This window comes from Achromobacter sp. MYb9 (assembly GCF_002975275.1).
GTDB lineage: Bacteria > Pseudomonadota > Gammaproteobacteria > Burkholderiales > Burkholderiaceae_B > Achromobacter.
In genome coordinates, this window is sequence record NZ_PCOQ01000008.1 from 164,694 (window position 1) to 254,059 (window position 89,366).

The 89,366-nt window shown below is 64.7% G+C and carries 83 protein-coding genes and 3 tRNA genes; 27 read left to right on the forward strand and 59 right to left on the reverse strand.

Annotated features, from left to right (window positions below; all coding sequences use genetic code 11):
• Window positions 1–14: 14 nt before the first annotated feature.
• The 18 genes from CQ050_RS14420 to CQ050_RS14505 form a co-directional block, all read right to left on the reverse strand.
• Window positions 15–1,193: a phage tail sheath protein gene (locus CQ050_RS14420; protein WP_105557513.1), complete on the reverse strand. Its 1,179-nt coding sequence runs from the start codon at window positions 1,191–1,193 to the stop codon at window positions 15–17.
• A gap of 162 nt (window positions 1,194–1,355) precedes the next feature.
• On the reverse strand, window positions 1,356–2,018 hold the full coding sequence (locus tag CQ050_RS14425; protein ID WP_105557514.1) for a tail fiber assembly protein: 663 nt from the start codon (window positions 2,016–2,018) through the stop codon (window positions 1,356–1,358).
• Entirely contained in the window at window positions 2,003–4,921 is a 2,919-nt protein-coding gene (locus tag CQ050_RS31100) for a phage tail protein (protein ID WP_105557515.1), read from the reverse strand. The genes CQ050_RS14425 and CQ050_RS31100 overlap by 16 nt, the downstream gene beginning before the upstream one ends.
• Complete coding sequence (locus CQ050_RS14435; RefSeq protein ID WP_105557516.1) at window positions 4,918–5,538, reverse strand: phage tail protein I; 621 nt, start codon at window positions 5,536–5,538, stop codon at window positions 4,918–4,920. The genes CQ050_RS31100 and CQ050_RS14435 overlap by 4 nt, the downstream gene beginning before the upstream one ends.
• Window positions 5,531–6,457: a baseplate J/gp47 family protein gene (locus CQ050_RS14440; protein WP_105557517.1), complete on the reverse strand. Its 927-nt coding sequence runs from the start codon at window positions 6,455–6,457 to the stop codon at window positions 5,531–5,533. Before CQ050_RS14440 ends, CQ050_RS14435 begins: the two co-directional genes overlap by 8 nt.
• A gap of 1 nt (window position 6,458) precedes the next feature.
• Entirely contained in the window at window positions 6,459–6,815 is a 357-nt protein-coding gene (locus CQ050_RS14445) for a GPW/gp25 family protein (protein ID WP_369868317.1), read from the reverse strand.
• The gene (locus CQ050_RS14450; RefSeq protein ID WP_105557518.1) at window positions 6,812–7,438 is read right to left on the reverse strand and encodes a phage baseplate assembly protein V; all 627 of its coding nucleotides are present in this window, start codon (window positions 7,436–7,438) and stop codon (window positions 6,812–6,814) included. The genes CQ050_RS14445 and CQ050_RS14450 overlap by 4 nt, the downstream gene beginning before the upstream one ends.
• A gap of 60 nt (window positions 7,439–7,498) precedes the next feature.
• Entirely contained in the window at window positions 7,499–7,963 is a 465-nt protein-coding gene (locus tag CQ050_RS14455; RefSeq protein WP_105557519.1) for a phage virion morphogenesis protein, read from the reverse strand.
• Complete coding sequence (locus CQ050_RS14460; protein WP_105557520.1) at window positions 7,960–8,466, reverse strand: phage tail protein; 507 nt, start codon at window positions 8,464–8,466, stop codon at window positions 7,960–7,962. The genes CQ050_RS14455 and CQ050_RS14460 overlap by 4 nt, the downstream gene beginning before the upstream one ends.
• Complete coding sequence (lysC, locus tag CQ050_RS31105) at window positions 8,450–8,692, reverse strand: Rz1-like lysis system protein LysC (RefSeq protein WP_105557600.1); 243 nt, start codon at window positions 8,690–8,692, stop codon at window positions 8,450–8,452. The genes CQ050_RS14460 and lysC overlap by 17 nt, the downstream gene beginning before the upstream one ends.
• Before the next feature lie 291 nt (window positions 8,693–8,983).
• A complete protein-coding gene (locus CQ050_RS14470; RefSeq protein WP_105557521.1) occupies window positions 8,984–9,793 on the reverse strand; it encodes an N-acetylmuramidase family protein in 810 nt (269 codons plus the stop codon).
• Window positions 9,786–10,082: a phage holin family protein gene (locus tag CQ050_RS14475; protein ID WP_105557522.1), complete on the reverse strand. Its 297-nt coding sequence runs from the start codon at window positions 10,080–10,082 to the stop codon at window positions 9,786–9,788. Before CQ050_RS14475 ends, CQ050_RS14470 begins: the two co-directional genes overlap by 8 nt.
• Window positions 10,079–10,453 carry a putative holin gene (locus CQ050_RS14480; protein ID WP_105557523.1) on the reverse strand — a complete coding sequence of 125 codons (375 nt, stop codon included), beginning with the start codon at window positions 10,451–10,453 and terminating at the stop codon, window positions 10,079–10,081. The genes CQ050_RS14475 and CQ050_RS14480 overlap by 4 nt, the downstream gene beginning before the upstream one ends.
• Window positions 10,454–10,458: 5 nt before the next feature.
• A complete protein-coding gene (locus CQ050_RS14485) occupies window positions 10,459–10,665 on the reverse strand; it encodes a tail protein X (protein ID WP_105557524.1) in 207 nt (68 codons plus the stop codon).
• The gene (locus CQ050_RS14490; protein WP_105557525.1) at window positions 10,665–11,138 is read right to left on the reverse strand and encodes a head completion/stabilization protein; all 474 of its coding nucleotides are present in this window, start codon (window positions 11,136–11,138) and stop codon (window positions 10,665–10,667) included. Before CQ050_RS14490 ends, CQ050_RS14485 begins: the two co-directional genes overlap by 1 nt.
• 92 nt (window positions 11,139–11,230) lie before the next feature.
• Window positions 11,231–11,926 (reverse strand): phage terminase small subunit, encoded by a 696-nt coding sequence (gene gpM, locus CQ050_RS14495; protein WP_105557526.1) that lies wholly within the window; start codon window positions 11,924–11,926, stop codon window positions 11,231–11,233.
• Window positions 11,927–11,928: 2 nt separating this feature from the next.
• On the reverse strand, window positions 11,929–12,939 hold the full coding sequence (locus tag CQ050_RS14500) for a phage major capsid protein, P2 family (protein ID WP_105557527.1): 1,011 nt from the start codon (window positions 12,937–12,939) through the stop codon (window positions 11,929–11,931).
• A 43-nt stretch (window positions 12,940–12,982) separates the two neighbouring features.
• The gene (locus CQ050_RS14505; protein WP_105557528.1) at window positions 12,983–13,834 is read right to left on the reverse strand and encodes a GPO family capsid scaffolding protein; all 852 of its coding nucleotides are present in this window, start codon (window positions 13,832–13,834) and stop codon (window positions 12,983–12,985) included.
• 144 nt (window positions 13,835–13,978) lie between these two features.
• On the opposite strand from CQ050_RS14505, the gene CQ050_RS14510 reads away from it, so the two are divergent.
• The 3 genes from CQ050_RS14510 to CQ050_RS14520 are packed head-to-tail and all read left to right on the forward strand — an operon-like array spanning window position 13,979 to window position 17,019.
• Window positions 13,979–15,733: a terminase large subunit domain-containing protein gene (locus CQ050_RS14510; protein WP_105557529.1), complete on the forward strand. Its 1,755-nt coding sequence runs from the start codon at window positions 13,979–13,981 to the stop codon at window positions 15,731–15,733.
• Complete coding sequence (locus CQ050_RS14515) at window positions 15,730–16,779, forward strand: phage portal protein (protein WP_105557530.1); 1,050 nt, start codon at window positions 15,730–15,732, stop codon at window positions 16,777–16,779. The genes CQ050_RS14510 and CQ050_RS14515 overlap by 4 nt, the downstream gene beginning before the upstream one ends.
• 18 nt (window positions 16,780–16,797) lie before the next feature.
• The gene (locus tag CQ050_RS14520; protein ID WP_105557531.1) at window positions 16,798–17,019 is read left to right on the forward strand and encodes a hypothetical protein; all 222 of its coding nucleotides are present in this window, start codon (window positions 16,798–16,800) and stop codon (window positions 17,017–17,019) included.
• Window positions 17,020–17,446: 427 nt separating this feature from the next.
• Here the strand turns inward: CQ050_RS14520 and CQ050_RS14525 are convergent, their stop codons facing one another.
• The 4 genes from CQ050_RS14525 to mnmH all read right to left on the reverse strand — a co-directional run bounded on the left by CQ050_RS14525 (window position 17,447) and on the right by mnmH (window position 20,645).
• Window positions 17,447–18,115: a DUF4326 domain-containing protein gene (locus CQ050_RS14525; RefSeq protein WP_105557532.1), complete on the reverse strand. Its 669-nt coding sequence runs from the start codon at window positions 18,113–18,115 to the stop codon at window positions 17,447–17,449.
• Between the two features lie 2 nt (window positions 18,116–18,117).
• A complete protein-coding gene (locus CQ050_RS14530; protein WP_105557533.1) occupies window positions 18,118–18,558 on the reverse strand; it encodes a DUF488 family protein in 441 nt (146 codons plus the stop codon).
• Between the two features lie 2 nt (window positions 18,559–18,560).
• Window positions 18,561–19,280, reverse strand: a complete 720-nt coding sequence (locus tag CQ050_RS30715; RefSeq protein WP_146121033.1) for a hypothetical protein — start codon at window positions 19,278–19,280, stop codon at window positions 18,561–18,563.
• A gap of 318 nt (window positions 19,281–19,598) precedes the next feature.
• Window positions 19,599–20,645, reverse strand: a complete 1,047-nt coding sequence (gene mnmH, locus CQ050_RS14535; RefSeq protein ID WP_105557534.1) for a tRNA 2-selenouridine(34) synthase MnmH — start codon at window positions 20,643–20,645, stop codon at window positions 19,599–19,601.
• Window positions 20,646–20,884: 239 nt separating this feature from the next.
• Here mnmH and CQ050_RS14545 point away from each other — a divergent pair, with 239 nt between their 5' ends.
• The 3 genes from CQ050_RS14545 (at window position 20,885) to CQ050_RS14555 (ending at window position 22,105) form a co-directional block, all read left to right on the forward strand.
• Window positions 20,885–21,694 (forward strand): ankyrin repeat domain-containing protein, encoded by an 810-nt coding sequence (locus tag CQ050_RS14545; RefSeq protein ID WP_105557535.1) that lies wholly within the window; start codon window positions 20,885–20,887, stop codon window positions 21,692–21,694.
• A 102-nt stretch (window positions 21,695–21,796) separates the two neighbouring features.
• A tRNA-Arg gene (locus tag CQ050_RS14550) sits at window positions 21,797–21,873 on the forward strand.
• Window positions 21,874–22,028: 155 nt separating this feature from the next.
• Window positions 22,029–22,105, forward strand: a tRNA-Arg gene (locus tag CQ050_RS14555).
• 168 nt (window positions 22,106–22,273) lie between these two features.
• Here the strand turns inward: CQ050_RS14555 and CQ050_RS14560 are convergent.
• Window positions 22,274–22,501 (reverse strand): DUF3079 domain-containing protein, encoded by a 228-nt coding sequence (locus CQ050_RS14560; protein ID WP_105557536.1) that lies wholly within the window; start codon window positions 22,499–22,501, stop codon window positions 22,274–22,276.
• 190 nt (window positions 22,502–22,691) lie between these two features.
• On the opposite strand from CQ050_RS14560, the gene CQ050_RS14565 reads away from it, so the two are divergent.
• Window positions 22,692–22,768 (forward strand) — tRNA-Arg (locus CQ050_RS14565).
• A 145-nt stretch (window positions 22,769–22,913) separates the two neighbouring features.
• On the opposite strand, the gene CQ050_RS14570 is transcribed toward CQ050_RS14565, so the two are convergent.
• Window positions 22,914–23,510, reverse strand: a complete 597-nt coding sequence (locus CQ050_RS14570) for a short chain dehydrogenase (RefSeq protein WP_105557537.1) — start codon at window positions 23,508–23,510, stop codon at window positions 22,914–22,916.
• Between the two features lie 145 nt (window positions 23,511–23,655).
• Here CQ050_RS14570 and CQ050_RS14575 point away from each other — a divergent pair, with 145 nt between their 5' ends.
• Window positions 23,656–24,540 carry a LysR family transcriptional regulator gene (locus CQ050_RS14575; protein WP_105557538.1) on the forward strand — a complete coding sequence of 295 codons (885 nt, stop codon included), beginning with the start codon at window positions 23,656–23,658 and terminating at the stop codon, window positions 24,538–24,540.
• A 10-nt stretch (window positions 24,541–24,550) separates the two neighbouring features.
• On the opposite strand, the gene CQ050_RS14580 is transcribed toward CQ050_RS14575, so the two are convergent.
• From CQ050_RS14580 to CQ050_RS14590, 3 genes are all read right to left on the reverse strand, one after another.
• Window positions 24,551–24,799 carry a hypothetical protein gene (locus tag CQ050_RS14580; protein ID WP_199196815.1) on the reverse strand — a complete coding sequence of 83 codons (249 nt, stop codon included), beginning with the start codon at window positions 24,797–24,799 and terminating at the stop codon, window positions 24,551–24,553.
• A 93-nt stretch (window positions 24,800–24,892) separates the two neighbouring features.
• Window positions 24,893–25,492, reverse strand: a complete 600-nt coding sequence (locus tag CQ050_RS14585; protein ID WP_105557601.1) for a helix-turn-helix domain-containing protein — start codon at window positions 25,490–25,492, stop codon at window positions 24,893–24,895.
• Window positions 25,493–25,685: 193 nt separating this feature from the next.
• The gene (locus tag CQ050_RS14590) at window positions 25,686–26,471 is read right to left on the reverse strand and encodes an NAD-dependent deacylase (RefSeq protein WP_105557540.1); all 786 of its coding nucleotides are present in this window, start codon (window positions 26,469–26,471) and stop codon (window positions 25,686–25,688) included.
• 168 nt (window positions 26,472–26,639) lie between these two features.
• On the opposite strand from CQ050_RS14590, the gene CQ050_RS14595 reads away from it, so the two are divergent.
• Both CQ050_RS14595 and CQ050_RS14600 read left to right on the forward strand, forming a co-directional pair.
• On the forward strand, window positions 26,640–27,266 hold the full coding sequence (locus CQ050_RS14595) for a cysteine dioxygenase (protein ID WP_105557541.1): 627 nt from the start codon (window positions 26,640–26,642) through the stop codon (window positions 27,264–27,266).
• 72 nt (window positions 27,267–27,338) lie between these two features.
• The gene (locus CQ050_RS14600) at window positions 27,339–28,103 is read left to right on the forward strand and encodes an IclR family transcriptional regulator (RefSeq protein WP_105557542.1); all 765 of its coding nucleotides are present in this window, start codon (window positions 27,339–27,341) and stop codon (window positions 28,101–28,103) included.
• On the opposite strand, the gene CQ050_RS14605 is transcribed toward CQ050_RS14600, so the two are convergent.
• Together CQ050_RS14605 and CQ050_RS14610 are read right to left on the reverse strand one after the other, a co-directional pair.
• Window positions 28,012–29,718, reverse strand: coding sequence for an FAD/NAD(P)-binding protein (locus CQ050_RS14605; RefSeq protein ID WP_105557543.1), 1,707 nt, complete (start codon window positions 29,716–29,718; stop codon window positions 28,012–28,014). The two genes, CQ050_RS14600 and CQ050_RS14605, sit on opposite strands and share 92 nt — an antisense overlap.
• Complete coding sequence (locus CQ050_RS14610) at window positions 29,715–30,680, reverse strand: tripartite tricarboxylate transporter substrate binding protein (RefSeq protein WP_105557544.1); 966 nt, start codon at window positions 30,678–30,680, stop codon at window positions 29,715–29,717. Before CQ050_RS14610 ends, CQ050_RS14605 begins: the two co-directional genes overlap by 4 nt.
• 297 nt (window positions 30,681–30,977) lie before the next feature.
• Between CQ050_RS14610 and CQ050_RS14615 the strand changes: the two genes are divergently transcribed.
• Genes CQ050_RS14615 through CQ050_RS14635 form a run of 5 tightly spaced genes read left to right on the forward strand, consistent with a single transcriptional unit; the run spans window position 30,978 to window position 35,966 of the window.
• Entirely contained in the window at window positions 30,978–32,147 is a 1,170-nt protein-coding gene (locus CQ050_RS14615) for a CaiB/BaiF CoA-transferase family protein (protein ID WP_105557545.1), read from the forward strand.
• Entirely contained in the window at window positions 32,144–32,866 is a 723-nt protein-coding gene (locus CQ050_RS14620; protein WP_105557546.1) for an enoyl-CoA hydratase/isomerase family protein, read from the forward strand. The genes CQ050_RS14615 and CQ050_RS14620 overlap by 4 nt, the downstream gene beginning before the upstream one ends.
• Before the next feature lie 30 nt (window positions 32,867–32,896).
• Window positions 32,897–33,730, forward strand: coding sequence for a CoA transferase subunit A (locus CQ050_RS14625; protein WP_105557547.1), 834 nt, complete (start codon window positions 32,897–32,899; stop codon window positions 33,728–33,730).
• Window positions 33,723–34,457 carry a CoA-transferase subunit beta gene (locus CQ050_RS14630; protein ID WP_105557548.1) on the forward strand — a complete coding sequence of 245 codons (735 nt, stop codon included), beginning with the start codon at window positions 33,723–33,725 and terminating at the stop codon, window positions 34,455–34,457. The genes CQ050_RS14625 and CQ050_RS14630 overlap by 8 nt, the downstream gene beginning before the upstream one ends.
• A 9-nt stretch (window positions 34,458–34,466) precedes the next feature.
• The gene (locus CQ050_RS14635; protein WP_105557549.1) at window positions 34,467–35,966 is read left to right on the forward strand and encodes a class I adenylate-forming enzyme family protein; all 1,500 of its coding nucleotides are present in this window, start codon (window positions 34,467–34,469) and stop codon (window positions 35,964–35,966) included.
• A 3-nt stretch (window positions 35,967–35,969) separates the two neighbouring features.
• Here the strand turns inward: CQ050_RS14635 and CQ050_RS14640 are convergent, their stop codons facing one another.
• From CQ050_RS14640 to CQ050_RS14665, 6 genes are all read right to left on the reverse strand, one after another.
• Window positions 35,970–36,878, reverse strand: a complete 909-nt coding sequence (locus CQ050_RS14640) for a GntR family transcriptional regulator (RefSeq protein ID WP_105557550.1) — start codon at window positions 36,876–36,878, stop codon at window positions 35,970–35,972.
• 5 nt (window positions 36,879–36,883) lie between these two features.
• Complete coding sequence (gene pdxA, locus CQ050_RS14645; protein WP_105557551.1) at window positions 36,884–37,936, reverse strand: 4-hydroxythreonine-4-phosphate dehydrogenase PdxA; 1,053 nt, start codon at window positions 37,934–37,936, stop codon at window positions 36,884–36,886.
• Window positions 37,933–39,150, reverse strand: coding sequence for a D-threonate kinase (gene dtnK / locus CQ050_RS14650; protein ID WP_105557552.1), 1,218 nt, complete (start codon window positions 39,148–39,150; stop codon window positions 37,933–37,935). The genes pdxA and dtnK overlap by 4 nt, the downstream gene beginning before the upstream one ends.
• Window positions 39,147–40,175 carry a 2-keto-3-deoxygluconate permease gene (locus CQ050_RS14655; RefSeq protein ID WP_105557553.1) on the reverse strand — a complete coding sequence of 343 codons (1,029 nt, stop codon included), beginning with the start codon at window positions 40,173–40,175 and terminating at the stop codon, window positions 39,147–39,149. The genes dtnK and CQ050_RS14655 overlap by 4 nt, the downstream gene beginning before the upstream one ends.
• A 139-nt stretch (window positions 40,176–40,314) precedes the next feature.
• On the reverse strand, window positions 40,315–42,450 hold the full coding sequence (locus tag CQ050_RS14660) for a TonB-dependent siderophore receptor (RefSeq protein ID WP_369868322.1): 2,136 nt from the start codon (window positions 42,448–42,450) through the stop codon (window positions 40,315–40,317).
• 242 nt (window positions 42,451–42,692) lie between these two features.
• Complete coding sequence (locus CQ050_RS14665) at window positions 42,693–43,241, reverse strand: MarR family winged helix-turn-helix transcriptional regulator (RefSeq protein WP_369868324.1); 549 nt, start codon at window positions 43,239–43,241, stop codon at window positions 42,693–42,695.
• Window positions 43,242–43,369: 128 nt separating this feature from the next.
• On the opposite strand from CQ050_RS14665, the gene CQ050_RS14670 reads away from it, so the two are divergent.
• Together CQ050_RS14670 and CQ050_RS14675 are read left to right on the forward strand one after the other, a co-directional pair.
• On the forward strand, window positions 43,370–44,350 hold the full coding sequence (locus CQ050_RS14670; RefSeq protein ID WP_199196816.1) for a Bug family tripartite tricarboxylate transporter substrate binding protein: 981 nt from the start codon (window positions 43,370–43,372) through the stop codon (window positions 44,348–44,350).
• A gap of 11 nt (window positions 44,351–44,361) precedes the next feature.
• A complete protein-coding gene (locus tag CQ050_RS14675) occupies window positions 44,362–45,930 on the forward strand; it encodes a sulfatase-like hydrolase/transferase (RefSeq protein WP_105557554.1) in 1,569 nt (522 codons plus the stop codon).
• A gap of 31 nt (window positions 45,931–45,961) precedes the next feature.
• On the opposite strand, the gene CQ050_RS14680 is transcribed toward CQ050_RS14675, so the two are convergent.
• The 10 genes from CQ050_RS14680 to CQ050_RS14725 form a co-directional block, all read right to left on the reverse strand.
• On the reverse strand, window positions 45,962–47,662 hold the full coding sequence (locus CQ050_RS14680; protein ID WP_105557555.1) for an AMP-binding protein: 1,701 nt from the start codon (window positions 47,660–47,662) through the stop codon (window positions 45,962–45,964).
• Between the two features lie 52 nt (window positions 47,663–47,714).
• Window positions 47,715–48,305 (reverse strand): chalcone isomerase family protein, encoded by a 591-nt coding sequence (locus tag CQ050_RS14685; protein ID WP_105557556.1) that lies wholly within the window; start codon window positions 48,303–48,305, stop codon window positions 47,715–47,717.
• Complete coding sequence (locus tag CQ050_RS14690) at window positions 48,269–48,814, reverse strand: DUF4442 domain-containing protein (RefSeq protein ID WP_105557557.1); 546 nt, start codon at window positions 48,812–48,814, stop codon at window positions 48,269–48,271. The genes CQ050_RS14685 and CQ050_RS14690 overlap by 37 nt, the downstream gene beginning before the upstream one ends.
• Window positions 48,815–48,860: 46 nt before the next feature.
• On the reverse strand, window positions 48,861–50,060 hold the full coding sequence (locus tag CQ050_RS14695) for an acetyl-CoA C-acyltransferase (RefSeq protein WP_105557558.1): 1,200 nt from the start codon (window positions 50,058–50,060) through the stop codon (window positions 48,861–48,863).
• Window positions 50,061–50,222: 162 nt separating this feature from the next.
• Entirely contained in the window at window positions 50,223–52,613 is a 2,391-nt protein-coding gene (locus tag CQ050_RS14700) for a 3-hydroxyacyl-CoA dehydrogenase/enoyl-CoA hydratase family protein (protein WP_105557559.1), read from the reverse strand.
• A 55-nt stretch (window positions 52,614–52,668) separates the two neighbouring features.
• Entirely contained in the window at window positions 52,669–53,991 is a 1,323-nt protein-coding gene (locus tag CQ050_RS14705; protein WP_199196817.1) for an OmpP1/FadL family transporter, read from the reverse strand.
• Window positions 53,992–54,086: 95 nt separating this feature from the next.
• Window positions 54,087–56,009 carry a 3-hydroxyacyl-CoA dehydrogenase NAD-binding domain-containing protein gene (locus CQ050_RS14710; RefSeq protein WP_105557561.1) on the reverse strand — a complete coding sequence of 641 codons (1,923 nt, stop codon included), beginning with the start codon at window positions 56,007–56,009 and terminating at the stop codon, window positions 54,087–54,089.
• Window positions 56,006–57,301: an acetyl-CoA C-acetyltransferase gene (locus CQ050_RS14715; protein WP_105557562.1), complete on the reverse strand. Its 1,296-nt coding sequence runs from the start codon at window positions 57,299–57,301 to the stop codon at window positions 56,006–56,008. The genes CQ050_RS14710 and CQ050_RS14715 overlap by 4 nt, the downstream gene beginning before the upstream one ends.
• A gap of 13 nt (window positions 57,302–57,314) precedes the next feature.
• Complete coding sequence (locus CQ050_RS14720; RefSeq protein ID WP_105557563.1) at window positions 57,315–59,663, reverse strand: acyl-CoA dehydrogenase; 2,349 nt, start codon at window positions 59,661–59,663, stop codon at window positions 57,315–57,317.
• 59 nt (window positions 59,664–59,722) lie between these two features.
• Window positions 59,723–60,394: a TetR/AcrR family transcriptional regulator gene (locus tag CQ050_RS14725; RefSeq protein ID WP_105557564.1), complete on the reverse strand. Its 672-nt coding sequence runs from the start codon at window positions 60,392–60,394 to the stop codon at window positions 59,723–59,725.
• Window positions 60,395–60,781: 387 nt separating this feature from the next.
• On the opposite strand from CQ050_RS14725, the gene CQ050_RS14730 reads away from it, so the two are divergent.
• The 3 genes from CQ050_RS14730 to CQ050_RS14740 all read left to right on the forward strand — a co-directional run bounded on the left by CQ050_RS14730 (window position 60,782) and on the right by CQ050_RS14740 (window position 64,719).
• Window positions 60,782–62,383: a hypothetical protein gene (locus tag CQ050_RS14730; RefSeq protein WP_105557565.1), complete on the forward strand. Its 1,602-nt coding sequence runs from the start codon at window positions 60,782–60,784 to the stop codon at window positions 62,381–62,383.
• A gap of 563 nt (window positions 62,384–62,946) precedes the next feature.
• Window positions 62,947–63,699, forward strand: a complete 753-nt coding sequence (locus CQ050_RS14735; RefSeq protein ID WP_105557566.1) for a response regulator transcription factor — start codon at window positions 62,947–62,949, stop codon at window positions 63,697–63,699.
• A gap of 357 nt (window positions 63,700–64,056) precedes the next feature.
• A complete protein-coding gene (locus CQ050_RS14740) occupies window positions 64,057–64,719 on the forward strand; it encodes a response regulator transcription factor (protein ID WP_105557567.1) in 663 nt (220 codons plus the stop codon).
• Window positions 64,720–64,750: 31 nt separating this feature from the next.
• On the opposite strand, the gene CQ050_RS14745 is transcribed toward CQ050_RS14740, so the two are convergent.
• From CQ050_RS14745 to CQ050_RS14805, 13 genes are read right to left on the reverse strand one after another with little or no spacing between them, the layout of a single operon-like run.
• The gene (locus tag CQ050_RS14745; RefSeq protein WP_105557605.1) at window positions 64,751–66,025 is read right to left on the reverse strand and encodes a glycosyltransferase WbuB; all 1,275 of its coding nucleotides are present in this window, start codon (window positions 66,023–66,025) and stop codon (window positions 64,751–64,753) included.
• On the reverse strand, window positions 66,022–66,582 hold the full coding sequence (locus CQ050_RS14750; RefSeq protein WP_105557568.1) for a putative colanic acid biosynthesis acetyltransferase: 561 nt from the start codon (window positions 66,580–66,582) through the stop codon (window positions 66,022–66,024). Before CQ050_RS14750 ends, CQ050_RS14745 begins: the two co-directional genes overlap by 4 nt.
• On the reverse strand, window positions 66,579–67,436 hold the full coding sequence (locus CQ050_RS14755; protein ID WP_233214049.1) for a glycosyltransferase family 2 protein: 858 nt from the start codon (window positions 67,434–67,436) through the stop codon (window positions 66,579–66,581). The genes CQ050_RS14750 and CQ050_RS14755 overlap by 4 nt, the downstream gene beginning before the upstream one ends.
• Window positions 67,437–67,479: 43 nt before the next feature.
• Window positions 67,480–68,607, reverse strand: coding sequence for a glycosyltransferase (locus CQ050_RS14760; RefSeq protein WP_105557570.1), 1,128 nt, complete (start codon window positions 68,605–68,607; stop codon window positions 67,480–67,482).
• Window positions 68,600–69,904, reverse strand: coding sequence for an O-antigen ligase family protein (locus CQ050_RS14765; RefSeq protein ID WP_105557571.1), 1,305 nt, complete (start codon window positions 69,902–69,904; stop codon window positions 68,600–68,602). The genes CQ050_RS14760 and CQ050_RS14765 overlap by 8 nt, the downstream gene beginning before the upstream one ends.
• A 9-nt stretch (window positions 69,905–69,913) precedes the next feature.
• On the reverse strand, window positions 69,914–70,816 hold the full coding sequence (locus CQ050_RS14770; RefSeq protein ID WP_105557572.1) for a glycosyltransferase family 2 protein: 903 nt from the start codon (window positions 70,814–70,816) through the stop codon (window positions 69,914–69,916).
• A 22-nt stretch (window positions 70,817–70,838) separates the two neighbouring features.
• Window positions 70,839–72,155, reverse strand: a complete 1,317-nt coding sequence (locus CQ050_RS14775) for a lipopolysaccharide biosynthesis protein (protein WP_105557573.1) — start codon at window positions 72,153–72,155, stop codon at window positions 70,839–70,841.
• 32 nt (window positions 72,156–72,187) lie between these two features.
• Window positions 72,188–73,150, reverse strand: coding sequence for a GDP-L-fucose synthase (locus CQ050_RS14780; RefSeq protein WP_105557574.1), 963 nt, complete (start codon window positions 73,148–73,150; stop codon window positions 72,188–72,190).
• Between the two features lie 6 nt (window positions 73,151–73,156).
• Window positions 73,157–74,266, reverse strand: a complete 1,110-nt coding sequence (gene gmd / locus CQ050_RS14785) for a GDP-mannose 4,6-dehydratase (protein WP_105557575.1) — start codon at window positions 74,264–74,266, stop codon at window positions 73,157–73,159.
• A 10-nt stretch (window positions 74,267–74,276) separates the two neighbouring features.
• Window positions 74,277–74,837, reverse strand: coding sequence for a VanZ family protein (locus CQ050_RS31110; RefSeq protein WP_233214051.1), 561 nt, complete (start codon window positions 74,835–74,837; stop codon window positions 74,277–74,279).
• Window positions 74,824–76,254 carry a mannose-1-phosphate guanylyltransferase/mannose-6-phosphate isomerase gene (locus tag CQ050_RS14795; RefSeq protein ID WP_105557576.1) on the reverse strand — a complete coding sequence of 477 codons (1,431 nt, stop codon included), beginning with the start codon at window positions 76,252–76,254 and terminating at the stop codon, window positions 74,824–74,826. Before CQ050_RS14795 ends, CQ050_RS31110 begins: the two co-directional genes overlap by 14 nt.
• 5 nt (window positions 76,255–76,259) lie before the next feature.
• Complete coding sequence (locus CQ050_RS14800; protein WP_105557577.1) at window positions 76,260–76,712, reverse strand: GDP-mannose mannosyl hydrolase; 453 nt, start codon at window positions 76,710–76,712, stop codon at window positions 76,260–76,262.
• Window positions 76,713–76,764: 52 nt separating this feature from the next.
• A complete protein-coding gene (locus tag CQ050_RS14805; protein ID WP_105557578.1) occupies window positions 76,765–78,174 on the reverse strand; it encodes an undecaprenyl-phosphate glucose phosphotransferase in 1,410 nt (469 codons plus the stop codon).
• Between the two features lie 246 nt (window positions 78,175–78,420).
• Here CQ050_RS14805 and CQ050_RS14810 point away from each other — a divergent pair, with 246 nt between their 5' ends.
• From CQ050_RS14810 to CQ050_RS14840, 7 genes are all read left to right on the forward strand, one after another.
• Window positions 78,421–79,557: a polysaccharide biosynthesis/export family protein gene (locus CQ050_RS14810; RefSeq protein ID WP_105557579.1), complete on the forward strand. Its 1,137-nt coding sequence runs from the start codon at window positions 78,421–78,423 to the stop codon at window positions 79,555–79,557.
• Between the two features lie 83 nt (window positions 79,558–79,640).
• Window positions 79,641–81,902, forward strand: coding sequence for a GNVR domain-containing protein (locus CQ050_RS14815; RefSeq protein WP_105557580.1), 2,262 nt, complete (start codon window positions 79,641–79,643; stop codon window positions 81,900–81,902).
• Between the two features lie 20 nt (window positions 81,903–81,922).
• A complete protein-coding gene (locus tag CQ050_RS14820; RefSeq protein ID WP_105557581.1) occupies window positions 81,923–83,326 on the forward strand; it encodes a phosphomannomutase/phosphoglucomutase in 1,404 nt (467 codons plus the stop codon).
• Between the two features lie 13 nt (window positions 83,327–83,339).
• Window positions 83,340–85,007 (forward strand): glucose-6-phosphate isomerase, encoded by a 1,668-nt coding sequence (gene pgi, locus CQ050_RS14825; RefSeq protein WP_105557582.1) that lies wholly within the window; start codon window positions 83,340–83,342, stop codon window positions 85,005–85,007.
• Between the two features lie 11 nt (window positions 85,008–85,018).
• On the forward strand, window positions 85,019–86,140 hold the full coding sequence (gene galE, locus CQ050_RS14830) for a UDP-glucose 4-epimerase GalE (RefSeq protein ID WP_233214053.1): 1,122 nt from the start codon (window positions 85,019–85,021) through the stop codon (window positions 86,138–86,140).
• 183 nt (window positions 86,141–86,323) lie between these two features.
• Window positions 86,324–87,271 (forward strand): serine O-acetyltransferase EpsC, encoded by a 948-nt coding sequence (epsC, locus tag CQ050_RS14835; protein ID WP_105557583.1) that lies wholly within the window; start codon window positions 86,324–86,326, stop codon window positions 87,269–87,271.
• Between the two features lie 58 nt (window positions 87,272–87,329).
• Window positions 87,330–88,148: an NAD-dependent protein deacetylase gene (locus CQ050_RS14840; protein WP_105557584.1), complete on the forward strand. Its 819-nt coding sequence runs from the start codon at window positions 87,330–87,332 to the stop codon at window positions 88,146–88,148.
• Window positions 88,149–88,285: 137 nt separating this feature from the next.
• Here the strand turns inward: CQ050_RS14840 and CQ050_RS14845 are convergent, their stop codons facing one another.
• The gene (locus CQ050_RS14845) at window positions 88,286–89,140 is read right to left on the reverse strand and encodes an inositol monophosphatase family protein (RefSeq protein ID WP_105557585.1); all 855 of its coding nucleotides are present in this window, start codon (window positions 89,138–89,140) and stop codon (window positions 88,286–88,288) included.
• Window positions 89,141–89,366: the final 226 nt, after the last annotated feature.

The following is an 89,366-nucleotide window of genomic DNA, read 5'->3' on the forward strand; positions in this document are numbered from 1 at the left end:
GCGGCCGCGATGCGTTAGGCCGCGATGCGCTTGGCGAAGTCCACCAGATAGCGGTCGGTAATGCGCTGGCGGAAAATGATGTTCTCGGCGGGCGGAACGGGCGTGTAGTCGTAGTCGATCCAGAACTGCCCGGACTTGAGCGTTTCCTTGGTGTTGGGTTCGCTGTCCCACCACGCGCTGCCGTCGATGATGTAGCCCAGGTTCTTGAGCGTGCGGAATTTGCTGTTGATGCCTTCGATGATGTCGCGAATCAGCGAGGGATGCAGCGGCTGATCGACGGCCCACATATGGCCCTCTGCCACCGTGTCTGCCACCACTTGGGCGGTGCGCGTGTAGTTCTCGAACTGGTACAGGCTTTGCGGTCCCGCGCAGGTGCGGCTTCCCCAGAAGCGGAAACCCGTCTTGTTGATCAGCGTGGTGATGTCCTTGCTGTTCAGGTAGCCCGCATCGGTCGCCGGGTCTTGCAAGTCCCAGAAAACATCCTTGCTGATACCCGTCACGCCGTTGACGGGGATGTTGGACAGCGTCTTGTGCCAACCGATATCCGTGTCGATCTTGGCGCGCAGACCCAGCGCAGCAGCCGAAGCCACAATGCGCGCTTCGCTGTTCGTGCGCGTATCCCAGCCTACGAAGTCCGGCCAGATCAGCATCAGTTCCCGCTGACCGAACGTTTCACGGAAGGCAGCCACTTCTTCCATGGTGGCCATGTCGGGAACGCTGCCGTACGCGAAGCCGCGCAGCTTTTGCGCGGTGCTGGCCAGCTCGGCCAGGACGCCGGCGGACTCCAGGCCCGGGGCGCCCAAGATTCGCGGCTTGATCAGCGGGCCTTTGCTTTGCGCCGCCAGCAGCGCCCGGATGCCGGTATAGCGGCCGTTCGTATCGGTGCCGCCGATCACGTTGGATTGCGTTTCGGCCGGCGTCGCGCCTTCGGCAACGCGGACAATGACCGTAGCCGGGTTGATTTGGGCGCCGATGGCTTCCAGCGTACGCGCAAGCGTGCCTTTGGTGCCGGCCTTGCCGGCGGCCGCGCTGATGTTGGTCGCCAGCACGGGCGTGTTGAGCGGAAACGTTTTCGGGTCGGCGTCTTCGGCCGTGGCCACAAAGCCCACGGTAGCCGTGGACGGGGTGCGAAGCGGGCGCGTGCCGTCGTCTACTTCAATGACGCGTACGCCGTGGTGATAGTCCTCAGCCATTGAGATTTTCTCCGATAGATGCGCCAGGGCGGCGCTGGACCTTGTTGAATACAGCGGCCAGTTTGCGGGCTGATGCTCGCGCGCGCACGGAGGGCTTGTTGTCGGAGGCCGGCAAACAAAAAGCCCCGCAATGCGGGGCATGGGTGGAAGGACTACGCGGCGTCACGCCGGGGTATCTGGCCAAGGCATTTCATGATCGGCCGGGTTTACTCTGGTCAGCTCGATGCGGTAGAGCTTCCAACGCTGCAAACGCGCCCGTTCATCTTCGGTGGCAATGCCCAAGTCTTCAGCATCCTGCAACGGTGTGATCACCTCGCCTGCGGCAATCAATAAACTGGTCTTTGTCTCTGCACGCTGGCGCTTCGTTGCGGCGGCGAACAGTTGCGCGTCTTCTTCCCAGGCCGTGCCGGTCCAGATGCTCCATTCGTTCGGGCGCGGGGAGAGTGTCAGCCATTCCGGGTAAGGTCCGATACCGTCATATTCCTGGCCGTCGTGAACTGCTCCGAGCTGGTAGGGCTGACCATCTCGTGTCCTGTAGAGCGCCACTGCACGCAGATCCTCAACGCTGTCCCAGCCGCCGCTCTCGGCGGGCATGTACAGACGCCCCGGTTGTACCGGGGAGGGCGGAGCGATCTCTACGGCGTTGCCGGGTATCAGGTATACCCCGGGCTCCAGCGGAGAGGCATCGGCCATGACGGGGCCGACGAAGAACCCCCTATGGTCCAGTTGAGATACAAGCCTCTGCGCCGGGAAAGTCCCGGCTTCTTCGCCAATGGTGATGTTGTCATTCTGCATTCTTTTGGCTCCGTTCAGAATTTGATACATGCCAGCAGTGCGACGTTTCGCGGCCGGGCTTCGGTGCCACCGTCGGACTGAATAGTGATGCCGGTTTTGCTGCTGACAGTAACGGGGGTATGGGGATCGTCTACCGAAAAGTGGCTTTCGTTGCCTGTGCCGCGGTCCTCGTCAAAGATATTGCGCGGCACCTGATAATTGAGTTGATGGGTGTGTCCCGGATCGGTAACGCCGTGAACGTGCGCGAGGTTTTGGCTTGCCTGCCAGGAACCAAGAGTTCGGCCGGTATCTGCATCACGCCCATCAGCAAGCCCGCGTACAAACTCGCCCCGCAGGTCAGGCAAGTTAAACGTGGTGCTGCCATTGCCCGCGCCATAGATTGTCCCAATCGCGCTGAAAAGGTCGGCGTAGGCCGCGCGTGAGACGGCTGCGCCATTGGCCTTCACCCATCCCGGCGGCGCGGTTGGGGATGCAAAAAAGCTGACTGAGCCAGTGAGCGCATCGGAGGTCAGAACCTCTCTCCACTTTGACCAGATGTCGCGGTAGCAGGCGCGTGTAAATAATGCAGCCGTGTTGTACGTGGTGTAGAGCTGGGAGGTGATGTCGTTTCCGCCCGAGATCACAAGCAGCGTACCGGCAACCCCAACGGGATAGTTCCTGTCTACCGTTGCATTTGCGCTGAGTGGCTGCCCATGCAGGCCTGGAACCTTCACAGTATCGAGGTTGGCTGTGCCAAGCGCGTTCAATGCGCCCAGCCCGAACGCGCTTCCCACCGTCAGAATTCGACCCGTCGTCGTGTCGTTAGCCCCGGTCTGCACATTCAGATTTTGCTCAGTCAGCTGCTTTTGCCATTTCGCCCAAACTGTGCTGCCCGCATCGCCACCGCCGAACCGGATCCACGAAGTGTCAGATACGAATAGCTCTTGCACGACACTTACCCCGCCGGGCAAGCTGCGGCGGGACACCCGCAATTGCCCGACGTAGGCGATTGCGGCAGCGCCAAGTGGGCCGTTAGCCATCGCCTTATCAATGGTGACAAGAACGTTGGCGCCATCGATAGCATTGAAGTCTGAAGCGAAACCGTAGGCGGTCATGCCCGGAGCCACTCCGCCCAGGCCAAAGGCTCCAGCCAGGAGGATGCGGCCGGCGGTCGCATCCGTCGCGCTGGTCTGCGTGTCAAGCGCGTGCGAATGGCTTGTGCTCTGGACCGCGTTGGAAGTCGTGGCCGTCAGGGTGGCGGGAGTGCCGAGCGTGAGTGTGCGATTCGTGGCGAGCGTTCCGCCACCCGTCAGACCGTTTCCGGCGGTCAAGATCAACCCTGCATTGGCCTTTTGAACAAGTGCGTCTTGCAGACCGGCCACATTGACGACATCGCTTCGGGCAAAAGCCAGATTGCCGCTGGACAGCGTCACTGACACCGTATCGAACGTGGTCACCGGTTCCACTTTCCAGCCGGTACCCCAGGCGTCCACCGTGGCGCCCGGGGTGTTGTACTTCGCCATGATTTCAGCGACGGTGAGCGTTAGATAGGCCCACGTTTTATTCAACTCGCCGACCCAGATGCAAACCCGGCCGTCTGCGTCCGATCCAAAGCGGATAGGCAGATCGGACACCGGGGAACCTGCCAGAACCGTAGCGGTGCAACGCGCCCATGCCTTGGTGGTCTGCACGTAGCCTTGAATGAGGATGGAGACCGGGGGATTAACCGCGTCGTACTCGAACAGGTCCACGCGCAGGCGAATCATCGAATTGAGGCCGACCGCGACAGGCGGCAGTGTGATCTTCATCGCCCCAGTTAGGGAAGCCACGTGTCCCGCATATCCCGCACCGTCAGGTAATAGGACGTGAGCCGTTTGTGCCGAATTGGTATTCGCGCCGTATTGGCTGCCGATGGTTGCGCCGTTCCCAAGCAAGAGCGGGCCGGACAGCCGGCCGCCAGTTCGCGACAGGGCTTCAATGTCCTCCAGCACCTGCGCCGGTGTGCGCGGGGTCATGGAATTGGCGCCCGCGCCAGCGAGGTACGAGCCGGCCGGAACCGTGGCTAGGCCCGTGCCCCCGCGCGGGACGGGAAGTATGCCGGCGGTCGCCTTGGAAACGTCCAGAGCCGTGACGTTCAGCGCGACATTCGCGGAGCCATCGAAATTGACGCCTGCGGCGGTGGCGCCGCCCGTAATCGAGAACTGGCGTGCAGCGGCAAGCTTTGTTGCCGTCGCAGCATTTCCCACTGCGACCTTGCCTAGGACCGTGACACGGCCTTTGGCGTCCACGGTGATGACGGGAATTTCATTAGCGCCGCCCGCCGTGCCTGCCGAGACCCCAGACGCGGCAAGCGTAAGCACGGCCGAAACGTTCTTAGTGCCGTCGAAGGCCGTTGATGCAGTTGCGTCGCCGGTGAGGGCAATCGTGCGCGCGGTGGCCAGCTTGGCGGCGGCAACTGCGGTGCCGGTCTTGTCCAGCTTGAGCGCCAGGCCGTCATCGACATACTTGCGCGTTGCCAGTACAACCGCCGGATCAATTTTCAGCTCGAAGTTTGTCGCGCTGCTGACCATCAGGACCATGCGGATAACCTGCGTCCGGCCGGAGCCTTCAGCCAGCAACGGCTTGTACGTGGGCGGGCAGTTCGCCACGGCAACCAGCGCGCCGGTCTCGTCGTGCAGGCCCAGCGTGCGTATCCAGTTGCCCCCTTCGTTTTCAGGAATCACCTGTTCGGCGATCAACCAGTTCGGGTTTGCGGGGTCAGTGGATAGTTGATTGAGGGGCTTGCGTCGCCATTCGCCGATCACGGCGGTTTGCAGACGGTCAGGAGTCGGGACAGCGCCGCCGCCATCGCCCACGGAAAGGCTCGTGATCTTAAGGGGGATGCCCAGCGCGTGCGCCTGCGCCTCGCGCTCTTCGCCGTACTTGGTCAGGATTCCGAAATAGGTAGCGCTCATGGGTATACCGTCATCGTGTCTATGGTGTGATCGCGGAGGCCGTAGCCCATCCAAACGCGCGTTTCGATGGTCTCGGGGATGTAGGGGTAAACGGTCAAGGTGTCGCCGTCATAGGAGGCGATACCGAAATTCACTTGCGTGCGGACTTCTGCAGCAATCGCGAGGCCGATAAGGTGCTGGCTCAGGCGCTTGGCGTCTTCAATCAAGCGTTCCAGTTCCAGATACATCGCCTCGTCAATGCCGGTTTCCAGCACGCCGATAGTCAGTCGGAACGTTCCGCGCCGGCCCTCGGGCTGCATCTGGAACCACTCGGTCACGTTCAGCAGATACCCCAGCGGCTCCACCACGCGTCGCAGTGCGCCGATGGTGCCCTTGCGCTTGTGGACGAAGAAGGAGTTGCGCAGGGCCTTGCGTTTTGCCTCCACGGGCCAAGCGTCGTCCCAGCGATCCACGGAGCGCTCCCACGCCAGCCACGTAAGCAGATGGGGCGGGCAATCAGCAGCGCGCCGGATGCTGCGAATGGGCAGCGGAACATCCTCGATATCGGCGCAGGCAACTGAAAGATTGCGTTCCAGAGGTGTGGAACCGGGCGGGACTAGCGCGCGCTTATTAGCCATTGCCGGTATCGCCCGCAACATCGACGGATACGGCGATGCAGGTTCCCGCTTCTGTCGGCTGCAACAGGATGTCGGCGGCGGGTTCGTGCAGTACCAGGTGGTCTACCCCCTCGACGTGCAGGGCGGCGATCAGCGCGGAGCGCCAGACAGAAATGCCCTGGCGCCGTGGGCGGTTCACAAAGGCGCTGATAGATGCATTGGCGGTGGCAGTGGCCACACTGCGGCCCGGGCCTTGGCCTTTAAGGTGAAGTGTGGCGCGCACGTTGTACCGACGGATGACGGAGGATTTCACGGCGACGCGATCCCCCATAGGGCGAATGTCGTCGTCATTAAGTGCGAGGCGAGTGGCAGCAAGAATGGTCTCGCTCGCGGTGCCGTCGCCTTCCCGCGAAAGGATCGACACCAATACGTCGCAGGGGTCGGGGCTGATGGCGCTTGCATCCGCGATTTGTCCATGCGCAGACCGCGCATGGAATTCGTACGCGCCACGCGGCCCAGCCGTCGAGAGACCTTCCCAGGCGAGTTGAGCGCGGTCGCGCAGCTCGTCATCAGATTCCATGACGGCTTCGATGGGCGGCGATGCGGTCAGGTCTTCGGCGCGGATGGTCAGACGCTGCACGCCGTATTCGGCGGCGATGTTCTCCAGGTCCGCGCCTTTCGCGAAGGCCAGGAGGACGGCGCGGGCGGCTTCGTTGACGCGCTGCCGGAGGATCAGTTCCCGTTCGGCGTTCTCCTCCAGCTGAATGGTCAGCGGTTCCGATTCGAGCGCGAGCGTTTTGGTGACTGCATCGCGGTCTTCGGCCGCAAACAGCGCAATGATGCGCGCCTTGCGCGTTTCAAGGATCCGTTCGTAGTCCAGTTGCTCCACCACGTCGGGCGGCGGCAGTAGGGATAGGTCGATCGTGTTGGACGTGGCCATGCTATGCACCGATGCGGGTGGAGAGGGAGACCGGGCGCACTTCGTTGTCTATCAAGGCTTCGCCGGACAGTTCGAAAATCAGGACGCCAGGGGTAGCTGCATCCGCCTGCGCGCTAATGGTGCGTAGCGTTAGCCGCGGCTCCCAGGCAAGCAGGGCGGTGGCCGCTGCGGCGTAGAGCTGCAATAGCGTCGCGGCGTTGGCCGGGGCGTCTACCAGGTCAGGCGCCACAGAGCCGAAGGCACGCCGGCGAACGCGCGTACCGACCGAAGTTCCAATGATCTTGCCCACCGATTGGCTCAGATGGTCCGCACCCGTGATACGCCGGCCAGTCTTGGCGTTCATTCCCAGATAGCTCATTTGGTCGGCTCGTCGGTTTCACCGCCCAGGCTGCGCACTCGGTGCGTGTGAGTCTCCAGCACTACGCCGTTGGACGACAGTTCCCCGTCGCGCTGAATGATGTCGCCGCTGATGACTGTCCGATTTCCCTTTCCGTTCTTACCGGACATGCCCGCCTGATAGGACAGCTGGCCCGTGACGGTCACATTGCCATCCAGGGTGATGTCGGGGCAGTGCAGGACAGCGGACTCGCTGGCGTCCGCGCTGATGGTCTTGATTCCGGTCGCGGTCAGAGCGCCGGCCTGGTGGTCGTAGGTGATGCGCGCACCGTCGGGATACAGGCGAACGTGTTCACTGGCGCTGTTCGACGGGGCGGGAATTGCGTTCGAGTTCAGGCCGGTGACAACGATGCCGGCGGCGGTATCGCCGCCCGGGCATAGCACCAGTACCTGTTCGCCCTGCGTCGGGGGATCCCAAGTCGTTGACGTGCCGGCGCGAAGAGCCAGGAATTGCAACCAGTCGGTCGTCAGCGCGCCGGTGGACACGCGGACCTTTGCTGGCTGGCTGGAAAGATCAACCTGCGCGATGGTGCCGACGCGGATAAGGTTGGTCAGCAGGCGGAAGAGTTCGGCTAGTTCGTGCATGCGGCCATGTTGCCGCGCCGCCTTCGCGCGCGCACGAAGCTGGTGTTGTTGCTCGGCCTGCTACAGCCCGCGACCTGCCAGGAAGTCGGCCAGCGTATCCAGAACGCGTTCGCGGCTTTCCTTGGAGAAGCCAAGCAGACGCCGGACGGGATAGCGCACGTCGGGCGCGCCCGGAGCCGCCCGGTCCTTTAGCCCGCGTTGATGGACCCAGGCGATACGCGAGGCACGCCCCTTAAAGCCCACCGTTGCCGCATCGTCGGTCACGCCAGCGCGCAGGTGGTGCGTGGTGCGCAGACGCGCAAACATCTTGCGGCGGATCGCGCCTTTTTTGCCGCGCAAGTTCTTGCGGGCTTTGCGGGGGGTGAAGCGCTGGCCGTCCGGGTCTACCTGCGCTCCGATGCGCAGGCTTTCTTCGCGTCTCAGGACTTGCGCGATCCGCAGATTTGCCTTGCGCAGCTCGGCCGGCTCCAGGCGCGCCAGAAGGCCAGCGGCCCAATCCTGCACGTCCAGAAAGTCCGCGCTCATCGCTGGATGGCCCAGCCGGGATAGGGCAGGACGCCGATTTCTTCGCCGTTGCGGCAGACGCTGCGCGCGGGCGCTTGCGGGTCCGGGAATAGGTCGGGGTGGGCAGGCTCGGGCGCATGGGTCACGTCGATCCGTTCGCCGGCAGCGTCCAGTCTCGCAATGACACTCTCGGTCAACTGGAGCTTGATGCTCAGGTCGAACGTGTCGTTTGTGATGATTTCGACTTCAAACGCGATGGCCTGCTTGCGCCTTTCAGGGTTCTCCAGCACATCCGGCTGATGCACGCGCAACCACGCCAGAATCGGAACCATGATGCTGGCCGGGTCGCCGGAAAAATCCTCGATGACCAGGTTCAGGGTATAGGCATATTGATGCGAGAGGCCGCCCGTGGCGATGGTCCCTATTGCGCCAGCGTCGATGAAAACGTGCAGCTTTTCCGGGTCACGCCGCAGGTATGGGTTTGCTTCGGTGATGTAGGCCCGCAGCTCAGTGGCTTTGCGCATTTCGCTCCCTCGCTTCGCACGCAATGACCGCGTCCACCTGGGCGGCGCAGATGGCCCAATCTGCCTCTACGCGATCAACCGCCGCGTTCAGGTCTTCATTGCGGGCCGGCCGGTTCGCTGACAGCACGCACGGGACGACGGGTGCGCACGTATTCGGCATAGCCGTCGGCGCCGGTGATCGCGGGGCGTTCCCGCATCCTTGCAACAGGCTCAGGCAGCACGCCATCAGCCCAGCGGCGATACTCTTCGTTTTCACGTTTCAATTCCTCGATGTCAGAGCGGCGCGATTCCAGGTCGCTGCGAAATCCTTCTTGCGTCGCCGCCAGCCGGCGCAAGTCGTCCTTGCCCTGCTGAATGCCCGCCGTGACTTTGCTCATGGCTGCATCCTGGGCGTCCAGGCGTTCGCCGTACGTGGTTAGGGTGGTGGCCTGGGCGGCGATGGTGCCGCGCTGGTGCCAGATGCCCAGGGCCAGCAGGGCGCAGACGGCATAGGGCGCGACGCGCAGAATCCATGCGCTCATGCGGCCACCTGTTCGGCTTGGGCTGCAAACCGTTCATACGCGCGCGCCAGCTTCACGTCATAGAGGTTTTCCGCGTAGGCAGGGCCGTTGTACCCACGCGCGAACGCGGCCCACTTTCGGCCGATCAGCGCCTTGTGCAACGCAGGGTCGGCTTCGATGAATTTCACGAATGCTGTGAGCTGCGCGCCTTCGCTTTCCTGCTGGGAGGCAACGAAGGCTTCGACGCTTTCATACCCCAGGGCTTGCCAGTGATAGCCCATGATTTGGAATGCGCCCCAACTGGTCGCTTCCAACGCGGCGGCGCGGCAGACCTGCGCAGCGCTGGCAAGGCGGGCGTGTTCGGCGGCACCGCCAGCGTAGCCGCCGCGCTTGGGATTGACGATCCCGGGGAAGCGGAGGGCGTGCGGCGCAGGGTCTACGCCATGCGTCTGGAGGCGCGTGTAAAACACATGGCGCTCAAAGAGGATGGAGACGCGGCCATCTGGAAGGAACCCGCTTCCGTTGGACTCCACCGCGTTGACCGCCTTGATGCTGGCCAGGGGAACGCCCAACTGTTTGGCGGCGGCGACGAGATCGGATTCCCGCATCAGCTTGGACGTGTCCTGGCCCCATAGGGCGGCGCGGGTCTTGACTCCCACCTTGCCATCCACGATAAGTCCGCGTGCCGCCTGTAGGGCGCGTACGGCGCCTTCCGTGGCATCGTCAAACTCGGCTGTCACTTCCAAGCGATAGCCCGCATTGTTGAGCTGCGTTTGTAGTGCGCTTACCGTGAGGCCAAGGGCGCCGGATTTCAGGATTTCACTCACGTTGCTTGCTCCGAAAGAAGATGGCCAGGTTGCCCCGAATCGCGTAGGTGATCGCGCAGACCGCGCCGGCGGTGATCAGCTCAAGCAATCCAGGCGGGCCGGACGTGGAAAGGGCGACCGCCAGGGCGCGGCAGAACAGCGCGGCGATGGCGATGGATGCCATGAAGGAAATGTTCGGCCGGTGGCGCGCGCCATTCGGGCGGTACCAAAGGAGGCGGGCGCCGGCCAGGACGTAAAGCAGGACGCATGCCACGGCCAGAGGGGTAAGCGTCAGCGCGGTGGTGTTCATGGCTTGCCCCCGCCGCCGGCCATCCGAATGATGATCGCCTTCAGGTCGAAATCTGGCGCCATGGCCAGCAGCTTGAGCGCGATGGGGACAATGATCAGCGCTCCCAGCAGCGCAGGCAGGAACGATTGCTTGGCCCACTCGCGCGCGATGAATTCGCCGGCGCCACCATAGCCACACAGGGCCGACAGCAGGAAGGATAAAAAGCGTTTCCAGGCGCTCAGATCCTTTTTGGTGCTGGCGACCAGGGCCGCACCGATGACGGCGCCAAAGGCGGCGTTAGCGTCGATGTAGGGCAGCACCTGGGCTAGAACCAGCCCGGATGTTGCGGTGGTCGCCGCAGCGGTCGCGGTGACGGTGGAGGGTTCGGCCATGAAGTTCAGTCCCAGAGGTTGACGGTCGGGACCGTCGAAGGTTCGGATACCGGCTCGGGGAGATTCACGGCGAGGCCGTGCGGCAGGATGGGGCCGTGGTCCGCAAGTCCGGGGTTCAGTTCAAAGGTTTGTTCCACCACGCCGCGCGTGGTGCGCAGGTAGCGCCAGCACAACGCGTCTACGGTGTCACCCTGCATTGCGCGGACCAGCATCAAATCAGCTCCACCACGTTGCGCGGGCGGCCCTGCACGTCGGCGGTGGACCAGCGGGCATTGCGCCGATGCTCGTCCGGCGCGTCGGCCAGCCATTCGATACGCTTCTGTCCGGTACCCGTGGTGTCGTAGTCAGCCATGCGCTCAATCAGGTCTGCTTTGACGAGGCTGTACACGGCGCGCACATAGGCCAGCGTTCGCCGCGACTGTCCGTCGATCAAGTCGCCGGTGGCCACGCTTGCCAGGGTGGTGCTGCCCTGGGTGCGCATGGCTTCCTTCCATGCCGCCAGATCGCCGCCCACTTCCACGATGGCGCCCAGCAGGGCGTGCCGTAGGCGGGCATCGGTGATGGTGCCATCCAGGCGGAGCGTGTCGCGGACTTCCCTCATGTCGAAGTCGGGGAAAAAACCGTCGTTCTTGATGACGTTGGCCGGGGTCTTGGGCGGGGTCGGGGCAGTAGCGATAAAGCTCATAGCGGAGTCCTGTGGGGTCGGCGGTGGGCGGGCGTCGGGTTGCTCAGGGAGCCACCGTCAGCCCGCGCCGCCGTGCGCTTGGGGGCACTCGGTTAGCCGGCCTTGCCGGCGTTCTTGATCTTGCGTTCCAGTTGTTCAATGAGCTTCTTGGCCCCGATGCCGGAAAACAGGTCTACCGCACGCTTGAGCTGCGCGACCGCAGCCCGTGCCATCTCCAGGCGTTGCCCGTCCAGCGTGTCGCCGGCCTGTAGCGCCAGCGTCTTGCCCAGAGCGAAATGCAGCTTGGCGCGGGCTTGGTCGGGGGCATCGTGGCCGTCCACCAGAACTGCGACCCGTTGCAGAATTGCCATAGCGGCATCTGCGTCAGCAACAGCGCCGCCGGCGACGGCGCCCGCCACTTCGTCCAGCAAGAGGGTGGCGGCGTTGCGTTTCAGGCGCTCCGGCAACGGCAGGTCGTGGCGCATGACGTAGGCCGCGATTTCAAGGCCTCGCTCAAACAACCCCGCGTCGATATGCCAAAGCATGAGCGTGGCGACTACCTCATCCGGCTGGCCGGAGTCGCCCTCCAAAACGCCCGTGATGTAGGCCTGATACTCGGGCAGCAGCTCGCGCTTGACTGAAATCTTGCGTTCGACGGACTGAATGTCGTGCAGACGGCGCGCGTCCAGTGTCAGTTTGGCCATCATCTGGCCATAGATACCGCCCACCACGACGGGCGCGCCCTCGCTGGCCGCGCTCGTCTTGGCAGCCAGCACCCGCATGCGATGAAGCTGCGCAGGGCTGGCCATGGTTACGCCGCCGCCAGTTCGATGTTTTCGATCAGCGAAAGCAGGCCGAAATCTTCCACCACGTAGTCATCATTGGAGCTTTCGAACGTGTCGATGCGGTCCCGGCCCGGATTCTCAACCACATGCCGGCGACGCCCGCCGACTTGCCAGTACAGCGACAGGTTGTCCAGCGACGTGATCATGACCTTGCCGGCCGGGAAGAACGGCGCCTGCACTGCGGGCAGGCCGCCGACGCGCTTCTGGCTGATGATGATGTCGGCGGCGAGGGTGTCGGTCGCCTTGCTGTCCTGATTGACCAGCGGGAAATACTTATCGTGCATCAGGCCCCGGCCGACGATAGCCACAAGGCCAGGGTTTTCCTGGTGCCACGGGTCCAGCAGCTGGATGGCGTCATAGACCAGCGCATCAAGGTTCTTGTAATCGCCGTCCGTGCCGATTAGCACCTTGCCCGAGCCGGTCTTGCCTTCCGACATGACGCGTTCGGCCGCGCTTTCGCGAGCCTTCTGGAGCCAGCCCTTGTTCACGTCCTGGAGCATCGGGTTGGCGGAGGGATCCGTGTTCGCCGCAATGCTGGTGCCGTTAAAGCCGATCATGATGCGGTCGAGGGCTTGGCGCTGCACCAGCAGCTTAGCAATGCGAAGTTGAAAGTCGGGAAAGCGGCGCCATGCGTCGAGCTTCTCGTAACGGATGAACGAGTCGTAGTCGGTCTTGCGGCAGTGATAGCCGTTGTCGGCCAGCGTGGACAGGTCGCGCGGCTGTCGCTCCTTGGCCGTGGTGTCGGTACGCGAAGCGACCGGGCCGGAGAGATTCAGGCCCAGCTTTTCGCCCTGGAGTTCATCCACGCCGACCATGTTGATGCGGCCCAGGAACGACGAGCTTTCTTGCAGCGCGGTTTCGAGCTTTTGTTGTACCGACGGGATGACAGTGAAGGTCTTGCCAGCGTCTTCCGTGCCGTTGACCGTGGCGAGCTGGGCCAGGTAGGCATTGAATTTCTTGCGGGTTTCTTGGTGCATTGCGAATCCTGTATGCGAAAGAGGTTGATGCTGATGTTTGGGCTTAGAACTGCGTCAGCTGTTCGCCGGTGCCGCCCGTCGCCGGCGGGCGCTGGCGGAAGCTGTTCGGCGTCTTGTCGAGCGTTTCGCGCAGCTCTTGCAGGTCGGAGGCGCTGGCGGCGGTCTTTTTGAATTCGGCCAGCTCCGATGCGAGCTCCGCTACCTTGGTGGCCGTCGCGGTGTTTCCGGCGGTGTAAGCCGCCTGCAGATCGCTAAACAGTTGCGGCAGTTCTTGCAGGGCCTTCGCGGTGTCGCCCTGTTGGGGCTGCTGCTGTTGCTGCGGCTGCTGGGTGAAGCTGCGCAGCAATTCCGTCATGCGAGTAAAAATCGTGGCGGTAGGGTCCGGCGTCACGGCGGCCGGCGTATCCGAAAAGTCAAAGTTGGTTTCCAGTCCGCTCGTGAAGATGTTCTCGGGGTTTTGCTTGCGGGCGGCGTAGGGGTGGGCTGCCGGGTTCTTGGCGGCGAATTCCAGAATCGAAGTGCCCAGGCTGGCCGGGGAGTCGGTGACGGACAGGCCGATGAGTCCGCACTTGCCGGATTTGGCGAAATTCGGCTCGATCTCGATGGACGTGTAGATTTTCTGACGGGCCTTAGTCAGGGCCACCAGGTCCGGCGTGGGGTCGAGCTGGGCTTGCAGTTCCCGTTTGCCGTCTTTGTTGTCCTGAACGCGGACGGCCAACACGTCGCCATAGGCCTTGAAAGGGCCGTCAGGCAGGACGCCGCGGATGTGTTCCATCCAGATGCGTGCGCCGTAGTTTGCGCGGTTGTAGGTTGCGGCGATGTCGTCCAGCCAACTGCGTTCAATCACGCGGCCGTCAGTCGTTTGGCCTTCGGTGGCCACGGTGAACCATTTCATGGGTTGGTCTCGCTTCGTTTGTGGTGTTCGGGTGTTGCCATAGTGGCTCTGTGCCGGCACACGCTCAACGGCTTGAAGATGTCGCAGGCGTAGCCACACATACCGCCTTCACGCGCGCGCGGGAAACGTCGGCACGATGGCGGCATGTCTGAAATTGCACCGAACATCGACCCCCGGAAAGTTGCGCGTGACCTGTATTGGCAGGGGTGGCGCGTGTCGTCTATTGCGCGGCACATCGGCGAGAAGCGCACAACCGTGCAGAGCTGGAAGACGCGCGACAAGTGGGACGCGGCATCACCGCTGGAACGAGTGGAAACCGCCTTGGACGCGCGGCTTTGCATGCTGATCGCGAAGGACCAGAAGGACGGCCGAGACTTCAAAGAAATTGACTTGTTGGGGCGGCAGCTTGCGCACACGGCGCGCGTGCGCAAGTTCGACAGCGACGGCAAGGAATCAACGCTGAACCCCAATCTTGAGCGCCGCAACGCTGCCCCGAAGAGCCGGCCGGAGCGAAACGCGATCAGCGAGGCGCAGGCGGATCAGATCTCGAAGGCCTTCCGAGAGTCGCTATTCGATTATCAGAAGGTATGGCTGCGCAACGGGGACCAGCGCACGCGCATGATTCTGAAGTCACGTCAGATCGGGGCAACGTGGTACTTCGCTCGTGAGGCCCTGGATGACGCAATCCGGACAGGCCGCAATCAGATATTTCTGTCGGCGTCGAAGGCGCAGGCACACGTTTTCAAGCAGTACATCGTGCAGTTTGCCCGGGAGGCGGCCGACGTTGATTTGAAGGGTGATCCCATCGTGCTGCCCAACGGCGCGCATCTGTATTTTCTTGGGACGAACGCGCGGACGGCGCAGGGCTACCACGGGAATTTCTACTTTGATGAGTTCTTTTGGACGCCGAATTTCGCGGAGCTGAACAAGGTCGCCAGCGGGATGGCGCTGCATAAGAACTGGCGCAAGACCTATTTTTCTACCCCGTCCAGCATGGCGCACGAAGCCTATCCGCTGTGGACCGGAGAACTTTTCAACAAGCGGCGCGCGAAGCGCGAACAGGTAGCGATCGAACTCGCGCACGCAGTCCTGAAGAACGGGCACCGTTGCGATGATCGGCTATGGCGGCAAATCGTCACGATTCTGGATGCGGAGGCGGGCGGGTGCAACCTGTTCGACATCGACGAGCTGCGGCTTGAATACAGCCCTGACCAGTTCGAGAACCTGCTTATGTGCGGGTTCATCGACGACACCGCGTCCATCTTCCCCCTGGCCATGCTCCAGGGTTGCATGGTCGATTCGATGGTGGAATGGATCGACGTTCAGCAGTTTCTTTTGCGGCCCTATGGCTACAACCCGGTATTGATCGGCTACGACCCATCGCTTACCGGCGATTCGGCCGGTTGCGTTGTGCTGGCCGCGCCGCGCACGCCCGGCGGCAAGTTCCGGGTATTGGAGCGTCACCAGTGGCGCGGCATGGACTTTGCCGACCAGGCCAAGAAAATCAAGGAAATCACGGAGCGGTACGCCGTTGTCTACATCGGCATCGACGCTACCGGGATGGGCCAGGGGGTCTACCAACTGGTGAAGCAGTTTTTCCCGAACGCGCGTGCGTACGCCTATTCGCCCGAAGTGAAGTCGCGGCTTGTCCTGAAGGCGGGCGACGTGATCCGAAACAAGCGCTTGGAGTTTGACGCCGGCGCTACCGACCTAGCGCACTCGCTGATGTCGATTAGAAAGACGATGACCGCCAGCGGTAAGAGCGTGACCTACGACGCTGGGCGCGCTGCCGATACGGGCCATGCGGACCTCGCATGGGCACTTATGCACGCATTGGACTTTGAACCCTTGGAAGGCGCGACCGGCGCGAACCAGGGACTTGTGGAGATTTACGGATGAAACGAAAGAAGGCCCCGCGCGTGCAGCTCGCCGCCGCCGCTGCGGCGCAGACATCGGCGCCGGCGTCCGCCGGTATTGAGGCGTTTTCCTTTGGTGAACCGACACCGGTATTGGATAGGCGCGAGATTCTGGACTATCTGGAATGCTGGAAGAACGGGCGCTGGTATGAACCGCCCATCAATTTCGGAGGGCTGGCAAAGTCGTTCCGCGCAAGCCCTCATCACAGCTCGGCCATCTACTTCAAGGCCAATATTCTGGCTTCAACGCTGGAGCCAAATCACCTGTTTGGGCGCGAATCGTGCCGCAAGATGGCTCTCGATTTTCTGATCTTCGGCAACGCGCACGCGGAGCGACAGGACAGCGTGACCGGCAAGCTGCTTGGTGTGCGCCATGCCTTGGCCAAGTACACGCGGCGAGGGGTGGAGGACGATCAATATTTCTATGTGCCAAGCATCGGGCAGGAACACGAATTTGCGAAGGGGACCGTCGCCCATCTCATGCAGCCGGACATCAACCAGGAAATCTATGGCATGCCGGAATATCTGGCGGCGCTGAATTCAGCCTGGCTGAACGAATCCGCGACGTTGTTTCGGCGCAAGTACTACCAGAACGGCAGTCATGCGGGCTTCGTCATGTATGTGACGGACACCATCCAAGATGAAAGCTATGTGAACGGTATCCGCGATGCGTTGAAGAACTCGAAAGGCCCCGGCAACTTTCGCAACCTGTTCGTCTATGCCCCGGGTGGCAAGAAGGACGGCTTGCAGATCATCCCTGTAAGCGAGGTCGCCGCGCGTGATGACTTTTTCAACATCAAGAACATCAGCCGCGATGACATGCTAGCCGCGCATCGGGTGCCGCCCCAGCTCATGGGGCTGGTGCCCAGCAATAGCGGGGGCTTTGGTGCCATCCTGCCCGCCGCGCAGGTATTCGCGCGCAACGAGCTGGAACCCCTACAGGCGACGTTCCTAGGCTTGAACGAATGGCTCGGGCAGGAAGTGGTGAAGTTCCGGCCGTATGTGGTGCATACGGGCGAGAGCGAATAGTCCGCCCGACCTCATGACATGCCCCGCTTCGGCGGGGCTTTTTTTCGTCTGTACGCGGCGCCGTTGCTACCGCTCTTCGCCGCGCTTGCGCCCAGGCTTCACGGCGAGCGCTTCGTTCAAGCACGGTTCGCCCTGGACGTATTCCCGCAGCTCGGCCACGCGGTCAAGGATGTCTTGCCGATGGCGCAGGGTGCTGGCGCTTCTGAGTCCGGCTTCCAGGGCCACCAAGACGCGCTGTAGGCGCCATATCTCCCAAGCTAGGGCGCAGGCCTCGGCGGTGGGGTTTTGAGCGTAGAGCGCCCTTATACGGGCCGCAGGGAGAGGGGCGGGTGGCGGTCGGTCGAAGAAGTCCATAGGGGTGCCTCAAAGTACTGTATGAATATACAGCATTCGGGCCAGCGGAACCCCCTGGCGCGCAGTCTTCCCCCCTCCACGCCTGCCCGCTAAATGGCGCAAAAAAGACTCATCCATGCGTCACCCCTTAGCGCCAGCATTGGCGCGACTTATCGGGGGGTGATCGGTGGTTGCCATATGGCGCAGATCGACGCAGTACAGACGCACTTTGAACGACGGTCTATGACAATCCCAGGGAACGATGGGGCATGGCGGTTCCGGGGCAGAACGTTGGTGCTGTTGGCGCGGCCTGCCTGGGTCACAAATACACAAACTATCCTTGCTCTTCGGGGGGCTGGCTTTGCATTTGATCCTCGTCATCGGTGGATGACTCATCTGGATCGCGATAATTGTTCAAATATCGAGCTATCACGTCACCATGGCAAGCAAGCGGTTTGCAGTGACATCCTAGACGCAATCCTCTTAGTGCAAGCAGGGCCTTATGCTTCGAAGGGTCTGAAAGAATAGTATCTTTGAAATATTCCTCGTAGCGTTCGATTACTCGCTCACGAGTTTGATCGGTGCCGGGTATTATGGGGAAGGGATTGCCCCACGGGCCACTGCGTCCAATATAAATATCAAAGGCGTCGCCGGCATCCCTGTTCACGGCGCGAGTAACAAAAAAAGTTGATACTCGCAATGGAATTTTTTGGTTTCGGCCTTCCCAAATCAAATCATTTATGTCTTCGCCCGACCAAAAGCAAATGATGTGCGAGGCGGATGCTGCAAGGCGTCTGGCTTCAATTTTCGCACGGCATTTCGCATGCGAAATTTTTGTCTCCGTGAAACGCGGGTCATTTTTTACGAAGTCTCGTTCATCATTTACACTCGTAATTTTCTGCGGCGTTCTATTTGTCAGAACCTTCGCCACCACCTTCTCATAGCTCGCCTTGTTGGTAAAACCTGATGAGAAAGCTATAAGAAGGTGGCTGATTTCAGTCATCGCTATAGTAAGTGAGAAATTGAGGGTTTGCTTGTTGCGAAACTCGCTAAGTATTCTACCGCAAGACGGCGGTGGCAAAACGTTGCCTCATGTTCGCTACATAAGAGGCAGCCGGCCTCAAGGAGTTGCAGCGGGACGTTTCGCTCCGCGTTTCGCTTTGCTAATCCTTCGATATATTTCTCTGAGTAAGCTGCCCAATTCATCGCTCCGCTTCGGTACGTCTTGAGTAAATTTGGTTCTGGACAAAGCTCGCGAAGCTCTACGTAGTCGACATTCAGTATTTCTTTTAAAAAAAAACTTAGGTCCTGCTTTTTTGCGAACCCAGCAAGTTGAGAACTGTTGTTCGTTCTAACGTCATATAGGGTTCTGACGTTGGAATTTCTCAACAGGTTAAAGAATTCGGCGGCGCTTTTTTTTGTAAATCCAATTGTGAAGATGGTCATGATCAATAGCTTCTTATGATCTCGCTATATTGGGGGAACGAGTACACGCCGTTTACCTGTAACCAATATCCGGTCCGTTCGCCAACCGTATGAACCCGGGAGAGTCCAACGCGTAGATAAACGCGGTTTAATCCGTTTAAGATGGCGTTTACATCCCCTATGCTCATTTTCCTTTTTTCAGGATCTCCAACAAAGTCATAGAGGCCGAGGTCTGTTATTGAAAGAAAGGAATATTCAGCGCCGGATTGGTCGGTGAAATGAATGCGGATTCGACTTTCATTATATCCATCTTGAACGATACGGACGGTTCCGGCTCGAGGTTGGATCGTTATAATAGAACGTGCTGGGCGTTCGTCCACTTTTACGACTTTCTCCGTACTCGTGATGCCGAAGCCATCTCGAACGCTTTTAGAGAGGGATTTTTTCAACAGCCGTTCAAAATCTCCTGCGGAGAGTGGCCCTGTATTTTCTAGAGAGTTATGCAGCCGGTCCTCATGATGCGGGGCGCTAACTTGATTCGGAAGATGGAAATCTCCACGAACTACCATCCCGGGTAGTATGTTATTTTTCCTGCAATCATCATGAGACAAGTAGTCGGGGTGTGATGACGTTGGTACCATTGGTCGAATGCAGGTTTTTCCATCCAGTGTTAAGCCAGCAACACAGATCTTGTTGTCTTTTAGCTTAAACCGGGTCACGTCGGTAATAACGATTGTCTCCATTTTCCTCTCCTTAGATGCATGGTCCAGCGCTAGTCGCGCTTAGTTTCTTTATACATCAAAGTGTCACACTTTGTTCTGCAACTTGTTCTGCAACTGAGAGACCCGTGCGCAGAGGGGTAAGGAGGGGAGTTGGTGTGGGTACTTTTGCGGGTACTTGCAAGTATGTAAATAAAAATATACTTATATTTCAATGTATTGGGATTGAAGTTTGAAGGGCACCGTCTCCGCCAGATAAGCTTCGGCGCTGGCTTAGTACCAGCGTTGAAGATAAAAACCCCGCAATCGCGAAAGTGATTGCGGGGTTTTTTCATGGGCTTTTCATTCCAGCGCCGCCAACAACGCGCGGGCTTGCTCCACCACGTCGGCGTCATTCGGCCGGAAATCCATACGCGTGGCCTGCGGCAATTGCGTGTAGTGCGCGTGGCTGCTGCGGGCGTAGGCGGGGTCGTAGTGGCGGTCGATCAGTTCGCGCGCCAAGTCGATGCGGCGGCCTTCGTCCACCATCAACAGCCAGTTGTTGATCACCTCGCGGCTGTGCAAGCCCAGCAGGCGTTGCAGCTGTGCCTTCAACCAGTCAGGGTTTGCGAACAGTTCCGCGTAATCCTGTTGCAGGAAGGCGGCGCGGTCTTCGCGCGTGGAGACGACTTCGATGCAGGCGCCCTGGTGCATCGCTTGCAGCAGTGCGGGCGGCAGCGCCACCGACCCGATCTTGCGGCTTTCTGATTCCACGTAGACCGGCCGGCTGGCATCCAGTTCGCGCAGGCGCGTGGCCAGCAGCGTGTCGAATCGCTTCTGCGACGGTTGGGCGACGCCGGGCAGCGCGCCCAATAGCGATCCGCGATGCGATGCCAGCTGTTCCAGGTCCAGGGTCTGCGCGCCTGCTTGGTCCAGCGCGTTCAGCAGCCGCGTCTTGCCGCTGCCGGTGGGGCCGACCAGCACGACATAGCGCAATGCCGCAGGAAGCGTGTCCAGCGCCTCGAGCGTGGCGCTGCGGTAGCGCTTGTAGCCGCCGTCCAGTTGGCGCGCGCGCCAGCCGATCATGTTGAACATCACCGTCATCGAACCCGAGCGCTTGCCGCCGCGCCAGCAGTACACCAGCGGGCGCCAGCCTTGCGGGCGGTCCGCGAAGGTGGTTTCCAGGTGCCGCGCGATGTTGCGCGCGACGATGGCCGCGCCGGTACGCGAGGCTTCGAAGGGCGAGACCTGGCGGTACAAGGTGCCGACCTGCACGCGTTCTTCATTGCTGAGCACGGGCGCGTTGACGGCGCCGGGGATGTGGTCGTCGGCGTATTCGAGCGGCGAGCGCACGTCGATGATTTCGTCGAAGTCATCCAGCTTGTCTAGGCTGGCGAGCAGGTGTTTCACGTTAAAGGCCGTTGCGTTGATCGAGGGGGCGGAAAGCCGCCACTAGGATAGAGCTTTCCGGCGGCGGTGGCTTGGCGCACGGGTTGCTATCATCCTCCATCTTCCCTGCCTGCCCGGAATATGGAATTTTCTTTTAAATGGCCGTTGAGCAACGCGAGGGCGTGACGGTCGAACGGGTCGCGGAGATCTACGCGATGCTTACGCATGGCGCCGGCGTGGCGCAAACCTAGGAGCTGCCCTTGAAGCCCAGCAAGATTTTCGATGCCGCCCGTAGCGGCGATGTGAAGGGTGTGCGTGCGTGCCTGGAGGCCGGCGCGGACCCGGCGGCGGTGAACGCGCACGGATTCACCGCGTTGCAGTGCGCCGCGATGGGGGCGAATGACACCGAGATTGCGGAGAACCTGGCCGTGCTGAGGGCGTTGATCGACGCCGGCAGTCCACTGGAATTCCAGCGCGAGGGGCGCACCGCGCTGTATCTTGCGGCGGAGTTCGCGCCCAGCACGGACGCCGTGCAACTGCTGATCGATGCGGGCGCCCGCGCGGACATCAGCGATGACCACGGTAACCACATCACCGTGAATGCGATGATGCCCGAGGTGCAGGAACTGCTGTCCGCGCTGACCGGTGTGGCGCTTGAAGAGCCGGAGCCGGAGCCGGAGCCCGAGCCGGTCAAGCTTAGTGCGGCGCAATGGCGCGAGGCGCAAGCCCGGTTGGATTCGATGTTCGAGGCACTGACGCAGGCGGGCCTGGTGGCCATGCAGGATGTGGGCACGACGCAATCGGACGGCTTTGACGATTGCTCGGAAGTTTTCGATGAACGCGGTGGCGTGGCGGCCGGGCTGCACGGGTTCTGTTTCTATACCCGCCAGGACCGCAACCGCGCAAAGAAGGAAGGGCGATTGGATCTGGCGTTCTGGGGCGCGCCCGAAGGTGCGGACGCCGACATGCTGCGCGTTGGCGGACTGATCGTGCGCGCGGCCGAAGCGGCTGGCTTGCCTGTCGTGTGGAACGGAAGCGCCGCGCGACGGCCTATGCTGACGCTGTACTAGCTTGCTCAGGATGATGGCGCGGCGGGGCGCATGGCAGATTTTCCCCGCCCCGACTTGCGCGATTTCTGAAACAACGCTATTATTCAAGGCTTGCTTTTTGATGCGCCCGTAGCTCAGCTGGATAGAGTACCTGGCTACGAACCAGGGGGTCGTAGGTTCGAATCCTGCCGGGCGCGCCAAGTTTTTTAGTGTTCTGGATCGATGTGGAGAAATTCACGCCGAACCAGGAATGCAAAAAACGAGGAACGTGAAAACGTAAAAGAAAAAAGCAAATAGGGGTGGCAGCAGCCCCAACGGCTTAATTATTCTGATATAATTTTGCCTCTTTGTCGGAGCGCCCGTAGCTCAGCTGGATAGAGTACCTGGCTACGAACCAGGGGGTCGTAGGTTCGAATCCTGCCGGGCGCGCCAAAGTAAGAAAACAAAGAAAGAAAATAGAAAGGCCTTTGATCTCGTATCGAAGGCCTTTTTGTTTTGTGCCGTGAAAACGTACTGCCAGGAAAGAGGCGCGAGGAAAGAGGCGCGAGGAAAGAGGCGCCAGGGATTTTCGGGCTGCGAATCTTCGGGCGGCCGCCGCGTCTATGTGGCGGCAGCGGGCGAATGTTGGTCCGCAGCTTGTCCCTTTTCGTCCGTCGCGTCGAATCCCCAATCGCCCACGCTGGCCCAGTCGTCGCCCAGAAGTTCGATGGGATGCATCGTGCGGTCCGAGCCGTTGCCGCAGCTCATGGCGTCGGTCGGGCAATAGCGGTCGCAACCCCAGCAAATACGCTCGGGGTGTTTCGGGTGCATTGGAAATTTCTTGGCCATGGTGTGTCTGATTGCGGGGCGGCACGTCCAGCGTACTGCGCACGGACGGGCGGCTTCTTTGATCTGTCGCAAGCGCTGGGGGCCATTACAGACGCCAGTCGTCAAAAAAAACGGCGGCAGAAAACCGCGCAGTTTTTTAGTCGATTTGCGCGATGGTATTTTTTCATGTTATAAACACGCCTCTTTCGGAGCGCCCGTAGCTCAGCTGGATAGAGTACCTGGCTACGAACCAGGGGGTCGTAGGTTCGAATCCTGCCGGGCGCGCCAACTTATTTAGAACACGCGGTATCAACGATGCCGCGGTTCTGCCGAAAGGCAAAAGCAATACCGCAATAAAGACGAAGCGGCTTGATGGTCATCCATCAAGCCGCTTTTCTTTTGCCTGGACGACCCCCGCGCGCGGGCCTGGCGGTCACCAGACCCGGATGACGCGGCCCGTTTGCGCGCCTTCGACGCTGCGGCGATAGGCCAGCGCGACGCGGCTGGCGGGCGCGGCTTCGAAGCCCGGGAAGTAAGGGCCGTAGCTTGCCATCGATTCTTGCAGCACGGTCGGGCTGACCGAGTTGATGCGGATGCCCTGTAGCTCGATGGCGGCGCCGCGCACGAAGCCGTCGATGGCGGAATTGACGGCCGAGGCATTGGCGCCGAAGCGGATGGGTTCGTCGCTGACGATGCCGCTGGTAAGCGTGATGGAGCCGCCCGCGTTGACGTAATGTTGGCCGATCAGCGCCAGGTCCACCTGGCCCAGCAATTTGTCGTGCAGGCCGATCTTGAACTGCTCGGCCGTCATGTCGGAAAGCGGGCCGAAGTGCAGGCCGCCGGTCGTGGAGACGATGGCGTCCACCTTGCCCACGCGCTCAAACAAATTGCGGATGCTGTCGCTGCGGGTCACGTCGACCTGATGCTGGCCGTTGGTTTTGCCCACGGCGATGATGTCGTGGTGTTGGCCGAGTTCTGCCGCGACCGCGCGGCCGATGGTGCCGGTGGCGCCGATTAGGATGATTTTCATGGGGTCTCCCGGGGCTTGCCCGAAATCTGCTCGATTTTTGTCGTGCACCGGCCCAGCGCCAGTGCATGCAGCCATTCTCGCCGTTCGATTTCCATGGAAAAATCCAGGAATAGTGGAAACACTTCACACTCGGGGTGCGTAATTCATGGACCGGTTGCTCAGCATGGAAGTATTCGTGGCGGTCGTGGAGCTGGGTAGCCTGACCGCCGCGGCGACGCGCCACGAGATGTCGCCAGCCATGGCGGCCAAGCACGTCAAGGGACTGGAAGCGCGCCTGGGCGTGCGTCTGATGAACCGCACCACCCGACGGCAAAGCCTGACCGAGGCCGGCCAGGCCTATTTCGCGCGTTGCAAGGCCATCCTGGCCGAGATCCGCGATGCGGAGCAGGGCGCCGAGGCGTTGCGGCTGACGCCAAGGGGGCATCTGCGCATCACGTCGACGGTCACCTTCGGCTCATTCGCGCTGACGCCGGCCATTGCCGACTACCTTTCCGTCTATCCCGATGTCAGCGTTGAACTGGTGCTTGGCGATGCCGTGGAAGACATCGTGGCCGCTCGTTACGACCTGGCGGTGCGTATCGGCGAACCGGCCGACTCGAGCCTGGTTGCGCGCGCAATCGGGCGTTATCAAATGATCGTCTGCGCCGCGCCCGCCTATCTTGAGCGCTATGGGACGCCCGCCACGCCGGACGACCTGGTGCGGCATCAATGCCTGGATTTTTCGTATTGGAGCCGGCGCACCGGCTGGCAACTGAACAGCGGAGACGGCAATCAGGTGGGTTACCCCTCGGGCCGCTTCCTGTCGAACAACGGTCAGGCGCTGCGACAGGCGGCGCTGGCGGGCTTTGGCGTCGTGCTGCAACCCGAACTGCTGCTGGGTGACGACGTGCGCGCAGGCCGCCTGGTGCCGATCCTGCAGCCATACTGGCCTGCCGCGCGGCCGATCACGCTGCTGTATCCGAAAGATAGGCAGGCGTTGCCAAAGCTCACGACCTTCGTGGACTTTCTGGTGGACCGGTTCACGCGGTAGGCGTGCGCGTTCACCGCCGTCGTCGGTCTACGGCGGTCAGCGAGATGCCGTTTTTCAGCATCTCGTAGGCCTGCCCGCCCAGCCAGGTGACTTTTTCGCCAGAGCTGGTGCGGCAGATGCAGTGCATCTTGGGATCGAAGCGCGAAGTCCCCAGCGCGGTATACGCGTCCAGGTCGGCCACGAAACGTTCAATGCGATACAGCGTGCCATCGGGGGATGTGGCAAGCACATCCGTCAATCGTCTTGCGGTGCCGAGCATACCTTACCTCCTGCGCGGGCCGTCTTTCATGCGGCGCCAAAGTCACGTGGGCGTTTCAAGGTGCGGGGGCGGGCGGAAAGGCCCGGCGCGGAGCTACCGAAAACGCCCTCCTAACAATGAATCATCGAGTTGGTCAGGTGAGACGCCCAATGCTTGCGAAACGCGATCCAGGATGACCTGGCGTGGCCGTGGACGCGGCCGTTCCAATTCAATGTAGATGGAGTGGTCAACGCCGAGCCGGGCCGCCATATCCGCAGTGCTGATATTGAGGTGCTCGCGCCAGGCGCGTATCAAGCTCCAATCGTTGCCGGTTTTCAAGTTGACGACAGCTAGTGGCAAAGGGGTGTGCCCGGCGGTCAGTTTCTTGTGCGGGGCGGCCCTGTATGCATCCGGTGCATTCCGCTTCGAGGCGCCGCTTTTGCGGAACTCGCCATGGGGCGTCGTGATATCGGATTCGGCGGTGTAAATCGCACCGCCGCGGGTCTGACGATACTGGTTATTTCCTATCCAGGAAAGCGTTTCGCCGTTGTCGAGCATGCATTCGCAGTCCAGGTGGTAATTGCTGGGAACGCTCTCAAGTTTGGCAATGGTATCGGTGGTCGTGGCGTGCCGCACCACACGATGCAAGACACCGTCTGATGAACGCACGAACACATCGGGAAGTCTCCAGGAAAAAGGGATGGTGCTCTCCACGGCCGAAACAGCTTGCGCCACTGTAATGCGGCGGCGCAACGGTGAGATTTGGGGTTTCCCCTCGACAGTTGCAGCAAGCTCTTTTCTACTCCACATCCGTCGAAAGATCTTCACAAATCTTCACCAGCCCTGACGCCGTCATCCCCGCATTGCCCGATGTAAACGGGTTATGGCTTGCGTGGCGAACAGGGAATCAGTGGCTGTTTGAGCCAAACGCCGCCGCCAGCAGGCGGGGCATCACATCGGCGGCCGCGCCATGCAGATTGCAGTGCGCTTGCCGGTCCAGCGGTGTCACCGTGGGGTTGATCTGGATCACGGACGCGCCCGCGGCCAGCGCACGTTGCGGCAATTCGGCGGCCGGGTAGACCAGCGCCGATGTCCCGATGCTGAGCAGCAGGTCGCATTGTTCGGCCGCACGCAGCGCGTCGCTCCACGCGTCGGCAGGGAGGCTTTCCCCGAACCACACGACCCCGGGCCGTACCGGCGCCCCGCACACGGAGCAGGCGGGGGGCGCGATGCGGCGTCCTTCGTCGGGTTCGTCGGGCGCGCCGCCCGATAGCGTGTAGGGCGCGGCGCAGGCCGAACAACGCGGCGCGTGCAGGCTGCCATGCAAATGGGCCACCCGGGGGCTGCCGGCGCGCTCATGCAGGTCGTCCACATTCTGCGTGACGACAATCAGCTCGGGTACGTGATGCGCCAACGCCGCGATGGCGCGATGCGCGGCATTCGGCTCGGCGCGCAGGGCTTGCCCGCGACGCCATTCATACCAGCCCCAGACGATGTCGGGATGCGCGCGGAACGCGTCGGGTGTCGCCAGTGCCTGCGCGTCGAAGCGCGACCACAAGCCTGTCAACGCATCCCGGAAAGTGGCGATGCCGCTTTCCGCGGAAACCCCGGCCCCGGTGAAGACCACGATGCGTTGCGCGCCGCGTAGCGTTTCCATCAGCGCTGGCGGAATATCTAGATAAGGACTCGTCATTTTCGGCCTGGAAGATAATCCGTTACGCTGCGCGCTCAGGCGCAAGCCTGTCAAGCGCGGCTTGCAACCGGCGGCCGTGACCGCGGTGGGGGCAAGCGTGCGCAAGATTCCCGAATGATGGATACTGGTTTTCTCATCTGGGATATTCCTGACCAACGGAGATACGCAATGCCTGACGCTTCCCCCGGCCTGGACCGGCTTCGCCGTTTCATCGCGACCGCGACGCGGCTGGCCGCCCCGGACGCACTGGCGCAGACGCCGGCCCTGCAGGCAGCCTTTGCCGATCTGGTGCGGCACGACGATTGGCTGCCCGAGGCCTGTACCACGCCGCATTCGCAGTACTACCAACAATTCCTGCTGCATTGCGATCCGCTCGAGCGGTTTTCACTCGTCAGCTTTGTCTGGGGACCGGGACAGTTCACGCCCGTGCACGACCACGAGGTCTGGGGCTATGTGGGCATGCTGCGCGGCGCCGAAATCAATCAGCGCTACGCGCGCCAGCCGGACGGCCGCCTGACGCCCGCGGGCGACGCCACGACCTTGCGTCCTGGCGACGTGGAGCGCCTGTCGCCGGAAGAGGGCGACATCCACCGAGTGTCCAACGCCTTCGCTGATCGCGTGTCGATCAGCGTGCACCTGTACGGCGGCAACATTGGCGCGGTGTCGCGGCACGTCTATGACCCGGTCACCGGACAGTCCAAGCCGTTCGTGTCCGGCTATTCGTCGCCCAGCCTGCCCAACCTGTGGGACCGTTCGGCGGCCGTGCGCGCCACCATTCCCGAATTGAAGGGCTGATTGCCGGGAAGGCGCTGTTCGCGCGCGGCGTCTCATGCTATGTTCCTGTCCTAAATATTAGGAAAAAACAACATGGACAAGACGCTGCTCAAGGGGTTGATGGTGTTGGAGGCGGTGACGGACGTGGACAATCCGCCGCGCACGATCGATGCGCTGGCCGCGCGCGTCGGTCTCACCCGCAGCAATACGCATCGCACGTTGCAAACGCTGATCCACGCCGGCTACGTCATCAAGGACGATGACGGTGGCGGATACCGCGGCGCGGTGCGCCTGTTCGAATTGGCCGCCCGCCAACTGGCGCAATTGGACGTGCGCAAACTGGCTGCGCCGTTCATGCGGACGCTGGCCGACCAAACGGGTGAAACCGTGCACCTGTCCGTATTGGACGGGTTTGACGTGGTCTATGTCGACAAGATCGACAGCCCGCAACCCATCCGTGCGTATTCGATGGTGGGCGGACGCGCGCCCGCCTATGCCGTGGCGACCGGCAAGGCCCTGCTTGCCTACCAGCCCGACGGCTATGTCGAGCGTTATGCCGAGAACCTGGTGCGGCACACACCGTCCACCATTGTGTCCATGGCGTTGCTGAAAGACGAATTGCGCAAGATCGCCCGTGCCGGCTATGCCGTGAATCGCGGCGAATGGCGGGAAGGGGTGGGCGGACTGGCCGTGACGCTCTTCAACAGCCTGGACCAGCCCGTGGCCGCCGTCGGCATCTCGGGCCCGCTTGACCGCCTGAGCGCCGCTAGGATGAAGCAGTTGGCGCCGGATGTGTCGGCGTGCGCGCAGGCCATATCGCAGGGGATGGGCTATCGGCGGGGCTTTCTGGACCAATGAGGGGCGGTTGACGCGTCAGAGCGGTGGCAATACGTTGCGCCTGGTCGCGCGCCAGCCGCGCGTTCACGTCCATGGATGTGGTCCAGAAGTACGTGCCGCCGGCCAGGCTGCCCAGCACGGATATCCGCGGCAGCACCGCGTCCTGCGCGTTTTTCAGGCAGCCGGTTGCAAAGTCCAGCGCCAGCCCGCCGAACGGATCCGGCCGCGCATGGCCGTCGCGCAGCAACGCCGCCACCAGCGGGTCACGCGTGGCTGCGGCATCCACCGAGAAGCTCGTGGCGTTGACCAGATAGCGGCTGGAATGCGTGGCGATGCCCGCTGCGCCCCGCAAGCGCGTGTGGAACAACTGGTCCGCCGGATCGTGGCGGCTGTCCATGTAACCCGCGCGCACTTGCAGCTGGCCGCTTTGGAATAACGCTTGCAGCTTCAACGCGTTGCGCATGGGGAAAGTGGCGCGCCGCGCCATCCATAGCGAGCGCCATTGCGATTGGAAACGGCGGCGTTCCGCTTCGGGCATCAGGTGCCAGATCTGGTCCACTGCCGCATTGGTGGCCGCGGCCACCGCCTGCCAGGGGCGAGCCGCAGCCGATGAACGGCGTATCTCCTCGTCCAGCGCCGTTCGCGCATCCGCTTCCAGGCCCAGCACATCGTCCGTGTCCAGCGAACCGCCGGCGGCTCGTACCTCGTCTTTCAGCGCTTGCGTGATCAGCGCCACCGATAGCGCTCCCCCGTGGCGCGCGGCCAACTGCAAGACACCGTCACGACTCAGCTGGCGAAGCGCCGTCGGCGCCTGGTTGTGGGGGCTGCGCACCGAGGGCAGACGGCCGTTACGCGACACGCACAGGATGGGGCCGCGGTGGCCGGACTGTTGCAAGGCGGCGATGGCGTCCACGGCGCTGAGGCTGGTGCCCACCACGCACACCGAGGCATCCCGGCCGATTGCGCCCGCCAGCGCGGACACCGGGTACGGGCTGTTGAAGTACCCCGGCGCGTCATCCAGGTGCGGAAAGGCTTGCGACGGCAGGTTGCCGTTGCACAGCACCACATGGCGCGCCAGCCACGGCGCGCCGTGCTCGGGCGTCACGCGCACGTCGCCTACGCGCACGTCGCCTACGCGCATGTCGCCTACGCGCATGTCGCCCTCCCGCAGCGGTGTCACGCTTCGCGTCCGGCTTTGCACGTGCACGAGCGTGACGCCCAGCGTTGACGCCAGCTCGCGGCAACGCGCGTGCACGGCGCGCATGTAGGCGCCGAACAAGGGGCGCGGAAGGAAGTCCGTGGGGGCGACGGCGTCAACGCCATACTCGCGTAGCCAGGCGGGGTCCTGTCCACGCAGCCAGTCGACGAAGTCCATCCGCTGATCGGCGCGCGCCGACATGTTGCCGGCCGGGATATTCAGCAGGTTGCTGGGAAGGTCTTCCTGATAGGCGCTGCCTGGGCCGGGTTCGGCTTGCGGTTCGAACAGGACGATGCGCAGCGGGCGAGCGGCAGGCCCGCCATTCTTATCTTGCACGGCCAGCAGGAACTGGTACAGGAGGCTGACCGCGACCGAGCCGCCGCCCACGATGGCCAGGTCCGCGGCCGACGGCTGGAGCGAAGCGCCGGTGGATGTCATTTGGCGGCCGACATGCGCACCACGTCCGCCCAGCGGGCCACTTCCTGCTTCAGCACGCGGCTGGTATCCGCCGGCGAGGTCGCCACGGCATCGGCGCCGAGCTTCAGCGCGGCCTGTTGCACGGAGGCCATCGCAGCGGCCTTTTGCATGCCGGCCGACAATTTTTCGACGACGGCGGGCGGCGTGCCGGCGGGCGCCAGCAGCGCATAGGTGGTGGCGACCGAATAGTCCTTCACGCCTTGCTCCATCAACGTGGGCAGATCGGGCAGGGCGGTGGCACGCGTGGACGTGGTGACACCCAGCAGCCGGATCTTGCCACTGGCGACTTGCGGCAACAGGGCGGGCAGGGTTTCGATGACCATGTCGATCTGGCCGCCCAGCAAGTCGGTGATGGCCGGGCCGCTGCCGCGATAGGGCACATGCATCAGACGCGTACCGGTCACCACCTGGAACAGTTCGCCCGCCATGTGTTGCGACGTGCCGGGGCCGGCCGATCCGAACGTGATGGTGCCGGGCTTGCTCTTGGCCAGCGCGATCAGCTCTTGCACGTTCGTGGCGGGCACCTTGCTGTTCACGGCGACCGCCATCGGCATGCTGGTGGCCATCGATACGCCGACGAAGGCGGTGGCGAAGTCATAACCCGGCTTGTCCGGCATGGCCGCATGGATGGCATGACTGCCCACGGCGCCCATCAACAAGGTGTAGCCATCGGGGACCGACTTGGCGACGTATTCCGCGCCTATTTCGCCGCCCGCGCCCGCCTTGTTTTCAACCACCACGCCCTGTCCCAGAAAGTCGCCCAGGTGCTGCGCATAGATGCGCGCGGCGGCATCCGTGGCGCCGCCAGGCGGAAACGGCACGACCATGCGCACGGGTTTCGACGGCCAGGTCTGGGCGAGGACAGGGCTGGCGGCCAGCGCCAGGACAGCGCCGGCAAGGGCAATGCGCCACGTTTGCTTCATGGGAGTCTCCTTGGTGGACGAGTCGTCATGCACGGGCGCCCGCGGTTGCGGTGGCTTGGGGTGCTGCGACCCTGTTCTATAAATCCTAAAATATAGGACTCGTATTCCAATAAATGGTTTACGTAGAATTCCACACGGTGATATGCTGGTCAACAATTAAGCGACCTTCCTAGGGATTGCACTAGGAAACATGAGCCGGCGTCACGAATCCGTCCGGCATGATGCCATCCGGGAAGGCGCGCTCTTATACTATTTTCTGCATCCTAAATATTGAATTTTTATAACGAGAGGTCAGACATGACACCCAGTTCGGCACTTGCCGGCATTACGGTGCTGGAAATTTGCAATGTCGCGGCGGGACCGTTTTGCGGCATGTTGTTGGCGGATATGGGCGCCGACGTCATCAAGGTCGAGAACCCCGAAGGCGGCGACACGCTGCGCAGCTGGCCACCGATATCCGATGGCTACAGCGAGAACTTCGCGTCGCTGAATCGCAATAAGAAATCGGTGACCCTGAACCTGAAAGATCCGGCCGACCTGGCGCTGGCGCGCGAACTGGCGCTGACTGCCGACGTGCTGATCGAAAACAATCGGCCGGGTGTGATGGACCGCCTGGGCCTGGGCTATGCGCAACTGCGCGAGGCCAATCCCAAGCTGGTCTATTGCTCGATCTCGGCCTACGGGCAATCGGGACCGCGGTCGCAGGAAGGCGGTTTCGACCTGACCATCCAGGCCATGAGCGGCATTATGAGCGTGACGGGCGAGGCGGGCGGCGAACCCGTGAAATGCGGCGTGCCGGTGGCGGACTTCTCGGCGGGGCTGTATGGCGCCTTTGCCATCGCGTCGGCATTGCGCGCGGCGCAGGCCAGCGGGCAAGGCACACATATCGACGTGCCGATGCTGGGCGCCACGTTGGGCATCGCGGCCTTGCAGACGTCGGAGTTCTTCGGCAGCGGCAAAGACCCCGTCAAATTGGGGTCTGCACATCCGCGCAACGCGCCGTACCAGGCGTTCCGTTGCCAGGGCGGCTACTTCGGCATGGCCGCGGGCAACCAGGCATTGTGGAAGGGCGTATGCGCGACCGTGGGGCGCGAAGACCTGCTGGCCGATCCGCGCTTTACCGATACCAGCGCCCGCGCCCGCAACCAGACCGCGCTGCGCGACATCCTCGAAGCCATCTTCGCCACCGACGACGCGCAGACCTGGCTGACCCGGTTCCGCGCCGCCGGCGTGCCTTGCGCCCCGATCAACACGTATTCCGAAGTGCTGGCGGACCCGCAGGTGGAACACATGGGCTGGGTGCAGCCGGTGGAATTGCCCAATGGCGTGCAGACGCGCACCTTTGGGCTGCCGGTGCGGTTTGACGGGCAGACCACGGCGTTGCGCTTGCGCCCGCCTGCGCTGGGCGAGCACAACGACGAGGTGCTGGGCGCCCTGCGCGCCGCCAAGAAAGGAGTGGCGGCATGAGCGGCGTTCTCCGTGTCGACACGCAAGGGGCGCGGCATGTGCTGACGCTGACGCGCGCCGAGAAGATGAATGCGCTGTCCGCCGAATTGGTCGAGGCGCTGATCGCGGCGCTGGACCAGGCCGAGTCGCAGGGCGCCAAGCTGATCGTGCTGAAGGGCGAGGGCAAGAATTTCAGCGCCGGATTCGACTTTGGCGATTGGCAAACGCAAAGCGAGGGCGACCTGTTGCTGCGCTTCGTGCGCATCGAAACCTTGCTGCAACGGCTGGCGGCATCCCCGTGCCTGACGGTGGCGTTGGCCCACGGGCGCAACTTCGGCGCGGGTGTCGATCTGTTCGGCGCTTGCAAATGGCGCATCAGCGCGCCGGACGCCACGTTCCGCATGCCGGGCCTGAAGTTCGGCCTGGTGCTGGGCACGCGCCGCTTCGCCGCGCTGGTGGGCGCCGAACGCGCCCGCGCGGTGTTGGAGCAGGCCGCGACGTTCAGCGCGGAAGAGGCGTTGCGCGACGGTTTCGCCAGCCGCCTTGCCTCGGTGCCGGAGTGGCCCGAGGTTGAGCAGCAGGCGGACGAGGCGGCCGGCGCGTTGACGGATGCCAGCCGCATCCAGCTGTATGCGGCGCTGTCGCTTGAGACGCCGGACGCCGACCTGGCGCGCCTGGTGCGCTCGGCGGCCGCGCCCGGGTTGAAGGACCGCATCGCCGCCTATTTGCAAGCGCGCTAGCGGCACCAAGAATCAGCAGGGAGGAAGACAATGGCTTCGGGTTTCAATCAAAAGAACAAGCAGTGCTCGGTGGCGGAGTTGGCGGCGCTGGTGCCGGACGGCGCATCCATTGCGCTGGGCGGCAGCTTTCTGCACCGCGGGCCGTTCGCGTTCGTGCGCGAACTGATCCGCCAGGGCAAGCGGGATCTGGAACTGATCAAGCAATCGCCCGGGTACGACGTGGACATTCTGTGCCGCGCGGGCGTGCTGCGCCGCGTGCGCGCGGGCATCGTGGCGATGGAAGGCAATTTCGGCCTGGCGCCTTGGTATCGGCGCGCCGTGGAGCGCCGCGAGATCGAACTGGAAGAACACGCCTGCGCCAGCCTGACGGCCGGATTGCGGGCGGCGGCGTTCGGCGTGCCGTTCCAGCCTTGCGGCGGCCTGCATGGCAGCGGGCTGCCGGCGCTTAACGGCTGGGCGTGTCTGGACGACCCCTACGGCAGCGGGCAGAAGACCTACGTCGTGCCCGCGATCCGTCCGGACTTCGCCGTGATCCAGGCTTCCGAAGTGGATGCGCTGGGCAACGTGCGCGTGCATGGCACGGCGCACTGGGACCGCATCATGTCGCGTGCCGCGGGCAGCGTGCTGGTCGTGGCCGAGAAAGTGGTGGATAGCGCGGTGTTCGAAGCGCAACCGGAATCCACGCTGGTGCCGTACTTCATGGTGCAGGCCTACGCGGTGGCGCCAGGCAGCGCCTGGCCCGGGTCGTGCTGGCCGGACTATGCCATCGACTATCCCGCCGTGGAGGCCTACATGGACAAGAACAGCGATCTGCAAACGCACCTGGCGGCGGCGCCCGAAGCGCAAGGGGGCAATCATGGCTGAGCAATGGTCGGGCTTTTCGTACATCGTCACGAATCTGGCGCGTTTCATCCGCCCCGACGAAATCACGTTCAGCGGCGTCAATTCCACGATGCCGATGCTGGCGTGCCTGCTGGCCAAGCGCGCTTACGAGTGGGATTTCGTCTACATCAACGTGGCGGGCGGCGTGAACCCGCGGCCTTCGCACATCCCGATATCCAGCTCTGATCCGGTGCTGGCCGAGCATACGGCGTCGATCTTCTCGAACGAGGATTTCTACGACCTTTGCACGCGCGGCCGGATGGACCTGACCTTTTTGGGCGCGGCGCAGATCGACGGCGCGGGCTGCGCCAACAATTCCTGCATTGGCGATTGGCATGAACCGAAGGTGCGTTTGCCCGGTGGCGGCGGCGGGGCGGTGATGCTGCCCACCGCCCGCCGCGCGTGCACATGGCGCACGGAACACTCGCGCCGCACCTTCGTGCAGAAGCTGGACTTCATGACGTCCTGGGGCGGCTTCCACGGCGTGGTGACGCCAATTGCCGTGTTCGTGAAGCGCGACGGCAAGCTGGCCTTGCAGTCGTGGCACCCGGAATCCAGCCTGTCGGAAGTGCGCGAGCGCACGGGCTTCGAGTTCGATGCGACGGGCGCCGCGCCGTCGGAACCGCCGACGGCCGCCGAAGCCCGCGCGCTGCGCGAACTGGACGCGGACGGCCAATTCGAACGCGACGCCGCCGTGGCGTTGCGCTAGGAGGCCGCCATGACGATTGCCGAGGCCACGCTGGTGGCGGCATGCGAACGCGCGTGGCGTCAGCCCGAATGGTCGGCGCGTCCCGCCATCGTGACGGCCAACGAAACGCTGACTTATGCGGCCTTGCGTCGCCGCGTCGGGCAAGTGGCGGGCGGCCTGCGCGTGGCCGGCGTTCCGCGTGGCGGCTTCGTGGCCGTGGCGATGGAACGCTCGTTGGAGCAGGTGCTGGCCATTCTGGGCGTCATGGCGGCGGGGGCGTGCCCCTGCCCGCTGGAGCCGCGTCTGTCGGCCGAGGAAACCGCGCGCCGCGTGGCCGTGGTGGGCTTGGAATGGATGCTGCACGATGACGCCAACGCTCCCATGGCGCAGGCTTGCGGCTTGCCCCCGGCGCGCCTGCTGGCCGCCGGTGATGTGGCGCAGGGGCCGGAAGACTGGACGGGCCATGATGTGTCCGCCGCGGCCCCCGGCCTGCTGCTATTCACGTCCGGCAGCACGGGCAATCCCAAGGGGGTGCTGCTTAGCCACCGGGGCCTGGCGAATAATGCGCGCGGCGTGTTGGCGCACACCGGCCTGACCCCGGACGACCGCCTGTTGCACGTCATGCCGCTGCATCACACCAACGCGCTGAACAACCAGATCTTCACGCCGCTGCTGGCGGGCGCCAGCGTGGCGCTGGCCGGCCGCTTCCGCGCGGACGACATGCCGGATCTGCTACGCGCGTTCCGGCCCACGATCATCACGGGCGTGCCCACCATGTACGCCCGCATGCTGGAATTGGAATTCGATCCGCAAAGCCTGGCAGGCCTGCGCTTTGCGCGTTGCGGATCGGCGCCGATCACCGAAGCGCTGCATCGGCGCATCGAGGCCTTTCTGGGCTGCCCGCTGGTGGTGTCCTATGGCTTGTCGGAAGCGACATGCACGTCGACGATGAACCCGCCCCAGGCGCGGCGCGTGGGATCGGTGGGCACGGTGCTGGCCGGCCAGCGCGTGACGCTGCGGCTGCCCGACGGATCCGAGGCTGCGCCAGGCGGCGAAGGCGAAATCTGCATCGAAGGCGATAGCCTGATGCTCGGGTATCTGGGCGTGGGGGACGCGGATGGCGGCGCGCCGACGCTGTTGCGGACCGGCGATCTGGGCCGTTTCGATGGGCAGGGTTACTTGAGCATCACGGGCCGCATCAAGGACGTGATCATCCGTGGCGGCGAGAACATTTCCCCCGCGCTGATCGAAGGCGTGGTGACGGGCTTGCCTGGCGTGGCCGCGTGCTGCGTCGTGGGCGCGCCGGACGAGGACCTGGGCGAAGTGCCCGTGGCCTTCGTGCAGCGCGATGGCGCATCCGTGGACGCGGCGGCAATTCAGGCAGAGGTGTTGGCGCGCCTGGGCCGCATCTATGTGCCCAGGGATGTTCGGTGGATCGATCGCTTGCCGGAAAACGCCGTGGGCAAGGTGGATCGCAAGGCGCTGGCCCGGCAGGTGGCGGCCACCGCCGATCAGGCCGAAAGCGCCTGAGGGTCAGGACTGGCCGCGCAGCCGGGCCAGTTCGGCCGACAGTTCGGCCACCAGTGCCTGCGCGCGCGCCAGCGGATCCTGCCCCGGCGGCGCGACGGCATCGACGGGCTCGGGGGCGGCCTGCTCCGGGGCGTCTTGCAGCCGGGGATGCACGCTTTCGTGGCCCATGCTGACGTCCACATCAAAAACCAGCTGCTCGGCGCGGTGCCACGTCGTGAACCATTCCAGCGGCCGGCCGTGCTGGTCCATGCCCTGGCCTTGCAGCATCAGCAACGGGGTGCCGGCCTGCGTGTCCAGCAACCTTGCCAGCGTGGCGTCGGCGGCGACGGCGCGGATCTGGTTGCGTCCCGCGCCGGGACGCAGGCCGAAGCGGCGGGTCAGCACGCCATGCAGGGAAGCGTCGGCAAGGTCTTCGGCGCGCAGGCCGGGCACGGCGTCGACGGGCAGCCAGGTGCGCACATAGGCCAGCGGCGCATCGGACACGTGGCGTAGCCGTTCCAGCATCAGCAATTGCGTCGTGCCGAAGAAGGCGGCCACGTCTTCGGGTGGTTCAGCCCGGGCGAAGGCCAGCACGCGGGTCTGCAAGGCCACGCCCGATTGGGCGAACTGTTCGTACAGGCCCGTGGAACGCTGCACCAGCCGGCGGTGCTCCTGGGGCGCCGCGACAGTCGCCGGGCGTCCGGTTTCGCGTTGAATCAGGCCTTCGGTGGCCAGCGCGGCCAAGGCCTGCCGCACCACGCTGCGCGCCACGCCGAAGCGTTCGCACAGCGCGGCTTCGCTGGGCAGCACGGCGCCGGCCGCCAGCTTGTTCGTCCGGATGTATCCCCGCAGCAGGGCCGCCACCTGGGCGTGCAGCGGGATATCGCCAGAGCGGTCAAGGATGGGCAATGCGTCGTGCGTGGCGGGCGCCATGGAAATCAACCTCCGGTTTGTGCCCGCGCAGTTTCCCATACATGCGTCCAGCCCGGGGCCAGATGCGCGGCGCGCTCGGCGGCCAGGATCAAGCTGTCTTCGCGGGCGATGCCCTTGCCTGCGATGTCGAAGGCGGTGCCGTGGTCGACGGAAACCCGCACGACGGGCAGGCCGACGGTGATGTTCACGCCGTCATCGCCATACACGGCCTTGAAGGGCGCATGGCCCTGGTCGTGGTAACAGGCAATCACGAACTGCCACTTGCCGCGCACGGCTTGCGGGAACAGGGCGTCGGCCGGAATCGGACCGGCGGCCAGGATGCCGGCGGCGTTGGCCTCGGCCACGGCAGGCGCCAGGATGTCGGCGTCTTCGCTGCCGAAGATGCCGTTCTCACCCGCGTGCGGGTTCAGGCCCGACACGGCGACCGGCTGGTCGCCGCGGCCCAGGGCCTTGGCGAACGAACCCGCCAGGCGCAGCACGGCGCGCATGCGCGCGGGCGTCAGGTCTTCGATGGCCTGGCGCAGCGACACGTGCGTCGTGGCGTGGAAGATGTAGAGGTCGCCGGCCGACAGCACCAGCGAAAAGGTCTTGACGCCGAACTCGTGCGCCAGCAGTTCGGTGTGGCCGGGCCACTTGTGGCCGGCGGCGTGCATGGCGGCCTTGTTCAGCGGCGCGGTGACAATGCCGTCGACCTCGCCAGCGCGCGCCAGGGCGCACGCCGTGGTGACAAAGCGCACGGAACCATCACCCGCGTCGGCGCTGATTTCGCCCAGCTTGACGTGAGCCAGCGACGGGCCGGCTTGCAGCACTTCGATCGTGCCGGGGGTGTTGGTGCAGTCGGCCGGGCGGTCCAGCTTGCGCACGATGGCGGGGTCGCCGCCCAGGCCGCGCACGGCGTTGACCATCACGTCGACGTCGCCGACCACCAGCAGGCGGGCCTTTTGGCGCAGTTCGTCATGGCCCATCAGCATTTTGGCCGTGATTTCCGGCCCGATGCCGGCCACGTCACCCAGGGTGACGGCCAGCAGCGGCAGCTTGTTCGGTTGGGGTTGTGTCATCGCTTGAATCTCCTGTCGCGGATCGCGCGCACGGCGCGAACCAGTACGTCTTCGGTGCCAAAGCCGCCGGCCTTGGTCACCACGGGCAGGCCTGCAGCCGGGCCCCCGGTCAACGTGCCAAGAGGCACGCCGCCCATCACTTCATCCACCAGCGCGATGCCGCGCGCGGCCAGCGCCACCAGCACGCTGCGCGCGCCGTCGCCGCCGGTGGCGACCACGCCTGCCGCGCGCGAGGTGGTGATCAATTGCGCCGCCAGGCTGCCCAGCCGTTCGGCGACTTTTTCAGAATCCAGGCCATCGAGCTGCCCTTCGGGCGCCAACAGCAGCACGGTGCCAGCTTCGGCCGGGGCCTTGGCGTGGGCCTGCAACAGCGGTTGGGTCCATGCCTGCCACGCGGCGTCGTCAGCCAACTGGGCCAAGGTGGGCGTCCACGTGTCGGCGCCGGAAGCCTTCAGGGCAGCGGCTTGGGCGCGCGCGGCGCTGTGCTGCGACGTGACCACGACGACGACGGGCGCCGTCTGGTCCGCGCCGGCCCACACGCGGGCCAGCGGCACGGCAAGACCGCCCGCGCCCACGGGCAGGGCGTGTTCGCCCAGCAAGCCGATGGCGCGTGCCAGCCGTTCCAGGTCGGCGTCCGTGGCGGCGTCCACCACCACGGTGTGGCCCGCCTGGCGGATGCGCGCGGCCAGCGCGTCGGGCGTGTCGCCGTCTTGCGCCGCGACGTGGGCGCAGCCCAGCAGCGTGGGGATATGGCTTTCGGTCACCGGGGTGACCGGGTCCGTCGCGGCGGAGGTTTCGGTGACCGGCTTGCCGTTCACCATCAGTACGCCTTGTTCGACGGTGCGGCCGGTGGCCGGAAAGGCAGGGCAGATGACCGCTACCGTGTCCGGGCCCCAGGCCAGGCGCGCCGCGTCGATCTCGGCCTTGAAGGCGCCGCGCAAGGTGGAGTCCACCTTTTTGTACAGGCGCGACACGCCGGCCGCGCGCAGCTGGCGCACGTTCTGTTCGATGACGCGCGCCGCGTCGGCGGCGGGCAGGGCGCGGCTGTGGGTCGTCACGGCCAGCACTTCGACGCCGGCCGTGGCCGGGCCGGACAGCGCCTCTTCGGCGCCGCCGATGGACAGGTGCGTGCTCCAGCCGGCGCGCACGAACTGCACCGCGGTGTCGCCCGAGCCGGTCAGGTCATCGGCGACGATGGCGATGGTCGGGGTCAAAGCGCCTCTCCGCGCGCCTCGCCCAACGTCGGCGTGGCGCGGTTGGCGTCCGCGTCCTCGGACTTCAATTCACCGGCGCGCTTCAGGAAGTACGACGCCAGGATCGGCGCCAGGATGGAACTGATCAGCACGCAGGCGGCCACTTGCGCGGTGGCGGTGGACACGTACTGCTGGAAGTTGGGATCGGCGGCGGCCACCACGGCGGGCGTGGCGATGGCGTTGCCGGCCGTCGTGCCGGCGGCAAAGCCCAGGCCGCTCTTGCCGCCACGGCGCAGGATCATGCGATAGCCCAGGTAGACCAGGCCGCCGGTGATGGGGCTGATGATCAGGCCCAGGATCAGGCCGCTGATGCCGCCGCTGACCACCGCGCCCAGGTTGATGCCGGTGCCCAGCGCAAAGGCAAAGAACGGGATGACGATGTTGGGCACGGGTTTGAGCACGTCGCGCCACTTCGGGTCCAGGTTGCCGACCACGACACCCAGCAGGAACGGCACCAGGGCCGCCACCAGGGCAATCATCGGAATGTCGGCCAGGCCCGAGGCGCCCAGGAACAGCAGGCTGAAGAAGGGGCCGTCGTTGACGGCGCTGGCGACGTAGGCGCCACGGTCGCGGGCATCGCCGTACTGGCCGGTGTAGGCCAGCCACAGGCCGCCGTTGCTGTTGTCGAACGCGGCCAGCAAGGCCAGGATGGACACGCCCAGCACGCCGTCCAGGCCAACGTAGCTGCCCAGGATGATGATGAGGGTGGCAGGCACCAGCGTCTTCATCAGCAGGATGGTGCCGGCGGTGGCCAGGATGGGGCCGCCCGTGCGGGCGTTGACCTGTGTGCCGGTCGCGAAGATCAGCAGCGCAATAAGGGGCAGGGCGCTGTTCTTGAAGAGCGCCGTGGTGAAGCCGCCGATGGCCAGGGCGTCAGGGGCGAAGGTGCCGATCAGGGAACCGAGGATCAGCGGCACAAGCATCAATCCGCCAGGGATCTTCTGCATGGTGCCAAAAAAAGGCGAACGGGAAGTTGCGGTCGACACTTGCTTGAGTCTCCAGGAAAGTTCTGGTGGGTTGCAGACGTTCGTTGATGCGTCTGTCACGGGTTGAAAACCGTAAGTGTACACCTGTACGTACAGCTAGTACGTACAGGTTATCCCGTCCCGGAGGCCGACCTGTCGCTTAGAAGCGATAGGCCCCGCTCAGCATGACCGTGCGGCGCGCGCCGTAGAAGCAGTCGCCCCGGTCCAGGCAGACGACCTCGTAGGTGCGGTCCGCGATGTTGTTGACGTTCAACGCGTAGCGCCACGGACCATTGTCGTAGCTGATCATGGCGTCGAACAAGGTGACGGCAGGCGTCTCCGGGGCGCCGCCATCGCGGAACGCGCTCAGGTAGCGCACGCCGGCGCCCACCGCGAAGCCGGGTTGGCCGGCCAGGGCAAAGCGGTATTTGCCCCACAGGGACGCCATGTGTTTGGGCAGGCCTTCCAACTGAGCGTCGGCATCGGTGTAGATGTAGTTGGCGATCACGTCGATGTCTTTGGTGGCCCGGCCGCGCAGCTCCAGTTCCACGCCGCGCGTGCGCGTCTTTCCCGCCTGGATCTGGTTGTTGGGATTGTTCGGGTCATTGGTCTGGCGGTTCTTTTCCCGCAGGTCGTAGGCGGCGGCCGTGAACTCGATGTCGGCGTCTTTCGGCATGTACTTGATGCCGGCCTCGACCTGCTTGCCACGCATCGGCTTCCAGCGCTGGTCGTAGAAATCGGAACCCGCGATCGGCGTGAACGATTCGCTGTAGCTCAGATAGGGCGACCAGCCGTTGTCGGCGGCATACATCAGGCCGAAGCGCTTGGTCGTGGCGTAGTCGGTTTCCTTGTCCTGGCCGTCGATGCGGTTGTCGGCGCGGTCGCGCCGGATACCGGCCAGGAAGATCCAGTTCTTGTCGAATTTGATCTGGTCCTGCGCGTAGAAGCCCAGTTGCTGCTGCTTCTGCTTCGGCGTGTCGGACAACTCGTACTCCGGCCGGTTGCCGTACACGGGGTGGTACAGATTCAGCGGCGCGCCCAGGCCGCTGGCCGTCTGGCTGGTCTCGCGGTAATGCGAATAATCCATCCCGACGATGACGGTGTGCTCGGTGCGACCCCAGTTCAACTTGCCTTCGATGTTCTGGTCGGCCAGCAGCGTGCGCATGCGCGGCTTGTTGATGTAGAAAAAGCGGTCAGTGGTGGTCTGGGCGTCATCGATGTACGAATTGCCGCGCCGGTCGCCGTAGACATTGGGGTACAGCGTCTGGTAATCGACCCGGCTGACCGTGTTGCGGAAGTTCTGGCGGAATTTCCACGTGTCGTTGAACTGGTGTTCAAACAGCCAGCCCACGCTGAACTGCTCGGTATCGTAGGCGTCGAAACCCGGCTCGCTGACGAAGCGCCGGGTCGGGATGCGGCCGTTCGGGTTCTCTTGCACCGATCCGCTCCAGGGCAGGAACGATTGCGTGGTGCCGGATTTGTCCTTTTGCCACAGGGCCTGCAAGGTCAGCGAGGTGGCGGCGCTGGGCTGCCATGTCAAGGAAGGCGCCAGCATCAAGCGGTCGTCGGGCGCGTGCTGCACCTGCGTGTCGCTGTCGCGGCCCACGGCCACGACGCGATACAGCCATTGGCCGTCTTCGGTGACGGGGCCGGTCAGGTCGGCCTGGATTTCGCGCCGGTTGTCGTTGCCCAGCACCACGCCGATCTCGCGTTGCGCTTCAGCCTGCGGACGTTTGCTGACCAGGTTGACGATGCCGCCGGTGCTGCCTTGGCCGTACAGCATGGACGACGGGCCGCGCAGCACCTCGACGCGTTCCATGCCGTAGATTTCCGTGCGCGGGTTGTTGTTGTTGAAGAACTGGCGCAGGCCGTCCAGGTATTGGGCAGGCTCCACGCCGCGGATCCGGACGTAATCGCCGCGGTTGTCCACGCCGTAGGCGTTGGGCCGGACGCCGGCCGCGTAATTCATGGCGTCCTGTACGTTTTGCGACCCTTGATCCACGATCTGTTCGCGCGGAATCACCGTGATGGCTTGCGGCGTCTCGGACAGCGCCGTGTCGGTTTTGGTGCCGGTGGCGCTGCGCGTCGCCACGTAGCCGTCGACGGGGCCGGTCGCGGTTTCGCCCGTGCCGGTGACCTGCACGGCAGGCAACACGGTAGGGACGTCGCCGGCCGCGCCCGTCTGGGCCGGCTGTGCCTGCGCCGCGCCGCCCAGGCAGGCGGCAAGCAATGCGGTGGCGGGCAAGAGGGTCTGCGGCCGCGCGCGGCGCGCGGTCGGATAACGATGACGTTTCAAGAATGCTCCCCGGCGGCTGCTTGGCAGCCGATCATGTATAAGAATGACAACGATTATTATTATTGATGGAGCAGCCGCTGGCGGCCAGGGGGCGCCGTGATCCCAGATGTAAAAAAGCCCTGCAAAAAGGTTCCACGGGCGTCGGCTGCGACTAAAAATCCCCGCGCTATCAGCCGGTTGCGGCAGCCAGCGGCGCCCATGCCGGGCGGCCGGGAATGTTGGCGCAACGCGACAACGGGGCCTCAGGCGTAACGCGCCCGCCGCGTGCCGCCGTCGCGGCGGCTGGCCTTTTCGGTGACGATGTTGTCTTCGGCCATGCGGCGCCCGCGCTGTTCGATACGGGCAAGAAAATTGCGCAGCAGCACGACTTCGCTATCGCTCAGGTCTTGCACCAGCAGGTCATTCAGCCGCGAGACCTCGGGAAGCAGGGCCTGGTAGCGGGCAATGCCTTCAGGCGTGGCTTCCACGCGGACGACCCGGCGGTCGGCGCTGTCGTGAAGCCTGCGCAGCCAGCCTTTTTCGCACAGCGCCCCAAGCGTGCGAGACGTGCGGGCCAGGTCCAGCTTGGCCGCCGCCGCCAATTCGGCCGAATTCATGATGCCTCCCTCCACGGCACAGGCCAGGATGCGCCATTCGCGGCGCGTGATGCCGAAGCGGCCTTCACACATCCGCACGAAGACGGGGTTGGACTGCGACCAGGCCTGATACAGCCGGTACATCAGCATGTCCGCCAGATGGGGGGGCTCGGACAGGGGCGGCTCGGACAGGGGCGGGGAAGGCGTGGCGCGCATATCTTTATGGAAAGTCCTGGATTAGATCAACCAACGGCCGCGTTGCTATATTCCATTCACTCATTCGGGTATCGGCCAAGCATGAATAACCATAACCGACAGCGGGCCACTGTCTCCAGGAGCAGACAATGCGTAAATGGATGACGGGCGCCCTGGTGGCGACGGCGTTGGCGGCGGTGGCGGTGGCGCCGCTGGCCTGCGCGCAGCAAGCGCCGTTGGACGGCCCGCTGACCATCGTGGTCGGCTATCCGCCAGGCGGCAGTTCGGACCGCATCGCGCGCCTGGTGGCAGACCGCTTGAAGGACCGGCTGGGCGTGTCGGTCGTAGTCGAGAACAAGACCGGCGCCGGTGGCCGCATCGCGGCGCAGGGCCTGCACGCGGCGCCCGCCGGCCAGAATGTGCTGATGCTGGCCAATCCGGCGGTCATGGTGGTGGCGCCGCTGGTCTATGCACAGCCGGGGTACGACGCCCAGCGGGACTTCACGCCCGTATCGCTGGCCAGCCGCTATAAATTCGCCCTGGCGGTGCCGGCCAGTTCGCCGATCAAAGACGTGGCGGCCTTACGCCAGTGGCTGCGCGCGAACCCGAAGCAGTTCACGGTAGGCGTGCCGGCCACGGGCAGCTTGCCGCACTTTTTTGCATTGATGCTGGGCCGCGAGATCAAGCAGGAGCCGGAAGTGGTCGGATACCGGGGATCGGCGCCGCTGATCTCTGAACTGATCGGCGGCATCTTGCCGCAAGGCATCGACACGCTGGACACCCTGCTGCCGCAGCACCGGGCAGGCAAGATCCGTATCCTGGCCACCTCCGGAGACACGCGCGACGCTGATTTGAAAGAGGTGCCGACTTTCAAGGAAAGCGGCGTGGACCTGGCGGCGGACGGCTGGAACGCGTTCTTCGCGCCGGCGGCGATGCCGCAGGCCAAGATCGACCGCCTGGGCGCGGACATCGCCGCCATCCTGCGCGAACCTGCCATGCAGGACGCCGTGCGCGGCGTGTTCCTGGAACCGGTCTCGATGGATGCCGCGGGCACCGCCGCCGCGCTGACGGCCTACCGCAAGCAATGGGAGCCCGTGGTGCGGGCCTCCGGCTTCACGGTCACGCAATAACGGAGTCCGTCATGAGCACGGTGCAAAATGTGTTGTTCATCATGGCCGATCAGCTACGGGCCGATCACCTGAGCTGCTACGGCCACCCCTATTTGCAGACACCCAGCCTGGATGCGCTGGCCGCGCGCGGCGCGCGTTTCGACCGGGCCTTCGTGAACTCGGGCGTCTGCGGCCCTTCGCGCATGAGCTATTACACGGGGCGCTACCCGTCGCGTCATGGCGCGACCTGGAATCGGGTGCCGCTGTCGGTCAACGAGATCACGCTGGGCGAGTACCTGGCGGGGCAGGGGCGCGAGCTGGCGCTGGCGGGCAAGACCCACATCATTCCGGATAAGGCCGGCATGGAGCGGTTGGCCATCGACGGCGCCTCGGAACTGGGCGTGCTGCTGAGCCGCGGCGGCTTCACGGAACTGGATCGCTACGACGGGCACCACACGCCGGGCGAGGAAAGCGGCTATCCCGCGTTCCTGCGCCGCCACGGCTACGACAGCGCGGACCCCTGGACCGATTACGTGATCGCGGGCGTGGACGCCAGCGGCCAGGTGGTCAGCGGATGGAACATGCGCAACGTGCATCTGCCGTCGCGCGTGGCCGAACCGCATTCCGAGACCGCCTTCATGACGGATCAGGCGCTGGACTTCATGAAGCGGCGCGGCAGCCAGCCCTGGGTGCTGCACCTGAGCTACGTCAAACCGCACTGGCCCTACATGGCGCCGGCGCCGTACCACAATCGCTATACCGCCGATCAATGCCTGCCGGTGCGGCGCAATCGCGAAGAGCTGGTGGATGCGCACCCGGTCGTGGCCGCGTACCGCCAGCAGGAAGAAAGCGTCAGCTTTTCCACGGACGAATGCGTGCGCGTGGTTCGGCCCGCCTATCAAGGCCTGATCCGGCAGCTGGACGACCACCTGGGCCGGTTGTTCGACTACATGGAAGGCGCGGGGCTGATGAAGAACACGCTGATCGTGTTCACGGCGGATCATGGCGACTTCCTGGGCGACCATTGGCTGGGCGAGAAAGAGCTGTTCTACGACACCGTGCAGCGGGTCCCCTTCATCGTGATGGACCCGTCGGCGGCGGCCGCCGCGACGCGGGGGCGCGTGCTGACGGACATGGTCGAGAGCGTGGATGTGGTGCCTACCGTGTTACGCGCGCTGGGCACGCCGGGGCCCGGCCATCGGCTGGAGGGCCGCGAATTGCAGACGTTGCTGCATGGCCGCGACGCCGCCACGCCCTGGCGGGACTGCGTGTTTTCCGAACTGGATTACAGCTTTCGCCAGGCGCGCGTGCTGCGCGGCAAGACGCCGCAAAACGCACGCGCCTGGTCGGTTCGGACCGACCGCTGGCGCTACGTGCATTGGCTGGACGAGCCTGAGCAGCTCTTCGATCTGCACGCCGATCCCGACGAATTCCAGGACCTGGGCACCAGCAGCGCGCATGCCGGCGTGCGCGCGGAACTGCGCGAACGCCTGCTGGACTGGATGCTGCGTGGCAAACGCCGCACCACGATCAGCGACGAGGCCGTGGAAAAAGCCACCAACGCGCATAAGCGGGCGGGGGTGTTTTTCGGGCAGTGGTAAGGGCAGTGGCAAGGGCGGCGGGTCGTACCGGCTAGAGGGCGGTTTGGGTTTGCGGCGACGCCGCGGCCTGCTGCGCCTCTGGCTTCAATTCCCGCCGCAGGATCTTGCCGACATTGGTGCGCGGCAGATCATCGCGGAACTCCACGTAGCGCGGCACCTTGTAGCCCGTCAGTTGCGTGCGGCAATGGGCGATCAGCGTTTCCGCGTCCAGGCCCGGATCCTTGCGAATCACGTAGAGCTTCACCGCTTCGCCGGAGCGTTCGTCCGGCACGCCGACGGCGGCGACTTCGCGCACGCCGGGATGCAGCGCGGCCACGTCTTCGACCTCGTTGGGGTACACGTTGAATCCGGACACCAGGATCATGTCTTTCTTGCGGTCGATCAGGAACACGTAGCCGTTTTCATCGACGTAGCCGATGTCGCCCGTGCGCAGAAAGCCATCCGGGTACATCACCAGCGCGGTTTCGCCCGGCTGATTCCAATAGCCCTGCGTGACCTGGGGGCCGCGCACGCAGATCTCGCCGCTTTCGCCGATGCCCTGTTCTTCTCCGTCATCGTTGCGGATCGATATTTCGGTAGACGGCACTGGCAAACCGATCGAGCCGGTGAACACCTTGACGTCCAGCGGATTGACCGTGACGGCAGGCGAGGTCTCGGTCAGGCCGTAGGCCTGCGCCAGCGGCTTTCCCGTGACGGCGCGCCAACGGTCCGCGACCGCGCGTTGCACCGCCATGCCGCCGCCCATCGTCAGGCGCAGGCGCGAGAAGTCCAGCTTGGCGAAATCCGGATGGTTGAGCAGGGCGTTGAACAGCGTATTGACGCCGGTGAAGGCGGAAAAAGGCACCTTGCCCATTTCTTTGATCAGGCTGGGAATGTCGCGCGGATTGATGATCAGTAGATTGCTGGCGCCGATCTTCATGAACGTCAGGCAGTTCGCCGTCAACGCGAAGATATGGTAGAGCGGCAGGGCCGTCACGATGCATTCTTCGCCGTCTTTAACCAGCGGTTTGATCCAGGCGTGGGCCTGGCTCAGGTTGGCGACCAGGTTGCCGTGCGTCAGCATCGCGGCCTTGGCCACGCCTGTCGTGCCGCCTGTGTACTGCAGGCAGGCCAGGTCGCGCTGGCCCAGCGGCACCTCCGTGAAGGGCGCATTGTGGCCGGCGCGCAGGGCGTCGGCCAACCGGACCGCGCCGGGTAGCGACCAGGTCGGCACCATGCGCTTGACGCGGCGGATCACGAAGTCCACCAGCCGACCCTTCAGGGGGCCCAGCATCTCGCCGATGGAGGTGACCAGCACGCGTTCGACCGCGGTCTGGGGCAGGGCCTTCTGCAAGGTCGCCGCGAAGTTGTCCGCGACCACGATGGCGCGCGCGCCCGAGTCCGCCAACTGGTGTTCAAGCTCGTGCGCGGTATAGAGCGGGTTGCAGTTGACGACGATGCAGCCCGCGCGCAGCGCGCCAAACAGGCAGACCGGGTATTGCAGCAAGTTGGGCATCATCAGCGCGACGCGGTCGCCCTTGCGCAGGCCATTGGCGTGCAGCCATGCGGCGAAGTCGCGGGTCAGCGCGTCCAATTCGGCGTAGCTGATCGACTTGCCCATGCTGATGTACGCGGTCCTGTCCGCATAGCGGCGGCAACTGTCCCGCACGACCGAGACCAGCGTCGTCACGCCGTCCATCTCGATCTCCGCGGGTACGCCGGAGGGATAGCTCTTGTGCCAGATTCGTTCCATCGTCGTGGGATTCCCAGGGCTTGTTAACACGCAAAGAAGCCTTGCACAGGCACTAGTTGCCCAAAAGGGCCTTTTTCAGGGAGGCCTGGGCCGGATTGTCGCCCAACCAGACGCGTAGCAAGGCGCGCGCGAAGTCGGGGCTGTCGAACCTGCCCCGCTGCGTGCCGTTGGCTGTGATCGTGACGCCGCGGGCGTCGAAGTCCAGATCGACCTCGTCGCCTGCCTTGGCCGTGCCGAGGTCGGCCATCAGGCGCGATAAGCGGTTGGCGGGCGCTTGCAGCGCGGCAAGCTCCTGCTTGGGCGTATTGTCGCGCAGTCCCTCCTGCAGCGCGTCATCCAGGCTTTTGCTGTCCACGTCGCGCAGCAACTGCAGGCGGATGCGGCGCGGCGTCGCGCTGTTGATCACCGCTTGCGCATCGCTGCTCTTGGCCGTGGTGTATAGCGCGGCAACGTAGACCTTCACGACGAATTTGGTGCGCACGCCCGCGCCGTTGAGCACGAGCGCTTGCCCGCCTTGGGATAACTGTTCCGGCACGCGCACGCGCGCGACGTCGCGGTCGGCGGCAAGGGCGGGCACGCCCGCCAGGCTGGCGGCAAGCATGACGCTCAGGGCGGCGGATCGCCCTCCAGAGATGGGATGCATGGGTCTCCTCCTGTGTTCTTTCGCTTGTAGAACTTCTTGTCGGCGATATAGATCGTGCGTTCCACGACGGCATAGACCACGCCGTCCTTGTCCTTCAATTCCACCGTGTAGGTCCGGGTGGTCTCGTGGTCCCGCGCGAGGATGCGGCGGATCTCGGCGATCTCCCCCGGGGGCAACCGGAAATCCACGTACAGCGTCGTGTAGGCGGGCTTGCGGTAGCGGATCGACGCGGCCTTGTCCCAAACGACGTGGTCCGCGCCCAGCGCGGACATCAGCATCGTGGGGTGCGCGCCGTCCGTCACCGCGAACAGCGATCCGCCGTACATCGAGCCGACGATGTTGCGCGTGCGCCGCAGCAAGGGAAGCTTGATGCGGATGTGCTGGAAATCCGGCGACACGTGCAATACACGGCCGCCGGTGGCGCGGAACGCCGGATGCAGGTTGAAGCCCACCCGCATCAGGCGCGCGCGCCATTTCGGCGACAGGCTCTTGAACCAATAGGGCTTCACGTTTCGTCGGGCCTTTGTGTTGGCGGCTGAGGTTAAAACGTCCGCATCACATCGCTTCGAACAGGCCTGCCGCGCCCATGCCGGTGCCGATGCACATGGTGACCAGCCCGTACTTGCCGCCCGTGCGCCGCAGGCCATGCGTGATCGTGGCCGTGCGGATCGCGCCGGTCGCGCCCAGTGGATGGCCCAGCGCAATGGCGCCGCCCAAGGGGTTGACCTTGGCTGGGTCCAGCTTCAGTTCGCGGATCACGGCCAGCGACTGCGCGGCGAAGGCTTCGTTCAATTCGATCCAGTCCAGCGCGTCCTGGGTGATGCCGGCGCGCTGAAGCACCTTGGGGATGGCGGCGATGGGGCCGATGCCCATGACTTCGGGGGGCACGCCCGCGACCGAAAAGCTGACAAAGCGCGCCAGCGGGCTCAGGTTGAATTCGCGCAGGATGCGGTCGGACACGAGGACCACCGCGGCCGCGCCGTCCGACATCTGCGAGCTGTTGCCTGCGGTGACGCTGCCGCGCGCGGCGAACACGGGACGCAGGCGCGCCAGCGCTTCCGGGCTGCTGTCGGGGCGGGGGCCTTCGTCCACCTCGACCAGGCGGCGAACCACGCGGACAGCGCCGCTGGCGCCGTCCGGCAGGTGCGACACCACTTCGAACGGCGTGGTTTCAGCGCGGAAATGGCCGGCGGCGATGGCGGCGCAGGCTTTCTGGTGCGAGGCCAGAGCAAACGCGTCCTGATCCTCGCGCGAGACCTTCCAGCGTTCCGCGACTTTTTCACCGGTCAGGCCCATGCCGAAGGCCATGCCGATGTTCTCTTCGTGGGCGAAGATGGCCGGGTTCATCGACACCTTGTTGCCCATGATCTGCGGCATCGCGCTCATGGATTCGGTGCCGGCGCCGATCATGATGTCGGCCTCGCCCATGCGGATGCGGGCGGCGGCGTCCGCCACGGCTTGCAGGCCCGACGCGCAGAAGCGATTGACCGTGACGCCGGCCACGCTTTGCGGCAGCCCCGCCAGCAACAGCCCGATGCGGGCCACGTTCATGCCTTGCTCGGCCTCGGGCATGGCGCAGCCGGCGATCAGGTCCTCGATGCGGGCCGTGTCCAGCCCTGGCACCTGCGCCAACGCACCGTTCAGCGCGGCGGCCAGCATATCGTCGGGACGAGTGGTGATGTAGGCGCCGTTGCGCTTGCCCACCGGCAAGCGCGTGGCGGCGACGATGTAAGCGTCCTGAATCTGCTTGCTCATGTTCAATTCCTCATATCTCTACAACGAGACAATCAACAGCGAGATATAAAAACCCCGCTCCAACGCACAACGGCGCTGCATCAGCGAGGCCGGGCGGATCCGGCTCCGCCGGTCCGCAGCCGGCGCCCCTGGGGGGAAGCGCCACGGGCGCTGCGGGGGGGACTAATTCCGCAATGGCTTGCCGGTTTCTAGCGTGTGGCGGATGCGGGCCTGGGTTTCAGGCGTGCGCAGGAGCGCGACGAATTCTCGGCGTTCCACCGCCAGCAGCCATTCTTCGTCCACCTTCGTGCCGGTTTCCACCTCGCCGCCGCACAGCGCTACGGCGGCGCTGCGGGCCACCCGATAGTCATGCGCGCTGATCATGCCGCCTTCGCGCATGTTGACCAGCACCATCTCGAAGTTGGCGATGCCGTTGCGGCCTGCGACCGGGATGTTCGTCAGGCGGGGCGGGGGCGTGTAGCCAGCCTGGGCCGCGGCGCGGGCCTGCCCGATGGCCACGAACAGCAGCTCGTCGGGGTGGAACAGCACGATGTCGTGTTCGCGGGCGAAACCGGTGTCGATGGCTTCCCGCGCGCTTTTGGCGACCTGTGCCGTGGCAATGGTCTGGAAGATGGGTTGCAGGTAGGGGAAGACCTCGCCCGGCGTGGCGGTCTTCGCGGCCAGGGCCGCCGCGCGGCCGGCGAATTCCTTGCTGCCGCCACCTGCGGGAATCAGGCCGACGCCGACTTCCACCAGGCCGATGTAGCTTTCCAGCGCCAGGACGCGATGCGAGGCGTGCATCAGGAATTCGCAGCCTCCGCCCAGCGCCATGCCTTGCACCGCGGCCACGGTGGGAATCTGCGCGTACTTGAACGACTGGGAGGCGCGTTGGAACTTCTCGACCATGGCCTCCAACATGTCGAATTGGCCGGCGGCGCAGGCTTCCACGACTTGTTGCAGATTGGCGCCTACCGCGAACGGCGGCTCGTGCCAGATCACCAGGCCGTCGAACTCGCGCTCGGCGCGGGCGACGGCTTGCAGCACGCCTTCCAGCACCTCGCCACCCAGCGTGTGGTTCTTGGACGTGACGGACAGGATGCCGATGCCGGCGTCCACATCGGGCAGGTTCCACAGGCGCACGCCTTCGTTTTCCCATACGGTGACGCCACGGTCATCCGGCCCTTCGCCGAACACGCGTTCCGGGAACAACTGGCGCTGGTAAACGGGCAGCGCCGAACGCGGATGCAGTTTCCCCGTGCGCGCCGAATACGAACCTTCCGGCGCGTGCACGCCCTGGCGGGCGGGTTCCAGCGCCCAGGCGGGCAGCGGGGCGTTGCTCATGGCATGGCCGGCGGCGATGTCCTCGGCCACCGCGGCGGCGATCGCCTGCCAGCCGGCGGCCTGCCAGGTCTCGAACGGGCCCTGGCCCCAGCCGAAGCCCCAGCGCATGGCCAGGTCCAGGTCGCGCGCGTTGTCGGCCACGTGCTCAAGCTGCACCGCGCTGTAGTGGAAGATGTCGCGGAACAGGCTCCACAGGAATTGCGCCTGGGGGTGCTGGCTTGCGCGCAGCGCGGCGAAGCGCTTCGCGGGGTTGCGTTCCTTCAGCAGCGTGGCGACCTCGTCGGACAGCTTGCCGGCGCTGGGCACGTAATCTTGCGCCTTCAGGTCCAGCACCAGGATGTCGCGGCCCTGTTTGCGGTAGACGCCAGCGCCGGTCTTCTGGCCCAGCGCGCCCTTCTGGATCAAGGCGGACAGCCACTGGGGCAGCGCGAAATAGCGATGCCACGGGTCGTCCGGCAGGTTCTTTTCCATGGTGCCGACGACGTGGGCCAGCGTATCCAGGCCGACCACGTCGGCGGTGCGATAGGTGGCGCTCTTGGGGCGGCCGATCTTGGGGCCTGTCAGCGCATCGACTTCGTCGAAGCCCAATCCCAGGCGCGCGGTGTGGTGCATGGCGGCCAGGATGGAGAACACGCCGATGCGGTTGGCCACGAAATTGGGCGTGTCCAGCGCGCGAACCACGCCTTTGCCCAACGTGGACGTGAGCCAGGTTTCCAGCTGGTCCAGCACGGCCGGCTGCGTATGGGACGTAGCGATGATCTCCACCAGCCGCATGTAGCGGGGCGGATTGAAGAAATGGATGCCGCAGAAGCGGTCACGCAGGCTGGCGGGCAGCGCGTTTGCCAGCGCGTCGATCGACAGGCCGGACGTGTTCGAGGCGATGATGGCGTCGGGCGACACATGCGGGGCGATGCGCTCATAAAGCGCCGTCTTCCAGTCCATGCGTTCGGCGATGGCTTCGATGACCAGGTCGCAGCTGCGCAGCGCGTCCAGATGGTCGTCATAGTTCGCGGGGGTGATCAGGGCAATGCGCGCCGCGCCGGCCAGCGGCGCGGGCTCCAGCTTTTTCAGGCCGGCCAGGGCCTTTTGGACGATGCCGTTGCGGTCGCCTTCGGCGGCCGCCAGGTCGAACAACGTGACGGGCACGCCGGCATTGGCCAGGTGGGCGGCGATCTGCGCGCCCATGACGCCGGCACCCAGGACGGCGACGTGTTTGACGACGAACTTGCTCAAGGGATTCTCCTGGAAAAGCGGGCGGGCGGCTTGGGGCCGGCCCGCCCGTGCAAGGCTAGAAGCGGGACGACAGCTGCAGGCCAAAGATGTGGCCGCTGCTGTCGTAGGTGCCCGCGACGCGGCCCTTGGATAGCTGGCTGCCGGACGTCGTGTCGATGTCCGTCTTGCGCAGGTACAGATAGGTGTAGCCCAGATCCAGCGTGGTGCTCTTGGTGGCTTGCCACTGCACGCCCGTCGAGAACCAGTAGCGGTCGTTGTCGGGCAGCGAGGTCGGACGGTCGGCTTCATTGTGGACCGGAGACTGGTCGTAGGCCACGCCGAACTTCCACTTCCAGGCGGGAGCGAACTTGTAGTTCGCGCCCACGGCGACGCGCCACGTGTCGCGGAAATTCAGCGGCAGTTCGTCGTCGCGCGCGCCGGCGCCCGAGTTGCGGATCTTCAGTTCGGGGATGCTGCTCCAGCCCGTCCACGACACGTCGCCCAGCAGTTCCCAGCGTTCGTTGAGCTGATGCGTGCCGCTCAAGATAAGCGTATCGGGCAAGTCCACCGAGGCCTTGGCGTCGAAGGACACCGACTGCTTGCTGGGGCCGATGCTGGTGATGTCGGTATCGCCCTTGGCCGTGTGCTTGATCTTCGAGCGGTACGACAGGCCGATGCGCGTGTCTTCCGTCGGCTGCAGCATGAAGCCGATGTTCCAGCCCCACGCGTCGCCCTTCAGGTTCAAGTCGGCGTCGCCATTGGTGGCGACCGGCAGGCCGGCGATCGGCACCACCGTCTTTTTCTTGTAATTGGCATCGATGTGCTGCCAATTCACGCCGAAGCCCATCGAGAACTTGTCGTTGACCTTGTAGGCGATCGACGGGTTCACGTTGATGGTCTTGATCTCGAACTTGTTGGAGTGATATTGGCCGACCCAACCGTCGTCGTATTCGGTCATCAGCCCGAACGGGGCGCCGACTCCCAGGCCGATGTACCACTGCTCGTTCAGTTGCCAGGAAGCGTAGAGGTTGGGGACGACCCCGAGGTTGCCGGCGTCGCCGCCATTGCCGCCTGTGGGCACCGACCCGTTCAAGCCCGATCCGGGAATGCCCGGCACGCTGGGATTGCGGCTGTTGCCATTGTCCGAGAACTTGAACGAGGGCTTGATCAAGTTGACCCCGCCCGAAAAGTTGATGCCAGGCAGATACGTCATGCCTGCCGGGTTGTAGTAGATGATGCTGGCGTTTTCCGGATTTGCCGCCGAGCCTGCGTACGCGTTGCCCAAGCCGCTGGCGTTCTGCTCCAAGAGCTGAAAGCCGGCGGCATAGGACGTTGCGGATGCGCCCAGGCCGACCACAAGGGCCGACAAGGTGCTCAGGGACAATGAACGTCTGCGCATGGTACTGCCTCCTCGAGTTGGATGTATGTCTCTATTCCACTGCCGGTTTTCTTGTCGATCCGGTCTAATCGGCGTGAGCCGTTTTACTGCTGTGCCTAGGGGTTGCTACGTTGGTAATGCAAGGGTCCGCCCGTGAAGGGGGCGAATCCGGTTCCGAAAATCACGCCGGCGTCGGCCAGGTCGGCGTCGGCGACGACGCCTGCCTCCACGCGCTGCCGGGTGGCGTCCACAAGCGGCTGGATCAGGCGCTCTGCCAGGCCCGCCGGGGCAGCTCCGGCTTGCTTGACCGGCTTGCCGTCGCGCCAGGTATAGAAGCCCTTGCCGCTTTTCTTGCCGAGATCGCCGCGGGCCAGCCGTTCGGCCAGGCAACGCGGGGGGGCGGCCCCACCGGCCAGTTCGTCGCCAGCGGCGCGCGCGATGTCCAGGCCGACGGTGTCGGCGAGTTCCAGCGGCCCCATCGGCATGCCGAACGCCACCATGGCGGCGTCGACCGTTTCAGGCGCAACGCCGTCGTCCACGCTGCGCATCGCCTGCAACAGGTAGGGCGCCAGCACGGCGTTGACCAGGAAGCCGGGCGCGCTCTTGACGGGTAGCGCCAGCTTGTCGATCTGGCCGACGAAGGCGCAGGCGCGCGCCAGCGCATCGCCCGCGTCGCCCTCGGCATGCACGACTTCCACGAGCGGCATCTTGGCGACCGGGTTGAAGAAGTGGATGCCGACCAGCCGCGTGGGGTCCGCCAAGCCGGTGCGCAGGGTTTCAAGCGACAGGCTGGACGTGTTGGTGGCCAGCAGCGCGCCGGGTTTCATGCGCGGTTCCAGCGAGCGGTACAGCGCGCGCTTGGCCTCCGGCTGTTCGCTGATGGCTTCGATGACGACGTCGGCCAGCGGCACGCCGCCGCCCGCCGGGTCGGGAATCAGGCGGTCGAACGCCGCCCGCGCCAGGCGCGGGTCTTTCAGGCGGCGCGCGTACAGCGCCGCCGCGCGCTGGACGGCGGGGGCGATGCGAGCCATGTCCTGGTCTTGCAAGGTGACGGTCATGCCCTTTAGCGCGCACCAGGCCGCGATGTCGCCGCCCATGACGCCCGCGCCCACGACGTGGACGTGGCGGGCGGGCGTGACGCCGGTCTGCTTGCCGTTGGCCTTCAGGCGTTCCTGCAGGCGGAACACGCGCAGAAGATTGCGCGCGGTGTCCGATGCAATGATGCCGTCGATCAGGCCCGGCGCCTGCAGGGCGTTGCCGCCGTGCTTTTCCCACAACGTCACGATGGCGGGGGCGGCGGGGTAGTGGCCCTGCGGATCCTTGGCGGCGATCTGCTTGCGGGCGCGGTTGGCCACCACGGACTTCAGCGGCCAGCGGTTGGCCCACCCGCCCAGGCCGCGGGCACGGCGCGCGGGCTTGTTCGACAGCACCGTCTGGCGGGCCGCGGCCCGCAGCAGACGGGTCGGCACGCGGGCATCGGCCAGGCCCAGCGCGGCGGCCCGCCGGGCGTCCGCGCCTCGGCCGGTCAACATCATGTCCAGCGCGGCGGGCGCGCCGATCACTTGCGGCAAGCGCAGCATTCCGCCCCAACCGGGGAAGATGCCCAACATGACTTCGGGCAGCGCCAGCGACGTGCCGGGTTCGTCGGCAACCAGCCGATAGCGGCAAGCCAGCGCCAGTTCCAGCCCGCCACCCAGGCAATGGCCCTGGATCAGGGCAAGCGTGGGATAGCGCACGGCGGCCAGGCGGTTGAACAGGTTCCAGCCGCGGGCCACCAGCGCGCGGCCTTGCTCGGGCGTGTCCAGGCTGGCGAATTCATTGACGTCGGCGCCCACGATAAAGCCGGTGGCCTTGCCGGATTGGATGATCAGGCCCTTGGGCGGCGCGGCGTCCAGCGCGTCCAGCACCACGGCCAGCTCGGTCATGGTGTCGGCCGACAAGGCGTTCACGGCGCTGCCGGCGCGGTCGAACGTCAGCCACGCCACGTGATCGGCATCGCGTTCCAGGCGCCAGTGGGAGAGCGAGTCCAGGGTCGTCATGGGCGGTCCTCGTCCAGGGTTTCAACCAGCATTGCGCCGCCTTGACCGCCGCCGATGCAGATGGCCGCCATGCCCCGCCTGGCGCCGCGGCGCTTCAGGGCATCAAGCAGATGGAGCACGATGCGGGCGCCGGAAGCGCCCACCGGATGTCCGATCGCGATGGCGCCGCCGTCCACGTTGAGCTTGCCGGGGTCGAGCACCCCCCATGCTGGCGTACCGAAGTGCGCTTGGCAATAGGCATCGTCGCGCCAGGCCGCCAGGCAGCCTAGCACCTGGGCGGCAAAGGCCTCGTTGATCTCCCACAAATCCAGGTCATTCAAGCCCAGGCCGTGACGTTGCAGGATCGGCGTGGCCGCATGGACCGGCCCCAGGCCCATCTGCGCCGGATCCAGCCCCGCCCACTGGCTGTCGACGATGCGGCCCAGCGGGCGCAGGTTCCATTTGGCCACGGCTTCTTCCGACGCCAGCACCAACATGGCAGCGCCGTCGGTCACCTGAGAGCTGTTGCCGGCGGTGATGTTGCCCCAGGGCTTGTCGAACACGGGCTTGAGTTTGGCCAGCTTCTCTGGCGTGGAGTCTTCGCGCACGCCATCGTCATCGGGATACAGATTGCCCTGCGTGTCGATCAACGGCGTGATTTCGGTCATGATGCCCGCGGCGCGGGCCGCCAGCGCGCGCTGGTGGCTGCCGGCGGAATAGGCGTCCATGGCCGCGCGGTCGATGCCGAAACGAGTGGCGATGTTCTCGGCGGTCTGGCCCATCGACAGACCCACGACGGGGTCGGTCAAGCCTTTCAAGAGGCCGATGACCGGTGCAAGGTTCTTCAGCCTGAAGCGGCGCAAGGCAGCCAGTTTGGCGCCGATGCCGCGGGCCGCGTACCAGCCGGCCAGCCAGCGCACCATGTCGTCCGAGAACAACAGTGGCGCGCGCGAGAGGGCGTCCGTGCCGCCCGCCAGCACCAGCGCCGAACGGCCGGACTGGATGTTGGCGATGGCCGAGTCCAGCGCCTGCATGCCCGACGCGCAATTGCGCATCACGGTCCAGCCGGGCACGGTGTTGCCGCAGCCCAGGCGCAGCGCGATGACGCGGCCGATGTTCACTTCGTCGGGAGAGGGCGCGGCGCAGCCCACGATGACCTCGTCCAGGTCGGTGGGCGCGAAGGGCTGGCGCAGCAGCAGGCCGCGGCCGGCCTGCACGGCAAGATCACCCGCCGAGAAGGGGCCGGGTCCGGTGCGCGCTTTCAGGAAGGGCGTCCGGGCGCCGTCGACGACGTAAACCGGTTTGAATGCCATCGGTTCCCTCCTCTTAGGCGACCTTGCGTTCGGCAGCGGGCCTGGCTGCGTCGGACGCGCCAAGGTCGAAGGGGAAATCATCCACTTTCACCACGGTATCGCGCAAGCTGTTGCGGCGTTTCACCACGGCATATTCTTCCGCGGTGATGCCGCCGGCGGCGTATGCGGCGTCGGCGATGTCGCGCACGTTGGCTTGGGGATTGCCTTCCAGCGCGCCGCGTTTTTCCAGGTCGCGGATCTTGGCCTCGATGGGTTCGGCCTCCAGCGTGGCGGCCAGGGCCTGTTCGATGGCGCCCACGGGTTCGTCGGCGGAGTCGGGCAGGTGGCAGCCCGCGGTCAGCCGGTCGCGCGTGGCGCTGGGGTTGATCAACAGCCGTGCCACGTCCTGGCCCAACTGATCGGAGGGCAGCGATTGCGTCCGGCCCCACGGGAAGATGATGCGCGCCAGGCTCCAGGCGACGAAACGGTTGGGGTAGTTGTCCAGCACGCCGTCGAAGGCTTCCTGCAGCTTGAACAGCGCGTCCTGGATGGACCAGTGCGCAAGCGGCGCGTCGGCGGCCTGGCGGCCTTCGTCTTCGAAGCGCTTGAGGGTCGCGCTGACCAGGTACATCTGGGACAGCACGTCGCCCAGTCTCGCCGACAGGCGTTCGCGCCGTTTCAGGCTGCCACCCAGCACCAGCATCGAGGTGTCGGCCAGCAAGGCGAAAGCGGCGGAATAGCGGCTAAGCAGCTGGTAGTAGCGCAACATGTCCGGCGCGACATCGGCGTTCACGCTGACGTAGCGGGCGCCCGTCAGCGCGGTGCCCAGCGCGCGTAATTTGTTGCGGGCGACAAAGCCGACATGGCCCCAGAACGCCCGATCGAAGTCGGTCAGGCCCTGCTTGCCGTCCGGCGATTGGGCGGCCTGCATTTCAGCCAGCACATACGGGTGGCAGCGGATCGCGCCCTGACCAAAGATGATCAAGCTGCGCGTCAGGATGTTGGCGCCTTCCACGGTGATGCCGATTGGAATCTGCTGGTACGCCCGGCCCAGGAAGTTGCTGGGGCCCAGGCAGATGCCCTTGCCGCCGATGACGTCCATGCCGTCGTTGACGACCTGGCGGGCGCGTTCGGTCACATGGTATTTGACGATCGCCGACACGACCGATGGCTTTTCGCCCAGGTCCACGGCGCCCGCCGTCATGCTGCGCGCCGCATCCATCATGTAGGTGTGGCCGCCGATACGCGCCAGCGCTTCTTCCACGCCCTCGAACTTGCCGACCGGCGTGCGGAACTGGCTGCGCACGCGCGCATAGCCGCCCACGGCGCGGGCCGTCAGCTTGGACATGCCGGTGTTGGACGAGGGCAGCGAAATCGAACGGCCCGCGGCCAGGCATTCCATCAGCATGCGCCAGCCTTGGCCCGCCATGGCAGGGCCGCCGATGATGAAGTCCAACGGCATGAAGACGTCGGTGCCACGGGTGGGCCCGTTCATGAACATTGCGTTCAGCGGGAAGTGACGGCGGCCGGTGTCGACGCCGGGGTGATCGTGCGGCACCAGTGCGCAGGTGATGCCAAGGTCGCGCTTGCCGCCCAGCAGGCCGTCGGGGTCATACAGGCGGAAAGCCAGGCCCAGCAAGGTGCACACGGGCGCCAGCGTGATGTAGCGCTTGTCCCAGGTGACGCGCATGCCGATCACTTCGCGGCCCTGCCATTCGCCCTTGCAAACGATGCCGCTGTCGGGAATGGCCGCGGCATCGGATCCGGCCCAGGGGCTGGTCAGCGCGAAAGCGGGAACGTCTTCGCCGCGGGCAAGGCGAGGCAGGTAGTGGTTCTTTTGTTCGTCGGTGCCGTAGTGCAGCAGCAGCTCGGCGGGGCCGAGCGAATTGGGCACCATGACCGACACCGCCAATGCGGACGAGCGCGTGGACAACTTGGTGACGATTTCGGAATGCGCATAGGCCGAGAAGGCCAGACCGCCATATTCCTTGGGAATGATCATGCCCAGGAAACCCTGGGACTTCAGGTAGTTCCAGACATCGGCGGGCAGGTCATAGCGTTCCTGGGTGACGCTCCAGTCATTGACCATGCGGCAGGCCGTTTCCGCCTGGTTGTCCAGGAAGCGTTGTTCATCCTCGGTCAGGCGCGGACGCGGATAGGCCAGCAGGCGGCTCCAATCGGGCCGGCCCCGGAACAGTTCGCCTTCCCACCAGACCGTGCCGGCTTCCAGCGCATCGCGCTCGGTGTCGGACATCTGCGGCAGGACCTTGCGGTACAGGTTGAAGATCGGCGCCGACAGCAGCGCGCGCCGCAGGGGGCGCACGCCCAGCAAAACGGCGGCAAGAAGCGCGATGGCGGCCAGCGCGATGAGGACTGCGTTCATTTCGTTGTCTCCGTATGTGTTCTGTTCTGTTCCAGCGGGCCGCTACGAGGTCGGGACGGCTACGTGCCCACGACGGGCGGCAGCGGCGCGCGCAAGCCGCCCAGCAGGAAACTCATCAGCCGGGGCAGCAGCAGGTCGGGGTTGTCGGGTTGTTCGGCTTCGTCGAGGGTCCATCCCGTGACCGACCGCAGCAGGTCGGTGCCGATGATGGCGTACGACGTGGCGCCGAGCATGAATTGGAAGCGCCACACGATTTCGGCTTTGGGCACGTCGGGTAGCGCGGCGAACAGGGCATTGCGGTAGCGCTCCAGCACGTCGGCGTATTCCTCGGCGAACAGGGCGCGGATGAAGTCGGACGGATCGGTCATGGTCCGTTCAAGCAGCGGCAGGAACGTGCTGCCCGCCTGGGCGGGATCGGCGGCCAGACGCAGCAGGGTGCCGAAGAAGGCGTCCACGATCAGCGACGGCTTCAGGGGCTTGCCGCCGGATTGCGACTCCAGTTCATCCAACAGGCGCAGGCGCTCGCGATTCAGCACTTCCAGGCGGCGTTTGAGCACCGCCTGGACGAGGGACTCCTTGGAGCCGAAGTGATAGTTCACCGATGCCAGATTGACCCCGGCCGCGCCGGTGATCTGCCGCATTGATGTGCCGTCGTGGCCTTGTTGCGCAAACAGCGCTTCAGCCGTGTCCAGGATGGATTCGCGAGTGTTGGGAGTTCTGATTTCTTGCATATGGTTGAATTCAAACGTTCGTTTAAAAACATTATGCGGTAGGGAAGTGCAGTAAGCGAGCCTCGGCAATCCCCAATAGGGTTTACCCGTGACGGCGCTTATGCACCGGTTGGCCTGAACCCTTCAGGTATGAGCGGACCGGGTCAGCTAGATCAGATGGATGAGAGGGGTCGCGCCGAGGGACGACGCGCCCATCGGCCGAAGGCGGGGAGCTTGGCCATTCGTCCTCGGACGACCGCCCTAGGATGAATGTGGTCTGGAAGCCGCGCGCAAAACGCCGCAGTATCAGCGCGAGGAGTTCAACGCGTTGCACCGGCCGTACGCGACGCGGGCCCGTTGGCGTGACCGCTGCGGCTACCCGTGCGCCCCGACACAGGAGCAGGACAAATGAAGACCTACCGAGTGGGACTGCTGGTTGATGGGTATGAGCAACCCGGCTGGATGCATGAGATGGCGGAGTGGCTGATCCATAGTCAGGATTTCGACCTGTCCGCTCTGTTGGTGATATCGCCCGAAGGCGCTGTCAGGACGCCGCGTCTGGGAGTGAAGGCGCTGTTCGGCACGTTGTCACGCCTTGAGGCCCGGCTGCTGCCGGTCAAGCAGCGCCAGATGCTGGCGAACTGCCGAGACATGCGGCAAAGCACGCCACCTGGCGTGCCAGTGCTGCCGCTGGCGCCGCGAGAGGCGGTGCAAGGCGAAGACGTGGTCGCCGCGCTGGGCCTGGACCTGGTGATCACGCTGGGCGCATCGCTGGCGACTCGGGCGCAAATGAGCGGGTGGGCGCGCTTGGGCGTCTGGCAATTGAGCTATTCGGATATCGCGGTGTCCACCAGCCGATATGCCGGTTTTTGGGAGGTTTACCAGCGCGAGGATCACACCACCGTGAAACTCTGGCGTGTCGGCCCGGAAGCGGATCAGGACGAACTCCTGGACCAGCGCAGTTTCAACACGGAAGTGTTCTGGCTGAAGAATCAGGCGCGCGCCTTCAGCCTGGGAAATTTCATGGTCTACGACGCCTTGCAGGCGCTGGCCCACGCCAGGCAGACCATGGCAACGCCCCAAATGCAGATCATGAGCGGACCGCGCCGGCCCGATCCCATGGAGTGGGACAGCGCGGCTTATATCGCGCGTCAGGCATGGTTAATGTCTGATTTAATTGTGCGTCGCATCATGAAGCGCAATGTTCGATGGCGAATAGGTATGTTCCCATCGGCCCGGCAACAGGTTGTGGTATCGGACGCGATGGTGCTGCAACCTCCGAAGGGGCGTTTTTTCGCGGACCCTTTTGTATATACCCACGATAAAAAACCATATATATTTTTTGAGGATTACGACTTCACTTCCCGGAAGGGCACGATTTCGGTCGCGACCTACTCCGACGGGGCTTTCCGGCTGCTTGGCACCGCGCTGAACCTGCCCTACCACCTGTCGTTTCCCTATATATTCGAACACGAAGGCGTGACCTACATGGTCCCGGAAACATGCGGAAATCGCAGTATCGAATTGTGGCGTTGCACTGAATTTCCGCTTAAATGGGAGCTTGATGTCACTTTGATGACCAATATATCCGCCGTGGATACCATTATTTTTAAACACGGAGAATACTGGTGGTTATTAACGAATATCGACCGGACGGACGGCCAAAGCCATTGCGACGAGCTGTTCGCGTTCTTTTCGGATTCGCCGCGTTCCACCGTCTGGACGCCGCATGCCGGCAATCCGATCGTGCGCAACCCGATGCGGGCCCGCAACGCCGGAATCGTTGTCTCTCCTGGCGGAGAGGTCATCCGCTGCGCGCAGTATCAGGGCTTCTGCCACTACGGCAAGGGCGTTTCACTGAACCGGATAGAGGAGCTTTCCCCGACGACCTATGTAGAAACCGATGGCGAAATCCACTACGCGAGCTTTTTAGGGAAGCGTCATGCTTCAATGCACCATTGGCATCACCAAGGGGGGCATACGGTATTTGACTTCGCCTATATGGAGTAAATGATGCATCCGGCACAAAAATAAAAATGTTACCTATATTTCTTTTGAAAAATGCACGCACGGGCGTGATGTGTCCGTGGAAACATATCGATAGCTTTCCCATTCGAAACCGGTCTTACGTGCTGCGGCGGGCGTGTGTGCCCCGATGCGGCTTTTTTTGTGCCCCCCATCCCTTATGGCCCGTCCCTATTGAGCCTCCTCAAAGGAGGATCCCCGGGGATCCGCTCCGTATGCCTTCGAATGTTGGTAAAAACCCTAGCGTCAAAAAGAGGGAGAAGACCCTCTCATCCCTATTTACGAGAGTGATTAAGGCTAACGAATGATTTCTGTTTTTGTCGGATTATATCGCCCTGAAACGTCTTGATTTTGAGGGTTTCGAACCATAAGATGGGTTCATGCCATCCGTTATGTTGGCTACCAAAGTTGCCCAGCCCAAACGCCCCGGTCCAGCTTCATTAGATATTCCGGGATAGTGCGGACCACCCACCGCGGGGCTGGAAAAAAAATAGTCTTCAGCACAGCGAAGATCCCTTCTAGGCCCGTCGAAAAACCGGGAGGACACCATGGCCAAGATGGTCCTGATTGAAGCCCATCCGCTATTGCGGTTGGGGTTGTGGCAGATACTTAGCAAGTTGGACGATGTGTGGGAAATCGAGGGGATGGGCCTGGCGGATTTATCCAAGGCCGACGGCGCGCACGCGGGCGCCGATCTTCTGATCTACGGGTTGCCGGTGGAGACCGACGAGGCATGGAGCGCATTGCACGAGATCCAGCGTGTGCTCACTCCCAAGCGGATTCTGCTTTTGACGGACGTGATGCCGTTGCCCATGCCGGTGCAGGGCTTGCCGGGCGCAAGCGTATATGGTTGCCTGATGAAGACCGCCTCGGTTGAAATCCTGGAAGCCGCGATACGCCTGGTCATGGCGGGCGGACAGTGCTTTCCCAGCGAACAGGCATTGCAGACGCCGGCGGCAACGGTCTGCGCCTTGCCGTCTCGCGATGCCGACGACGCTTCTGGAAAGGGCTCGATGCCGGTCAGCGCCGGGGCGCAGTTGCTTCAGATCACGCCGCGTCAGTACGAAGTCCTGGTGTTGCTGGCCAGGGGCTATCCCATCAAGACCGTCAGCCGGATGCTCAACATTTCGGTCGCCACCGCCAAGACGCATGCATGCACGCTTTACCAGCGCCTGCATGTCAAGAACAAGGGAGAGGCGGTCTACGCGGCTTTGCAGCGCGGGGCAACCCTGGAATGGCACGAACCCACTGGCAGCAGGGATACGGACGCCGGGCAGATCTACGGGCGCAAGCTGGGGTAACAGCAGGTTGCGCTGCCTGCCCGGCAGCCTGGAACGCGCAGGTTCCGTTGCTGCCGGGGTCCGCATAGCCATCCTGGCTAAGGCTTACATAGCAGTGCCCGGCGTGCTTTTTGGCACGCCTTTCCACCACCAATCATCCTCCTGAACGAGATTCAGCGAACGTAGCCGCTGATAGCATGGGTTGTGTCCGCAAGCCTGGGTCGATAGCGCGAATCACAACACCTTGCGATAGCGATCCCGTAGCGCGGACGAGATTCCCGTCATGCCGGCGCACCACCCAAAACCTGCTCAGGCAGCGTGGTGCGCCGGTGTGACGGGAACCGTGTATGGGCCATGCGTCACAAGGTTCCTCCCGGGATGACAACCGTACTGATCGAAGACTACGCTCTGCTTCGCGTCGCAATTCAGCATGTGCTGGAACGTGTCCGTAACGCCGACGACATCCTGGCTATTTCGCCAGCCCATTTGCTCAACATGTCCAGTTCGATCAACCGTCCAGTGGAATTACTGGTGATCGGTTGTAGTGGCATGGCCGAGCAGGACATCGGGCTTATCTCCCAGTCGATGGCTTTCTTCATGCCGCGCCTGGTATTGGTGCTGTATTCCGTATTGGACACGTCCGTCATGGGCGTGTGCGCGCGCAGCGGGGTCGCGGGGTATCTGCCCAAGGCGTCCAGTCCCGACGCGCTGGCGGCGGCCGTAAGCCTGGTGATGGCGGGCGGGGAGTGCTATCCCCAACCGGCCGGGCGGCCACAGAGCGTCTCGCACGCACCGGCGCAGGAGCTGCGCGAACTGACGCAGCGGCAGGAAGAAATACTGCAGCTGCTGGTGCAAGGCAAGACGATGCGCGAAATCGGCCAGCAGGTTGGCATCTCGGTCGCCACGGTGAAGAGCCATGCACGCACGCTGTACTGGAAACTGAACGCGCGCAACCAGGCCGAAGCGGCCTATATCGCGGTGCAGATGGGGCTGGTCAGAAGCGCGGGCACGCCCGCTCCAGTCAAGGTCGATGGCAAATAGGGGCGCCTGCTACGGGCGGGAATCATCCGCCCTACGTATCGCTTTCCCGGGTGCGGCTTTTCATGGAGGCCGGCGTTTGAGCCTTCACGCCGACCACCGCCGCGAACTCGCGTTCCGCCGCGGCCAATACCGCGTCGACGTGCAGATGGGTCAGCGCATAGTGGCGCGCCGACGCGCCCAGGGCCTGGCGGGTCTGCGCGTCGTTGCTTAACGTGCGGATGGCCTGGGCCATGGCGTCGGCGTCCTCGGGGGCGGTGAGCAGTCCGCAATGCGCGACGACGGTGGCAAGCTCCGTGCCGGCCGCGGCGCCGCAGACGACGGGACGGCCGCTGGCCAGCATGCCCGTCAGCTTGGATGGCATGACCAGATCGGCCGCGCCGGCGCGTTGCGGCAACAGGTGGATGTCCGCGGTATTGAGCAGCGCACCCAGCCGCGCCGCCGGTTGCAGGTCCAGGAACACGACGCGCGACAGCCCTTCACAACACGCTTGCAGCGGCGCGCGTTCTGGCCCCTGCCCGCAGAACACAAACCATAGCCGGGTGTCGTCGGCAAGCTGCCGCGCCACGTCGGCCAGCGTCTGCAGCCCTTGTTTTCCGCCCATGTTGCCCGAATACAGGGCGACGATGGCGTTGGCCGGGATACCCAATTCGGCTCGGTAATCGCCGCCGTCCGCACGCGGAGAGATGGCGTTGACGTCGATCCAATTGGGGAGCAGCACGGCACGCTCGGGCGCCACGCCTTTGGCCATTGCCAAGTCCAGCATGCGATGCGATATCGTGGACACGCGGTCGAAGCGGCGCATCAACCAGCTTTCCGCCCGCTTGACCAGCGCCCGAAGCCGGGCGCCCTTCAGCAGACCCAGCTCGAATGCCGCGTCGACTTCGTAATCCTGGATGTGCAGCCACGCTCGCGCGCCGCACAATCGCGCCGTCAGCCAGGCGGCGGGCGCGCAGAACAGCGCCGGCTCCACCACCAGGATAAGGTCCGGCCGGCAGGCGGCCGCGCGCAGCAGCGACGGCAGGCTGGATACGGCGAAGCTTGCCAGATGGATCAGCCGCTTGAGGCCACCGGGGCGCGCGGGCACCCACAGCGGTGCGCGGCGCACGGTGACGCCGGCCCGTTCTTCCTTGCGGTAGCGGCCCGCGCGGTAGCCGTCGTGGACCTGCCATTGGGGGTAGTAGGGCGGGGCGGTCACGACGTCCACGTCATGGCCTTGCGCGGCCAGCCATTCGGCCAGTTCGGCGCTGTACTTGCCGATGCCGGTCAATTCCGGCGCATAGTTGATTCCGTAGATCAGTATCTTCATGGCGGCGTGGGCAGGCGGGGGCGCACGGGCCGGCAGGGGTTGCCATGGCACACCATCGCCGGCGGCATGTTGCGGAATACCGAGCTGCGCGCGCCCACCACGGCCTCGCGGCCGATCGTCACGCCCGGGCCGACGAACACGTCCGTCGCCACCCAGGCGCCATCTTCGACGCGCACCGCGCGTTCGCGCAAAGGAAAATCCGGCTGGCCCGCGTCATGATCGGCGGCGCATAGGTAGCTGCGTTGCGACACGACGGCATGCGCGCCGATATGGATGGGCCCCAGGCTGTAGATCACGGCGTCGTCGCCGATCCAGGCGTAGTCGCCAATCTGGACCTTCCACGGATAGGTCACCGTGGCGGTCGGCCGGATCAGCACCTTGCGGCCCACCTGCGCGCCGAAACAGCGCAGCAGCCAGCGGCGAAAGCCATAGGCGACCTGTGGCGACCATCGGAACACCGTCCCCTGTACCATCCACCACAGCTGCACCGTCAACGCGGAGCGGCCGCGTTGGCCCGGCGCCAACGCAAAGCGGTCCAGTTGCTGGAGCGCGCTCATTTGGCGGCCCCCGCCACGGCATCCGCCTGCGCGTCGCCCGCGCGCGCCTGCCGTGCTTTCTGAAGTTCTTCGGTCTTGATGCGAATCTGCCAGTAATACATGGCGCGCGCCACCGCGTAGTCGTAGCCGGCCTTGCCGTCCAGGAACCCCAGACGGAAAACATAGGAATGCAGGAAGGAAATCGGCGCCTTGAACGGCATGGCCTGGAAGATGCGCTTGAGCAGCGCGCGCGCGCCCACATTGGCTTCGCGCGGATCGTTCATCAGTCCTTTGGTGCGCAGGTTGGCTTCCCAGTCGGAATAGCGGTTGTGCTTGTCGAAATAATGGAAGAGCGAGTCGTGGTCGTTGTGCACCATGCGCTGGCGCAGCGCGAAGGTCTCGCCCTGGACTTGCGGCTGGTAATGGCCTTCCACTTCCCACATGTGGGCCACGTCCAGATCGTCGTAGTCCAGAAAACGGGACTGGTCACGGGCCAGCAGCGCCAGCTTGTAGACGCGGTGGCCGTGCACCAGCTTCTTGCCGCAGAACACGTAGTCAAACGGCACGAAAGCCCCACCGGCACCGGCGGCAAAGCGCGGCAGCGTTTCGCGGATCTCGGCGGCCAGCGCAGGCGTCATTTCCTCGTCGGCGTCCACGTACAGCACGACCGGGTGCGAGAACGGCAGCTGCTCCAGGCACCACTGCTTTTTCTTCGGGTACTTTCCGTTCCACTGGAAGTTCGAGACGCGCGCGCCCAGCGCCGTGGCCATCGCGCAGGTGGCGTCGGTGCTGTTGGAGTCCACCACGAACACCTCGTCGAACTCCGACAGCGCCTTCAGGCACTTGGTGATGTTGCGCTCTTCGTTCTTCGTCATGACAACTACGGAAACCGGTATTTTCTGCATGATGCTGTCCTGTTCAGGGCGTGCCGCGTTGCATCAGCGGCTGGAATAGCGCGATGACGTTGCGGCAATGCCGCTCTAGGGAAAAGGCGTCGGCGCGCTCGGGGCCTCGGGCGGCCAGCTGCTCGCGGATGTCGCCGTCGTAGGCCAGGCGGCGCACGGCATCGGCCAACGCCGCCGCGTCGCCCACCGGCACCAACAGGCCGTAGCGGCCGGCGTCCAGTATTTCCGCCGGCCCATGGGGACAGTCGGTCGAAATTACCGGCACGCCCAGGCACAGCGCTTCAACCAGCACATTGCCGAAGCTCTCGCGGATGGACGTCAGCGCGAAGGCGCCGGCGCCGGCGATCACGGGGAATGGGTTGTCGATGTGACCGGCCAGCGTCACGGACGTGCGGGACGGACGCTCGTCGATGCGCCTTTGCAGCGCTGCGTGCTCGGAGCCTTCTCCCAGGATGGTGAAGGCGATGCCGGGGTCGTCCAGCAGCGCGGCGGCGTCGATCAGCGTGGCGTAGTCCTTCACGGCTTCCAGCCGGCCCACCGCCACGACGTGATAGGGCGTCGTCGTGCCGCCTTCCGGGCGCTGGGCGCCTTGTCTGCGCACGTTGTCCAGCGGCACGCCGTTGTAGATCGTGTGGACCTTGCCGCGCAGCGGCGGAAACATGCTGACCAGGTCTTCCTTCACGCCACGGGACACGCCCACGACCGCGTCGTGGCGGCGGTAGGTCTGGCTGACCAGCCAGCACTTCAGGCGCCGCATCCGCGATGCGCCGTAGTGGATGGCCGGGCTGCTGTGCTCGAACGCGACCGTCCGGAACGTGCCGCCCAGGATCTTCCTGGCCAGAACGACCAGCATGTTGCACAACAGGCCATGCGAGCACACGATGGCGGGCTTGTCGCGCCGGATCTGGGCCACAAGGCGCATGAACGCCAGGGGCAGCATCAGCCGCAGTTTGGTGGGCGATTCAATGACCGGCAGCGCGCGGGTGACCTTCGGGTTGCCGACCGGATACTCGCGGTTGCGCGACCGCAGCAGGAACAGGGCGGAATCCACGCCCTGTTCCGGCAAGGCGTCCACGATGAAGGCGACGCACCTTCCGACGCCGCCGTGCAAGTCCGGCGCGACAAACAAGACATCAGGCATGGGGAATCACTCTCGGTAGCGCCCGGCGCGCGGCGTCCGGGCGGTGGCTGGGGGTGAACGGTGCTGCGGGCGTGTCCGCCCGAGGCACGGGCATGATCTGCGCATTGCGCATCAGCGACAGGCAATAGCACAGCAGGAATCCGGTGAACGCGGTCTTGGGCGCATAGGCCAGCCCGCCGGAGAGCGAATCGATGAAGATGTAGATGGGGGCGGTCGCCAACAGGTAGCGCCGGTGCATTTCCAGGCCCGGATGCTGGTAGCGCCTGAGCAGCGTCAGCAGCAATATCAGCAGGGGCGGCAGCATGATCATGATCGTGCCGACCACGCCGAACTTCATCAGGTAAAAGGCCCAGGAATTGTGCGCGAAGGTGCTCAGTTCGAAGCCGTTTTCGCCCATGACCCAACTGCGGAACCCCGCGCCCTTGCCGAATACGGGGCTTTCGGCGAAGGAGTCCATCTGCCCCTGCATTTCCTGGATGCGTGCGCCGTAACTGGAATCTTCGTCCAGCTTTTCGACGCTGAAGATGCGGTTGGTCAGCACGTCCAGGTAGCCGATGCTGGCAAACACGAGCACACCCGCGACGGCGGCCGGCGCAAAGATCAGCACCGCGCGCCGACGGATTTCAGGGCCCGTGCCCAGCAGCACCGCAATCACCACCGACACCGCCAATTGCAGGTATTGGCTGCGATTCAGCGAAAACACCAGGGCCAACAGCATGTACAGCGTCAGCGCATAGGCTTTGGGCCCGGACACGTTCAGCGTGCGCCGGAACGTCAGCAGCGACACCACGCCGAACGGGATCGCCCACACGCCCAGCCGCACGTTGCGTAGCGGGTTGGACACGCTGAAACCCTGCGCCTGTTCCAGCAGCATCAGCGTGGCCACCGCCAGGCAGGCCGCCACGATGTACTTTTGCAGCACGGCGTAAGCGGCGGGGCTATCGATGTCCTTGTAGCAAAGGAATGGCGTGCACAGGAAATAGAACACGATGCGCAGGTCGCGCGCCACGTCGCCGGTCTCGATGCCGGGGTGATGGAGCGATACCAGCAGCAGGTAGATCACCGACATCGCCTGCAGGCCCAGCAGCGCGCCCAGCACGCCGCGGGGCAAGGCGTAGGCGCTGGGCTCGGCCAGCCGCAGCGCCTTGACGGCCAGCATGGCGACGAACAGGACGTCGAAAGGCGACAGCTTGAAGCTGCCCACGCCCAGGATGAAGCGGTCGTCGTTCAATGCCAGGGCGGTGAACGCGAACAGCCCCAGCAGGTGCAGGGTGGATAGGCGGCGATGCGGGCTCATGTCGGTGTCCTAGTGCGCGGCCCAGTCGTCGCGTCTGAAGATCTTGGTGGTCAGCTTTTCGAACAGGTAGGACAGGTCTCCCTGGCGGGCATGCGCGGCCACCTTCGATGCGCGGCAGGACAGTTCGAACAGCCGGCCCAGTCCCGGTTCGGTGCGCCGGATGCGGGTCACGATCTGTTCGCGCTCTTCCAGCAGCACGTCCTGCATCAGGGCCGTCTTGGTTTCGTCATGCGCCGTATAGACACCCAGCGCGTCCGGCACGATCAGGTTCTTGCCCTCGCGCAGCAGCCGGCTCCACAGCTCCAGGTCCATGCAGTAGCGCATGCTTTCCTGCAGCAGCCCGTATTTGCGCAGCAGATCGCGGCGGAAAATGGCCGACTGGTTGGGAATCGACGCCTTCACCACCGTCAGCGTGCCTCGGTTGACGGGCGTGTAGTGGATCTTGCGGAAGATCTGGTTGTTGGCGTCGGCCACGAACAGGTTGCCGCTGACGATTGGCGCGCGGCCTCGCGCCGCGGCCGCGCCCAGCTTGCGCAGCGCGCCCGGAAAGTACAGGTCGTCGGAATTCTGCCAGCCGACGTAATCGCCGGTGGCCCGTTCGAATCCCTTGTTGATGGCATGGGACTGGCCGCGGTCGGGGGTGCTTTCCCAGTACGTCAGGTACCGCTCGTACTTGCGGATGATGTCCACGCTGCCGTCGGTCGACCCGCCATCGATGATGATGTACTCCAGTCGCGGATAGCCCTGGTTCAGCACGGACAGAATGGTGCGTTCCAGGAATTTGGCCTGGTTGAACGAGGGGGTCACGATGGTCAGCTTGGGCAGCAGGCCGCCGGCGATGGGCGCGGGCGGACGGAGTTCGCGGACGAAGTCGATGAGCTGACGTGAATACTCGTTATGACGCTTGCGCATGTAAGACCTCAACATGTTGGGGTTAACGGGTGGCCGCTGGCAATGCGCCCGGGAAGTCGGGGCGGGATTGACGGATGGCGAGAGCGACGCCGGCCAGCGTGATCGCCGCGTAGGCCATGCGGCCCCAAGCCGCGGCGTGCTCACCCGCCGCGTGTACCAATCCCGCCATGACGCACAGCATCGCCAGCCCGCCCAAACCGTTCAGGATGGCGACCGCGCGGGAATTTCCCAGACCGAGCAGCGAGAAGTGCGCCGCCGCATTCAGGGACAGCAGCCCCGATGCCACGATCAGTAGCCGGAAGGTGTCAAGATGGCCTGTGGCCACGTTGTCGCCCAGCAGCAGGTTCAGAAGCGGCTGGCTCACGGCCAGCACCGCCAGCGTGGCGCCGGCGGACAGCGCCAGGTTCCACAGCATCATGCGGCGGATCTCGCGTTCGGCGGCGCCGGCATAGGGCGGCGACACCGACAGGCGGCTGACGCGCGGCATGGCCTTCTGGAAGATCGCCACCGCGGCGGTATGGATGATCTGTCCGACCTGGACGCCAACCGTATAGATCGCCAGCGCGGCCGGTCCCATCAGGCTGCCCACCAGCACGCGGTCCACGGACCCGAACGCCAGCGCGCTCAGGCTGTTCAGCCAGGACCAGCGGGAAAACTTGAATGCGTCCATCATCGCGGCGCGGTCACGCACAGGGCGCACCAGCACCCGTCCGTAGGCGCGCGAGAACACGCGCATCTTCACGGTGCCGGCGACCAGCAGCCCGAAGGCCTGGGCCACGCCCGTCCAGGTGGGCGACGCCGTCAGCCAGGCCGTGGCGCAAGCCAGCGCCATCGTTGCGGAACGGCTGAAGACTTCGCACAGCGCCGTGGCGCGGAAATCTTCGCGCCCTTTCAGGCAACCCGAGAACAGCTGGTCATACTGCTGAGTCAGATAGATGGCCAGCGCCGGCATGGCCAGCAAGGTCACCGCGACGCCGCCGAAGGTGGCGGCAGGCCAGGCCAGGCCGACGACCGCCCACAACAGCACGGCGGCCAGCGTGACCACGCCCAGCGCGCAACCGATCAGCGACATGCTGACGCCCGCCGCGCGGTAGGCGCCGCCCGGTTCGTGCATCCGTTCGGACACGAGCTTGGTCGCGGTCACGGCCGCGCCCAGGTTGGCGGCATTGCCGAACCCGGCCAGCGCGATGATCATCGAGTACTGGCCAAAGCCGACGGTGCCCAGCTGACGGAACAGGATGGGCAGCGCCACCAGCGCCGCGACCGGGCCGATGCCGTATTCCACCAGCCCCCAGAAGGAAGCGTTGCCGGCGATGTGTTTTCTGACGAATCCAAGCATCGGGTAGCCTGTGTTGCATGCTGGCGCGGCCCTCAGGCCACGGGCAGCGCCTGTCGGGGTTGTTCGACGCGTTCACGCAGGAAATGCCCATAGGCCAGCGCGATGCCGTCGACAAGCGAAATGCCGGGCCGCCAGCCCAGCGCCTGCACGCGCGACGAGTCCATCAGCTTGCGCGGCGTGCCGTCCGGCTTGCTGGTGTCGTAGACGATGCGCCCGTGGTACCCCACGACGCGCGCCACCAGCGCCGCCAGGTCCGCGATGGAAATGTCCTTGCCCGCGCCGATGTTGTAGATGCCTTCGGCGTCGGGATGCTCCATCAGGGTCACGCAGGCCTGGGCCAGGTCGTCCACATACAGGAACTCGCGCAGCGGCGTGCCCGTGCCCCAGATCGTGACGCTTTCCTGGCCCGCTTCGCGGCCCTCGTGGAATTTGCGAATCAGCGCGGGCAGCACATGGCTGCTGTGCAGGTCGTAGTTGTCGTGCGGGCCGTACAGGTTGGTCGGCATGGCGCAAATGAAGCGCGCGCCGTATTCCCGCTGATAGGCTTCGCACAGCTTCAAGCCCGCGATCTTGGCGATGGCGTAGGGCTCGTTGGTGGCTTCCAGCGGACCGGTCAGCAGGGCATCTTCGCGGATCGGCTGTGGGGCCTCGCGCGGGTAGATGCATGACGAACCCAGGAACAGCAGCTTGCGCACCCCGGCCGCATACGCGGCGCGGATCACGTTGCACTGGATCATCAGGTTCTTGTACAGGAAGTCGACCGGATGATTCTGGTTGGCCAGAATGCCGCCGACGCGGGCGGCGGCCAGGTACACCACATCGACCGGGGTGGTCGAGAAGAAGCGGTGCACCTGGTTCTGGTTTTCCAGGTCCAGCTCGGTGCGGGTGCGGGTCAGCACCTGCGGGTAGCCGCGGCGCTGCAGTTCGCGGGTGATCGCGGCGCCCACCATGCCGCGATGGCCGGCGACAAACACGCGTTGGTCCAGGTTCGTCATGTCGGGCTACTCCTTGTAGGCGTAGATTTCGTAGCCGTTCTGTTCGACCAGGGCGTCGCGGCGCGCATCCTTCAGGTCGCTTTCCACCATTTCCTTGACCAGCTGCGCAAACGTGGTGCGCGGCGACCAGCCCAGCTTTTCCCGCGCCTTGGTGGGGTCGCCCAGCAGGGTCTCCACTTCGGTCGGACGGAAGTACCGGGGATCCACGCGCACGATCACTTGGCCGGGCTTGATGTCATGGACTGGCGAGAACAGCACGGTGGCCGTTTCTTCCAGGCCTTCGCCTTCCCAGGCCAGCAGGATGCCCAGCTCGCGCGCCGCGGTATTGATGAATTCGCGCACGCTGTATTGCATGCCCGTGGCGATGACGTAGTCTTCCGGGGTGTCCTGCTGCAGCATCAACCACTGCATTTCGACGTAGTCGCGGGCATGGCCCCAGTCGCGCAGCGCCGACAGGTTGCCCAGGTACAGGCATTCCTGCAGGCCCAGCACGATGCGCGCCAGGCCGCGCGTGATCTTGCGGGTGACGAAGGTCTCGCCGCGCTTGGGCGATTCATGGTTGAACAGAATGCCGTTGCAGGCGTACATCCCATACGCTTCGCGGTAGTTCACGCTGATCCAATAGGCGTATAGCTTTGCCGCGGCATAGGGGCTGCGCGGGTAGAAGGGGGTGGTTTCCTTCTGCGGGGTTTCCTGCACCAGGCCATACAGTTCCGAGGTGGAGGCTTGGTAGAAGCGCGCCTTTTCCTCCAGCTTCAGGATGCGGATGGCTTCCAGCAGCCGCAAGGTGCCCAGCCCGTCCGCGTTCGCGGTGTACTCGGGTTCTTCGAACGAGACGCCCACGTGGCTTTGCGCCGCCAGGTTGTAGATCTCGTCGGGCTGCACCGATTGCACGATGCGGATCAGACTGCACGAGTCGGTCATGTCGCCGTGATGCAGCACGAAATTGCGCGGCTTGTCGTGGGGATCCTGGTACAGGTGGTCGATGCGCGCGGTGTTGAACAGCGAAGCACGCCGCTTGATGCCGTGGACCTCATAGCCCTTGGCCAGCAGGAACTCCGCCAGATAGGCCCCGTCTTGGCCGGTAACGCCGGTAATCAGTGCCCGTTTTGGCATGGTTGTATCCTTAAGACTTAGTGACTTCACGAAAGGAGCCGAAGGCTGCGGAACCGATGTGCAATGAGATTACTGTTGCACCAGCCGCCAAGATATCGGCCAAAAGGTCTAAGAGTTCAGCCTGTCGATAGGGAAAAAGGGACTGGATTGATTCATCCAGCGCACCTAACGCCGTGACGACCAGCATGGCCACCAGGGCCGGGCGCCGGTTGACCGACAGGTAAATCAACGCGGCCAGGAAGGCGTAGGCCACAAGATGCAGGCGCTTGTCGCCGAAGGCATCGGACATGTCGGCCGCCAGCCCCGGCAAATTGCCCACGGTCACCAGCACGGCGAAGAACACCGCCGCCAGAGGCAGGCACGCCCGCGCCACTCCGGCCTTCCAGAACGCACTTTTGCCGCCGGGCCGCCCCAAGGCAAAAGACGCCCCCTCGGGGGGCAGCGAACGCGCATAGCGCGTGTGGCGAGGGGGCTCCTTTTCATCGCCGGGCCGCCCCAAGGCAAAAGGCGCCCCCTCGGGGGGCAGCGAACGCGCGGAGCGCGTGTGGCGTGGGGGCTCATACTCTTCCATACATGTCCTGGAAGCGGACAATGTCGTCTTCGCCGAGATACGCGCCTGACTGGACCTCGATGATCTCCAGCGGGATCTTTCCCGGGTTTTCCAGGCTGTGGGTTTCGCCCAGCGGGATGTAGGTCGACTGGTTCTCGGTCAGCAGGTACTGCTTGTCGCCGTTGTAGATGCGAGCCGTGCCGGACACCACGATCCAGTGTTCCGCCCGATGGTGATGCATCTGGGAAGACAGGCGCGCGCCCGGCTTCACCGTGATGCGCTTGACCTGGTAGCGCGGCCCGTGGCCCACCGAGTCGTAGGACCCCCATGGGCGCTGCACCTCGCGGTGGTGGTTCAGTTCGGACCGGTGCTGGGTCTTGAAGATCTCGACCAGGCGCTTGACGTCCTGAGACCGCGACTTGTGCGCGACCAGCACGGCGTCGGCCGTTTCGATCACCACGATGTCGTCCAGGCCCACCGAAGCGACCAGCCGGCTGGTGGAGTGGATCAGGCAGTTGCGCGAGTCCTCCACCATGACGTCGCCGGTGGTCGAATTGCCTTCCTCCGTCTTCTGGGCGATGCCCCAGACGGCGTCCCAGGCGCCGACGTCGCTCCACGAGGCGGCCAGCGGGATGACCACGGCGCTGTCCGTGCGTTCCATGATGGCGTAGTCCATGGAATCGCTGGGGCAAGCCTCGAATGACGGCCCGTCCAGGTGGAACAGCCCGTCTTCCCCGTGGCCGGTGGCGACGGCGGCCTGCACCTGTTCCAGCATTTTCGGCGCCAGGCGCGCCATTTCAGCCAGGAAGACCGAGGCCTGGAAGGCGAACATGCCGCTGTTCCAGTAGTAGCCGCCGTCTTCGATGAAGCGTTGCGCCACTTCCGGCGACGGCTTTTCCACGAAGCGGCGCACGCGGCGCGCCGGCGCCATGACGCCGGGCTCTTCCGACTGGATATAGCCGTAGCCGCTAAGCGGCGCGGTCGGAGTGATCCCGAACGTCACCAGCGCGCCTTGGCGCGCGGCCTCGTAGGCGTCGGCAAAGGCGGCGCTAAGCACTGCGCCGTCTTCCAGCACGTGGTCGGACGGCATGATCAGCATGATGGGGTCTTCGCCGTCGCGCATGGCGCGCAGCGTGGCCGCGGCGATCGCCGGCGCGGTATTGCGCGCGAAGGGCTCCAGGATCACCTCGACGTCCTTGATGCCCAGTTCCAGCGCCTGTTCGGCGGCGATGTACTGGTGGGCGTCGTTGCAAACCAGCATCGGCTTGGCCTGGGCGCCCGCCGACCCCAACCGCAGCAGCGTGTTCTGCAACAGGCTGCGGGCATCGGTCAAACGGATGAACTGCTTCGGCAGCAGTTCGCGCGACAACGGCCACAGGCGCGAACCGGAACCGCCGCAAAGAATGACAGCCCGGTAGGGGGGAGGGGGATTCGTCATGGCGCTCACTCCTTGAAGTAGGCCTGGGTGTACGGATGCACGCCGGGGTCGGCGGCGATCTCTTCCGCAGGCAGCCAGCGGTAACTCCGGTGCTGGGCCTGGGGAAGGCTTGCGGCGTTCAACGACAGTTCGGCCTCATAGGCGAGGACGACGTAATGGGTGGAGCGTCCGGCTTCACCCGCGAAATTGGTGCCATAGAAGTGTTCGTACACGCCGCGCGGGGTCCAGACCTCGGCTGCGATGGGCAGCCCAAGCTCGTCGCGGGCGATACGGTGCAGCGCGCTGCGCAGCGATTCGTTCTTGCGGATGCGGCCACCGGGCACGAACCAGGCGCCCCGGGCGGGCGGGTTGGTCCGCAGGCCCGTCAGGTAACGGCCATTGGCGTCGCGCAGCAGCAGGTCGATGGACACCAGCGGCAGCATCTCGACCGCCTGGCGGAAGTCGGCCTGCGCCAGCATGCCGTCCGGGGCCGTATCCGCCCGGGCGTCTTGCCCGGGCCATCCCAAAGGCTTAGTAGACATTGCGGCCCGTCCATCCCGACACGGCCGTGCGCGCGATGATCAGCAGGTCCATCCGAAACGTCCAGTGCTGGATGTAGTAGATGTCGTGCTCGACGCGGTCGCTCATCTTGCGCAGCGTGTCCGTCTGCCCGCGGAACCCATTGACCTGGGCCCAGCCCGTGATGCCCGGCTTGACCCGATGGCGCATCATGTAGCGCTGCACCAGGTCCTTGTACATTTCGTTGTGCTCCAGCGCGTGCGGACGGGGCCCGACGACAGACATGTCGCCCATCAGCACGTTCAGGAACTGCGGCAGCTCATCCAGGCTGGTGCGCCGCAGAAAGCCGCCAATACGCGTAATGCGGGAATCGTTGCGCGTCGCCTGCGTCACCGTGCCATGTTCCTGGTGCACGGTCATGGTGCGGAACTTGTAGACGTGGAACACTTTGCCATCCACGCCCAGGCGCGGCTGGGTGAAGAAAACGGGGCCACGGGACGTCAGCTTCACCATCAGGGCGATGGATATCATCAACGGTGACAGCCCGATCAGCGCGCACAAGGCGAACCCGCGGTCGAAGACCTCTTTGGCCCAGCCGCGCACGCCGGCGGCCGGCAGGCTATTGAGCTGGATGGCGGGCAGCCCCAGGAATTCGCCGATTCGGTGGCCCAGCAACTGGATCGACATCACGTCGGGAATCCAGCGGATATCCACCAGGTCGTTGCGCAGGTGGTAGAGCACTTCACGCAGTTCCTGGCCCGCCTCCATCGGAAGGACGATCCAGATTTCCCGCACGTTGTGCTCGTGGACGAAGGCGTGCAGGTTATCCAGGTCATGCAGGCGGCGTACTTGCGGCGGCAGGCTCTCATGCGGCTCGGCGTAGATGCCCGCCACGTTGTAGCCTGCGCCCCGATACCGTTCGACGCGGCGCCACAGGTCATGGCCCAGTGCGCCGAATCCCACCAGCAAGACATTCTTCTTGTTCAGCCCGCGGTCGCGCGCCGCCCCAAGCGCCGCATACACGGCGATGCGCACGCCGGCCAGCGTCAGTGCGGTCATGCCGAACCAGGTAGCCGCCCAAATGCGCGATATCGCGGCGGTCTGGTGCATGAGAAAACTGACAAGAATGCCCAGCGCGAACACGGTGGCCCAGGCCATCAGGCTGCGCACCACCAGATCCGTCAGCAGGCGGCCGCGCCAAGACACATAGAGGCGGTACGCCGGGAAGATGGCGATGACGCCCAGGCCGCACAAATAGATCAGAAACAGATGAATCTGCGGAGGATCCGCCAGAGCATCGTCCGAGAATTTCAAGCCGGTGGCAGTCAGGCCGCAGGTGATGACGATCGCGGCGTCGAGCAAGCGGTACAGATAGCTTGCCCCGCTGAATCTTGCCGACGTGTCCGTGTTGGACGGGTCCATCGCGCACTCCTGTTCGTGGGGAGTCTTCTTCTTGCGGCCGAAAAAAACGATGCAGTGCCGCAAAAACATGGGGCTACCGACGAAATCTTATTGAGTGCAAGGCGTACCCGAAACCTCCAAACGATGTAGGAGAAGGCTTAGGGCATCCGTCGAATGTGCGGGGCTTCGAAAAGAGAGTGGAATGTCGCAACCCGTTACGCATCGGGCTCCATTCCAAGCAACGAAGTCATTCACAGTGGATTTGCCATGACGACATTTTTCGGAACGTTGAGCCGAGCCATCGCCGCTATCGCGCTCGTGTCCTCGCTAGGCGCTTGCGCCCTGTCACCCGGTATGACCTTCAACGCCGGCCACCTCGTTGATCCCCTGGATCCGAACTCCGTCGCGCCGATCAAGGAGATCACGCCGTCGCTGGTCGTGGACGACCTGCGCGCGCGCCAGGCATTGATCGACAACGACGGCGTGAACCGCCTGGTCGGCAGCGTCGAGCCCTATCGCATCGGCCCCGGAGACATCCTCTCCATCGTGGTGTGGGATCACCCCGAGCTCGTCCTTCCGACGCAAACCTACGCTATCGGGACAGGGGTAACCGAACTAGTCATGGGGGATACCGCCTCGGGCATTCCGGGCTATACGGTGTCATCCTCGGGATATATCCAATTTCCCTATACGGGATTGCTGAAAGTGGCGGGGTTGACGGAACTTCAGGCGCGCAATCTCATAGTCAATAGTTCCGGCAAGTACATCCAGGATCCCCAGATCACGGTACGCGTGCTTGGCTATCGCAGCAAGCGCGTCTACGTCGAAGGCGAGGTCAAGTTGCCGGGCACGGTAGCGATCAACGACATTCCGATGACCCTGCTTGAAGCGGTCAACCGCGCGGGAGGCTTGTTGCCCACCGCCGACCGCAGCGCCGTCTATGTGATTCGTGAAGGCCGCCGTACCCGCGTGAATCTGCCCGCGCTGATCGAGCGAGGCCAGGACTTGAATCAGGTCATGCTGAAGTCGGGCGACATCGTGCGTGTGACGCCGCGCGACGACAGCAAGGTGTTCGTGATGGGCGAAGTGTTCCTGCCCACCACGGTGGTGATGCGCGACGGACGCATGTCGTTGACCGAGGCGCTGGGCATGGCAGGAGGTCCGAACCAGCTCACGGCCGACGCGTCGCAAGTGTTTGTGGTCCGCAGTACCGAGCAAGCGACGCCGCAGGTGTTCCACCTGAACGCCAAGTCGCCGCAAGCTCTGGCCGTAGGAGCGAAGTTCGAGCTGGAACCCAAAGACGTCGTGTTCGTGGATACGGCAGCGCTGGTGCGGTGGAACCGCTTCATCAGCAACCTGTTCCCGAGCGCGCAAACGGTACAGACCGTGAAATCGATCGACTAGTCCGCCTTTCGGGGTCGCCAGACCCTAAACCAACGCCTTTGGGGGCGCCGCAACTGCCGCGGCGCCCACGTCTGGAGAGCTGCATGTCGTTGCCCATCGAATCATTCGAGCCGAACGTCCCGGCTCGCCAGCAGGAAACCCCGTTGTCCTCGCATGTGGACGCCATCGTGTCGAACCGGTGGATGATCATCGCGATCACGTTGCTCGCCTTCTTCGGCGCGCTGGCCTATGTGATGGTGACCCCATCGGTCTATTCGGCCGACATCATTGTCCAGGTCGAAGAGGAAATGCCCAATGGCCAGGCGCGTAGCCTGCTTGGCGACGTTTCGGCCATGTTCGATACCAAGGCCGAGACCTCCGGTGAAATGGAAGTGCTGCGCTCGCGCATGGTGGTGGGCCCGGCGGTCGACAAGTTCCTGCTCTACATCCACGCGAAGCCGCGCTATTTCCCCGTCGTGGGCGAATGGCTGGCGCAGCGCTATGAGGCCTTGCCATATCCCTCCAGCCTGCCGCGCGGCGGATACGCGTGGGGCGGGGAATCCATCGCGATCTCGCAGCTGGACGTGCCCAACGAATGGCTGGGCAAGCCCTTTCGCGTGACTGCGCTGGGCGAAGGCCGCTACACGCTGGCCGACAAATTCACGGGCGCCACGTTCACGGGCACCGTCGGCAAGCCCGAGCATTTCATGTTGCCCGGCGGCGGCGCGATGGACGTGCACATCGACGCCCTGGCCGGCCGTCCCGGCACGGAATTCACCGTGTCGCGCACGTCGCGTCTGGCGGCTATCGAAGACGTGCAGTCGCACCTGGGCATCTTCGAGCGTGGCCGCGCCTCGGGCGTGATCGGCGTCACGCTGGAAGGCAATGATCCCGCGCTGACGACCGCGGTGCTGAACCAGATCGGCCAGGAATACGTGCAGCAGAACGTGAACCGGAAGTCGGCCCAGGCCGAGAAGTCGCTGACGTTCCTGGAGCAGCAGCTGCCTATCTTGAAGGGAGAGCTGGATGCCGCCGAGACCAAGTACAACACCTTGCGCAACAAGCGCGGCACGATCGACCTGAGCGAAGAGGCCAAGTTGATCCTGGCGCAGTCCGTGGATGCGCAGACCAAGGTGATGGAGCTGCGCTCCAAACGGCAGGAACTGATCACGCGCTTTGCGCCGACCCATCCCAGCATCGTGGCCATCGACCGCCAGATCACGTCGCTCTCCGGCGACGTCAGCCGCATCGGCAACAACATCAAGCAGTTGCCGGATCTTGAGCAGGATGTCGTGCGGCTGGTGCGCGACGTGCGCGTCAACACCGAGCTCTACACCGGTCTGTTGAACAACGCGCAGCAGTTGCGTCTGATCCGCGCAGGCAAGGTGGGCAACGTGCGCATCCTGGACGCGGCCGTGCAACCCGACCGCCCCGTGCGCCCCAAAGCCGCGATCATTCTCGGCGTGGCCACGGTCATCGGCCTGATCTTCGGCATGCTGTGCGCTTTCGTCCGCAATGCGCTGTTCGGCGGGCTGTCGGAACCCGATGATGTCGAGCGCTATACGGGGCTGCCGGTGCTGGCCGCCATTCCGTACAGCGACATGCAGGACAAGCTGTGGCGCCGCAGCCGCCGCAAGAACGCGACGGTGCCTGCGCTGTTGGCGCAAAGCCAGGGCAACGCGCCGCCCATTGAAAGCCTGCGTTCGTTCCGCAATGTGCTGCAGGCGTCGTTGCGCCAGTCCGCCAACAACATGGTCATGTTCACCGGCCCGGTGGCCGGCGTGGGCAAGTCGTTCCTGTCGGCCAACTTTGCCTTCATCCAGGGCGGCGTGGGAAAGCGCGTGCTGCTGATCGACGCCGACTTCCGCAAGGGCCAATTGAACCGCTACTTCGGCGTGCCCAAGGAGGACGGCCTGTTTGAAGTGTTGGCGGGCACGATTCCGCTGACGCGCGTCAGGAAGCACAGCGTGTCCGAAGGCGTGGACTTCATCGCCACTGGCGCGGTGACGTTCGATCCTTCAGAGCTGCTGGCCTCGCCCGTGTTTGGCGCGACCCTGCGCGAGCTGGCGTCGCAGTACGACATGGTGATCCTGGATACGGCGCCCGTGCTGTCGTCGCCCGACGCGGCGGTGGTGGGCACGCATGCGGCGGCGGTCATGGTGGTCGTGCGTTCGGGGATGAACACCGTGGGCGAGATCCGCGAAACGGCCAAGCGGCTGATTCAGGCCGGCGCGCCAGTGGATGGCGTGCTGTTCAACGGCCTCAAGCTCATGCCGGAGCGATTCGGCTTCCGCTCCAAGTATGGGAGCTATCGGTATTCCCGTGCGGCGTATTACGGCGATTTCAAACAGAACGGCCCCAAATAACGCCACCCGGAGAAACTGGCATGCACGGAACTTTTGGCTGGGATACCCCGCAAATTCTGGATGCGGTTTTCAAGGCTTACGACATACGCGGCACGGTGCCGGATGAAATCGATGCGCGCTTCGCCCACAGCCTGGGCATGGCGGCGGGGACGCAGGCGCGGCAGCAGGGCGCGCGGTCGATCGTGGTGGGCCGCGACGGCCGCATCAGCAGCGTGGAACTGGCGGCGGCGCTGCAGGCGGGGTTGCGTTCGGCGGGCATGCATGTCATCGACATTGGCATGGCCACCACGCCGATGGTGTATTTCGCCACGCGGCTGATGGACACGGGCGCCGGCATCGCCGTCACGGGCAGCCATAACCCGCCGGCGCACAACGGCTTCAAGATTGTGCTGGAAGGCGCTTCGCTGTACGGCGAAGGCATCACGGCCCTGCGCGACGCGATGCGCCTGCCGATCGAATCCGCCGCCGTGTCCGGCGGGCGCACGCAGATGCAGATCCAGCCTTGCTATGCCGCCCGCCTGCTGGGCGACATCCGCATGGCGCGTCCGATGAAGATCGCCATCGACTGCGGCAGCGGGGTGGCGGGCGCGGTGGCGCCGGCGTTGTTCCGCGCGCTGGGCTGCGAAGTGACGGAACTGTTTTGCGAAGTGGACGGCTCGTTCCCCGGCCACCATCCCGACCCGGCCGACCCGCAGAACCTGCAGGACCTGATCTATTGCCTGCGTTATTCCGACTGCGAAGTGGGCCTGGCGTTCGACGGCGACGGCGACCGGCTGGGCGTGGTGACAAAGTCGGGACAGATCATCTGGCCGGATCGTCAACTGATCCTGTTCGCACGCGATGTGCTGGAGCGCAATCCGGGCGCCGAGATCATCTACGACGTCAAGTGCAGCCGCCATGTGGCGCGCGCCATCGTTGAAGCGGGCGGCCGGGCCACCATGTGGAAGACCGGTCATTCGCTGATCAAGGCCAAGATGCGCGAGACGGGAGCGCTGCTTGCTGGGGAGATGAGCGGCCACATGTTCTTCAAAGAGCGCTGGTATGGCTTTGACGACGGCATTTACGCCGCCGCCCGGCTGCTGGAAATCCTGTCGTCGGCGCCGGACCCGTCGGCCTTGCTGGAAGGCCTGCCGCAATCCTGCGCCACCCCCGAGATCAAGCTGGACACCGCCGAAGGCGAACAGTTCGAACTGGTAGACATGTTGCGCGCACAGGGGGAATTCCCTGGCGCCGTCTCCATCAACGACCTGGATGGCGTCCGGGTGGACTATGCCGACGGCTTCGGCCTGGCGCGTCCGTCCAACACCACGCCGACGGTGGTTTTGCGTTTTGAAGGAGACACCGTGGCCGCATTGGCCCGTATCGAGGAGGACTTCCGCAAAGCGTTCCGGCGCATTGCACCTCACGTTCGTTTACCGTTCTAAGGAGCATCACGCGATGGGTAAGGCCAACTATGCGATTGAGGCGTTAAGGGCGAACTCCGGCTTGGCGCACAGCCCCGAGTGGCAGGCGTTCGCGCAAGCGGCGCAAAGCGCCGGACTGGACGCCGGCACGTTGAAAGTGATCGAGGCAGCGGGATTGTGCGTGGACCTGACCATGCAGCGGCAGTCCCCCGCCTTGGAGGGGGCGGCGCTGAACCTGCTGCAGGCGCGCGGGTTGGCGGACGCGCGCCACGCGCTGTTCGCGGGCGACCCGGTCAACTGGACCGAAGGCAAACCGGCGTGGCACACCGCGCTGCGCGCCGGCCGCACCCGCGAGCAACCGGACGGCCAGGATGCGGATTCCGTCTGCGAGTATTCGCGCATGACCGATTTCGTCCGCAAGCTGGACCAGACGGCGGACTTTTCCACGGTGCTGCATATCGGCATCGGCGGCAGCGACTGGGGCCCGCGGTTGGCCATTCAGGCGTTTGGCGGGCCGTCGCAACGACGCCAGATCCGTTTTGTGTCCAACATCGACGGCCATGCCTTTCATGACGCCGTGGCGGGGCTGGATCCGCGCCGCTGCCTGGTCGTGGTGTCGTCCAAGTCCTTCACGACATCCGAGACCCTGCACAACGCGCGGGCCGCCATTGCGTGGCTCAAGCAAGGTGGCGTGGCGGACGTGTCCGAACACCTGGCGGCGGTTACCGCGAATGCACCCGCCGCGCGCGCCCTGGGCGTGCCGGCCAGCCAGGTGTTCAAGATGTGCGACTGGGTCGGCGGACGCTATTCCGTCTGGTCGGTCGCCGGGCTGTCGATCGCGTTGACGGTGGGCGCCGACGTGCTGATCGGCATGCGGGCGGGCGCCGAGGCCATGGACCAGCATTTCCAGCAGGCGCCGTTCGCCTCCAATGCGCCGATCCAGCTGGCCCTGGCCGGCCTGGTGAATTGCAGTGTGCTGGGCCACAACTCGCTGAACATCGCCGCGTACAGCGCGCGGTTGCTGCATCTGGTGACGTATTTGCAGCAGCTGGAAATGGAATCCCTGGGCAAGCGCGTGGCGGGCGACGGCGCGGCGGTCGGCGTGCCAACGGCGCCCATCATCTGGGGCATGCCCGGCACCGACGGGCAGCATACGTTCTTTCAATGGTTGCACCAGAGCGAGGAGGGCGCGCCGGTCGACTTCATCGCCAGCCTGCAGGGTCATGCCGACAGCCCCGATGCGCACCGCATGCTGCTGGCCAATTGCCTGGCGCAGCGGCAGGCGCTGCTACGCGGCAAATGCCTGGAAGAGGCGTTGCTGGATGTGGCGCATATCGACGACCAGGAACGCGCGCTAAGCCTCGCGCAGCACATGGTGCATCCGGGCGGGCGGCCGTCGACCCTGATCGTCCTGCGCCAGCTGGACCCGCGCGGGCTGGGTGCGCTGCTGGCCTTGTACGAGCACAAGGTGTTCGTGCAAAGCGTGGTCTGGGGCATCAATCCCTTCGACCAATGGGGCGTGGAATTGGGCAAGCGCCTGGCCACCGGCATCGAACGCGAGCTGGCGGTTCCGGTGTCGGCCGGGGTGGTGGACTGGGGCCATGACGCGTCCACGTCGTACTGGATCGACCGCTATCGCGGCCATGCCCAGGCGCCGCGCTCGCGGCATGCGTGGGTGCCGGGCATGGCGGCCCATCTTTGACGGGGACGGGCATGCCACAGCTGAATGTGCTGGTGACGGGCGGCGCGGGCTATATCGGTACGCACACGCTGGTTGCGATGCTGGCGGCAGGCCAGCGGCCGCTGGTGCTGGATAACTTCAGCAACGGCAGCCGCGAGGCCGTGCACCGGGTCGAACGCCTGTGCGGCGTTCCGATTCCGCTGATAGAGGGCGATATCCGCACCCCGGGCCTGATGGAATCGGTGCTGGCCGAGGCCGCGGCGCGGGGGGAGCCGGTGCAGGCGGTGTTGCATCTGGCGGGCTGCAAGGCGGTTGGGGAATCGGTGGCGGATCCGCTGAAGTACTACGACAACAACGTGGCGGGGTCGTTGGCCCTGCTACGCGCCATGCGCGACACCGGCGTCGCGCGGCTGGTGTTCAGTTCATCGGCCACCGTCTACGGCGAACCGCGCTACTTGCCGTTTACCGAGGCCCACCCGCTGGCGCCCACCAACCCCTATGGCCGCACGAAATGGATGGTGGAAGAGATGCTGCGCGATGTCTGCGCGGCGGATCCCGCCTTCAGCGCGGTCACGCTGCGCTACTTCAACCCCATCGGCGCGCATCCCAGCGGGTTGATCGGCGAAAGCCCGCGTGACCTGCCCAACAACCTGTTCCCCTTCATCACCCAGGTGGCGGTGGGCCGGCAGCCGTTCCTGCGCGTGTTCGGCGACGACTACGCGACGGCCGACGGCACCGGGGTGCGCGACTATCTGCACGTGATGGACCTGGCGCAAGGCCATGTGCAGGCCCTGGCGTATTCCGAAGGGCATCCGGGCTTTGTCGCGGTGAACCTGGGAACGGGGCAGGGCACCAGCGTGCTGGAATTGGTGCGGGCCTTTGAACAGGTCAATGGCTGCCGCATCCCCATGCGCACCCAGGCGCGGCGGCCCGGCGACATCGAACGGATGTGGGCCGACCCGGCGTTGGCGGCGTCCCTGCTGGGGTGGCGCAGCACGCATGACGTGGCCGCCATGTGCGCGGACGGGTGGCGCTGGCAGCAAGGCAATCCGCAAGGCTACGAGGCGTCGGGCGATGCGGGGCCGGCCGGCGAACGGCCCGCCCAGGCGCAACCGGCGCACGAACCGCCGGGGCGGGGGAAGGCCGCCGCATAACCCCAATGGCATGTCGGAAGGGTTACGGAAAAAGGGCGCGAGCGGTTACAGTTGACGGGATTATTGCGTAGCAACATGGCCCGGCGGCCTGGCCGCCCGGGCCCTGTACCGTCAGTGAGGCACTTCCATGTTTGAATTCCATCCGTATGCCGGGCTTAGCGGCGCCTTGCCGGAGCCGCGGCAATGAGCGGCCCCTCCTACCTGCCGCCGGCCCACTGGAACCTGGACAGCATCGTGTCCGGCCTGCGCGAAGCGCGTGTCGCGTGGCGCGGTCCGCGTGGCCGCCTGCGTGAAGATTCGGGCTTGCGTGAATTTCCATCGCAGGAAAGCCTGCGCCAGATCATCAAGGACCTCTGTGGCGCCTTGTTCCCGATGCGCCTGGGTCCGATCGACCTGCGCGAAGAGGTCGAAGACTTCTACGTTGGACACACCATCGGCGCTGCGCTGGATGCGCTGCTGCATCAGGTCTGTCTGGAACTGCAGTACATGGGCCGCCATGAACACGTGGACCCGGCCGATACGCAGCGGCGCGCCATCGAGATCGTGCGCCAGTTCGGCGCCGAGCTGCCCCGCGTGCGTGCCGCGCTTGACCTGGACGTGACCGCCGCCTATCAAGGCGATCCGGCCGCGCACAGCGTGGACGAGGTGCTGCTGTGCTATCCCGGCGTGGCCGCGATGATCCATCACCGCCTGGCCAACGTCCTGTACCGCCTGAACGTGCCGATGCTGGCACGCATCGTGGCCGAGATCGCGCATGCCGACACCGGCATCGACATCCATCCCGGCGCCACGATCGGCCGCAGTTTCTTCATCGATCACGGCACGGGCGTCGTCATCGGCGAAACCGCCATCATCGGTGACCGCGTGCGCCTCTACCAGATGGTGACGCTGGGCGCCAAGCGCTTTCCGCCCGGTGAAAACGGCGAGCTCAAGAAGGGCCTGCCGCGCCACCCGTTGATCGAAGACGACGTCGTGATTTACGCTGGCGCCACGATCCTGGGCCGCGTCACGATCGGCAAGGGGTCGACCATCGGCGGCAATGTCTGGCTGACGCGCAGCGTGGCGCCGGGCAGCAACGTCACGCAGGCCAGCCTGGTCAGCGACATGCCGGATTGCGGCCTGGGCGGCTGAACGCCGCCTTCACGCGCGTGGCGCCGCCGGGGCGGACGGCCAGGACAGAGGAGTCAGGATGGATACACGAGTCTCGGATCTGGCCGCGCTGCGCGGCTTCATCGACCGCCACCCGCGGCTGTTCGTCCTGACGGGGGCGGGTGTCAGCACCGACTCGGGCATCCCCGACTACCGCGACACCGAAGGCGAATGGAAGCGCAAGCCGCCCATGACGCTGCAGACCTTCATGGGAGACGACCTTGCGCGGGCGCGGTACTGGGCCCGCAGCATGGTCGGCTGGCGGCGCTTCGGCAGCGTCAAGCCCAATGATTCGCACCGCGCGCTGGCGCGTCTGGAATCGCACGGCCACGTCACCGTGCTGGTCACGCAGAATGTCGATGGCCTGCATGAAGCCGCAGGCAGCCGCGAAGTCGTGGACCTGCATGGCCGGCTGGACGAGGTGCGCTGCATGAATTGCGATTGGCGCGGCGGCCGCCAGGCCTGGCAAGACGACCTGCAGCACGGCAACCCGGAATGGACCTCGTTGGACGCCACCGATGCGCCCGACGGCGACGCGGACCTGGACGGCGAGGATTTCTCGCGGTTCACCGTCCCGCCTTGCCCGCGCTGCGGCGGCATCGTCAAGCCGGACGTGGTTTTTTTCGGTGAAACCGTGCCCCGCGACCGCGTCGACCGGGCCAATGCCGGCCTGATGAGCGCCGACGCGGTGCTGGTGGTCGGGTCATCGCTGATGGTGTATTCAGGCTACCGCTTCGTGACGGCGGCCTCCCGCAACGGCATGCCGATCGCCGCCATCAATCTGGGCCGTACCCGGGCGGATCCGCTGCTGACACTGAAGGTGGAACAGCCTTGCGCGGTGGCGCTGGACGCCCTGTAGGCACGGTTTTTGCCGGCCGGTTTTTGATCGGTCTAAGCAAGTGCTTGCCCTGTAAGGGATTTTTCGCGCAGTTACAGACCTTTCCATAGGGTTGTCCACAGGAACTGTGGATAATTCCTAGGGATAACCCCGATTTTTCAGGGCTCCGTGGCGTCAATGCCGTCGCCCAGCAACGCTTTGCGGGCAGCGTGCCAACTGCCGGCGTCCGGAGCATAAAGCAGTCCGCCCGTGCGGTGCGTGGGCTTGTAAGGCGACCCGTCGAAGCGAGCGGCGTAGCCGCCGGCCTCGCGGTGCAGCAGCCAGCCCGCCGCATGGTCCCAAGCCGTCAACTGGTTGTACAGCGCCACGTGGCAATGGCCCGCTGCCAGCATGCGGTATTCATGCGCGGCGCACCGCAGCGACGAGGTGCTGCCCAGGCGCGACAAGTTGCCGTTGACGACGGTGCGCAGCGGCTCGGGCAGGGCGCCGGTAGAGATCAGGCCATCCATGTCCTCGGGGGGCGCCGGACTGGCCACCGTCAGGGGCGCCTGCCGGCCGTTTTCGTATTCCATCCAGGCGCCTTCGCCCCGCACGGCCAGCGCGCTGTCGCGGTTGACCGGGTCGTAGATGACCCCGGCGATCACGTCGCCACGGTGACACGCCGCGATCATCATGCCGAACAGCGGCAGGCCGGCCACATAGTTGCGGGTGCCGTCGATGGGGTCGATCAGGAAGGCCAGGTCGGCGTCCACCAGCATGTTCAGCAGGGCGGGATTGCGCGCTGAGGCTTCTTCGCCGATCAGCACGGCGCCGGGATGCAGCTTGGACAGGCGGGCGGCGATCAGGCGTTCGGCCGCTTCGTCCGCGTCGGTCACCAGGTCGCGCGGCGAACTCTTGTTCCGGACTGCTCCTTCCGGCAGGTTGCGGTAGCGTGGCATGACCTCCGCCAGGGCGGTTTCGGCCAGCACGGCGGCAAGCTTGCGGGTGTCCTCGCGGGTAAACGTTCTGCTCATACTGACTCGTCCAGGGAACGCGCAAATCTATCATGCCTGAGCGGCATTTGATCGCGTTTCGCAAGTCACTGGAACGAAAGGACTTTTTCGGGCTGTGCAGAAGTTATCTGCCGGGTTGTCCACAGTTGGTGGGGATAAGCGGGGCAATCCCGCTCATTCTGAGGGGCGCGGGCGCCGCCGCCGGGCCGCCCCCAAGGCGGCGCAGCCCCCTCGGGGGGCAGCAAGC

Excerpts from the sequence above, each read along its gene's own strand:
- CQ050_RS14720 (WP_105557563.1), bottom strand. The coding sequence starts at position 59,663 with ATGAACGCAGTCCTCATCGCGCTGGCCGCCATCGCGCTTCTTGCCGCC.
- CQ050_RS14820 (WP_105557581.1), top strand. The coding sequence starts at position 81,923 with ATGCACGGAACTTTTGGCTGGGATACCCCGCAAATTCTGGATGCGGTT.
- CQ050_RS14485 (WP_105557524.1), bottom strand. The coding sequence starts at position 10,665 with ATGCTGGTCCGCGCAATGCAGGGTGACACCGTAGACGCGTTGTGCTGG.
- CQ050_RS14455 (WP_105557519.1), bottom strand. The coding sequence starts at position 7,963 with ATGAGCGCGGACTTTCTGGACGTGCAGGATTGGGCCGCTGGCCTTCTG.
- CQ050_RS14665 (WP_369868324.1), bottom strand. The coding sequence starts at position 43,241 with ATGCGCGCCACGCCTTCCCCGCCCCTGTCCGAGCCGCCCCTGTCCGAG.
- CQ050_RS14595 (WP_105557541.1), top strand. The coding sequence starts at position 26,640 with ATGCCTGACGCTTCCCCCGGCCTGGACCGGCTTCGCCGTTTCATCGCG.
- CQ050_RS14590 (WP_105557540.1), bottom strand. The coding sequence starts at position 26,471 with ATGACGAGTCCTTATCTAGATATTCCGCCAGCGCTGATGGAAACGCTA.
- CQ050_RS14730 (WP_105557565.1), top strand. The coding sequence starts at position 60,782 with ATGAAGACCTACCGAGTGGGACTGCTGGTTGATGGGTATGAGCAACCC.
- CQ050_RS14710 (WP_105557561.1), bottom strand. The coding sequence starts at position 56,009 with ATGACGACCCTGGACTCGCTCTCCCACTGGCGCCTGGAACGCGATGCC.
- CQ050_RS14740 (WP_105557567.1), top strand. The coding sequence starts at position 64,057 with ATGACAACCGTACTGATCGAAGACTACGCTCTGCTTCGCGTCGCAATT.
- CQ050_RS14480 (WP_105557523.1), bottom strand. The coding sequence starts at position 10,453 with ATGGCCGAACCCTCCACCGTCACCGCGACCGCTGCGGCGACCACCGCA.
- CQ050_RS14815 (WP_105557580.1), top strand. The coding sequence starts at position 79,641 with ATGTCGTTGCCCATCGAATCATTCGAGCCGAACGTCCCGGCTCGCCAG.
- CQ050_RS14640 (WP_105557550.1), bottom strand. The coding sequence starts at position 36,878 with ATGGCGCCCGCCACGCACGACGCATTGCCCATCCTTGACCGCTCTGGC.
- CQ050_RS14600 (WP_105557542.1), top strand. The coding sequence starts at position 27,339 with ATGGACAAGACGCTGCTCAAGGGGTTGATGGTGTTGGAGGCGGTGACG.
- CQ050_RS31100 (WP_105557515.1), bottom strand. The coding sequence starts at position 4,921 with ATGAGCGCTACCTATTTCGGAATCCTGACCAAGTACGGCGAAGAGCGC.
- CQ050_RS14630 (WP_105557548.1), top strand. The coding sequence starts at position 33,723 with ATGGCTGAGCAATGGTCGGGCTTTTCGTACATCGTCACGAATCTGGCG.
- CQ050_RS14775 (WP_105557573.1), bottom strand. The coding sequence starts at position 72,155 with ATGCTTGGATTCGTCAGAAAACACATCGCCGGCAACGCTTCCTTCTGG.
- CQ050_RS14715 (WP_105557562.1), bottom strand. The coding sequence starts at position 57,301 with ATGGCATTCAAACCGGTTTACGTCGTCGACGGCGCCCGGACGCCCTTC.
- CQ050_RS14795 (WP_105557576.1), bottom strand. The coding sequence starts at position 76,254 with ATGACGAATCCCCCTCCCCCCTACCGGGCTGTCATTCTTTGCGGCGGT.
- CQ050_RS14805 (WP_105557578.1), bottom strand. The coding sequence starts at position 78,174 with ATGGACCCGTCCAACACGGACACGTCGGCAAGATTCAGCGGGGCAAGC.
- CQ050_RS30715 (WP_146121033.1), bottom strand. The coding sequence starts at position 19,280 with ATGGAGACAATCGTTATTACCGACGTGACCCGGTTTAAGCTAAAAGAC.
- CQ050_RS14610 (WP_105557544.1), bottom strand. The coding sequence starts at position 30,680 with ATGAAGCAAACGTGGCGCATTGCCCTTGCCGGCGCTGTCCTGGCGCTG.
- lysC (WP_105557600.1), bottom strand. The coding sequence starts at position 8,692 with ATGGCGTGCTGCCTGAGCCTGTTGCAAGGATGCGGGAACGCCCCGCGA.
- CQ050_RS14445 (WP_369868317.1), bottom strand. The coding sequence starts at position 6,815 with ATGAGCTATCTGGGAATGAACGCCAAGACTGGCCGGCGTATCACGGGT.
- CQ050_RS14560 (WP_105557536.1), bottom strand. The coding sequence starts at position 22,501 with ATGGCCAAGAAATTTCCAATGCACCCGAAACACCCCGAGCGTATTTGC.
- CQ050_RS14845 (WP_105557585.1), bottom strand. The coding sequence starts at position 89,140 with ATGAGCAGAACGTTTACCCGCGAGGACACCCGCAAGCTTGCCGCCGTG.
- CQ050_RS14450 (WP_105557518.1), bottom strand. The coding sequence starts at position 7,438 with ATGCACGAACTAGCCGAACTCTTCCGCCTGCTGACCAACCTTATCCGC.
- CQ050_RS14840 (WP_105557584.1), top strand. The coding sequence starts at position 87,330 with ATGGATACACGAGTCTCGGATCTGGCCGCGCTGCGCGGCTTCATCGAC.
- CQ050_RS14670 (WP_199196816.1), top strand. The coding sequence starts at position 43,370 with ATGCGTAAATGGATGACGGGCGCCCTGGTGGCGACGGCGTTGGCGGCG.
- CQ050_RS14605 (WP_105557543.1), bottom strand. The coding sequence starts at position 29,718 with ATGACATCCACCGGCGCTTCGCTCCAGCCGTCGGCCGCGGACCTGGCC.
- CQ050_RS14615 (WP_105557545.1), top strand. The coding sequence starts at position 30,978 with ATGACACCCAGTTCGGCACTTGCCGGCATTACGGTGCTGGAAATTTGC.
- CQ050_RS14760 (WP_105557570.1), bottom strand. The coding sequence starts at position 68,607 with ATGCCTGATGTCTTGTTTGTCGCGCCGGACTTGCACGGCGGCGTCGGA.
- CQ050_RS14625 (WP_105557547.1), top strand. The coding sequence starts at position 32,897 with ATGGCTTCGGGTTTCAATCAAAAGAACAAGCAGTGCTCGGTGGCGGAG.
- CQ050_RS14750 (WP_105557568.1), bottom strand. The coding sequence starts at position 66,582 with ATGAGCGCGCTCCAGCAACTGGACCGCTTTGCGTTGGCGCCGGGCCAA.
- CQ050_RS14475 (WP_105557522.1), bottom strand. The coding sequence starts at position 10,082 with ATGAACACCACCGCGCTGACGCTTACCCCTCTGGCCGTGGCATGCGTC.
- CQ050_RS14705 (WP_199196817.1), bottom strand. The coding sequence starts at position 53,991 with ATGCGCAGACGTTCATTGTCCCTGAGCACCTTGTCGGCCCTTGTGGTC.
- CQ050_RS14435 (WP_105557516.1), bottom strand. The coding sequence starts at position 5,538 with ATGGCTAATAAGCGCGCGCTAGTCCCGCCCGGTTCCACACCTCTGGAA.
- CQ050_RS14800 (WP_105557577.1), bottom strand. The coding sequence starts at position 76,712 with ATGCTGGCGCAGGCCGACTTCCGCCAGGCGGTCGAGATGCTGCCGCTG.
- CQ050_RS14510 (WP_105557529.1), top strand. The coding sequence starts at position 13,979 with ATGTCTGAAATTGCACCGAACATCGACCCCCGGAAAGTTGCGCGTGAC.
- CQ050_RS14695 (WP_105557558.1), bottom strand. The coding sequence starts at position 50,060 with ATGAGCAAGCAGATTCAGGACGCTTACATCGTCGCCGCCACGCGCTTG.
- gmd (WP_105557575.1), bottom strand. The coding sequence starts at position 74,266 with ATGCCAAAACGGGCACTGATTACCGGCGTTACCGGCCAAGACGGGGCC.
- CQ050_RS14500 (WP_105557527.1), bottom strand. The coding sequence starts at position 12,939 with ATGCACCAAGAAACCCGCAAGAAATTCAATGCCTACCTGGCCCAGCTC.
- CQ050_RS14570 (WP_105557537.1), bottom strand. The coding sequence starts at position 23,510 with ATGAAAATCATCCTAATCGGCGCCACCGGCACCATCGGCCGCGCGGTC.
- CQ050_RS14440 (WP_105557517.1), bottom strand. The coding sequence starts at position 6,457 with ATGGCCACGTCCAACACGATCGACCTATCCCTACTGCCGCCGCCCGAC.
- CQ050_RS14520 (WP_105557531.1), top strand. The coding sequence starts at position 16,798 with ATGCCCCGCTTCGGCGGGGCTTTTTTTCGTCTGTACGCGGCGCCGTTG.
- pgi (WP_105557582.1), top strand. The coding sequence starts at position 83,340 with ATGGGTAAGGCCAACTATGCGATTGAGGCGTTAAGGGCGAACTCCGGC.
- CQ050_RS14810 (WP_105557579.1), top strand. The coding sequence starts at position 78,421 with ATGACGACATTTTTCGGAACGTTGAGCCGAGCCATCGCCGCTATCGCG.
- CQ050_RS14530 (WP_105557533.1), bottom strand. The coding sequence starts at position 18,558 with ATGACCATCTTCACAATTGGATTTACAAAAAAAAGCGCCGCCGAATTC.
- CQ050_RS14680 (WP_105557555.1), bottom strand. The coding sequence starts at position 47,662 with ATGGAACGAATCTGGCACAAGAGCTATCCCTCCGGCGTACCCGCGGAG.
- CQ050_RS14460 (WP_105557520.1), bottom strand. The coding sequence starts at position 8,466 with ATGCGCAAAGCCACTGAGCTGCGGGCCTACATCACCGAAGCAAACCCA.
- CQ050_RS14755 (WP_233214049.1), bottom strand. The coding sequence starts at position 67,436 with ATGACGAAGAACGAAGAGCGCAACATCACCAAGTGCCTGAAGGCGCTG.
- CQ050_RS14675 (WP_105557554.1), top strand. The coding sequence starts at position 44,362 with ATGAGCACGGTGCAAAATGTGTTGTTCATCATGGCCGATCAGCTACGG.
- CQ050_RS14735 (WP_105557566.1), top strand. The coding sequence starts at position 62,947 with ATGGCCAAGATGGTCCTGATTGAAGCCCATCCGCTATTGCGGTTGGGG.
- CQ050_RS14575 (WP_105557538.1), top strand. The coding sequence starts at position 23,656 with ATGGACCGGTTGCTCAGCATGGAAGTATTCGTGGCGGTCGTGGAGCTG.
- CQ050_RS14780 (WP_105557574.1), bottom strand. The coding sequence starts at position 73,150 with ATGACGAACCTGGACCAACGCGTGTTTGTCGCCGGCCATCGCGGCATG.
- CQ050_RS14490 (WP_105557525.1), bottom strand. The coding sequence starts at position 11,138 with ATGAGCTTTATCGCTACTGCCCCGACCCCGCCCAAGACCCCGGCCAAC.
- CQ050_RS14635 (WP_105557549.1), top strand. The coding sequence starts at position 34,467 with ATGACGATTGCCGAGGCCACGCTGGTGGCGGCATGCGAACGCGCGTGG.
- CQ050_RS14725 (WP_105557564.1), bottom strand. The coding sequence starts at position 60,394 with ATGCAAGAAATCAGAACTCCCAACACTCGCGAATCCATCCTGGACACG.
- CQ050_RS14580 (WP_199196815.1), bottom strand. The coding sequence starts at position 24,799 with ATGCTCGGCACCGCAAGACGATTGACGGATGTGCTTGCCACATCCCCC.
- CQ050_RS14425 (WP_105557514.1), bottom strand. The coding sequence starts at position 2,018 with ATGTATCAAATTCTGAACGGAGCCAAAAGAATGCAGAATGACAACATC.
- CQ050_RS31110 (WP_233214051.1), bottom strand. The coding sequence starts at position 74,837 with ATGGAAGAGTATGAGCCCCCACGCCACACGCGCTCCGCGCGTTCGCTG.
- CQ050_RS14505 (WP_105557528.1), bottom strand. The coding sequence starts at position 13,834 with ATGAAATGGTTCACCGTGGCCACCGAAGGCCAAACGACTGACGGCCGC.
- CQ050_RS14765 (WP_105557571.1), bottom strand. The coding sequence starts at position 69,904 with ATGAGCCCGCATCGCCGCCTATCCACCCTGCACCTGCTGGGGCTGTTC.
- gpM (WP_105557526.1), bottom strand. The coding sequence starts at position 11,926 with ATGGCCAGCCCTGCGCAGCTTCATCGCATGCGGGTGCTGGCTGCCAAG.
- CQ050_RS14770 (WP_105557572.1), bottom strand. The coding sequence starts at position 70,816 with ATGCGCAAGCGTCATAACGAGTATTCACGTCAGCTCATCGACTTCGTC.
- galE (WP_233214053.1), top strand. The coding sequence starts at position 85,019 with ATGCCACAGCTGAATGTGCTGGTGACGGGCGGCGCGGGCTATATCGGT.
- CQ050_RS14515 (WP_105557530.1), top strand. The coding sequence starts at position 15,730 with ATGAAACGAAAGAAGGCCCCGCGCGTGCAGCTCGCCGCCGCCGCTGCG.
- CQ050_RS14420 (WP_105557513.1), bottom strand. The coding sequence starts at position 1,193 with ATGGCTGAGGACTATCACCACGGCGTACGCGTCATTGAAGTAGACGAC.
- CQ050_RS14620 (WP_105557546.1), top strand. The coding sequence starts at position 32,144 with ATGAGCGGCGTTCTCCGTGTCGACACGCAAGGGGCGCGGCATGTGCTG.
- CQ050_RS14525 (WP_105557532.1), bottom strand. The coding sequence starts at position 18,115 with ATGACTGAAATCAGCCACCTTCTTATAGCTTTCTCATCAGGTTTTACC.
- epsC (WP_105557583.1), top strand. The coding sequence starts at position 86,324 with ATGAGCGGCCCCTCCTACCTGCCGCCGGCCCACTGGAACCTGGACAGC.
- pdxA (WP_105557551.1), bottom strand. The coding sequence starts at position 37,936 with ATGACACAACCCCAACCGAACAAGCTGCCGCTGCTGGCCGTCACCCTG.
- CQ050_RS14745 (WP_105557605.1), bottom strand. The coding sequence starts at position 66,025 with ATGAAGATACTGATCTACGGAATCAACTATGCGCCGGAATTGACCGGC.
- CQ050_RS14685 (WP_105557556.1), bottom strand. The coding sequence starts at position 48,305 with ATGCATCCCATCTCTGGAGGGCGATCCGCCGCCCTGAGCGTCATGCTT.